This is a genomic window from Oleiagrimonas soli, from assembly GCF_000761445.1.
Taxonomy (GTDB): domain Bacteria; phylum Pseudomonadota; class Gammaproteobacteria; order Xanthomonadales; family Rhodanobacteraceae; genus Oleiagrimonas; species Oleiagrimonas soli.
Genome location: NZ_KN196471.1, coordinates 113,248 through 228,590 on the forward strand (window position 1 = coordinate 113,248; position 115,343 = coordinate 228,590).

Annotated in this window: 98 protein-coding genes and 3 tRNA genes (2 of these 101 only partly in view); 50 read left to right on the forward strand and 51 right to left on the reverse strand. The window is 65.2% G+C overall.

Features of this window, described 5'->3' with window-relative positions:
- From LF63_RS14295 to LF63_RS14305, 3 genes are all read left to right on the forward strand, one after another.
- On the forward strand, window positions 1–59 hold the final stretch of the coding sequence (locus LF63_RS14295) for an efflux transporter outer membrane subunit (RefSeq protein ID WP_043104512.1). It extends 1,426 nt beyond the left edge of the window; only the last 59 of its 1,485 coding nucleotides appear in the window; its start codon lies off the left edge, out of view; it ends in the stop codon at window positions 57–59.
- Window positions 56–1,246 (forward strand): EmrA/EmrK family multidrug efflux transporter periplasmic adaptor subunit, encoded by a 1,191-nt coding sequence (locus LF63_RS14300; RefSeq protein WP_043104226.1) that lies wholly within the window; start codon window positions 56–58, stop codon window positions 1,244–1,246. Before LF63_RS14295 ends, LF63_RS14300 begins: the two co-directional genes overlap by 4 nt.
- Window positions 1,247–1,373: 127 nt before the next feature.
- Window positions 1,374–2,906, forward strand: coding sequence for a DHA2 family efflux MFS transporter permease subunit (locus LF63_RS14305; protein ID WP_043104515.1), 1,533 nt, complete (start codon window positions 1,374–1,376; stop codon window positions 2,904–2,906).
- 363 nt (window positions 2,907–3,269) lie between these two features.
- On the opposite strand, the gene LF63_RS15610 is transcribed toward LF63_RS14305, so the two are convergent.
- Both LF63_RS15610 and LF63_RS14320 read right to left on the reverse strand, forming a co-directional pair.
- Window positions 3,270–7,901: an RHS repeat-associated core domain-containing protein gene (locus tag LF63_RS15610; RefSeq protein WP_081945291.1), complete on the reverse strand. Its 4,632-nt coding sequence runs from the start codon at window positions 7,899–7,901 to the stop codon at window positions 3,270–3,272.
- 369 nt (window positions 7,902–8,270) lie between these two features.
- Window positions 8,271–8,966 (reverse strand): YdcF family protein, encoded by a 696-nt coding sequence (locus tag LF63_RS14320; protein WP_043104230.1) that lies wholly within the window; start codon window positions 8,964–8,966, stop codon window positions 8,271–8,273.
- Window positions 8,967–9,120: 154 nt separating this feature from the next.
- Here LF63_RS14320 and LF63_RS14325 point away from each other — a divergent pair, with 154 nt between their 5' ends.
- The 4 genes from LF63_RS14325 to LF63_RS14340 are packed head-to-tail and all read left to right on the forward strand — an operon-like array spanning window position 9,121 to window position 13,545.
- On the forward strand, window positions 9,121–10,314 hold the full coding sequence (locus LF63_RS14325; protein WP_043104519.1) for a beta-ketoacyl-[acyl-carrier-protein] synthase family protein: 1,194 nt from the start codon (window positions 9,121–9,123) through the stop codon (window positions 10,312–10,314).
- Complete coding sequence (locus LF63_RS14330; RefSeq protein ID WP_043104233.1) at window positions 10,311–11,117, forward strand: beta-ketoacyl synthase chain length factor; 807 nt, start codon at window positions 10,311–10,313, stop codon at window positions 11,115–11,117. Before LF63_RS14325 ends, LF63_RS14330 begins: the two co-directional genes overlap by 4 nt.
- Window positions 11,114–11,905 (forward strand): glycosyltransferase family 2 protein, encoded by a 792-nt coding sequence (locus tag LF63_RS14335; RefSeq protein WP_052395309.1) that lies wholly within the window; start codon window positions 11,114–11,116, stop codon window positions 11,903–11,905. The genes LF63_RS14330 and LF63_RS14335 overlap by 4 nt, the downstream gene beginning before the upstream one ends.
- 56 nt (window positions 11,906–11,961) lie before the next feature.
- Window positions 11,962–13,545 (forward strand): NAD(P)/FAD-dependent oxidoreductase, encoded by a 1,584-nt coding sequence (locus LF63_RS14340; protein ID WP_043104235.1) that lies wholly within the window; start codon window positions 11,962–11,964, stop codon window positions 13,543–13,545.
- 9 nt (window positions 13,546–13,554) lie between these two features.
- Here LF63_RS14340 and fabG read toward each other — a convergent pair whose 3' ends face one another.
- The 8 genes from fabG to LF63_RS14380 are packed head-to-tail and all read right to left on the reverse strand — an operon-like array spanning window position 13,555 to window position 19,957.
- Complete coding sequence (gene fabG, locus LF63_RS14345; protein WP_043104236.1) at window positions 13,555–14,292, reverse strand: 3-oxoacyl-ACP reductase FabG; 738 nt, start codon at window positions 14,290–14,292, stop codon at window positions 13,555–13,557.
- Between the two features lie 54 nt (window positions 14,293–14,346).
- Window positions 14,347–14,781 (reverse strand): hotdog family protein, encoded by a 435-nt coding sequence (locus LF63_RS14350; RefSeq protein ID WP_043104237.1) that lies wholly within the window; start codon window positions 14,779–14,781, stop codon window positions 14,347–14,349.
- On the reverse strand, window positions 14,765–17,152 hold the full coding sequence (locus LF63_RS14355) for an MMPL family transporter (RefSeq protein WP_043104240.1): 2,388 nt from the start codon (window positions 17,150–17,152) through the stop codon (window positions 14,765–14,767). The genes LF63_RS14350 and LF63_RS14355 overlap by 17 nt, the downstream gene beginning before the upstream one ends.
- The gene (locus LF63_RS14360) at window positions 17,142–17,798 is read right to left on the reverse strand and encodes a LolA-related protein (RefSeq protein ID WP_043104243.1); all 657 of its coding nucleotides are present in this window, start codon (window positions 17,796–17,798) and stop codon (window positions 17,142–17,144) included. Before LF63_RS14360 ends, LF63_RS14355 begins: the two co-directional genes overlap by 11 nt.
- On the reverse strand, window positions 17,728–18,687 hold the full coding sequence (locus LF63_RS14365; protein ID WP_043104246.1) for a lysophospholipid acyltransferase family protein: 960 nt from the start codon (window positions 18,685–18,687) through the stop codon (window positions 17,728–17,730). Before LF63_RS14365 ends, LF63_RS14360 begins: the two co-directional genes overlap by 71 nt.
- On the reverse strand, window positions 18,684–18,995 hold the full coding sequence (locus LF63_RS14370; RefSeq protein WP_052395312.1) for an ApeI family dehydratase: 312 nt from the start codon (window positions 18,993–18,995) through the stop codon (window positions 18,684–18,686). Before LF63_RS14370 ends, LF63_RS14365 begins: the two co-directional genes overlap by 4 nt.
- A complete protein-coding gene (locus LF63_RS14375) occupies window positions 18,992–19,669 on the reverse strand; it encodes a COG4648 family protein (RefSeq protein WP_052395315.1) in 678 nt (225 codons plus the stop codon). The genes LF63_RS14370 and LF63_RS14375 overlap by 4 nt, the downstream gene beginning before the upstream one ends.
- 15 nt (window positions 19,670–19,684) lie before the next feature.
- Window positions 19,685–19,957 (reverse strand): phosphopantetheine-binding protein, encoded by a 273-nt coding sequence (locus tag LF63_RS14380; RefSeq protein ID WP_043104247.1) that lies wholly within the window; start codon window positions 19,955–19,957, stop codon window positions 19,685–19,687.
- A 122-nt stretch (window positions 19,958–20,079) separates the two neighbouring features.
- On the opposite strand from LF63_RS14380, the gene LF63_RS14385 reads away from it, so the two are divergent.
- On the forward strand, window positions 20,080–21,072 hold the full coding sequence (locus tag LF63_RS14385; RefSeq protein WP_043104250.1) for a chorismate transformation FkbO/Hyg5 family protein: 993 nt from the start codon (window positions 20,080–20,082) through the stop codon (window positions 21,070–21,072).
- A gap of 258 nt (window positions 21,073–21,330) precedes the next feature.
- Here the strand turns inward: LF63_RS14385 and glmU are convergent, their stop codons facing one another.
- From glmU to asnB, 3 genes are all read right to left on the reverse strand, one after another.
- Complete coding sequence (gene glmU, locus LF63_RS14390) at window positions 21,331–22,704, reverse strand: bifunctional UDP-N-acetylglucosamine diphosphorylase/glucosamine-1-phosphate N-acetyltransferase GlmU (RefSeq protein ID WP_043104252.1); 1,374 nt, start codon at window positions 22,702–22,704, stop codon at window positions 21,331–21,333.
- Between the two features lie 239 nt (window positions 22,705–22,943).
- Window positions 22,944–23,231: a hypothetical protein gene (locus tag LF63_RS14395; RefSeq protein ID WP_043104255.1), complete on the reverse strand. Its 288-nt coding sequence runs from the start codon at window positions 23,229–23,231 to the stop codon at window positions 22,944–22,946.
- A 238-nt stretch (window positions 23,232–23,469) separates the two neighbouring features.
- Window positions 23,470–25,155, reverse strand: coding sequence for an asparagine synthase B (gene asnB / locus LF63_RS14400; protein ID WP_043104257.1), 1,686 nt, complete (start codon window positions 25,153–25,155; stop codon window positions 23,470–23,472).
- A gap of 157 nt (window positions 25,156–25,312) precedes the next feature.
- Here asnB and LF63_RS14405 point away from each other — a divergent pair, with 157 nt between their 5' ends.
- Window positions 25,313–25,744, forward strand: a complete 432-nt coding sequence (locus LF63_RS14405; protein ID WP_052395319.1) for a GtrA family protein — start codon at window positions 25,313–25,315, stop codon at window positions 25,742–25,744.
- Here the strand turns inward: LF63_RS14405 and LF63_RS15365 are convergent.
- Complete coding sequence (locus tag LF63_RS15365) at window positions 25,735–26,280, reverse strand: energy transducer TonB family protein (protein ID WP_152569388.1); 546 nt, start codon at window positions 26,278–26,280, stop codon at window positions 25,735–25,737. The two genes, LF63_RS14405 and LF63_RS15365, sit on opposite strands and share 10 nt — an antisense overlap.
- A 987-nt stretch (window positions 26,281–27,267) precedes the next feature.
- Between LF63_RS15365 and LF63_RS14415 the strand changes: the two genes are divergently transcribed.
- From LF63_RS14415 to LF63_RS14430, 4 genes are all read left to right on the forward strand, one after another.
- Window positions 27,268–28,230 carry a hypothetical protein gene (locus LF63_RS14415; RefSeq protein ID WP_043104258.1) on the forward strand — a complete coding sequence of 321 codons (963 nt, stop codon included), beginning with the start codon at window positions 27,268–27,270 and terminating at the stop codon, window positions 28,228–28,230.
- 148 nt (window positions 28,231–28,378) lie between these two features.
- Window positions 28,379–30,103 (forward strand): AsmA family protein, encoded by a 1,725-nt coding sequence (locus tag LF63_RS14420; RefSeq protein WP_052395322.1) that lies wholly within the window; start codon window positions 28,379–28,381, stop codon window positions 30,101–30,103.
- 168 nt (window positions 30,104–30,271) lie between these two features.
- A complete protein-coding gene (locus LF63_RS14425; protein WP_043104264.1) occupies window positions 30,272–30,793 on the forward strand; it encodes a DUF3016 domain-containing protein in 522 nt (173 codons plus the stop codon).
- Between the two features lie 175 nt (window positions 30,794–30,968).
- Complete coding sequence (locus LF63_RS14430) at window positions 30,969–32,324, forward strand: DUF2252 domain-containing protein (protein WP_043104267.1); 1,356 nt, start codon at window positions 30,969–30,971, stop codon at window positions 32,322–32,324.
- Window positions 32,325–32,494: 170 nt separating this feature from the next.
- Here LF63_RS14430 and LF63_RS14435 read toward each other — a convergent pair whose 3' ends face one another.
- The 12 genes from LF63_RS14435 to gnd form a co-directional block, all read right to left on the reverse strand.
- Window positions 32,495–32,917, reverse strand: a complete 423-nt coding sequence (locus tag LF63_RS14435; RefSeq protein ID WP_043104269.1) for a F0F1 ATP synthase subunit epsilon — start codon at window positions 32,915–32,917, stop codon at window positions 32,495–32,497.
- Window positions 32,918–32,938: 21 nt separating this feature from the next.
- Window positions 32,939–34,372, reverse strand: coding sequence for a F0F1 ATP synthase subunit beta (gene atpD, locus LF63_RS14440; protein ID WP_043104272.1), 1,434 nt, complete (start codon window positions 34,370–34,372; stop codon window positions 32,939–32,941).
- Between the two features lie 184 nt (window positions 34,373–34,556).
- The gene (atpG, locus tag LF63_RS14445) at window positions 34,557–35,477 is read right to left on the reverse strand and encodes a F0F1 ATP synthase subunit gamma (protein ID WP_043104273.1); all 921 of its coding nucleotides are present in this window, start codon (window positions 35,475–35,477) and stop codon (window positions 34,557–34,559) included.
- 67 nt (window positions 35,478–35,544) lie between these two features.
- Entirely contained in the window at window positions 35,545–37,092 is a 1,548-nt protein-coding gene (atpA, locus tag LF63_RS14450; RefSeq protein WP_043104275.1) for a F0F1 ATP synthase subunit alpha, read from the reverse strand.
- 27 nt (window positions 37,093–37,119) lie between these two features.
- Entirely contained in the window at window positions 37,120–37,653 is a 534-nt protein-coding gene (locus LF63_RS14455; protein ID WP_043104277.1) for a F0F1 ATP synthase subunit delta, read from the reverse strand.
- Window positions 37,650–38,120, reverse strand: coding sequence for a F0F1 ATP synthase subunit B (locus tag LF63_RS14460; RefSeq protein WP_043104280.1), 471 nt, complete (start codon window positions 38,118–38,120; stop codon window positions 37,650–37,652). Before LF63_RS14460 ends, LF63_RS14455 begins: the two co-directional genes overlap by 4 nt.
- 87 nt (window positions 38,121–38,207) lie before the next feature.
- Window positions 38,208–38,498: a F0F1 ATP synthase subunit C gene (gene atpE / locus LF63_RS14465; RefSeq protein WP_043104283.1), complete on the reverse strand. Its 291-nt coding sequence runs from the start codon at window positions 38,496–38,498 to the stop codon at window positions 38,208–38,210.
- Between the two features lie 49 nt (window positions 38,499–38,547).
- Window positions 38,548–39,357 carry a F0F1 ATP synthase subunit A gene (gene atpB / locus LF63_RS14470; RefSeq protein WP_081945304.1) on the reverse strand — a complete coding sequence of 270 codons (810 nt, stop codon included), beginning with the start codon at window positions 39,355–39,357 and terminating at the stop codon, window positions 38,548–38,550.
- Between the two features lie 18 nt (window positions 39,358–39,375).
- Window positions 39,376–39,738, reverse strand: coding sequence for a hypothetical protein (locus LF63_RS14475; protein ID WP_043104287.1), 363 nt, complete (start codon window positions 39,736–39,738; stop codon window positions 39,376–39,378).
- 162 nt (window positions 39,739–39,900) lie between these two features.
- Window positions 39,901–40,260: a 6-carboxytetrahydropterin synthase QueD gene (queD, locus tag LF63_RS14480; RefSeq protein WP_043104290.1), complete on the reverse strand. Its 360-nt coding sequence runs from the start codon at window positions 40,258–40,260 to the stop codon at window positions 39,901–39,903.
- A gap of 155 nt (window positions 40,261–40,415) precedes the next feature.
- Window positions 40,416–41,870 carry a glucose-6-phosphate dehydrogenase gene (gene zwf / locus LF63_RS14485; RefSeq protein ID WP_043104292.1) on the reverse strand — a complete coding sequence of 485 codons (1,455 nt, stop codon included), beginning with the start codon at window positions 41,868–41,870 and terminating at the stop codon, window positions 40,416–40,418.
- 4 nt (window positions 41,871–41,874) lie between these two features.
- The gene (gene gnd, locus LF63_RS14490) at window positions 41,875–42,903 is read right to left on the reverse strand and encodes a phosphogluconate dehydrogenase (NAD(+)-dependent, decarboxylating) (protein WP_184655136.1); all 1,029 of its coding nucleotides are present in this window, start codon (window positions 42,901–42,903) and stop codon (window positions 41,875–41,877) included.
- A gap of 277 nt (window positions 42,904–43,180) precedes the next feature.
- Between gnd and modA the strand changes: the two genes are divergently transcribed.
- The 5 genes from modA (at window position 43,181) to LF63_RS14515 (ending at window position 47,546) form a co-directional block, all read left to right on the forward strand.
- The gene (gene modA, locus LF63_RS14495; protein WP_052395323.1) at window positions 43,181–43,948 is read left to right on the forward strand and encodes a molybdate ABC transporter substrate-binding protein; all 768 of its coding nucleotides are present in this window, start codon (window positions 43,181–43,183) and stop codon (window positions 43,946–43,948) included.
- Window positions 43,949–43,954: 6 nt separating this feature from the next.
- Window positions 43,955–44,638 carry a molybdate ABC transporter permease subunit gene (gene modB / locus LF63_RS14500; protein WP_043104298.1) on the forward strand — a complete coding sequence of 228 codons (684 nt, stop codon included), beginning with the start codon at window positions 43,955–43,957 and terminating at the stop codon, window positions 44,636–44,638.
- The gene (gene modC / locus LF63_RS14505) at window positions 44,631–45,719 is read left to right on the forward strand and encodes a molybdenum ABC transporter ATP-binding protein (RefSeq protein WP_043104299.1); all 1,089 of its coding nucleotides are present in this window, start codon (window positions 44,631–44,633) and stop codon (window positions 45,717–45,719) included. The genes modB and modC overlap by 8 nt, the downstream gene beginning before the upstream one ends.
- Window positions 45,720–45,783: 64 nt before the next feature.
- On the forward strand, window positions 45,784–46,026 hold the full coding sequence (locus tag LF63_RS14510; protein ID WP_043104301.1) for a MoaD/ThiS family protein: 243 nt from the start codon (window positions 45,784–45,786) through the stop codon (window positions 46,024–46,026).
- Window positions 46,023–47,546, forward strand: coding sequence for a ThiF family adenylyltransferase (locus LF63_RS14515; protein ID WP_043104302.1), 1,524 nt, complete (start codon window positions 46,023–46,025; stop codon window positions 47,544–47,546). Before LF63_RS14510 ends, LF63_RS14515 begins: the two co-directional genes overlap by 4 nt.
- 226 nt (window positions 47,547–47,772) lie before the next feature.
- Here LF63_RS14515 and LF63_RS14520 read toward each other — a convergent pair.
- Window positions 47,773–47,849: transfer RNA gene (locus LF63_RS14520), tRNA-Met, on the reverse strand.
- 198 nt (window positions 47,850–48,047) lie between these two features.
- Between LF63_RS14520 and LF63_RS14525 the strand changes: the two genes are divergently transcribed.
- From LF63_RS14525 to bfr, 3 genes are all read left to right on the forward strand, one after another.
- Window positions 48,048–48,590, forward strand: coding sequence for an RNA pyrophosphohydrolase (locus LF63_RS14525; RefSeq protein WP_043104305.1), 543 nt, complete (start codon window positions 48,048–48,050; stop codon window positions 48,588–48,590).
- Between the two features lie 133 nt (window positions 48,591–48,723).
- The gene (locus LF63_RS14530; protein ID WP_043104307.1) at window positions 48,724–48,927 is read left to right on the forward strand and encodes a (2Fe-2S)-binding protein; all 204 of its coding nucleotides are present in this window, start codon (window positions 48,724–48,726) and stop codon (window positions 48,925–48,927) included.
- 118 nt (window positions 48,928–49,045) lie between these two features.
- Window positions 49,046–49,516: a bacterioferritin gene (bfr, locus tag LF63_RS14535; RefSeq protein ID WP_043104313.1), complete on the forward strand. Its 471-nt coding sequence runs from the start codon at window positions 49,046–49,048 to the stop codon at window positions 49,514–49,516.
- Between the two features lie 97 nt (window positions 49,517–49,613).
- Here the strand turns inward: bfr and LF63_RS14540 are convergent, their stop codons facing one another.
- Window positions 49,614–50,045: a CopD family protein gene (locus LF63_RS14540; RefSeq protein WP_043104314.1), complete on the reverse strand. Its 432-nt coding sequence runs from the start codon at window positions 50,043–50,045 to the stop codon at window positions 49,614–49,616.
- A gap of 107 nt (window positions 50,046–50,152) precedes the next feature.
- Between LF63_RS14540 and LF63_RS14545 the strand changes: the two genes are divergently transcribed.
- The 5 genes from LF63_RS14545 to LF63_RS14565 all read left to right on the forward strand — a co-directional run bounded on the left by LF63_RS14545 (window position 50,153) and on the right by LF63_RS14565 (window position 53,762).
- Window positions 50,153–50,896 (forward strand): DUF6776 family protein, encoded by a 744-nt coding sequence (locus LF63_RS14545; protein ID WP_043104316.1) that lies wholly within the window; start codon window positions 50,153–50,155, stop codon window positions 50,894–50,896.
- Window positions 50,886–51,350, forward strand: a complete 465-nt coding sequence (locus LF63_RS14550) for a bactofilin family protein (RefSeq protein ID WP_043104318.1) — start codon at window positions 50,886–50,888, stop codon at window positions 51,348–51,350. Before LF63_RS14545 ends, LF63_RS14550 begins: the two co-directional genes overlap by 11 nt.
- 95 nt (window positions 51,351–51,445) lie before the next feature.
- Entirely contained in the window at window positions 51,446–51,817 is a 372-nt protein-coding gene (erpA, locus tag LF63_RS14555; RefSeq protein ID WP_043104319.1) for an iron-sulfur cluster insertion protein ErpA, read from the forward strand.
- A 16-nt stretch (window positions 51,818–51,833) separates the two neighbouring features.
- A complete protein-coding gene (nudC, locus tag LF63_RS14560) occupies window positions 51,834–52,796 on the forward strand; it encodes an NAD(+) diphosphatase (RefSeq protein ID WP_043104323.1) in 963 nt (320 codons plus the stop codon).
- A gap of 63 nt (window positions 52,797–52,859) precedes the next feature.
- Window positions 52,860–53,762, forward strand: coding sequence for a hypothetical protein (locus LF63_RS14565; RefSeq protein ID WP_043104326.1), 903 nt, complete (start codon window positions 52,860–52,862; stop codon window positions 53,760–53,762).
- Between the two features lie 70 nt (window positions 53,763–53,832).
- Here the strand turns inward: LF63_RS14565 and LF63_RS14570 are convergent, their stop codons facing one another.
- The 8 genes from LF63_RS14570 to LF63_RS14605 all read right to left on the reverse strand — a co-directional run bounded on the left by LF63_RS14570 (window position 53,833) and on the right by LF63_RS14605 (window position 64,602).
- The gene (locus LF63_RS14570) at window positions 53,833–54,189 is read right to left on the reverse strand and encodes a hypothetical protein (protein ID WP_161782356.1); all 357 of its coding nucleotides are present in this window, start codon (window positions 54,187–54,189) and stop codon (window positions 53,833–53,835) included.
- A gap of 10 nt (window positions 54,190–54,199) precedes the next feature.
- Window positions 54,200–56,074 (reverse strand): MFS transporter, encoded by a 1,875-nt coding sequence (locus LF63_RS14575; protein WP_043104332.1) that lies wholly within the window; start codon window positions 56,072–56,074, stop codon window positions 54,200–54,202.
- A gap of 80 nt (window positions 56,075–56,154) precedes the next feature.
- Window positions 56,155–57,438: a phosphoribosylamine--glycine ligase gene (gene purD / locus LF63_RS14580; protein ID WP_043104334.1), complete on the reverse strand. Its 1,284-nt coding sequence runs from the start codon at window positions 57,436–57,438 to the stop codon at window positions 56,155–56,157.
- Between the two features lie 213 nt (window positions 57,439–57,651).
- Window positions 57,652–58,995, reverse strand: a complete 1,344-nt coding sequence (locus LF63_RS14585) for an AMP-binding protein (RefSeq protein WP_043104528.1) — start codon at window positions 58,993–58,995, stop codon at window positions 57,652–57,654.
- Window positions 58,996–59,066: 71 nt separating this feature from the next.
- Window positions 59,067–59,648: an L-threonylcarbamoyladenylate synthase type 1 TsaC gene (gene tsaC / locus LF63_RS14590; RefSeq protein WP_052395325.1), complete on the reverse strand. Its 582-nt coding sequence runs from the start codon at window positions 59,646–59,648 to the stop codon at window positions 59,067–59,069.
- Window positions 59,649–59,660: 12 nt separating this feature from the next.
- Window positions 59,661–62,138 (reverse strand): DNA topoisomerase I, encoded by a 2,478-nt coding sequence (locus LF63_RS14595; RefSeq protein ID WP_043104337.1) that lies wholly within the window; start codon window positions 62,136–62,138, stop codon window positions 59,661–59,663.
- A gap of 127 nt (window positions 62,139–62,265) precedes the next feature.
- A complete protein-coding gene (gene dprA, locus LF63_RS14600) occupies window positions 62,266–63,402 on the reverse strand; it encodes a DNA-processing protein DprA (protein ID WP_043104338.1) in 1,137 nt (378 codons plus the stop codon).
- Between the two features lie 93 nt (window positions 63,403–63,495).
- Complete coding sequence (locus LF63_RS14605; RefSeq protein WP_043104340.1) at window positions 63,496–64,602, reverse strand: LysM peptidoglycan-binding domain-containing protein; 1,107 nt, start codon at window positions 64,600–64,602, stop codon at window positions 63,496–63,498.
- Between the two features lie 185 nt (window positions 64,603–64,787).
- Here LF63_RS14605 and def point away from each other — a divergent pair, with 185 nt between their 5' ends.
- The 4 genes from def to LF63_RS14625 all read left to right on the forward strand — a co-directional run bounded on the left by def (window position 64,788) and on the right by LF63_RS14625 (window position 69,342).
- Complete coding sequence (gene def, locus LF63_RS14610) at window positions 64,788–65,291, forward strand: peptide deformylase (RefSeq protein ID WP_043104342.1); 504 nt, start codon at window positions 64,788–64,790, stop codon at window positions 65,289–65,291.
- A 4-nt stretch (window positions 65,292–65,295) separates the two neighbouring features.
- On the forward strand, window positions 65,296–66,237 hold the full coding sequence (gene fmt / locus LF63_RS14615; RefSeq protein WP_184655080.1) for a methionyl-tRNA formyltransferase: 942 nt from the start codon (window positions 65,296–65,298) through the stop codon (window positions 66,235–66,237).
- Between the two features lie 11 nt (window positions 66,238–66,248).
- Entirely contained in the window at window positions 66,249–67,565 is a 1,317-nt protein-coding gene (gene rsmB / locus LF63_RS14620; RefSeq protein WP_043104344.1) for a 16S rRNA (cytosine(967)-C(5))-methyltransferase RsmB, read from the forward strand.
- 106 nt (window positions 67,566–67,671) lie between these two features.
- Entirely contained in the window at window positions 67,672–69,342 is a 1,671-nt protein-coding gene (locus LF63_RS14625) for an ArnT family glycosyltransferase (RefSeq protein ID WP_043104535.1), read from the forward strand.
- Between the two features lie 12 nt (window positions 69,343–69,354).
- Here LF63_RS14625 and LF63_RS14630 read toward each other — a convergent pair whose 3' ends face one another.
- The 3 genes from LF63_RS14630 to LF63_RS14640 are packed head-to-tail and all read right to left on the reverse strand — an operon-like array spanning window position 69,355 to window position 72,103.
- A complete protein-coding gene (locus tag LF63_RS14630; RefSeq protein ID WP_043104348.1) occupies window positions 69,355–70,188 on the reverse strand; it encodes a glycosyltransferase family 2 protein in 834 nt (277 codons plus the stop codon).
- A gap of 23 nt (window positions 70,189–70,211) precedes the next feature.
- A complete protein-coding gene (locus LF63_RS14635; protein WP_043104350.1) occupies window positions 70,212–71,159 on the reverse strand; it encodes a glycosyltransferase family 2 protein in 948 nt (315 codons plus the stop codon).
- A complete protein-coding gene (locus tag LF63_RS14640; protein WP_043104352.1) occupies window positions 71,156–72,103 on the reverse strand; it encodes a UDP-glucuronic acid decarboxylase family protein in 948 nt (315 codons plus the stop codon). The genes LF63_RS14635 and LF63_RS14640 overlap by 4 nt, the downstream gene beginning before the upstream one ends.
- A gap of 300 nt (window positions 72,104–72,403) precedes the next feature.
- Here LF63_RS14640 and LF63_RS14645 point away from each other — a divergent pair, with 300 nt between their 5' ends.
- Window positions 72,404–73,480 (forward strand): glycosyltransferase, encoded by a 1,077-nt coding sequence (locus LF63_RS14645; RefSeq protein WP_161782357.1) that lies wholly within the window; start codon window positions 72,404–72,406, stop codon window positions 73,478–73,480.
- On the opposite strand, the gene LF63_RS15370 is transcribed toward LF63_RS14645, so the two are convergent.
- The gene (locus LF63_RS15370) at window positions 73,477–74,694 is read right to left on the reverse strand and encodes an O-antigen ligase family protein (protein ID WP_161782358.1); all 1,218 of its coding nucleotides are present in this window, start codon (window positions 74,692–74,694) and stop codon (window positions 73,477–73,479) included. The genes LF63_RS14645 and LF63_RS15370 overlap by 4 nt on opposite strands.
- 264 nt (window positions 74,695–74,958) lie before the next feature.
- Between LF63_RS15370 and LF63_RS14655 the strand changes: the two genes are divergently transcribed.
- Genes LF63_RS14655 through LF63_RS14670 form a run of 4 tightly spaced genes read left to right on the forward strand, consistent with a single transcriptional unit; the run spans window position 74,959 to window position 78,884 of the window.
- A complete protein-coding gene (locus LF63_RS14655; RefSeq protein ID WP_043104355.1) occupies window positions 74,959–75,774 on the forward strand; it encodes a glycosyltransferase family 2 protein in 816 nt (271 codons plus the stop codon).
- On the forward strand, window positions 75,771–76,805 hold the full coding sequence (locus LF63_RS14660) for a CDP-glycerol glycerophosphotransferase family protein (protein ID WP_043104358.1): 1,035 nt from the start codon (window positions 75,771–75,773) through the stop codon (window positions 76,803–76,805). Before LF63_RS14655 ends, LF63_RS14660 begins: the two co-directional genes overlap by 4 nt.
- Before the next feature lie 34 nt (window positions 76,806–76,839).
- Window positions 76,840–78,561, forward strand: coding sequence for an ArnT family glycosyltransferase (locus LF63_RS14665; protein WP_043104361.1), 1,722 nt, complete (start codon window positions 76,840–76,842; stop codon window positions 78,559–78,561).
- Window positions 78,561–78,884: a tetratricopeptide repeat protein gene (locus LF63_RS14670; RefSeq protein WP_043104363.1), complete on the forward strand. Its 324-nt coding sequence runs from the start codon at window positions 78,561–78,563 to the stop codon at window positions 78,882–78,884. The genes LF63_RS14665 and LF63_RS14670 overlap by 1 nt, the downstream gene beginning before the upstream one ends.
- A 72-nt stretch (window positions 78,885–78,956) precedes the next feature.
- Here the strand turns inward: LF63_RS14670 and LF63_RS14675 are convergent, their stop codons facing one another.
- Entirely contained in the window at window positions 78,957–79,847 is an 891-nt protein-coding gene (locus LF63_RS14675; protein ID WP_043104364.1) for an LpxL/LpxP family acyltransferase, read from the reverse strand.
- Between the two features lie 355 nt (window positions 79,848–80,202).
- Here LF63_RS14675 and dtd point away from each other — a divergent pair, with 355 nt between their 5' ends.
- The 5 genes from dtd (at window position 80,203) to LF63_RS16420 (ending at window position 84,448) form a co-directional block, all read left to right on the forward strand.
- Complete coding sequence (dtd, locus tag LF63_RS14680; protein ID WP_043104366.1) at window positions 80,203–80,643, forward strand: D-aminoacyl-tRNA deacylase; 441 nt, start codon at window positions 80,203–80,205, stop codon at window positions 80,641–80,643.
- Between the two features lie 213 nt (window positions 80,644–80,856).
- Entirely contained in the window at window positions 80,857–82,746 is a 1,890-nt protein-coding gene (gene rpoD, locus LF63_RS14685; protein ID WP_043104368.1) for an RNA polymerase sigma factor RpoD, read from the forward strand.
- Window positions 82,747–83,046: 300 nt separating this feature from the next.
- Window positions 83,047–84,000, forward strand: a complete 954-nt coding sequence (gene rarD / locus LF63_RS14690) for an EamA family transporter RarD (protein WP_043104369.1) — start codon at window positions 83,047–83,049, stop codon at window positions 83,998–84,000.
- Between the two features lie 45 nt (window positions 84,001–84,045).
- Window positions 84,046–84,121, forward strand: a tRNA-Ile gene (locus LF63_RS14695).
- A 162-nt stretch (window positions 84,122–84,283) separates the two neighbouring features.
- Entirely contained in the window at window positions 84,284–84,448 is a 165-nt protein-coding gene (locus LF63_RS16420) for an Arm DNA-binding domain-containing protein (RefSeq protein ID WP_338047265.1), read from the forward strand.
- A gap of 27 nt (window positions 84,449–84,475) precedes the next feature.
- Here the strand turns inward: LF63_RS16420 and LF63_RS16490 are convergent, their stop codons facing one another.
- From LF63_RS16490 to LF63_RS16050, 3 genes are read right to left on the reverse strand one after another with little or no spacing between them, the layout of a single operon-like run.
- Window positions 84,476–85,009: a ubiquitination-like system serine protease family protein gene (locus LF63_RS16490; RefSeq protein WP_425477073.1), complete on the reverse strand. Its 534-nt coding sequence runs from the start codon at window positions 85,007–85,009 to the stop codon at window positions 84,476–84,478.
- Entirely contained in the window at window positions 84,895–86,112 is a 1,218-nt protein-coding gene (locus LF63_RS14700) for a ThiF family adenylyltransferase (RefSeq protein WP_043104370.1), read from the reverse strand. Before LF63_RS14700 ends, LF63_RS16490 begins: the two co-directional genes overlap by 115 nt.
- A complete protein-coding gene (locus LF63_RS16050) occupies window positions 86,087–86,362 on the reverse strand; it encodes a multiubiquitin domain-containing protein (protein WP_161782359.1) in 276 nt (91 codons plus the stop codon). The genes LF63_RS14700 and LF63_RS16050 overlap by 26 nt, the downstream gene beginning before the upstream one ends.
- Window positions 86,363–86,508: 146 nt before the next feature.
- Between LF63_RS16050 and LF63_RS14710 the strand changes: the two genes are divergently transcribed.
- The 5 genes from LF63_RS14710 to LF63_RS14725 all read left to right on the forward strand — a co-directional run bounded on the left by LF63_RS14710 (window position 86,509) and on the right by LF63_RS14725 (window position 99,319).
- Window positions 86,509–86,859 carry a helix-turn-helix domain-containing protein gene (locus LF63_RS14710; protein ID WP_043104376.1) on the forward strand — a complete coding sequence of 117 codons (351 nt, stop codon included), beginning with the start codon at window positions 86,509–86,511 and terminating at the stop codon, window positions 86,857–86,859.
- A gap of 200 nt (window positions 86,860–87,059) precedes the next feature.
- Window positions 87,060–87,428 carry an ImmA/IrrE family metallo-endopeptidase gene (locus LF63_RS16495; protein WP_425477075.1) on the forward strand — a complete coding sequence of 123 codons (369 nt, stop codon included), beginning with the start codon at window positions 87,060–87,062 and terminating at the stop codon, window positions 87,426–87,428.
- Window positions 87,429–87,812: 384 nt separating this feature from the next.
- Window positions 87,813–89,033 carry an AlbA family DNA-binding domain-containing protein gene (locus LF63_RS15615; protein WP_081945295.1) on the forward strand — a complete coding sequence of 407 codons (1,221 nt, stop codon included), beginning with the start codon at window positions 87,813–87,815 and terminating at the stop codon, window positions 89,031–89,033.
- A 35-nt stretch (window positions 89,034–89,068) separates the two neighbouring features.
- Entirely contained in the window at window positions 89,069–89,581 is a 513-nt protein-coding gene (locus LF63_RS15930) for a hypothetical protein (protein WP_152569391.1), read from the forward strand.
- 1,026 nt (window positions 89,582–90,607) lie between these two features.
- On the forward strand, window positions 90,608–99,319 hold the full coding sequence (locus LF63_RS14725; protein WP_043104384.1) for a GH36-type glycosyl hydrolase domain-containing protein: 8,712 nt from the start codon (window positions 90,608–90,610) through the stop codon (window positions 99,317–99,319).
- 13 nt (window positions 99,320–99,332) lie between these two features.
- On the opposite strand, the gene LF63_RS14730 is transcribed toward LF63_RS14725, so the two are convergent.
- Genes LF63_RS14730 through LF63_RS14740 form a run of 3 tightly spaced genes read right to left on the reverse strand, consistent with a single transcriptional unit; the run spans window position 99,333 to window position 102,842 of the window.
- Complete coding sequence (locus LF63_RS14730; RefSeq protein ID WP_052395340.1) at window positions 99,333–100,973, reverse strand: diguanylate cyclase domain-containing protein; 1,641 nt, start codon at window positions 100,971–100,973, stop codon at window positions 99,333–99,335.
- On the reverse strand, window positions 100,957–102,492 hold the full coding sequence (locus LF63_RS14735) for a DUF7125 family protein (protein ID WP_081945296.1): 1,536 nt from the start codon (window positions 102,490–102,492) through the stop codon (window positions 100,957–100,959). Before LF63_RS14735 ends, LF63_RS14730 begins: the two co-directional genes overlap by 17 nt.
- Complete coding sequence (locus LF63_RS14740; RefSeq protein WP_200877583.1) at window positions 102,489–102,842, reverse strand: hypothetical protein; 354 nt, start codon at window positions 102,840–102,842, stop codon at window positions 102,489–102,491. Before LF63_RS14740 ends, LF63_RS14735 begins: the two co-directional genes overlap by 4 nt.
- A gap of 939 nt (window positions 102,843–103,781) precedes the next feature.
- On the opposite strand from LF63_RS14740, the gene LF63_RS14745 reads away from it, so the two are divergent.
- On the forward strand, window positions 103,782–104,876 hold the full coding sequence (locus LF63_RS14745) for a hypothetical protein (RefSeq protein WP_200877584.1): 1,095 nt from the start codon (window positions 103,782–103,784) through the stop codon (window positions 104,874–104,876).
- A gap of 1,301 nt (window positions 104,877–106,177) precedes the next feature.
- Window positions 106,178–107,527, forward strand: a complete 1,350-nt coding sequence (gene nhaA, locus LF63_RS14750) for a Na+/H+ antiporter NhaA (RefSeq protein ID WP_043104388.1) — start codon at window positions 106,178–106,180, stop codon at window positions 107,525–107,527.
- 289 nt (window positions 107,528–107,816) lie between these two features.
- Here the strand turns inward: nhaA and LF63_RS15980 are convergent, their stop codons facing one another.
- Window positions 107,817–107,960: a hypothetical protein gene (locus LF63_RS15980; RefSeq protein WP_154662675.1), complete on the reverse strand. Its 144-nt coding sequence runs from the start codon at window positions 107,958–107,960 to the stop codon at window positions 107,817–107,819.
- A 171-nt stretch (window positions 107,961–108,131) separates the two neighbouring features.
- On the opposite strand from LF63_RS15980, the gene LF63_RS14755 reads away from it, so the two are divergent.
- Window positions 108,132–109,160 (forward strand): NAD-dependent epimerase/dehydratase family protein, encoded by a 1,029-nt coding sequence (locus LF63_RS14755; RefSeq protein ID WP_043104390.1) that lies wholly within the window; start codon window positions 108,132–108,134, stop codon window positions 109,158–109,160.
- 24 nt (window positions 109,161–109,184) lie between these two features.
- On the opposite strand, the gene LF63_RS14760 is transcribed toward LF63_RS14755, so the two are convergent.
- A complete protein-coding gene (locus tag LF63_RS14760) occupies window positions 109,185–109,796 on the reverse strand; it encodes a TetR-like C-terminal domain-containing protein (protein ID WP_052395342.1) in 612 nt (203 codons plus the stop codon).
- 209 nt (window positions 109,797–110,005) lie between these two features.
- Window positions 110,006–110,082, reverse strand: a tRNA-Arg gene (locus LF63_RS14765).
- A gap of 216 nt (window positions 110,083–110,298) precedes the next feature.
- Between LF63_RS14765 and LF63_RS15935 the strand changes: the two genes are divergently transcribed.
- Window positions 110,299–111,882: a sensor domain-containing diguanylate cyclase gene (locus tag LF63_RS15935; RefSeq protein ID WP_161782360.1), complete on the forward strand. Its 1,584-nt coding sequence runs from the start codon at window positions 110,299–110,301 to the stop codon at window positions 111,880–111,882.
- Complete coding sequence (locus tag LF63_RS14775) at window positions 111,879–113,384, forward strand: avidin/streptavidin family protein (protein ID WP_043104392.1); 1,506 nt, start codon at window positions 111,879–111,881, stop codon at window positions 113,382–113,384. The genes LF63_RS15935 and LF63_RS14775 overlap by 4 nt, the downstream gene beginning before the upstream one ends.
- 69 nt (window positions 113,385–113,453) lie before the next feature.
- Here LF63_RS14775 and LF63_RS14780 read toward each other — a convergent pair whose 3' ends face one another.
- Window positions 113,454–115,343 carry the 3' portion of a M61 family metallopeptidase gene (locus LF63_RS14780; protein WP_235205388.1) on the reverse strand. The gene runs 3 nt beyond the window's last position, so only the last 1,890 of its 1,893 coding nucleotides appear in the window; the start codon falls outside the window, past its right edge; it ends in the stop codon at window positions 113,454–113,456.

Sequence of the window (115,343 nt, forward strand, 5' to 3'; positions counted from 1 at the left end):
CCGACGTTTCCCCCACCGCTGCGGCGGCGAACACCGACTCCTCCCGAGGCACCCCATGAGCAACGAGCAGAACACCGCCGAAACCAAGAATGCAGAAGCGTCCAAGAAGGGCCGCCGCGGCTTCCTGCTGCGGGCACTGCTGATCGTCATCGTGCTGGCCGCCATCGGCTGGACCCTGTGGTACGTCTTCGAGGGTCGCTGGTACGCCGATACCGACGACGCCTACGTCAACGGCAACGTGGTGCAGATCACCCCGCGCGTGCCCGGCACCGTGGTCAGCATCGGCGCCGACGACGGCGATCTGGTCCACGCCGGCCAGGTGCTGGTGAAGCTGGACCCGAGCGATGCCGAAGTGCAGCTCGACGCCGCCGAGGCCAACCTCGCCCGCACCGTGCGTCAGGTCCGTGGCCTGTACAGCAGCGTCGAAGGCGCGCAGGCCGACATGAAGGCGCGCCAGGTCGCGCTGGACAAGGCCCGCGCCGACTACAAGCGCCGCGAGAACCTGGCCAAGACCGGCGCCATCTCCAGCGAGGAACTGGCCCACGCCCGTGACGCGCTGGACGCCGCGCAGAGCGCCCTGAATGCGTCCGAGCAGCAGTACAACAGCAACAAGGTGCTGGTCGACGACACCGTGGTCGCCTCGCATCCGGACGTGAAGGCGGCCTCCGCCAAGCTGCGCGCGGCCTATCTCGACGTGGCCCGCACCACCCTGGTCGCGCCGGTCACCGGCTATGTAGCCAAGCGCACCGTGCAGGTGGGCCAGCGCGTGCAGCCGAGCCTGCCGCTGATGGCCGTGGTGCCGCTGCATCAGGTCTGGGTCGACGCCAACTTCAAGGAAACCCAGCTCGACAAGATGCGTCTGGGCCAGCCGGTCGAACTGGAATCCGATCTCTACGGCAGCGACGTGGCGTTCCACGGCAAGGTCGTCAGCCTCGGCATCGGCACCGGCAGCGCGTTCTCGCTGCTGCCGGCGCAGAACGCCACCGGCAACTGGATCAAGATCGTGCAGCGCATCCCGGTGCGCATCAGCCTCGACCCGCAGGATGTCGCCAAGCACCCGCTGCGCATCGGCCTGTCGATGACCGCGTCGGTGAACCTGCACGACCAGAACGGCCCGGTGCTGCCGCAGAAGGCGCCGACCAAGCCGCTGTTCACCACCGACGTCTACCAGAAGCAGATGAATGACGCGAACACGCTGATCGCGCGAATCATCCACCAGAACATGGGGCACGCGAAGCACCACTGACTGACCGCCCCGTCAGACACAGGACACCTCCGGCCGCCCGTGCGGCCGGAGACAGGGAAAGTGCATCCGCACGCACGCCGTCGGACCTGAAGCCGACGCCCCTCACCGATCCCCGGACATGCCCGTCATGGAAACGCATTTTCGACCCCCCAATCTGGCACTGACCACGATCGGCCTGTCCCTGGCCACGTTCATGCAGGTGCTGGACACCACCATCGCCAACGTGTCGCTGCCCACCATCGCCGGCAACCTCGGCGTCAGCAACGACCAGAGCACCTGGGTCATCACTTCGTTCGCGGTGGCGATGGCCATCTCGCTGCCGCTGACCGGCTTCCTCACGCGCCGCTTCGGCGAGACCAAGCTGTTCGTGTGGTCCACGCTGCTGTTCTCGCTGGCCTCGTTCCTGTGCGGCGTCTCGCAAAGCATGGGCATGCTGCTGATCTTCCGCACCATCCAGGGTGCAGTGGCCGGCCCGATGTACCCGATCACGCAGAGCCTGCTGATCGGCGTCTACCCGCCCGAAAAACGCGGCATGGCGCTGGCGCTGCTGGCGATGGTCACCGTCGTCGCGCCCATCGCCGGGCCGATCCTCGGTGGCTGGATCACCGACAGCTACTCGTGGCCGTGGATCTTCTTCATCAACGTACCCATCGGCATCTTCGCCAGCGTGGTGATCGGCAATCAGCTGCGTGCCAAGGTCGAGAAGACCCAGCGCCCGAAGATCGACTACGTCGGCCTGATCACGCTGATCATCGGCGTCGGCGCGCTGCAGGTCGTGCTGGACAAGGGCAACGACGCGGACTGGTTCCACTCCACCTTCATCGTCGTGATGACCATCGTCTCGGTGATCTCACTGGCCATCTTCCTGATCTGGGAGCTGACCGACGACGACCCCATCGTCGACCTGAAACTGTTCCGCCACCGCAACTTCACCGCCGGCACCATCGCGCTGGTGCTGGCCTACGCCGCGTTCTTCGCCATCGCCCTGCTGGTGCCGCTGTGGTTGCAGCAGAACCTCGGCTACACCGCGACCTGGGCCGGCTACGCGACCGCGCCGCTGGGCGTGATCCCGGTGCTGCTGACCTTCTTCGTCGGCAAATACGCCACACGCATGGACCTGCGCATCCTCGCCGGCCTGTCGTTCCTGGTGATGGGCGCGACCTGCTTCATGCGCTCGGGCTTCAACCTCGACGTCGACTTCGGCAGCGTGGCGATGGTGCAGTTGTGGCAAGGCCTTGGCGTGGCGCTGTTCTTCATGCCGGTACTGACCATTCTGCTGTCGGACCTGCGCCAGGACGAGATCGCCTCCGGCTCCGGCCTGGCCACCTTCCTGCGCACCCTGGGCGGCAGCTTCGCGGCCTCCATCACCACCTTCGCCTGGACCCGCCGCGCGGTGGACCACCACGCACAGCTGACCGAACACATCACCGCCTACGACCCGCAGGCCCGCGCCGCCATGCAGGCCCTCGGCCACGGCAACCCGGAACTCGGCGGCCGCATCATCAACGGCATGATCACCCAGCAGAGCTTCCAGATTTCCTTCAACGAGGTCTTCCACGTGCTCGGCTGGGTCTTCATCAGCCTGATCGCGGTGATCTGGCTGGCCAAGCCTCCGTTCGGAGCAAAGGGCGGGAAACCTGCAGGTGGCGGGGCGCACTGAGGCCCACTGCTACGCAAACAAGACAGTATGCAAAGGCCGCCTCCGGGCGGCCTTATTCATAAGTGAATCTGGAACCGCTATTTCTTATCAATTGGACCTACAGCTATCATCACTCCATGAGTCGCGGTCGGTTGATTTCGTCAATCAACCCCTCAAGCTCAAGCCCATATTCATTTGGGCTATAATCACTATTAATCCCCTCCATCAAATACTCCTTGTTGATTATGAGACAAACATTTTCGATATCACGAGCAGGCAAGACTCCGTCAATAGTAAGGTCCAGTAACAACCTCTCGGATTCGCTTGATTTCTCACCAATTGACCTCAGAATGTCATTCTGACGTGATGTTAGGGGTGCCATCATTAAAGCCTCGTTCCCGCGCTATTGGTCGCCCAACCTGTAACAACGTTGCCTTCTGAATTTACAATAATGGTTGCGTTACGCCCTACGTACTGAAATGTTGGACCATATTTACTCGATGCATACCTTATCTCATAAGGGTTCTCAAAAGCATCTTCTAATGCCGACCTTTGAATCCCAATACCACCATCACGACCAGCAATTTGCTTCAAAACATGGTTAGACCAGCTCTCAATGCGAGTTGGGGCTCGAACACCGGCTGCTTGTTCTGCACTGAGCTGCTGAGAAAGCCTAAATCCTTGCAGGGAGGAGCCTGTTACTTCCTCAGTTGCAAGAGTCGTCTCAGGGCATGCAAGTGCCCCCAATAGCTCTCCACCCATAACGCCAGCAAAAAGTGACAAATAGCCATGAGCCGCAATGCTCATATTTCGCTCGACATTTGGATCGGGCAAACTGGCGCCACTTGGCGCAATTGGACTCCCCTGGTTCGCGTAGGCATAGTCACCGAGCAACATCGCCGTGCGTATGTCAACGGTACTCCCTGGAATAGGAGCCGACTGAAGCCCTCGTGAATCGGTGTAGCTAAAAGGGCCTCCGCCCACATAGCTATACGTGTTAACCCCACCAACAAGCCCCGTCGGATCACTCTCGATATATCGCCCGATAGTTGCTTCGTAAGTACGATTAAGGTTGTACGCAAGCCCCGCCTCCTGATCGTAATACTGCCCCGGGAAGCGCAGGTTGAACACAAACCCCGACCCGCTGGTCGGCTGCTGTTCCCCGAACGGATTGCCCTGCTTGGCCCAGCTCCAGATCTGGTTGCCGCTCGCATCCGTCACCACGCGCGGGCTGCCCAGGTCGTCGGCGACGACGTAGCTTTCCGTGCTGGCGCCGTTGGCTGCCGATTGATCGACCACGGCCACCGGCAGGCTGCCCAGCCAGATGTAGTCGCGCGTGCCGTCGGTCCGGCTGCGGCTCAGCAGATGGCTGGCTTCGTCGTACTGGAAGCGGTCGGTGACGATGCTGTTGGCGGTCTTGCGGATGCGCTCGCCCAGGGCGTTGTAGGTGTAGGCCACCGGCGTGCCTGCGCCTTCCTGCGCCGTCGCCATGCGCTGGCGGGCGTTGTAGGTGAAGCTGTAGGTCGTGCCCGCGCGTTGCATCGACGTGGTCTCGCCGTCCGCGTCCACGCTGTACGGCGCTGTGCCGACTTCGATCAGGTGATGCGTGTTGGCCGCGTAGCTGTAGGCGCCCGTCGCCTGGCCGCTGCCGGTCTTGCTCAGGCGATCGCCGGTCTTGTTGTAGGTGTAGCTCTCCAGCGTGCTGCCGTCGCTCTCGGTGACGGCCTTCAGGCGCTGCAGTGGGTCGTAGCCGTAGCTTTCGCTGGCCGGGTTCGCGCCCGGCGCACTGCCCATCGCGGTGATGTTGCCCAGGGTGTCGCGGGCGTAGTGCAGGTTCAGCAGCGGGCTGGTGAGGTCGGTCAGACGGTAGTCGGCGTCGTAGCTGCGCGTGATCGTCTGGCCGTTGCCCAGGGTGTAGCTGGCGATGGGGCCGAACGGCAGGTAGCTGATGCCGCTGACCGCAGCGAGGGCCGTGGCCTGCGTGTGGTCGGGCGGAATCAGGCTCAGCGACTGCACCCGCCCGTCGCTGTCGTAGGCGTAGTCGGCCTCGGTGCCGTCCGGGTAGGTCACGCTTTGCAGACGGTCGCCGCTGGTGTAGCCGTAGGCGACGCTCGCCAGCGTGCCGTTCTGGTTCTGCGTCTTCTGCGTGACGCTGCCGTGCGCGTCGTAGCAGTAGGTCGTGGTGGTGTCGCCCTTGACGATGCGCGTCAGACGGCCGACCGGGTACGAACCGCTGCAGCCCGTCACAGCGTCGGCCTCGTCGTAGTGGTAGGTCACGTCCAGCGTGCTGTCGGCGTATTGCTGGGTCGCCAGACGATCCAGCGCATCGTAGGTGGACGTGTCGACCTGGCCCTTCGCGTCCGTGTGCGTGAGGCGGTTGCCGGCGGCATCGTAGGTGTCGCTGCTGGTGCCGGTGTCCGGGCTCTGCAGACTGGTGCGGTCGCCGAGGCCGTCGTAGGTGTAGATCGTGGACAGGTTGTCCGGATCGGTGACGCCGGTGACGCGATCCATCGCGTCGTAGGCCATGGTGCTCTGCGTGTTGGCGGTGTCGGTATCGGTGCCGTTGTAGTTGCGGATCACGCTGACCAGACGGTTCAGCGCGTCGTAGCCCATCTCCTTCTCGATACCCAGCGCGTTGGCGCTGTGCACCAGGTTGCCGTCGGCGTCGTAGCTGTCGCTGAAGCCGGCGTTGAACACGGTGTGGTTCAGGCCGTCGACCACGGACGTCAGCTCGCCCAGCGTGTTGAACGTGCGTGAGGTCGTGCGCAGGGCCGTGCCGGTACTGTCGAGCACCTGCTCCTGGGTCTTGTCGCCTGCCGCATCCAGGGTGTAGTGGATGGAATTACCTTGCGCATCAGTGATGTCGGTCAGGCGATGGGCGTCGTCGTAGGTGTAGCTGGTGGTCACTCCGTCCGGATCGGTGATCGAGGCCACCGCGCCGTAGGGCGTATAGGTGAAGCTGGTGGTCGCACCACCCACGCTGCGCGAGGCCAGCCAGCCGCGCGGGGTGTAGGTCAGGTCCGTGTGCACGCCGTTGGGATCGGTGGTGCGGGTAACGCGGCCGTCGGCATCGTAGGAGTCGATGCTGGTGACGTGGCCGAGTGCGTCGGTGACGGTGTGCAGGTCGCCCGGCTGATGACAGGCGCCGCCCGGCGTGGTGCAGCCGGTCGTGGCGCTGTCCAGGTAGTAGCTGTAGGTGGTGGTCTGGGTCAGATCCGTGCGCGGACCGGTGGCCGACAGCGTCAGGCCGACCAGCGGGCATTGCGTGGTGTCGACGGCATCGCAGTAGGTGTAGGTCCAGCGGCGCACGCCGGCCGGCGGCGTGCCGGTGGCGGCACAGGTGTAGCTGCTGGCCTGGGCGTCATCGATGTCGCACTTGGCCAATACTTGACCGCGGGCATTGTAAATCCATTGCGTCTTGGAGACTGTTTCACCGGAAGAATTTTGTACAGATCGCAAAGTAGGTTCACGCAGGGAGTGATCCCAGGAGGTATTAATAGTTCTTTGGCTCGTTGTACCGGATGCATCAATCTCTTTTACTCGAAGGCCATCACCGATTGAATCATAACTGTAGTTTGTAGCGATGCCTACACGATCAGTTTTCTGCTGCAAATCACCGGAGCCGCCATAACTGAACAAAACCTTCCGTGCTGTACATCCGTCACACGAATACGTGATGCTCGTTGTCCGCGGAATTTCATTAACAAGAGCCCATGTGAAGGATGCTTTTTGACCCAACGGCCCTGTAAATGTATTCGTGTTTGTACTATAATTCGCACTAATCGATGATTGCATTGCATTTACGCCACCTGCATTTTCCGACGACACAGGCAACAGCCCGCTATATCGATAAGTTGCGTAACGCACTCCCGCCTCATCAATAATGCCGGTCATCAAGTTCGGATAATTTGCTCCACCCGTATTGCCCGACTCGTCATATTTGTAATTTTCAGATTTTCCGTCCGTATATATCACTGATACAAGGTTGTTATCAGAATCATGCACGTAATCGACACTGCTGCCATCCGGCAACGTCAATGACGCAAGCAAGCCCGAACTATCATAGCCCAGCACTATGACTCGACCCGAAACACCGGTTATCGTTTCTAATGCACTATCGACAACACCTTCCGAAGGGTCATTGACCTGCGTGTAAGTGAAATTTATTGACTGTCCAGATTTATTAACAATCTTAATAAGTTTACCGCTTGCATTATAAATTTCTTTATTTAGATCCTGGGCACTGAATAATGTCCAACCCACAACGTTACTGTTCTGATCGAAATTTTGCACCAAACTGTCATGATTACTTGGATCTGTCGGCACCCAAGCATGACCTGCCGCGTTATAGCTCGACGTAAATCCCTCCTGCCGTCCATCATCCCTGATCGCATTAACGAATAAAAGCATCTTTGACAAATTACTTGCTTGATCATTAGTCGCGATGTAGTCAGGGACGTGGGCACCAGAAACATACAGATTTCGTGAGAAACTATAGGTCCAGTTTGCACCTAAACGCCACCCTGAACTTTGGGTAGAAAGCGTATTGTAATATCGCTCAAATGATCCAATACCTTTGACTTTTACGTCAGTATATTCCTCGAACCGATTCCCTATCGTAGTCTCGATCGGATCCCCACAACTACAATTAGCCCTTGGATGCCCCACACTGGACTGAGGAGCCCTCCCATCCGTAAACCCATGAACCCAAGAAAATTCTTGATTCGCGCCACAGCACAGCGGATAATTCCATTTTGGAGTAAAGGTTGCCCCACCGATTGGGAAGACCCAGTCACCATACATCGTTGCACTGGCTTCGCGACATTCATATATAGCCAAGCCATTATCATATTCCTGCTGTTGCTCTTGATTGAATTTCACGCATGCATTATAAGCGTCGCTTTGCGAGTAAAATTCACCACTGCTTGTAGTTGGATATCCAAAGTCATCAGCTTGAGCAGTAAACACAAGCCCGCCAGCCACAAATGTCATGAAAAATAAAAATACGTATCGCATTCTTGAACCTCAATGTAAAATTATGAACACTAACTTAATCCAGTCAAATATTATTTTTACAATTTAAAATTTAATCCTCAAAAAATTTAGCGCTTCCGGGCACTATTTTTGATAGTACATTCATACTCAATGTGAGGATATACATATTCGGCAATTTGAACTCACCGCCACATTGAGATGATGGGTACCAAATAAGCTCGCCAGCCAGGACGGATCGCCTAAACTTTAGTAGCGAAATCACCATTCTTGGCAGACAACATGTCTGCCTGAGGTATCGCAAACTCACGCAAAACCGTTTAAAGCTGTCTTAGATTCACTTATCTTGGCTCTAGCCATCATCAACCAAAACCCAAGCACATAAATTGAAGCTCACCGGATACGCGCCGCCATCCGCTCATGCCCAATCAAATGCGCCCAGCGCAGGCCGATGTCGATCCACATCAGGTAGCCCGACTCCAGCACCATGCGCAGGCGGTAGCGCGCGTGGCCGGGCAGGCGATCTTCCGCGGCGATGGGCTGGGCGTCGAAGCCGAGGCGGCGGGCCAGCAGCAGGCAGCGGGCGAGGTGATAGCGGCTGGTGACCAGGGCGACCGGCGGACGTTCGTCGTGGCCGAGCAGTTCGCGCGCGTGGCGCAGGTTTTCCAGGGAATCGGTGGACGCCTGTTCCAGTTCCATCGGCACGTGGTCGGGAAAATCGGCGGCATGCAGCCAGTCGGCGCCGGCTTTTGCTTCGGTGATGCGGCTGCCGCTGTTGCCGCCGAGCAGCAGCACGCGTTCGATATCGGCCTCGCGCGCCAGGGTCAGGCCGCGCTGCAGGCGGTGGATGTAGTCCTGTTCCGGGCGCTCGCCTTCCAGCCTGCGACCGAAGATCAGCAACACGCGCGCGCGGGTCGGCTTCAGCGGGCTGCGCGCGGCGGTGCGCCAGACGTGGATCAGGTAGGCGAGCCATGCCAGCCCGCCGCTGAGCGCCAGCACCAGCAGGGTCACACACAGGGAGTGCAGCACGTCGGCATCGCGCAGGTAGCGCCACGGACCGCGTCGTAGAGGTGCCAGGGGATCGCTCATGAAGCTTTCGGTCACCGGGAAAAAGCGCAGCCTACCGCATGCCTCGGCCGCGCCGAAGTCGCTCCCGCGTGCGCGAGACCGCCGTGCATGATCGGGCACTCGGCACGGGAAAATTCAGCCGGGAAAAGCTACCCTGCACCGGATGCCCGACACGATGCCTGCGCTGGCCGTCAGCGCCCACACCGCCACTTCCGCGCTCGGCCGCGGTCTGGATGCCCACGAGGACGCGCTGCGCCGCATGCGCGGCGGACTGGTGCGCAACGATTTCAGCAGCGCGCCGCTGGACTGCTGGATCGGCCGTGTCGCCGGACTGGAAGACGCGGCGCTGCCGGCGACCCTGAACGAGTGGGACTGCCGCAACAACCGCCTGGCCTGGGCCGGACTGCAGCAGGACGACTTCCCGAAGGCCGTGCATCGCGCCGCCGCGCGCTACGGCAGCGACCGCGTCGCCGTGCTGCTGGGCACGTCCACGGGCAGCATCGCCAGCACCGAACAGGGCTATCGCCATCTGGACGTGGACGGCCGCCTGCCCGCCGAGGTGCGCCGGCCGATGATCCATTGCCTGCACTCGCTGAGCGCCTTCGTGAAGACCGCGCTCGACCTGTCCGGGCCATGCCTGACGATTTCCACCGCGTGTTCGTCCAGCGCCAAGGTCTATGCGATGGCCGCGCGCATGATGCAGGCCGGCCTGGTCGACGCGGCCGTGGTCGGCGGCGTCGATTCGCTGTGCGACAGCGTGCTGTTCGGCTTCAACTCGCTGGCGCTGGTGTCGCAGCAGGCCTGCCGTCCGTTCGATGTGGACCGCGACGGCATCTCCATCGGCGAGGCCGCCGGCTTCGCCCTGCTGGAACGTGCCGAGCGCGTGCCCGAGGCGCCGCGCCTGGCCGGCTACGGCGAATCCAGCGACGCACACCACATGTCCACACCGCATCCCGATGGTCTCGGCGCCGAACTGGCCATGCGCGATGCGCTGGCGCGGGCGGGACTGCGACCGGAGCAGGTCGACTACATCAACCTGCACGGCACCTCCACGCAGAAGAACGACGAGGTCGAGGCGGCGCTGATCGCGCGACTGTATCCCGACACCACGCGCAGCAGCTCGACCAAGGGCTACAGCGGCCACACGCTGGGCGCGGCCGGCGCACTGGAAGCCAGCATCGCCCTGCTCGCCATCGAGCGCGGGGTGCTGCCCGGCAACCTCGGCTGCAGCACGCCCGATCCGCTGTGCGCCGGTCGCCTGCAGCTGGAAACCGAGGTGCGCGCCGTGCGCGTGGCGCTGAGCAACTCCTTCGGCTTCGGCGGCAACAACGCCTGCCTGGCGTTCACTCATGCGGGAGGAATCGCATGAATGGCGACCTGGACGTGTGGGTGGAAGGCATCGGCGTATGGGCGCCGGGCCTGCCTAACTGGGATCACCTGTGCGCGCACCTCGCCGGTCAGCCGACCGCCGAGGACGCGCCGAAGCGACCGGCCGCCGGGCTGCTGCCGCCCGCCGAACGCCGCCGCGCGCCGGACAGCGTGCGCCTGGCCGTCGAGACCGCCGCCCAGGCCGTGGCGATGAGCGGCCGTGACGCCGCCGAACTGCCCAGCGTGTTCGCCTCCGCGCACGGCGATGCCGTGATCATGGACTACATGTGCGAGACCCTGGCGACGACGCCGCTGGAAATGTCGCCGACGCGCTTTCACAACTCGGTGCACAACGCCGCCGCCGGCTACTGGACCATCGCCACCGGCTGCCATCGCAGTTCCAATGCGATCTGTGCCGGCGACGCCAGTTTCGGCGCCGGTCTGCTGGAAGCCACGACGCTGGCCGCAAGCGATGCCGAAGCGGTGCTGCTGGCCGCGTTCGACGCCCCTGGCCAGGGGCCGCTGGTGGAAATGCTAAGCACGCGCACGCCGTTCGCCTGCGCGCTGGTGCTGAGTCCGCAACGCACGCCACAGTCGCGCGCCGCGCTGCGACTGCGACTGCACGCTTCCGGTCATCCGCAACAGCCGCCGTCCAACGCGCACTTGCGCCGGCTGGCGCGCGAGAACGCCTGCGGCGCGGCGCTGACGCTGCTGGAGGCCCTGGCGCAACCGACCGCCGGCAGCACGCGCGTCGCCGCCGGCACTGGCTTGACGTTGCACATCGAAACGGACGTCCTTGCATGAAGGCCACCGCCGACGCCGCATCCGCCGATCCCGCTTGCTGCGTGCTGATCCCGTGCCTGAACGAGGCGCGCGCCATCCGCGGCGTGATCGCATCGGTGCTGGCGCTGGGCTACCCGGTGATGGTGGTCGACGACGGCTCCGACGACGGCACGCCGAACATCGTGGCCGCGCTGCCGGTAACGCTGATCCGCCATCCGCAGCGGCGCGGCAAGGGCGAAGCCCTGCGCACCGGCTTCCGCGCGGCGCTGAAGCACGGCTATGACGGCGTGGTCAGCATGGACGGCGACGGCCAGCACGTGGCCGAGGACATTCCGCGCCTGCTCGCCGCCGCGCGGCGCTACCCGAACCATATCGTCAGCGGCGCGCGGCTGCGTCATCGCGAGCGTCAGCCCAACTACCGCCGCCGCGCCAACGACTTCGCCGACTGGGGCATTTCCTGGGCCGCCGGTCAGTGCCTGGTCGACACGCAATGCGGCCAACGCTACTACCCGCGCGCGGCGCTGGAACTGGCCGACATCAAGAGCGGCGGCTTCGCCTTCGAGACCGACATCCTGATCGAAGCGGCCCTGCAACGCGGCGTGCGCGTGGCCTCGGTGCCGATCGAATCGCGTTACCTGGGCGACATGCGCCTGAGCCACTTCCGGCCGGTGCGGGATTTCTCGCGCATCACCGCGCGCGTGGTCTGGCGCATCCTGCGCGCGGGTCTGATGCGCGATCACCTGCGCCAGATCCGCGATCAGCAACCCCTGATCTACGACCCCGAGCACGAAACCGACGCTCACGGGTGACGCGAACCACGCGCTTCGGGCATCATCGGGGCAAGCTTCGGCGAGGCAGGAACGCAATGGCGAACACCCCTACGCACGACGCAGTCATCCTCGGCGGCGGTCTGGCCGGTCTGACGCTGGCGCTGCATCTGCGCGCCGATCATCCGGATCTCGACATCCTGGTGCTGGAACGCCGTCGCCATCCGCTGCCCGCCGCCGCGCACAAGGTCGGCGAATCCACGGTCGAGATCGGCGCGCACTACTTCGCCGAAACGCTGGGCCTGCGCGAGCATCTGGAACGCGACCACATCCGCAAGTTCGGCTTCCGCTTCTTCTTCTCCGACGGCCGCGACGACCTGGAGAACGTCACCGAACTGGGCGTGAGCAAGGTGCTGCCGACGCCGAGCTACCAGCTCGATCGCGGCATCCTGGAGAACTTCCTCACCGACGAGGCGCGCCGCCGCGGCATCGAGGTGCGCGATGGCGCCACCATCAGCGGCCTGGGCATGGGCGAGCACGGCGCGCTGCACGAAGTGCGCTACCGCGACGACGCCAGCCAGCACACGCTGAAGGCGCGCTGGCTGCTGGATGCCTCCGGTCGCGCCGGTCTGCTGCGCCGCCACTTCAAGCTGACCCGCGACAACGGTCACCGCGGCAACGCGGTGTGGTTCCGTCTCGACGACCGCATCGAGATCGACGGCTGGTGCAGCGACGCCGACTGGAGCGACCGCTGCTCGCCGCCGGAGCGCTGGCGCTCGACCAACCACCTGGTCGGTCCGGGCTACTGGTCGTGGCTGATCCCGCTGTCCTCCGGCGCGCACTCGGTCGGCATCGTCGCCGACGCCGGCATGCATCCGCTGGAATCGATGCGCGACTTCGACCGCATGCTGCAGTGGCTCGGCGCACGCCAACCGGCGCTGGCGCGCGCGGTGGCCGAGCGCCGCGACGCGCTGCTGGATTTCAGCTTCCTGCGCGACTACTCCTACGGTTGCGCGCAGCTGTTCTCGGCCGACCGCTGGGCGCTGACCGGCGAGGCCGGCGCGTTCCTCGATCCGTTCTACTCGCCGGGCAGCGACTTCATCGCCATCGGCAACACCTACATCTCGGCGTTGATCGGCCACGACCACGCGGGCCGCAACCTGGCCCCGCACGCCTTCATGTACGACCAGCTGTACCAGTCGTTCTACGCCAACAGTCTGCCGCTGTTCCGCCAGCAGTACGCGCTGCTCGGCGACGCCGAAGTGCTGCCGGTGAAGGTGACCTGGGACTACAGCTACTACTGGGGCGTGCTGTGCCCGCTGGTGTTCCAGCAGGGCCTGACCGACCTGGAACTGCTGGGCCGCGTGCGCACGGACCTGGAGCGCGCGCAGGCGCTGAACCTGCGCATGCAGGACCTGTTCCTGCGCTGGCACGCCGCCAGCGCCAACCGCAACCCGCGCGCAATGCTCGATCAGTACGAACTGCGCTGGTTCGCTGATCTCAACGGCCACCTGCACGACGCGCTGGACCGCGACGCCACGGTCGAACGCCTGCGCGGCCACGTCGATCTGCTGGAAGCGCTGGCCGACGCCATCATGCTGCAGGCCACCGGCAGCGACCCGCGGCTCAAGGCGCCGCTGTCGGGACGCCGGCGACCGCCGCTGTTCGCCGCGGCCGCCTGATACGCGCGTTCAACCCATGCCGCCGTTGACGCCGATCACCTGCCCGTTGACGTAACCGGCCTGCGCCGAGCACAGGAACGCGACCAGCGCGGCGACGTCCTCGGGCGTGCCGACACGCCCGGCCGGCACCATCGCCTTGATCTGCTCGGGCGCGAACAAGGCCTCGCTCATGCGGCCGGCGATCACGCCCGGCGCGACCACGTTGGCGGTGATGCCGCGCGAGGCCATCTCACGCGCCAGCGACTTCACCGCGCCGTGCAGGCCGGCTTTGGCCGCCGCGTAGTTGGTCTGCCCGCGATTGCCGAGCACACCCGCCACCGAACCGATCGCCACCACGCGGCCGAAGCGCGCGCGCGCCATCGGCAGCAGCAGCGGCTGGACGAGGTGGAAGAAACCGTGCAGCGAGACGTCGATGACGCGCGTCCACTGCGCCTCGGACATGCCCGCCATCGGCGCGTCGTCGTGCACGCCGGCATTGCTGATCGCGGCATGGATCGGCCCGGAGGCCAGCAGGGTTTCCAGCGCCGATGCGCTGGCCTGCGCATCGACCAGATCGAACGCCACGGCCTCGGCGCTGCCGCCTTCATCGCGAATCGCTTCAGCCACCGCCTGCGCGCGTTCGAGGCGCGTGTTGGCGTGCACGACGACGTGCCAGCCGTCGGCCGCCAGCGCCTTGCACACGGCAGCGCCGATATCGCCGCTGCCGCCGCTGACCAGCGCGCGGCGCGTCTCGGGAGAAGCCTTCATAGCGCATGCTCCGGGTCGAAAGAGTCGAAGTCTAGCAAGCGCGCCGCGGCAGGCTCAGCCGTCGCCATGGATCACGGCACAGCGTCCTTGCGCCAGCAGCGTGCCGTCGTGCTCGATGCGGAAGGCGTACTGGGTGCCGCTGTCGTCGGCGTACAGGCACTCGGCGTGCACGTCCAGCGCGCCAGAAAGGTCGTCGATGTAATCACGCTCGAAACGCACGTCGCGCAGCGCCACCAGCACGCCCGGCCGCGGCGCGCCGGCGCCCGCGGCACGAGCGCGCAGCGCGCCGTGCACCGCCGCGGCCTGCGCGCCGTATTCGGCCAGATGCACGGCATGCAGCCGGCCGTCGCGGCGCAGCGGATGCGCCGCATCGCGGTGCCCTTCGCTGACGGCGTAGATATGCGTGTCGTCCCAGTCCACGACCGCATCGAGCAGGCACATGCCGCCCGCGTGGGGGATCAGATGCGCCCAGTCACTTTTCGGCAGCATCGTCGCGTTCCGCGTGCGGCGCCATCAGGATCGACAGGCAGAAATGGAAGGCCACGCCCAGGCTCACGGTGAGGCCGATGGCGCGCAGCACCGGAATCGACGACCACGCCAGCATGCCGAACACCAGCAGCGCCGACAGCACGCAGACCACCGTGGCGTGAAGCGTGCGGCGCTGTTCGTCCGGGTCGCCGGTCTCGCGCTCGAAGAACAGCGCGTAGTGCAGACCGAGGCCGGCCGCGAGAATCAGCGCGACCAGATGGAACAGCGAAATCTCGACGCCGGCCACCCGCTCGACCGCCAGCACCAGGAACGTCGCCAGCGTCATCGGACCGAGCACGTGCCAGGCGCGACGCAGGCTACGCAGGGCCACGCTGACGGTCACCACCAGCAACAACAACGCCACACCGAGCGCGGTGAGGATGCGCGAACGGTACGCCGCGACCAGCGATTCCGAAGCCTGTTTGATGTCCAGCAGATGCACTTTGCCGCCGGTCTGCGCCGACAGCGCAGCCAGCGCCGCCGGATCGTGCACGCCGCTGAGCGTGGCCAGTCCGACCCATGACCTCGTCGGCGTCGCACCGGCGTGCTGCGGCTTCGCACGCGGGTCGGCTCCGCGCTGCACCAGCATCGACGCCAGTCGCTGCCCCAACGGCGAGCGCTCGAACATCGCCGGCGTCAGCAGCGGCAAGGCGCGCGCGGTTTCCACGTCGTGCACGAACGGCGCGAAGGCATCCTCGCGGAACGGCATGCCGTTCGTGGCCCGCTTCAGCGCGGCCTCCAGCGCGGCCCGGTCGGGTAGCCGATCCTGCCGCTCGCGCTGCACGGCCAGCGACGGCAGGTAGCGCGAAGGCAGCTCGACGCCATCCAACGCGCCCTGCTTCACCAGCGCCTGCAGCTTGGGCTGCATCGCCTGCGACAGCGTCAGCACGCCGTCGGCCGTGGGTGCGTCGAGCACCAGCAGATAGCGCACGTCCGGTGCGCCAAGTTCGGCGCGCAGGCGGGCGTCGGTCTTCAGCATCGACATCGGCAGCGGCGTCAACTTGGCGAGGTTGTTCTGCCAGAACGAACCCGGCGCGAAGTACAGCATCGCCGCCACCGCCACCGTCACCAGCAACGGAATCCAGCGCGGTCGCGGCAGGTCGTCGAGGAAACGCCGGAAGCGCGCCAGGCCGGGCGTGCGCGCCACATCCACGAACCGTTCCGGCAGCACGTGCGGCAGCGCGTAGCGCGTGGTCAGACCCGCGCCCAGCAGGCCGAAGATGGTGAACACCGCCAACTGCTGCAGGCCGGGCACGCCCGAGGCGTAGAACGCCAGGTAGGCGATGCAGGCCGAGGCGATGGCGGTCAGCAGTAACGGCCACAGCCCGCGCACGCTCTGCAGGTTGGAGGCCCCGGCGCGTCGATGGCTGAGCAGGCGGATCGGATATTCCTGGGCCACGCCCAGCAGCGTGAAGCCGAACGCCAGCGTGATGCCGTGCACCTCCGCGTAGGCGGTGACCAGCGCGGCCAATCCGACCAGCGCGCCGCTGGCGATCGGCAGCGCGCCGAGCAGCAGCGCGCTCGGACTGCGGTACGCCAGCAGCAGCAGCAGGATGAAGCCGACCGTCGAGATGTAGCCGATCCAGTCGGCCTGATGCCGGGTCTGCCGATTGATGACCACGCTGAAGTAGCCCGGCCCGCTCAGCGTCAGCGTCGCCGCGCCGCGCTGCGGCAGGTCGTCGAAGGCCTTGCGCAGGGCTGCGATGGCGTCCTGCTGCGCGCCGGGATCGAAGCCGGCGGCGCGCGTCTGCACCAGCAGCAGCGCCTCGCCCTGCGGGTCGATCCACACGCCGTCGCGGACTTCGGGCGCATGCGGCGGCGACCAGCGCTGCGCCAGTTTCAGCACTTCCAGAGTCGGATCGCGCGGCAGCCAGGTTTCCAGCATGCCGCCGGCCGGCGAGGCCAGGTCCTCCAGCCGCTGCTGCAGCTGATCGTGCAAGTAGGCCGCGTCCAGACGGTGGGTGTCGAGCGTGGTCGACAACAGGTAGCGGTACGGCAGCAGCGCCGACGGCAGACTGTCGGGCTGGAAGTCGCCGTTGAGCACCTGGGTGAAGCGCGAGTCCTGCTTCAGCGCAGCGGCCAGACCGTGGCTGAGATCGGCCAGCTTCGCCGGCGGCGCGCCATCCAGCGCGACCAACAATAGGCGCGAACCGGGACCGCTGCCGATCTGATCCATCAGCAACCGCTGATCGGCCGTGGCCGGCGGCGGCATGAAGCTGCGCAGATCGGTGCCGACGCGCAGCGTGCGCGCCACGTACAGCCCGAGCAGCGCCAGCACCAGCAGCCAGCCGATCAGCAGCGCGGCGCGCACGCGCACCGGACTAGTCGGCATGTCGGCACAGCGCCGTCAGGTTGGCGCGCGTCGGCTGCGCCGGCATGCGCGCGGCCAGCGGACCGAGCAGGTCGACACTGAGCGTGCCGTTGGCTTCGGTGATGAGCATGCAGCGCAGGCCCTGCCGGTCGCCGTCGAGCCGGATGTGCGAGAGGCTGCGCGCCAGCTGCGGCGACTTCGGCTTCAGGGTCAGGGTCCAGCCCTGGCCGTCGCCCTCCTGGTCCAGCCGCGGCGTGAACGCCTTCGACAAGCGCGCCCGATCGCCCGACAGCACCGCGACCAGACTGTCCAGCAGCGCCTTCAGCGGCGGCGCGCGGTCCAGCGAGAAATGCCGCGTGCCGCGACCGGCGCGGTGCATGCTGACTTCGCCGTCGACGATGCGCGTGGTTTCCACGTAGGGCATGTCCACATGCCGCTGCAGACGGTCGCCGCCTTCCCACGACAGCTGTCCGGACACCACCAGCGGGCGGCTCAGCAGCGCCGAGAAACGTGCTTCGGCAAAGGCCACCTGCGTCGGCGGCGGCTGCGCGAGCCGGGTGATCGGCGCCAGGGCGTCGTCCTTGGCGACCGTGGTCTCAGGCCCGCGCGCCCACGTCGTCGCCGACGCCAGCGCCAGCATCAGTCCCAGCAACCCGCGGAGTGTCATGCCAGAAATCATAGAAGTTGAACCAGTTGTAGGGATACGCACGCGCCAGGGCCTCCAGCCGCGCCGCGTAGGCCTGCACGTAGGCCTGCACTGCTTCGCGGCGGCCCCGGCGCGGCAACATCGCGGTGTCGGCGAACGATTCGAACACCAGCTTATAGCGATTGCCCCCAAGGTACAGCCCGAAGCACAACACCACCGGAACGCGCAGACTGACCGCCAGCAGCCACGGTCCCAGCGGGAACGGCGCCGGCTCGCCGAAAAACGGCACCTTCAGCATGGCCTCGTCCGGCCGTCCGCGGTCGGCCAGCAGCGCCACCATGTGGCCCTCGCGGACCGCCTCGCCCAGCGCCAGCACCACCGACGCCGGGTCCTGCGCGCCATCGATCACGCGCTCGCCGATATCCGGCGCCAGCGCTTCCAGCAGCGCGGTCATCGCCGGCGTCTGCTGCTTGTTCAGCACCACCCGCAGCGGCACCTGCGGGTAGCGCTGCGAAAGCATGCGCAAGGCCTCGAAACTGCCGTGGTGCGAGCCGATCAGGACCGCGCCGCGCCCTTCGTCCAGCGCTTCGTGCAGGCGTTCGAGCCCCTCCACCTGCACGGCGAAACCGCGCTCGCCGCGCGCCAGCATGAACACCCGGTCCAGCGTGATGGCGGCGAACGCATGCAGATGCCGAAACACCTCGCGCAGCGTCGCCGGACGCCCCAGCACGCGCTGTAGAAACTGACGCGAGGAACGCCGCTCGGGACGGCGACGCAGGAAGAAATACAGCGTGACCGGATACAGCACGACCCGCGCCACCGGCCGACCGCAACGCAGCGCGATGGTGCGGATCAACCACAGCGCGAACAGGCCGCCGCCTTCGGGGCGGTGCCGCCAGTGCGCGCTCATGCGGCCACCTCCACGCGGCCGCGCGCCAGCACGCCGCCTTCGCCGAGTATCTCGAAGCGCAGTCGCGGCGGCTCGCCGTGCACCCGCAGTTCGGCCGTACGATCCGGCCACAGCGGCGCCACGAACTTGGCGTCGACGATGCGCGCCAGTCGCCAGCCGCGCTCGCGCTGCAGCAGGGCCGCCAGTTCGTCCAGCAGCACCACGCCCGGCACCAGCGGACGCCCGGGGAAATGTCCGGGCAGCGCCGGATGGTCCGCACCGATGCGGAACGTGTGCGTGAACGGCGTGGAGGCGGTGTGATCGTTCATCGGCCTACCGTATCGTGAGCGTCGCGCACGATGCGAGGCCAGTGCCGCACCAGCCGCTGCATGAATTCGTGCGGACGCGGATGCGGCAGGTCGCGGAAACGCCAGCGGCGCACCAGATATTCGGCCAGCATCGCCAGGATCGGCAGCGCGTAACCGCCCACGTGCAGCCAGGTGCGCGCCAGCGATTGCAGCGGACCGCCGACGGCGATCTGCACCCAGCACAGCAGCAATAACAGGCATTGCAGCGCCATCAACGCGGTCCAGTACCAGGTGACTTGCCGCGTGTAGCGCGCCACGCGCGGGTTCTGCACACGCTCGTCGCCTTCCACCGCGCGCACCACACGCGTGACCAGCGGTTCGCGTCCGTGACCGAGCGTGCGACCGAACAGCCAGCCAAGGCCCGCCGTGATCAGAATCGGCACCAGATTCAGCACCCAGTGCGCGCGTCCGCTCCAGTCCAGCCACAACATCAGCGCCGCCAGCGCGATCCACAGCGCCAGCACCGGCGCACGCCGCAACGGCAGCATCGCCGCCAGCGCCAGAGTCAGTACCGGCACCGCCGCGCGATAAGCCCACGCGCCCCCACCCAACGCGCCGATGAACACCAGCGCGGCATAGACGAGCAGCAGCAGGGGAAACAGGCTGCGGGAAAGACCGGATTGGGCGGAGGACACGGCCGATCCGTGCCGTCAGGCGTTCGGGCGATGCTGCTCGATATGGGCCGAGAGCGCGCGCAGACTGGCGAAAATCTGCTTGTTGTCGGGATTGTCCGAACGCAGCTGGAAGCCGTAGTGCTTGGACACGGCCAGGGCGATTTCCAGCGCGTCGATAGAGTCGAGGCCCAGATCGCCGCCGAACAGGGGCGCCTCCGGGTCCATCTCCGCGGCCTCGACGTCTTCGAGATTGAGGTTTTCGACGATCAGTTGGGCCAGCTCGTGCTCGGCCTCGGTTTGCTTGCTCATGCTCGGTTCCCACTCCCCCACGATGCCGCCCGCTCCCGGTGCAGCGGGCGCGGAGTGTACCATAGGACACTTTGCCGACCGCTGGAAATGCCGCCCGCCGGCCCGGCTCCGAAGGACCCTGCATGAACCAAGCAAGCTCGTCGTTCCGCGCCACCGCCGATGTCCGCCCGCGGGTCCGTTATGCCCCGACCGACACGGCGCAGACCTTGCTGCAGGCACCCGGCACGCTGGCCGTGTTCGACTTCGACGGCAGCGCCGCGCACGCCGACGACCCGCGCCGGCTGCGCGTACCGCTGCGCACGCCCTCGGCGCATCCGGCGCCGCTGGAGCACTGGCAGGTCGAGGCCACCGTCGAGCACGGCCGCGAAGGCGCCCTGCAGTGGTCCAGCGGCGGCGGCTGGCTGTTCGCCGCGCTGACCCTGGACGAACGCGAACACGGCGGCCCGGAAGGCGCGGCGCGGGAGTCCTACGCGCAGTTGTGCGCGTTTCTGGAGCGACGTCCGCAGCGCCACGTGCAACGACTGTGGAACTACCTGGCGCACATCAACGACGGCGAAGGCGACGCCGAGCGCTACAAGCAGTTCTGCGCCGGCCGCCTGGACGGCATGCGCGACTTCTTCCGCGACGGTTTCCCCGCGGCCACCGCCATCGGCCACCGTCTCGATGCGCCGCTGCTGCAAGTCTACTGCCTGGCCGCCGAGCAGCCGGGCGAGCGCATCGAGAACCCGCGCCAGATGAGCGCCTGGCGCTACCCGCGTCAGTACGGCCCGACGCCGCCCAGCTTCGCCCGCGCCATGCGCCTGCGCGGCGACGCCTCGCTGGCGATCTCCGGCACCGCGTCCATCACCGGCCACGAGTCGCAGCACCACGGCGATCTCCAAGCGCAGCTGCACGAGACGCTGACCAACCTGCGCGCACTGCTGCGCAGCAGCGCCTTGCCGGAACGCTTCGACGACGGCGATCCGCTCAAGGTCTACGTGCGTCACGCCGAGGATGCGCCCACCGTGGAGGCCTTCCTCGCCGAACACGTGCCCGATGCGCCGCGCCTGCTGCTGCTCGGCGACGTCTGCCGCCGCGAGCTGCTGGTCGAGATCGACGGCTGGCGCTTCGCCTGATCGCCTGATCGCGGGTTCGGGTTCGGAGTCGAAGTCGAAGTCGAAGTCGAAGTCGAAAAAGCCTTACTCCACCGCCATCCTGGCGAAAGCCAGACAAGCGCGAAGCGCGCGGGACAACCGGAGGCCGACCCTGGAGGGATACGCGCAGCGAATCACCCTGCGACGCCCTCGTCACTCCCGCGCATGACCCGACCGCCTCCGTTCACACGAAAGCGATGACAGACGTCCACGCTCCCGCCGTCTGCGGGAGCAGCAGGACTAGCCGTCCTCGCGCTTCACCGGCCGCTTCCAGCCCTTCAGCGTGACCTGCCGCGCGCGCGCCACGGTGAGCTGACCTTCCGGCGCCTCGCCGCTGATGACCGAGCCGGCGCCGATGGTCGCCTGCGCGCCGACCGTCACCGGCGCCACCAGCGCCGCGTTGGAGCCGATGAACGCGCCGTCGCCGATACGCGTGAGGTGCTTGTTCACGCCATCGTAGTTGCAGGTGATGGTGCCGGCGCCGATGTTCACGCCCGCGCCGATCTCGGCGTCGCCCAGATAAGTCAGGTGATTGGCCTTGCTGCCTCGCCCCAGGTGCGCCTTCTTCATCTCCACGAAGTTGCCCACGTGCGCGCCCTCCGCCAACCGCGCGCCCGGCCGCAGCCGCGCGAACGGGCCGATGGTGCAGGCTCCCTCGGTGACGGCGCCTTCCAGATCGCAGTGCGCGCGCACTTCGGTACCGGCGGCCAGCTCGACGTCGCGCAGTCGGCAGAACGGACCGATGCGCACGCCGTCGCCTAGTTTCACGTCGCCTTCCAGAATCACGTCGACGTCGATCTCGACGTCGCGTCCGGCCGTGACCGTGCCGCGGGCGTCGAAGCGCGCCGGGTCGGCGATGCGCACGCCGGCCTCGGCCAGCTCGCGCGCGCGGCGCTGACGATACAACGCCTCCAATTCGGCCAGCTGCCACGGATTGTTGGCGCCAGCAGCCTCGCGGGCGTCATCCAGGCGCACGCACTGCGCCGGGGCGTCGGCGGCCGCGGCCAGGGCGAAGACGTCGGTCAGGTAGTACTCGCCCTGCGCGTTGGCGTTGCCCAGTTGCGCGACCCAGTCGCGCAGGGGCTTGGCGTCGGCGGCGATGATGCCGGTGTTGGTCAGACGCACCGCACGCTGTTCCGCCGTGGCGTCCTTTTCCTCGACGATCGCGGCGACGCGCTGTCCGGCGTCCAGCAGCACGCGTCCGTAGCCGGTCGGATCGACCTGTTCGGCCGCCATCACCGCCAGCGGCGCTTCGGCCTCGGCCAGCGCGCGCAGCGAATCGGCGCGCAGCAGCGGCACGTCGCCGTACAGCACCAGCACGCGCGCCGCGTCGAGCACACCATCCATCGCCAGGCGCACGGCATGACCGGTACCCAGCTGCTCGGCCTGCTCGACCCAGGCCAACCCCTCGCGTCCGGCGAACGCCGCGCGCACCTGATCGCCGCGATGACCGTACACCACATGCACGCACGCCGGACCCAGCGACTGCGCCGCGTCCAGCACGTGCGCCAGCATCGGCCGCCCGGCCAGCGGCAGCAGCACCTTGGCGGTGGAGGACTTCATGCGCTTGCCCTCGCCGGCGGCAAGCACGATGACATGGAGCGGTGCGGTCATGGATGCAGATTCCTCGAAATTCGTGCGCCACTTTGCCGCAAATGCAGCCGACTTGCCTACTTAACTGGTTTCTTCCGGTAACCGAACAGCCACCTTTCGAAGCCGTCGCGCTCGCCTCAAGCCCCACGGCTGTTCCCGTTCCGAATCACGAGCGCAGACCGGAGGCCACAGAAAGCACCATAAAAAGGCCGCCTGATGGCGGCCTTTTTATGGTGCGCAATCACTGTATGTGCGACGACTTATTTCTGCACTGACGACTGCGGACGAAGGTGCTTCGCGTCAAGCGCGCCTCGCGTGTTCTTCGCCGCGTGCTTGTCCTTCAGCGAAAGCGGGGGGATGCAGGTGGGGTTGTTACACGTCCAGCATGAAGCCGAACTGCCACCGGCAGCCACACATTGCTGATACTGCCAATTACAACTGTCGCAGGTTTGCATGGCGTAGGCCGTGGTCGAGAAACCGGCCACGATGAATCCAATGGCGAGCGCACCGGCAAAGCCGAGACTAGCGATCCATCCGGTCTTCTTCATAATCCTTTTCTCCATTCCGTGGTGATGTTGCTTAGATACCTTAAGGCACCTTTACCCAAAAATTTGGGCCCCTTGAACCTACTCTCCATGAGGATTTTCTGTCAAGCATAGCGTGGACGGTCCGCGACATGGGTTCAACTTACGCCAGTAGCCTCCGTGCTCTGTGCAGGCCATCCGCAATCTGTGTAGGGATGCATGGAAAGGCTTGGCACCTCATGCGTACGCGACCTCCGCCGGATCAACCCTCTCGCACAGACGCGCGGTCGACCGCTGCGTGATGCACATTCGCGATGGCACGGCCGGACGGGTCGGCGTTGCCCGCGAAAGCCTGCGACCAGCGATAGGCCGTCGGCGTGGAACAGGCGATGCTGGGACCGCCCGGCACCGTGCGCGCCGCGACGTCGCCGGGATAGTGCTGCTCGAACAGCACGCGGTAGTAATAGGCTTCCTTGGTCTCCGGCGGATTCACCGCGAAGCGCTGCGGCGCCAGCAGCATCTGCGCATCGCTGACCTGGGCGGCGGCGTAGTCCTTCAGCGCATCGATCCAGCCGTAGCCGACGCCATCGGAGAACTGCTCCTTCTGCCGCCACAGGATGCTGTCCGGCAGCAATCCCCGACCGGCCTCGCGCAGGATGTGCTTCTCGATGCGCCCGTCTGCCGGGCGCTTGGCCGATGGCGCTGTCTGCATCGCGACGTCGAGGAAATCCCGGTCCAGGAACGGCACCCGCGCCTCCACGCCCCAGGCCGCCATCGCCTTGTTCGCGCGCAGGCAGTCGTACTGGTGCAGCGCGTCGAGCTTGCGCACCAGTTCCTCGTGGAACTCGCGGTCGTTCGGCGCCATGTGGAAATACAGGTAACCGCCGAACAGCTCGTCCGCACCCTCGCCCGACAGCACCATCTTGATGCCCATCGCACGGATGCGCCGCGCCAACAGGTACATCGGGGTGGACGCGCGGATGGTGGTGACGTCGTAGGTCTCGATGTGGCGGATGACGTCGGACAGCGCGTCCAGACCTTCCTGCACGGTGAAGTGGAATTCGTGGTGCACGCTGTCGATGGCCTCGGCCACGGTGCGCGCGGCGGCCAGGTCGGGCGAGCCGTCCAGGCCGATGGAGAACGTGTGCAGCCGCGGCCACCAGGCGGCGCTGCGGTCGTCGTCCTCGGTGCGGCGCGCGGCGTAGCGCGCGGTGATCGCGGCGATCAACGAGGAATCCAGACCGCCCGACAGCAACACGCCGTAGGGCACGTCGCTCATCATGTGGCCGTGTACGGAGCGCTCCAGCGCGGCGCGCAGCGCGGGCGCGTTGCTCGGCCCGTTCTCGACCGCCTCGTAGTCGCGCCAGGTCGGTCGGTAGTAGCGCTGCGGCGCCTCCATGTCCGAGGTCTGCACGCAGCCCGGCGGAAAGACGTCGACGCTGACACAGACCTCGCTCAGCGCCTTCATCTCCGAGGCCACGTAGAGCCGGCCACGGGCGTCATGGCCGACGTACAGCGGAACGATGCCGATGGGATCGCGCGCGATCAGCCAGCGACTGCGCGCGCGATCCCACAGCACGAACGCGAACATGCCTTGCAGGCGACCGACAAAGCCCGCGCCGTGCGCACGGTACAGCGGCAGGATCACCTCGCAGTCCGAATCGGTGCGGAAGGCGTACTCGGGAAATTCCGTGCGCAGCGCACGGTGGTTGTAGATCTCGCCGTTGACCGCCAGCACCTGCTGCCCGTCGCTGGACAGCAGCGGCTGTGCGCCATGGATCAGGTCGACAATGGCCAGACGCTCGTGCGCCAGGATGGCGTGCGTGTCGGCGTAGACCCCGCTCCAGTCGGGTCCACGGTGACGCAGACTGCGCGCCTGTTCCAGCAACGCCGGACGCAACGCGCTGACATCGCCGGACGGATCCAGTACGGCTACAAAACCACACATGACGGTTCTCCCTCGCGAACGGCCATGCTCGCATGCACGTCCGTGCCGTGGATATGAACTTTGGTCAGATGCCGTGCCGTCCATTCGGCCGAACCCATCGACACGGCGGGCGCTGGATTCACGGCTCAGACACCTTCGCGCGCGTAGGCTCAAGCGCATGTCCGAGCGGAGTCACGCAGTCTCCGAAGTCGCCGACCGTCGCGCACGGCCGGCGCGTCTGCTGCGCCAGGGCGCGGGCTTCACCGCCGTCGGCGGACTGCAACTGTTGCTGGACTGGGGCGTGATGATCGCCCTCAGCGCCGCCGGCCTGCCGCTGCCCGCCGCCAACGTCGCCGGGCGCGCCGCCGGCGCCTGCCTGGGCTTCTGGGCCAACCGCCGCCTCACCTTCGACGGCGGCGGCCGCCATCCGCTGCCGCAACTGATGCGCTTCCTGGTCCTGTGGTCGATCCTGACCACGCTCAGCACACTGTCGCTCGACGTCATCGCCGACCACGGCGGCCTGTCCGGCGCCTGGCTGCTGAAGCCGCTGATCGAAGCCGTGCTCGCCGCGATCAGCTTCTTCAGCTGTCGACACTGGGTCTATCGCTGACCCGACGACGACGCAACCGGCGCGCCAGCGCGCACCACCGGTTGGCCGTCCTGTACCTCGAAATGGAACCGGTAGATCTGGCTGAACGGCTTGGGATCGGCGCGCACGCGGTGCTCGTTGCCCTGCGCGTCGGTTTCCCAGGTGGCGATGCGCAACGGAATGAAGCGCCACTGCAGCGCCGCCGTGCGTACCGCGTCGTCGAAAGCCTTGCGGGTGGCGTCGTCGGTCGCCTCGGCGTCGATGCGGACCGCCGTGACGCGCCCCTGTGCATCGACGATCAGCAGCGCCGTCACGTCTACCGGCGGCATGCCCTGCGATACCAGCGCCGGTGGGTAGACCGGCGCGGGATTGTCGGGATACTGCGCGGGCATCTGCGGCGTTTGCGCCGGCTCCAGGTGATAGTGCTTGAGGTGCTTGTCGGCCACCGCCTCGTAGCTGACGTCGGTCTTCGGCGGCGGCTTGCGCACCGGCGCCACGCTGCAGGCCGCGAGCATCAGCACGCATGCTAGGGCGCCATACCCGCGCATACGACGCATGCGCTCTTCGTCGAACGTGTATCGGTATGTCATCTGCACTCCCGTTTCATGATTCAAACCCAGCCATGCGCACCTTACGCACACTCGACGAACACCCAGCTGAGCCTCGCATAACGCCGCCATCCGGGCGCGCGTCTGCAGGTGCAACGCCTGCACGCCCTCCGCGCGCGCCGTTGCCACGGCCTGGCGCCGCGATCTCCTCGCCGCGCGCCTCCGACGTCACGTACACGCCGCTCAGCCCATGGTTCAATGACGACGGTTCCACGGGCTCTCGACATCGCACCTGCAGTCCACCGAGCAAGGTTTCGCCTCGCACCGCCACCAGCACGAAGGGCAGCCCCGTGTCACCCAAACATTCGGCCCATCGCGTGCGCTCGTCTTCCTCGCTGCGCCCGATCGAGGCCCCAGATCGCGTGATACCACCCTGCTAGCAACGACAGCGCCCAACGGTCGTGCCGTCAAACGTTCGATGCGCATGCGTCGCGCCCCCTTCCGAATCCCATCCTGTCCGCCCACCGCCCGCGAACTGCGTCGTCGGTCACGTCATCTATATCGTATGGCCTAGTCCAAATGCATGATTCTGACGCGAAATTCATGATTCGCTAACTTTGCATCTGGGATAGTGGCGGGGTCAGTGCAGCGTCAGAGTATTGATTTTTCTGACGATTCGGAGCCGCGTCACGCATGAGGGAGGGGGCGGCCCGGTTGGGGAAACGCACACGCGATTCTCGGCCGAACGACCTATGCCGCGCTATCTGCTGCGCTGACCGCCGCGTGAAGGCGCGATCCCTGTTCCGGTGCGCACCGGCCGGGATCTTCGTACGGACGATCTTTCACCGCGTGCCCGGAAAGGCACATCCAAGCCCACGACGTCGCCCGCAAGCGACGCCGACGACCCCGTTCGGCCCGCGACTCGCCGTCGCGCACCGTCCGGTTCCAGAACTTCGGGCCAGGATCGCCCACCGAACTATCGAAGGTCTATCGATCATGTCATTCGCAGTACCCCGCAAGACCCTGCTTCCCTTCCTCGCCGCCCTTGCGCTCTACGCCCTGTGCGGACTGTCTTCCGCCTCCGCCCAACCGGTGCCGCTGAAGACGCCGATCTACGGCGTCACGCTCGACACCATGTCGCATTTCCGCAAGACCCTCGCCTCGCTCAAGAACCTGCCCTACAAGCCCACCGTGCGCGTGGTGTTCGACATGGGCACCGCCGCCTCCGACTACCGCGCCAAGCTGGTCAAGCTGCACAAGGTCGCCTACGTCATGGGCGAAGTGATGGACTCGTACTACTTCCCCACCGACCTGGCCACCTACAAGGCGCGCACGCAGGAGCTGGTCGGCGAACTCGGCGATGTCGTCGACGTGTGGGAAATCGCCAACGAGATCAACGGCGAATGGCTGCGCGCCAATCCCAACGGCAGCAACGCCACCGTCGACGCCGAGGAAGCCCAGATCGGGCAGATGGTCGACGCCGCCAACACCATCGTGAAGAACGCCGGCGGCAAAACCGCCATCACCCTGTACTACAACGACGACGGCAAGGGCACGAACTGCTGGGAGAAGCCGGTCGACGACTGGCACACCTGGCCGACCACCTATCTGTCCGCCACCGTGCGCAACCAGGCCGACTACGCCTTCTTCAGCTACTACCCGTACAAGGACTGCCCGAATCTGCATCCGTCCTGGGAGACCGACTTCGGCACCCTCGGCAGCATCTTCCCGAACGCCAAGCTCGGCTTCGGCGAAATGGGCACATCGCAGAAAGGCGCCGCGTGGTCGATCCAGTCGAACCTGCTGACCACGTACTACGACCTGATCGGCACCATCCAGAACCCGCGCTACGTGGGCGGCGTATTCTGGTGGTACTACGCCGAGGAAATGGTGCCCTACACCAGCAACTACTGGCAGCTGCTCGACCAGACCCTGCAGAAGTTGCCGGCGCCGCAGTAAAGCGAAACCCGCAGCCACCCGTTTCACCGAAAGGCCCCGTTCGCGGGGCCTTTCGCTATGCGTCCGGCGGGCGACTCGATTCTTTCATCGACGCGGACTAGCATGAGGTTCGTATCCGCACTCGTAGCCGCGCTCGCCGGAGACGCCCATGAAACGCCTGCTGATCGTTCTCGTCGCCGTCGTGCTCGGCATCGTGGTGCTCGCCGCGGGCGCGCTGCTACTGGTCGACGCCAACCGCTTCCGCCCGCAGATCCAGGCTTCGCTGAGCGAGGCGCTGGGCCGTCCGGTCACGCTTGGCAAGCTGCACGTGTCGGTGCTGTCGGGGTCGCTCGACGCCGACGACATCACCATCGGCGACGACCCCGCCTTCGGCAAGCAGCCCTTCGTCAGCGCCAAATCGCTGGCCGTCGGCGTGCGGCTGTGGCCGCTGATCGTGCATCGCGAGCTGCACGTCACCACGCTGACCCTGGACCGCCCCTACGTGCACCTGCGCGAGAACCGCGCCGGCCGCTGGAATTTCGCCAGCATCGGCGTCGGCGATGCGAAAGCCGCTACGCCCGCCGCGACGCAGACCGGCGGCGACGCCGTGCCCGCCCTGCGCGTGGACAGCCTGCGCATCCGCGACGGCAGCATCGAACTGACCCGCGCGGCCGGCGGCTCGCGCACCTACAGCCACGTGCAGCTCAGCGCCGACCGCATCGCCACCGACGCCGCGTTCCCGTTCTCGATGCGCGCCGACATCGCCGGCGGCGGCTCGTTGCAGCTGGACGGCGACCTCGGCCCCTGGCGCGCCGGCAACGCCGCGCTGACGCCGCTCAAGGCGCACCTGGTCATGAAGCACCTCGACCTGGTCGGCGCCGGACTGATGAGCGCGCACGACGGCGTCGGCGGCGTGCTGGATCTCGATACGCAGATCGCTTCCAGCAAGGGCGTGCTGCATTCCAAGGGGCGCATCGACGCGCACAAACTGCAGCTGGTCGCCTCCGGGTCACCCGCGCCGCAGCCGGTCCGCGTCGACTACCAGGCCGACTACAACCTGAGCGCCAGCACTGGCGCCATCACCGACACCACGCTCGGCAGCGGCAAGGCGACGCTGGCGCTCAGCGGTCGCTTCGACAGCCGCGGCAAGGTCATGCAACTGGACCTGACCATGCGCGGCAGCAAGCTGCCCATCGACGATCTGCAACCGCTGCTGCCGGCCTTCGGCGTCGTGCTGCCGAAGAACTCGCGCCTCAGCGGCGGCACGCTCAACGTCAACCTGCACGCGCGCGGACCGCTCGATGCGCTGGTCATCAGCGGCCCGGTCAGCGCCGACAACACGCGGCTGGCCGGTTTCAGCCTCGGTCAGAAGCTTGGCGGCGCGCTCTCCCTGGCCGGCATCCAAGCCCCCAGCGACACCGTGATCCAGCATGCCGAAGCCAGCCTGACCATCGCGCCGTCCGGTATCCGCGCCGATCCGGCCAAGGCCGTGATCCAGGGCCTAGGCGACATCGCCGGCAAGGGTCGCATGGCCGCCAGCGGCGCGCTCGATTTCGACATGCTGGTGAAGCTCAACGCGGACCTGACCAAGAACGCGGCGTCGGGCAAATTGCTGAGTCAGTCCAAGGCCGGCCGCGTGCTCGGCGGACTGCTCGGCGGCAGCAGCCAGAACGGCATCGGCGTACATGTCGGCGGTACCGCCAGCGATCCGTCCTTCCGCCTCGACCCGAGCGCGGTCGCGGGGCTGCTGCGCTCCGGGCTCGGCGCGAAAAGCGCAACCGACGCGAACTCGACGCAGAGCACCTCGTCGCAGAAGACGCAAAGTACCAAGGACGTGCTGGGCAACCTGCTGCGCGGTGCGCTGGACAAGAACAAGAGCGGCACCGGCAAATAAGCCTGCCGGCCGCACGCTCGGGATCGGCGCGCTCCAAGTCCGTGTTCGCGCGATCCTTTCGGCACAGGCTTCCCGTGCGCTCTGCCGCACGCCGGGTCTATACTGGATGCGCAGGCCCCGTCGCCTCGTTGGATCCGGTCGCCATGCATCCTCGCGCGAGGTATCGCCATGACTCGTTCCGTTCTCGCCCTCCTTCTGATGACCCTCGCCTTCGCGCTGCCCGCGCCCGCTGCGCTGGCGCAGACCGACACCGGCGGACCCGCCGTGCAGGTTCGCTACGACGACCCGGCGCACTTCAGCGAAGCCCGCATCACGCCCCCATCCGAACGGCTCGGTGCGGACGACTATCTGCAGCCGCTGAAGCGCTACATCGAACAGCGTGCCGCGCGGATGCTGCAACCCGGTCAACGGCTGTCGATCGTCATCACCGACATCAAGCGCGCCGGTTCCTACGAACCGCGCATGGGCGCCGCCGGGACCTGGATCCGCGTCATCCGCCGCACCTACCCGCCACGCATCGACCTGCATTTCACGCTCCGCGACGCCCAGGGCGCCGTGCTGCGCGAGGGCAAGCGTACGCTGACTTCGCCCAATTTCATGAGCAGCGTCAGCCCGACCGACACCGACAACCTGCGCTACGAGAAGGCGCTGATCGACCGCTGGCTGCGCCGCGGCGAGAGTGCGCTCTGACGCATCACGGTGTCTGACAGCCCATCACCCAACCGCCTCGCTGCGCCCGTCGCGGCGATGCATTTCCGCGACGTGTCGCATGTTTCGGCGCGCACCGCCAAACGGCGCCGAGCCGCGTCACATGCGCTCAACAATGCACGGTCATGCTCGATGCTTCACCGCATGGAGAGACCGCATGAAACGCCTCGCATGGACCCTGCTCGGCAGCCTCGCGCTCTGCGCCGCCGCCCACGCCGCCGCACCGCGGTCGAATTACGTGGTGCAGGACATCTACGACGCCAACCATCCCTACGCGGCGCAGCTGCCGCAGGAACTGGCGACCAAGATGCAGAAGATGAGCGCCGACCCGTTCGCCTTCTACCGCGGCACCGCGGACCTGTTCTACCGCGACGTCGCCTCGCGCAGCTCGGCCTACGTCAACGCCGCCACGTCGCAGGTCTGGCTGGACGGCGACGCACACCTGCAGAACTTCGGCGCGTTCCGCGATTCGCACGGCAACGACGTGTTCGCGCTGAACGACTTCGACGAGGGCTACTTCGGTCCGTACGTGTGGGACGTGTGGCGCGAAGCCGTGGGCATCCAGCTCGCCGCCGAGCAGATGGGCATCGGCGCCAGCGACCGCGATGCCATCGTCGATACCTTCGTCGAGGCGTATCTGGACAAGATGACCGACTTCAAGGGCAACGACGACGAACTCGGCTATCAGCTGACCACGTCCAACACCAGCGGTGCGGTGAAGGACCTGATCCAGGCCGTCGGCGACGACAGCCGCAACCACATGCTGGACAAGTACACCGAGATCGACAACGGCATGCGCCGCTTCCAGACCACCGACAAGCTCGCCACCGTCGACAGCAGCCGCTACGCCGCCATCGCCGCATCCATCGGCGCCTACGTCGACTCGATCCCCGCCTCGCGCCGCTACGCCAGCAGCTTCTATGCCGTGAAGGACATCCGCGCCAAGCTCGGCTCCGGCATCGGCAGCCTCGGCCGCTACCGCTACTGGGTGCTCGTCGAAGGACCCAGCGCGAGCAACAGCGACGACGTCATTCTGGAGATGAAGCAGGCGGCGTCCAGCGACGTGGCCCTGGCCAACCCCGGCGGCATGCCGAGCAGCGCCTACGACGGCCAGCAGGGCTACCGCGTGGTGCGCAGCCTGAAAGCGCAGCTGATCCACGCCGACGTGCTGGCCGGCTACACCACGCTCGGCGGCAACCCGTTCTACGTGCACGAGAAATCGCCCTACCAGGAAGACTTCGACTACACCCAGCTCACCAGCGTCGGCCAATGGGAAACGGCGGCCGGATACATGGGCAAGGCCCTGGCCAGCGCGCACGCGCTTTCCGACAAGGACTACGACGACACCCTGATTCCCTACAGCGAAGACAAGGAAGTCGCCGACATCACCGATCACCATCACGACGCGTTCCGCGCCGAAGTGCGCGCCTTCGCCGACGATTACGCGCAGCAGGTCAAGGATGACTACCAGTCCTTCCTCGACGCCTACGACAGCGGCATGCCGCTGTACTGAGTGGGCCTCCTCGTCCGCGCGAGGCGGTCATGCACCGCGCGGCGACGGCATGCCCCACCACACGCTTCGCGTTTCGCGTTTCGCGTTTCGCGGACATGAAAAACCGCCAGCTCCCGAGGGAGACTGGCGGTTTTTCTGGCGTCCCGCAGCCGAGCTGCCGACGCCGATTCTCAGTGCTTGAGGTTGCGGCGCATGCGCTCCAGCGCCTGCAGCTGCGCCAGGGCCTCGGCCAGCTTGGCCTGGGCCTCGGCCACTTCCATGGCGTCGGTGCGGTCGGCCAAGGCCTTTTCGGCCTCTTCCTTCGCCGCCTGCGCGGCGGCCTCGTCGAGGTCGTCGGCGCGCGCGGCCGCGTCGGCCAGCACCGTGACCACCTGCGGCTGCACTTCCAGAATGCCGCCGGAGACGTAGAACGACTGGCGCTCGCCGTTTGCCTGGATCACTTCGACGTGACCGGGCTTGAGACGGGTGATCAGCGGCGCGTGACGCGGCGCGATGCCCAGCTCGCCCTGTTCGCCGGTGGCGATCACCAGGGTCGCCTCGCCGTGAAAGATCTCGGCCTCGGCGCTGACGATGTCGCAACGGATGGTGGTCATCTCGCTTCTCCCGTGGGGGGATCAGGCCGCCTTCTTGGCGCCCATCTCCTCACCCTTCTTGATCGCGTCGTCGATGCCGCCGACCATGTAGAAGGCCTGCTCGGGCAGGTGATCCACTTCGCCTTCGACGATCATCTTGAAGCCGCGGATGGTCTCGCTCAGCGGCACGTACTTGCCCGGCGCGCCGGTGAACACTTCGGCGACGTGGAACGGCTGGCTGAAGAAACGCTCGCACTTGCGGGCGCGCGCCACGACCTGCTTGTCCTCTTCGCTCAGCTCGTCCATGCCCAAGATCGCGATGATGTCCTTGAGCTCCTTGTAGCGCTGCAGCGTGCCCTGCACCTTGCGGGCGACGTCGTAGTGCTCCTGGCCGACGATGTTCGGGTCCAGCTGACGGCTGGTCGAATCCAGCGGATCGACGGCCGGGTAGATGCCCAGGCTGGCGATGCTGCGCGACAGGGTCACGGTGGAGTCCAGATGCGCGAAGGTGGTGGCCGGCGACGGATCGGTCAGATCGTCCGCGGGCACGTACACGGCCTGGATCGAGGTGATCGAACCGGTCTTGGTCGAGGTGATGCGCTCCTGCAGCACGCCCATTTCCTCGGCCAGCGTCGGCTGGTAGCCCACGGCCGACGGCATGCGGCCCAGCAGCGCGGACACCTCGGTACCGGCCAGCGTGTAGCGGTAGATATTGTCGACGAAGAACAGCACGTCCTTGCCCTTGCCGGACTCGTCCTTCTGATCGCGGAAGTACTCGGCCATGGTCAGGCCGGTCAGCGCCACACGCAGACGGTTGCCGGGCGGCTCGTTCATCTGGCCGTAGACCATCGCCACCTTGGACTCGGACAGGTTGTCCGGCTTGACCACGCCCGACTCGATCATCTCGTGATAGAAGTCGTTGCCTTCGCGGGTGCGCTCACCCACGCCGGCGAACACCGACAGACCCGAATGCTCGGTCGCGATGTTGTTGATCAGCTCCAGCATGTTCACGGTCTTGCCGACGCCGGCGCCGCCGAACAGGCCGACTTTGCCGCCCTTGGCGAACGGGCAGACCAGATCGATGACCTTGATGCCGGTTTCCAGCAGTTCGCTGGACAGCGCCTGCTCGTCGTAGGCCGGCGCTTCGCGATGGATCACGTTGTGCGCCTCGGCCTCGATCGGGCCGACTTCGTCGATGGGACGACCCAGCACGTCCATGATGCGGCCCAGCGTCGCCGAACCGACCGGCACCTTGATGCCTTCGCCGGTGTTGGTGGCGACCAGACCGCGCTTGAGGCCTTCGGTGGAGCCCAGGGCGATGGCGCGCACGACGCCGTCGCCGAGCTGCTGCTGCACCTCGAGCGTGATTTCGGTGCCGTCGACCTTCAGCGCGTCGTACACGGTCGGAACCTGGTCACGCGGGAATTCCACGTCGACCACAGCGCCGATGATCTGAACAACCTTGCCCTGACTCATGGATATGCTCCAAGTAACTCTTAATCGAATTTGATGTAAGCGCCAGTAGAACGTCGCTTCTCGAACAGTGCGGCCATGGATGGCCGCTTTTTGTCTTTCGCGATCATGGATGATCGCTTTGAATAAACACTCGCAACTTCACGGCTGCCGCACTGCTCATCCAGGCGGTTGCCGCGCGCCACTGTTACACCGCCGCCGCGCCGCCGACGATTTCCGAAATTTCCTGGGTGATGGCGGCCTGACGGGCCTTGTTGTAGACCAGCGTCAGTTCGTCGATCACCTTGTTCGCATTGTCCGACGCGCTCTTCATGGCGACCATGCGCGCGGCGTGTTCGCTGGCCAGGTTCTCCAGCGTCGCCTGGTACACCAGCGACTCCACGTAGCGCGTCATCACGTGCTCGAGCACGCTCTCGGCGTCCGGCTCGTAGATGTAGTCCCAGTCGTGCGCGCGCTTCATGTCGATGGCGACCACGGTATCGCCCTCGCCTTCCTTCGCCTCGGCCACGATCTGCTCGGCGGCCACCGGCAGCGGCAGCAGCGCGTCCAGACGCGGCTTCTGCAGCATGGTGTTGACGAAGTCATTGAAGCCCAGCATCACGCGATCGACCTTGCCGTCCATGTAGGCGTCGAGCATCACCTTGATGACGCCGATCAGCTGATCCATGCGCGGGCGCTCGCCCAGATGCGTGGCGGTGCCCAGCAGGTTGATCGACTTGAAGCGACGGAAGAACTGCACCGCCTTCTGGCCGATGGCGACGATGTCCACTTCCACGCCCTTGGCCTGCCACGCCTGGATCTCGCCCAGGGTCTTGCGGAACAGGTTGGCGTTGAGACCGCCGCACAGGCCGCGGTCGGTGGCGACGATCACGTAGCCCACGCGCTTGACCTCGGCGCGCTCGACCAGGAACGGGTGACGCACTTCGGTGCTGGCCGCGGCCACGTGCGCGATCACGTTGCGCATGGCGTGCGCGTACGGACGCGACGCCTTCATGCGGTCCTGCGCCTTGCGGATCTTGGAGGCCGAGACCATTTCCAGCGCACGCGTCACCTTGCGCATGTTCTGCGTGCTCTTGATCTTGGTTTTGATTTCGCGTCCGCTTGCCATCTCTTTCGCTCGCTGTGTTCGCTAGGCGTTCGTCGCGCCGCCGACGTGCCGGCGGCGTGAGGCGCTTTTACCAGCTGCCGGTCTTCTTGAACTCGTCCAGGGCGCTCTTGAAGGTCGCCTTGATCTCGTCGTTCCAGTTGCCGGTCTCGACGATCTGCTTCATCAGGTCGCCGTGGTTCTGATGCATGAAGGCGTGCAGACCCTTCTCGAACGGCAGCACCTTGCCGATGGCCAGATCGTCGAGGTAGCCCTCTTCGGCGGCGAACACCGAGATCGCCAGCTCGGCGATGGACAGCGGCGCGTACTGCGACTGCTTCATCAGCTCGGTGACGCGCTGGCCGCGCTCCAGCTGGGCGCGGGTGGCCGCGTCCAGGTCGGAGGCGAACTGCGCGAAGGCCGCCAGCTCACGGTACTGCGCCAGCGACAGCTTGATGCCGCCGGACAGCTTCTTGACGATCTTGGTCTGCGCCGAACCGCCCACGCGCGACACCGAGATACCGGCGTTCACGGCCGGGCGGATGCCGGCGTTGAACAGGTCGGTCTCCAGGAAGATCTGGCCGTCGGTGATCGAGATCACGTTGGTCGGCACGAACGCCGAAACGTCGCCGGCCTGGGTCTCGATGATCGGCAGCGCGGTCAGCGAACCGGTCTTGCCCTTCACCTCGCCGTTGGTGGCCTTCTCGACGTACTCCTCGTTCACGCGCGCGGCGCGTTCGAGCAGACGGCTGTGCAGGTAGAACACGTCACCCGGGTAGGCTTCGCGGCCCGGCGGACGCTTCAGCAGCAGCGAGATCTGGCGGTAGGCCACGGCCTGCTTGGACAGATCGTCGTAGATGATCAGGGCGTCTTCGCCGCGGTCGCGGAAGTACTCGCCCATCGCGCAACCGGAATACGGCGCGATGTACTGCAGCGCGGCCGATTCGGACGCCGAGGCCACCACCACGATGGTGTGCGCCAGCGCGTCGTTCTCTTCCAGCTTGCGCACCACGTTGGCGATCGAGCTGCGCTTCTGCCCGATGGCCACGTAGATACATTTGATGCCGGTGTTCTTCTGGTTGATGATCGCGTCGATCGCCAGTGCGGTCTTGCCGGTCTGACGGTCGCCGATGATCAGCTCGCGCTGGCCGCGGCCGATCGGGATCATCGAGTCGACCGACTTGTAGCCGGTCTGCACCGGCTGGTCGACGCTCTTGCGCCAGATCACGCCCGGCGCGACCTTCTCGATCGGGCTGGTGCCCTTGGCCTCGATCGGACCCTTGTCGTCGATCGGGTTGCCCAGCGCGTCGACCACGCGACCCAGCAGACCTTCGCCGACCGGCACTTCGAGAATGCGGCCGGTGGTCTTGGCGGTGTCGCCTTCGCGCAGATGCTGGTAGTCGCCCAGGACCACGGCGCCGACGGAGTCGCGCTCCAGGTTCAGGGCCAGCGCGTAGGTGTCGTTCGGCAGTTCGATCATTTCGCCGGACATCACGTCGGCCAGACCGTGAATGCGCACGATGCCGTCGGACACGCTGATCAGCGTGCCTTCGTTGCGGGCCTCGGCGTCGAGCTTGAACGACTCGATGCGGGTCTTGATCAGTTCGCTGATTTCGGAAGGATTGAGCTGGGTTGCCATAGTTGTTTCCCGGCGATCTCGATGCTTTTAATGAGTCAGGGCGGAGGCCAGTCGCTGCAGGCGGCCGCGCGCGGAGCCGTCGATCACCTGCTCGCCCGTGTCGATGATGACCCCGGCCAGCAGGGCCGGATCGACGTGGGCGGCGATGTCGATCTCGCGCTGATAGCGGCGCTTGAGCGATGCCTTGAGCTGTTCGGTCTGCGCATCGTCCAGCGCCATGGCGCTGGTCACGCGGACCTTGAGGACCGATTCGGATTCACGCTTGAGCGCGTCGAACAGCGCCTGCACCTCGACCAGCAGATGCAGACGGCCATGCGCCGCCAACTCGGCGAGGAAATGCGCGAACGGCGTGTCCTGACCGGTGCCTTCGGGCAGGTGCAGGGCCACGAGCTGCACATCCTCGACACGCGGGTCGCTGCACAGGGCAGCGATGCGTGCGTCCGAGGACACCGCGGCGGCGAAGGCCAGGGCCTGCGACCACTCGGTCAGCGTGCCTTTCTCCTGCGCCAGCTCGAAAGCGGCGCGGGCGTACGGACGGGCGAGCGTGAGGGCTTCCATCAGATTTCCGCCGCCAGCTGATCCAGCAGCGCCTTGTGCGTGCCGGCGTCGATCTCGCGCTGGACGATCTTCTCGGCGCCCTTCACGGCCAGCGAACCGACCTGCTCGCGCAGTTCGACGCGAGCGCGCTCGGCCATCGAGGCAATCTCTTCCTGCGCCATCGCCTTCTGGCGATTGATCTCGCTGACGGCGTCGGCACGGGCCTTGTCGAGAATCTGATTGGCCTGCTGCTGCGCCTTGTCGATGATCTCGGAAGCCTGCACGCGGGCCTTCTTGATCTCGTCGGCGACGCGGGCATCGGCGTCCTTCAGCTCGGCACGCGCCTTTTCGGCAGCGGCCAGGCCGTCGGCAATCTTCTTCTGCCGCTCTTCGATCGCATTGTTGATGTGCGGCCAGATGAACTGGACGCTGAACCAGATCAGGATGGCGAAAGCAATCATTTCGCCGATCAGGGTCGCGTTGAATTCCATCGCTGCGCTACCTGTGAATACGGATTACATGGAGCACGAACGCGCGATGCGTTCGTGCTCCGCAAAAACCTGCCGAAGCGGGTTCGATCAACCGCCGGTGGCGGTCTGCACGGCCGACAGCAGCGGGTTGGCGAACGCCAGCAGCATGGCCAGGGCCACGCCGATCAGGAACGCGGCGTCGATCAGACCGGCCAGCAGGAACATGGAACCCTGCAGCATCGGCTTGAGCTCCGGCTGACGCGCGGCGGACTCGAGGAACTTCGAACCCATCACGCCGATACCGATACAGGCACCCAGCGCGCCCAGACCGATGATGAGACCGATGCCGATGCCGGTGAGACCCTGCACCTGGGCGAAAAGGCTGGCGATGTGCTCCATGATGTTCTCCTGAAGAAAAGCTTCGTGTAGTGAAAGGGTTGAACGGATGTCAGTGATGATCGTGGGCCATGGAGATGTACACCACGGTCAGCACCATGAAGATGAAGGCCTGAATCGAGATGATCAGGATGTGGAAGATGCCCCAGGCGGTGTAGCCGATGATGCCGAAGCCGTACAGCAGCCAGCTTCCGGCGCTGAACAGACCGGCAATCAGCATGAACACCATCTCGCCGGCGTACATGTTGCCGAACAGTCGCATCGACAGGCTGACCGGCTTGGACAGCAGCTCGACGATGTTCAGCAGGATGTTGAACGGGGCCAGCCACGGACCGAACGGCGCCGTGAACAGCTCCTTCATGTAGCCACCGGTGCCCTTGGCCTTGAAGCTGTAGAAGATCACCAGCACCAGCACGGTGATCGACATGGCGAAGGTGACGTTGAGATCGGCGGTCGGCACGGCGCGGAAATGACTCGCGCCCGAATGTTCGGCGATCCACGGCAGCAAGTCGACCGGCAGCAGATCCATGAAGTTCATCAGGAACACCCAGACGAAGATCGTCAGGGCCAGCGGGCCGAGAATGCGGCGATCGCCGTGGAAGACGTCCTTGACCTGACCGTCGACGAATTCCAGCACCAGCTCGACGAAGGCCTGGCCCTTGCCCGGCACGCCCGGCGTGGCCTTGCGCGCCTTCATCCAGAACCACGCACTGAACAGCACGCCGAGAACCAGCGAGATCAGGATCGAATCCATGTGCACCGACCAGCTCCAGAAACCGCCCTCACCGACGTGAGGCAGGTTCCAGAACTTCATGTGGTGCTGGATATACCCGGTGAATCCACCTTCGGGCGTATTCGCCAACATGTTCAGTCCCATCGCCTATTGCTTGAATCGGAGCGCGAACAGATTGACCAGCACGGCCAGGATCAGTCCCGCTATCGCAGGCGCCGGCGGTAACTGCCAGCGCACCAATATTACGTAAAGCCCCGTGAAAACCACGGCCCACTTCAGCAGCGTCCCCAGGATCAACCGCGCCAACGCCTGCCCCGCTCCACCCGGACTGAATGCACGCGCCCCCGCGAGCGCGTTGCCCAGCGCCACAGCGAGGGCGCTGGCCAGAGCGGCGAGCGCAGCCCGCCGGCCCTGTATCAGGAAGATGAAGCCCGCCATCGCTGCCACGCCGAGCTGCCATAGAACAAGGCGCAAGGCGAGACGACGACCGGCGGCGAGGCTGTTCAGCACGCGGTTCTCCTGGCATCGGCCGCACTTTTCGGCGCAGCCCGCGCATCACCAGGCCACGGTCAAGTTAAAAAATTATAGCAGGCGCTCGAAGCGTGTCACAAGTCATGGGCGACCCGAAAAAGCCTCCTCAGGACGAGGATATGCGCGCTTTCGCCGCCCGCCTCAATCGAGCCCCTCGCAGACGGCGCCGGAGGTGCAGGTTTCGTGCACCACGACACGCGTCAGCGCCGGCAGACCGACCTTCAGGCGGGCGAAAATCCACTGTGCGATGTGTTCGCTGGTGGGATTCTCCAAGCCCTCGATCTCGTTCAGATAGTGATGGTCGAGCCGGTCGTAGAGCGGCGCGAAGGCCGCCTTGATGTCGGCGTAGTCCATGATCCAGCCGGTCTGCGCGCCCGGCGTGCCGCCGACGTGGATCTCGACCTTGAACGAATGGCCGTGCAAGCGCGCGCACTTGTGCCCTTCCGGCACGTTGGGCAGGCGATGCGCGGCCTCGATGTGGAATACCTTGAAGATCTGCATGTCGCCTATTCTAGCCGGCGGCACAGGCCTTGCGCGCGGGCGGGGCAAGTCCGACGCCATGACCCACGCGGAGGCATGGACGGACGCCATCCGCCTGCGCAGCCCATGATGGAACGACGCCGGACCCGGCGCCGCGCATCGCAGCAGGCGGCGCCCTACGCGTCGTCCTCGCCGGCCACGAGACGGACCGGACGCCACTGGTGGTCGGCATCGAGCAGGCGATGCTGGCCCTCGGGCCCTTCCGAACCAGCTGCGTAGGCCTCCGGCTTGCCACGTTTCCACGCCTTCAGCACCGGATCGAGCACGCGCCAGGCCCACTCGACCTCGTCGAAGCGCAGGAAGTGCGTGCGGTCGCCCTCCAGCGCATCCATCAGCAACTGTTCGTAGGCGGAGAATCCGCTGTCGCCGTCCTCCGCGTAGGGCGCGGTCAGGCGCACCTGGCGGCCGTCCAGCTCCAGACCGGGAATCTTGGCGTTGGCCAGCAGGGTCATGGTCTGGTTGGGCTTGATGCGGAAGATCATCCAGTTCTGCTCGGCCGCGACCTCGCCCGGCAGCGCGCCCGGATTGCGCTTGAACTGCACCGCGATCTCCGAGCAGTTGCTGGCCATGCGCTTGCCGCTGCGCAGATAGAACGGCACGCCTTCCCAGCGCCAGTTGTCGATCTCCAGCCGCAGCGCGGCGAAGGTCTCGGTGATCGAGTCCGCCGGCACGCCCGGCTCCTCGCGGTAACCGCGCAGGGTGCGCCGCCCCACCTTGCCGGCCGCGTACTGGCCGCGCACGGCGTGCTTGTCGACGGTTCTGGCAGTGAAACGCTTGACCGAGCGCAGCACCTCGACCTTGTGATCGCGCAGCACCTCGGCGTCCCAGGTCGACAGCGGCTCGATGGCGGCCAAACTGAACAGCTGCATCAGATGGTTCTGCAGCATGTCGCGCAGCGCACCGGCATGGTCGTAGTAGCCGGCGCGCTTTTCCACACCCAGCGTCTCGGCGTAGGTGATCTGCACCTGCTCGATGTGCTGCGCGTTCCACACCGGTTCCAGAAAGCGGTTGGCGAAACGGAACACCATCAGGTTCTGCGTGGTTTCCTTGCCCAGGAAGTGGTCGATGCGCAGGATCTGCAGCTCCTTCCAGTGCGCATGCATCTGCGTGCGCAGTTTCTTGGCCGAATCCAGATCGTTGCCGAACGGCTTCTCCACCACCAGCCGTCGCCAGCCGCCGCGCGGCGCTTGCGCGAAGCCGGCCTCGCCCAGCGCATCGGCCGCCGCGCCGAACAACGACGGCGGCAGCGCCAGATAGAACAGCGTGCCCGGCGACAGCAAGGGCTTCAGCGAGCCGACGGCCTCGGCCTTCAGCTCGCCGCTGCGGTAGTCCAGGCGCGCGCGGAAGCGGTCCCACTGTGCGGCGTCGAAGTCCTCGGCAAACTTCTTCAGGCCGTCGTGCACGTAGCGCTCGAAGCGCTCGTGCGACCACTGCTCCAGCGCGTAGCCGACGATGCGCAGGTCGCCGATCAGATTCAACGTATGCAGCCGATACAGCGCCGGCAGCAGCAGGCGTCGCGTCAGATCGCCGGTGGCGCCGAGGATGACCAGCGTGTTCCTGGGCTTGGCCATGCGCTCAACCCTTGTCCGCGTCGGTGTCCACTTCCTTGTGCCCGCCGAAGGCGTGGCGCATGGCGGACATCACTTTGTTGGCGAACAGGTCGTTGCCGCGCGAGGCGAAGCGGCCGAACAGCGCCGCGGTCAGCACCGGCGCGGGCACGCCCTGCTCGATCGCCGCCAGCGCGGTCCAACGGCCTTCGCCGGAGTCGGACACGCGGCCCTCGTAGTTTTCCAGCGTGGCGTCGCGGCGCATCTCGGCGGCGGTCAGGTCCAGCAGCCAGGAGCCGATTACGCTGCCGCGACGCCAGACTTCGGCGATCTCGCCCAGCGGCAGGTCGAAGCGGTAGCGTTCCGGATGTTCCAGCGGCGCGGTCTCGGCATCGACCGCGCGCTGGCTGTCGCCGATGTTGGCGTGGCGCAGGATGTTCATGCCCTCGGCGTAGGCCGCCATCAGGCCGTACTCGATGCCGTTGTGCACCATCTTCACGAAATGGCCGGCACCGCTCGGACCGCAATGCAGGTAGCCCTGTTCGGACGGCGAAGGCGCGCCCTCGCGGCCGTCCGTGCGCGGCGCGGCGTCCACGCCCGGCGCCAGCGCGGCGAACGCCGGCTCGAGATGCGCGTAGGCCGCGTCGGGCGCGCCGATCATCTGGCAGTAGCCGCGCTCGCTGCCCCACACGCCACCGCTGACGCCGACGTCCACGTACATCACGCCGCGCTTCGCCAGCGCTTCCGAGCGGCGCAGGTCGTCGACGAAATGCGAGTTGCCGCCGTCGATCAGCATGTCGCCCTCGGCCAGCAGCGGCGTGACCTGATCGGCCACCTTGTCGACCACCGCCGCCGGCAGCATCAGCCACACGGCGCGCGGCGCGGACAACTGGCCGATCAGCGCTTCGATCGAGTCGGCGGCGGTGGCGCCGCTCTCGGCCGCCTTGGCGCGGGCGTCGGCGTCGAGATCGAAGACCACGCAGTCGATGCCGGCCTTCTGCATGCGTCGCACCATGTTCAGCCCCATCCGGCCGAGGCCGATGAAACCCAGTTGCAGGCTGGTCTTGCCGCCTTCGCTCATGATGCGTTCTCCGATGCTGCGGTGGACGCCGCCGATGACGGCAGCGCGGTGCCTGCACACGCATTCGCGCGCAGACGCGATCCGCACATGGTAACGGCATCGGCTGGAACCGCGCTGCCCGCAACACGCCAGCGCGCCACGTCAGCGGACGCGCCTCGTGTTGACAGCTTTCGGCGTTGGCGGTACTGACTGGCGGGCGCGACGCCTCGTGACGGCGTCGCCGCCTTTGCTTTGCTTCACACAGGGAATGCCGATGCGCGCGTGTGCTCGTCTGCTGCTGGCCGTGAGCCTCCTGCTGCCGCTCGGCGCCTGCGCCGCGCCCGGTCGCATGGTGATTGCCGCCGCCGCCAGTCTGCATGACGTGATGGGCCGCCTGGTGACGAGCTACCGCGCCGCGCACCCCGGCGCGCGCATTGACGTCGTCTACGGCTCGTCCGGCATCCTGCTGACGCAGATCCGCCAGGGCGCGCCGTTCGATCTGTTCTTCTCCGCCGACAGCGGCTACCCGCAACAACTGGCCGACGCCAGCGGCAGCGACGGCCCGCCGGCGGTCTACGCGCTGGGCCGGCTGGTGCTGTGGAGCCGCGATCTCGACCTGGCGCACGTGCGCCTGGCCGACCTCGTCCAGCCTCGCTTCGGCCGCATCGCCATCGCCAATCCGCAGCACGCGCCGTACGGCCTGCGCGCCGAACAGGCCCTGCGCGCCGCCGGCGTGTGGTCCGCGCTGCAGCCACGCCTGGTGCAGGGCGAGAACATCGCCCAGGCCGCGCAGTTCGCGCGCAGCGGCAATGCCCGCGTCGGCCTGCTCGCCGCGTCGCTGACGCAGAGCCCGGCGATGCGGCACGGCCATGTCGCCGCGGTGCCGGACGCGATGTACCGCCCGCTGCGCCAGAGTTTCGTAGTGACCCGGCACGGCGCCGACAACGCGCTGGCGCACGACTTCGCCCACTACGCGCGCAGCGCGCCGGCACGGGCGCTGTTCGCGCGGTACGGCTTCGGCCTGCCGGCCAAAGCGCACTAAACCGCGATGCCGTGGCTGTCCGACCAGGATCTCGAAGCCCTCGCGCTGACCTTGCGTCTGGCGGCGACCGTCACGCTGCTGCTCCTCGCGCTCGGCCTGCCTCTGGCCTGGTGGCTGACCCACACGCGCTCGCGCTGGCGCAAGCCGGTCGCGGCGCTGGTGGCGCTGCCGATCGTGCTGCCGCCGACCGTACTGGGTTTCTATCTGCTGCTGTGGCTGGGGCCGCAGGGCGCGGTCGGCCGTGCGATGACGGCGCTTGGCCTGCAGACGCTGCCGTTCACCTTCGCCGGCCTGGTGGTCGCCTCGATGCTGTATTCGCTGCCGTTCGTGGTGCAACCGCTGCACGACGCCTTCGGCGCGATCGGCCGTCGCCCGCTGGAAGTTGCCGCCTGTCTTGGCGCGGGTCCGTTCGACCGCTTCGTGTCGGTGGCCCTGCCGTTGGCGCTGCCGGGCGTACTCACCGCCAGCGCGCTCGGCTTCGCGCACACCGTGGGCGAATTCGGCGTGGTGCTGATGATCGGCGGCAACATTCCCGGGCAGACGCGGGTGGCGTCGACGCAGATCTACGATTACGTGCAGAGCGGCAACTACGCGCACGCGCACCTGCTGTCGCTGAGCCTGCTGCTGATCGCGTTCCTGGCGCTGCTGGCGATATCCCTGCTGCGCACGCGGCGAAGCGCGCATGACTGACGCGAGCGGCCTCGACGCCCAACTGCGCTGGTCGCGCGACGGCTTCGACCTCGACGTCGCGCTGCAACTGCCGCCGCGCGGCGTCAGCGTGCTGTTCGGCGCGTCCGGCTCGGGCAAGACCAGCTGTCTGCGCGCGCTGGCCGGACTGGAGCCGGCCTGCACCGGACGCGTGCGCTTCGGCGACGCGCTGTGGCAGGACAGCGCGCTCCGCGTGTTCGTGCCGCCGCACAAGCGCCGCCTCGGCTACGTGGTCCAGGACGCCGGCCTGTTCGCGCATCGCAGCGTCGCCGGCAACCTCGACTACGGCTTCCGCCGCGCGGGACGGCCCGCGCACCTCGACCGCGATGCGCTGATCGACGCGTTCGGCGTGCGCGACCTGCTGCCGCGCCGCGTCCACGCGCTGTCCGGCGGCCAGCGCCAGCGCGTGGCCATCGTGCGCGCGCTGTTCGCCGATCCGGCGCTGCTGCTGTTCGACGAGCCGCTGTCGGCGCTCGACGCCGGGGCGCGCGACACGCTGCTGGGGCATCTCGAAACCCTGCACGCCACGCTGGCGACGCCGATGGTCTACGTCACCCACGCCATCGACGAGGTCACGCGCCTGGCCGATCACCTGGTGCTGCTGGACGCCGGCCGCGCGGTCGCACAGGGCTCGCTGCAGGCGACGCTGGCGCGGCTGGACCTGCCGCCGTCGCTGGTCGAGGCGATGGGCGCGGTGATCGAGGGCGAAGTCGTGCGCCATCATGCGGACGAGCATCTGGCCGAAGTGACCTTCGATGGCGGCACCCTGCTGCTGCCGCGCCGCCGCGCCGCCGTCGGGCAGACGGTGCGCTGCCGCATCGGCGCGCGCGACGTGGTGCTCTCGCTGACGCCGCCGTCGGACAGCAGCGCGCTCAACCATCTGCGCTGCCGCATCACGGCCGTGGGCGACGCCGACCATCCCTCGCAATGCCTGGTGCAGTTGCGTGCGGGAAACCAGCTGCTGCTGGCGCGCATCACGCGACGCTCCCTGCACGCGCTGGCCCTGCAGCCGGATCGCGAAGTCTGGGCGCAAGTCAAGGCCGTCGCGCTGGGCGGACAGTGAGGCACCGCCTTGCTCCCGCAGCCCATGCGAGAGGTATGCTTGCAGGCCTGATGGAGGCCCCGCGATGACCACCCTGCATCTGCAGTATTACGCCCAACTGCGCGAACAGGCCGGCGTCGGCGCCGAACGCGTGACCACCGAGGCCGCCTCGCTCGGCGAGCTGTATCGCGAACTCGCGCAGCGGCACGCCTTTTCGCTGCCGGCCGATGCGCTCAAGGTCGCGGTCAACGCGCAGTTCAGCGACTGGGACCGTCCGCTCGAAGACGGCGACACCGTCGTGTTCATTCCTCCGGTGGCCGGCGGATGAAACGCTTTGCCATCGCCGCCGACGTCATCGACACCGACGCCCTGCGCGCCGAACTGCAGGACGGCGGCAACGGCGGCTTCTGCGTGTTCGAGGGCTGGGTCCGCAACCGCAACGAGGGCCGCGCCGTCGACGGCCTGGAATACGAGGCCTACGCCGAACTGGCGCAAAGCGAAGGCGAACGCATCCTGGCCGAAGCCGGCGCGCTGCACGGCGTCGACGACCTATGCTGCGTGCACCGCACCGGGCATCTGAAGGTCGGCGAGCTGGCGGTGTGGATCGGCGCCGCATCCGCGCATCGCGACGAAGCCTTTCGCGCCTGCCGCTATGTGATCGACGCCCTCAAGCACCGGCTGCCGGTGTGGAAGAAGGAACACTATCTGGAAGGCGACACCGCCTGGGTCGCCTGCCATCACGCGCACGGCGAGCACAGCCGCACGTTCGCGCCGGACTACACGCGCCAGACGCGCCTGCGCGAAGTCGGCACGGAAGGTCAGGCCCGACTCGCCGCCGCGCGCGTGCTGGTGCTCGGCGCGGGCGGCCTCGGCAGTCCGGCGCTCACGTATCTGGCCGGAGCCGGCGTGGGTACCCTCGGCATCGTCGACGGCGACCGCCTCGAAGCCAGCAACCTGCACCGACAGACGCTGTACGACGCGCGCGACGTCGGCCTGCCCAAGGCCACGCTGGCCGCGCGCAGGCTGGCCGCGCTGAATCCGTCGGTGACGCTGCGCACCTGGACCGAGCCGCTGCACGCCGGCAACGCGGCCGACGTCTTCGCCGACTTCGACCTGGTGCTCGAATGCACCGACGACATGCGCAACCGCTACCTCAGCAACGATGCGGCCGTGGTCGCCGGCATTCCGCTGATCCTGGCCAGCGTCTACCAGTACGAAGGGCAGCTGCAGGTCGTGGAGGCCGGCGGCACGCCCTGCCTGCGTTGCCTGTGGCCGCGGGAACCGGCCGCGGACGCCATCGGCAGCTGCGCCGCGAACGGCGTACTCGGCCCGACGCCCGGCGTGCTGGGCGCGATGCAGGCGATGGAAGCGCTGAAAATCCTGCTCGACCTGCCGCGACCGCGCGAACCGGCGCTGCTGCTGGTCGATCTGCTGCAACACGACCTGCGCCGCCTGCCGATCGATCCCGCCACCGGCTGCGCCGAACACGGCGGTTGCGCGGCCGTCGCCCGGAAGGCACTCGCCGAGGCACAGCGCATCGGCGACGTGGACCGACGCTTCACGCGGCTGGACGAAGCCGCGGCCGCCGGCTACCGATTGGTCGATGTGCGCGACGCGGAGGAGATCGCGACCCACCCGGCGGACTGCGCGACGCTGCACATCCCGGCCGCGCAGATCGCCGAGCGCGCCGCCGCACTCGGCGAAGATCGCTGCCTGCTGTTCTGCGCCACCGGCCGACGCAGCCGCGACGCGGCTGAACGCCTGCGCCGGCAGGGCCGCGGTGAAACCTATTCGCTGCTCGGCGGACTGGCCGCACTCGACACCGAGCGCGCGCGCACCCATTCCTGAATCGGCGGCGGTGCCGCCTCAGTGCGCCGCGTCCCGCGGCGTCGCGGTATACAGGCTGGAACCGGCAGCATCGCCTACGTCCCGTGGCTGCCGCTGCCATCGAAGCTTGATCTCAACCGCAACCGCTTGCGCAGGGCGCCAAGACCCCACGAAATCCTCGGGCAACAAAAAACCGCGCCGGAGCGCGGTTCTTTCGACCATTCCGGAACATCCGGGTTGGCCGCATTGGTGGCTAGGGGCGGAATCGAACCGCCGACCTCAGCATTATGAGTGCCGCGCTCTAACCGTCTGAGCTACCTAGCCATAGGCGGGGCCTGAATGCATCGCCGCAGGGCGCGGCGCACAGGCAAGGCGCGGAAGTTTAGTCGCGTGAGGCCCAGCATTCAAGGGTGTCTTGCCGGTTCTTCGCTCACTGTGGTTGAATCGGAAGCAAGCGTCATGCCGCAACCATCCACTGTTTGCGATGGCTCGGCGCAGGCGCAAGCGGTTGAGGAGACCGGCATGATCGACGCCGATGGATATCGCCCGAACGTGGGCATCGTGCTGCTGAACGGCGACGGCCGCCTGTTCTGGGCACGTCGCGTGCGGCGCGATGGCTGGCAGTTTCCGCAGGGCGGCATGCGCAGCGACGAGACGCCGCTGGAAGCCATGTACCGCGAGCTCGAAGAGGAGACCGGCCTGGCCGCCGAGCACGTCGAAGTGCTGGCCACCACGCCCGGCTGGCTGCGTTATCGCCTGCCCAACCGCTACGTGCGTCGTCATCAGCAGCCGCAATGCATCGGCCAGAAGCAGGTCTGGTTCCTGCTGCGCTTCACCGGCCACGAGCAGCATCTGCGCCTGGACGCCAGCGAGACGCCGGAGTTCGATTCCTGGCGCTGGGTCGACTTCTGGTACCCCGCCGAGCACGTGGTGTCGTTCAAGCGCCGTGTCTACGAGCGCGCCCTGCGCCAGTTCGCGCCGCTGGTCGAACGCGCCTGCCGCATCCGCATCGAGCATCCGCAACGCCGCCGCGACAGCGGCTCGGCCGACATCGCCGCCGCCTGAGCTGACGGACCTCGGTTCGCCTCTCGCGCCCTCGTCAGCGACGGCCGCCTGGCGGGGCGCGGTCAGCCTGCGTTTAAGTGTTTATTGACAATCATTCCCATTTGCGTTTGAATTTCCACTGGAGGTTCAAGCCATGTATGTCTGCATCTGCAACGCGGTCACCCAATCCGATATCCGTCGCCACGCGGAGAACGGCGTGCGTGACTTTGCCGAACTGCAGTCGCGCACCAACTGCTCGACCTGCTGCGGCTGCTGCGAGGCCGAGGCCCGCCACACCCTGAACCAGGCCGTGCACGCCGCGCAGACCACGCATCTGCCGCTGACCGTTGCCGCCTGAGCGGTCGCATATCATCCCTATTCGCATTTCTGCATCGCCTGCCTCCGCAGCGCTATAGTCGTGCGTCGTACCCAAGCGCGCCACGTGAGCGCGCGTCAAGCACGCGAAGGAGAACGGCATGAAAGGCGACGCCAAGATCATCGGACACCTGAACAAGGCGCTGCAGAACGAGCTGACCGCCATCAACCAGTACTTCCTGCATGCCCGCATGTACAAGAACTGGGGGTACAAGGAGCTGGCCGACCACGAGTACGAGGAATCGATCGACGAGATGAAGCATGCCGACATGCTCATCGAGCGCATCCTGTTCCTTGAGGGTCTGCCCAACCTGCAGCAGCTGGGCAAGCTGCTGATCGGCGAATCGCCGAAGGAAGCGCTGGCCTGCGACCTGAAACTGGAGATGGCTGCGGTGCCCGACCTGAAGGCCGCCATCGTCGACTGCGAGAAGCTCGGCGACTACGTCAGCCGCGAACTGTTCGAGAAGATCCTCGAATCCGAGGAAGAGCACATCGACTGGCTGGAAACCCAGCTCGAGCTGATCGGCAAGCTGGGCGAGGTGCCGTACCTGCAGACCAAGATCGGCAGCTGATCGATCGGCAGCTGATCGGTCCAACCCGCACACCCAAAAAAGCCGGCGCCCCGAAGGTGCCGGCTTTTTGCTTTCCTGCGCCCGTCGCCGCGACGGCTCAGCCCGGCTTGACCACCACCAGGATCACGATGGCGATCAGCAGCACGGCGGGAATCTCGTTGAAGATGCGCAGCGCGCGGCTGGACCAGTGCAGCGCATCGCGACGGGCGTCGCGCACCATCTTGATCAGCATGCCGTGATAGCCGATCAGCAGCAGCACCAGGCCCAGCTTGGCGTGGAACCACCAGCCGCTCATCAGGTACGCCGGGCTGTGCGCCAGCCACCAGGCCATCGTCGCCAGACCGAAACCGACCGCCAGCAGGCCGCCGATGTGGGTGATGCCCAGCAGACGCCGCTGCATCACCTTCAGCCGTTCGCGCACGGCCGGCTCCTCGGCCTCGACGAAATACACGAACAGACGCGGCAGATAGAACAGCCCGGCGAACCAGGTCACCACGAAGATGATGTGAAAGGCCTTCAACCAGAGCACGGCGCGTATCCGCTGCGGAAAACAGTGTCGAAGTATACGCATCTGCGCCGCCCGCCTTGACGCTCGTTCCGGGCGATGGCTATATGGGTTCTTTCCCAGGGCTGACCATGAGCATTCGTCCCCCGCCCCGCTACGCCGTGCATCCGGTACACGCCCCGCCTGCCCGTCCGCGGAGCAAGTGGTGGTGGGCGCTCGGCTGGGCGGTGTCCCTGCTGATCGCGATCGCGATCGGCTACGTGCTCGGCAACCGCGGCCCGGCCGTGGTCCCCGGCAGCGGCCACAACGCGCGCCAGCTGGCGGCCGAGAACGCCGATCTGAAGCAACAGCTGGCCATCGCCCAGCGTTCGCAGCAGGTCGCCAGCGTGGCCACCAAGAAGCTCACCGACAATCTCGCCGAGCGTGACGAGCAGATCAACGGCCTGCGCGCCGACCTGGCCTTCTATTCGCGACTGGTCGGCGGCGGCGCGCAGCACCAGGGCCTGCAGTTGCAGATGGTGCATGTCGCGCCGGTGCCCAACTCGCGCGCCTGGAACATCGAGCTGACCCTGACCCGCAACGCCAAGCGCGGCGACGACATCAGCGGACACGCCGAGATCGACATCGACGGCGTGCGCTCGGGCACGCTCGCGCGCATGCACTGGAAAGACATCAGCGCACCGGATCAGAAGGACGGCATGGCCTTCAAGTTCAAGTACTTCCAGCAGCTGCACGGCACCGTGATGCTGCCCAAGGACTTCACGCCGAACCGGTTGCGCATCAGCATCAGCCCCGACGGGGCGAAGACCACCACGCAAAGCATGTCCTGGACGGACGCGCTGAAGAATCCGGAGAACACCGACCATGTGGAATAGCAACCAGCGCAAGCCCGCCAGCACGGGCGACCATTCCCACGCCAACGACACCAGCCTGATCGCCTCGGGCACCCGCATCAAGGGCGACGTGCACTTCAGCGGCGCACTGCACCTGGATGGCGTCATCGAGGGCAGCGTCAGCGCCGACACCGACAGCAACGCCGTGTTCACGCTCAGCGAACAGGGCCGCGTCACTGGCGAGATCCACGTCCCGCACGCGGTCATCAACGGCATCGTCAAGGGCAACATCCACGCCGGCGAGCGGCTGGAGCTGGCCGCGCAGGCCTGCGTCGAGGGCGACGTGCACTACCGCGTGCTGGAAATGGCCGCCGGCGCGCAGATCAACGGCCGCATGGTGCACCAGAAGGAAAGCCCGCGGCAGATCACCCATCAGGCCGAGGAAGCCAGCGGCGTCTTCGACGACGACGTGGTGATGGACAGCGGCAAGGCCTGAAACGCCGCGCCGCACTTGAGCCGGCGCGACGTGGCCCCCATCTGGTTTCCAGCGGTCGCTTGCCGCGCAGGAACCGAAGCGCCACACTTGTCATCATGAACACCGTCATCCTGGACATGCCCGACTACCGCACCGGCGGCGCGCCGCTGGTGTTCACCGACGCGGCCGCGCACAAGGTGCGCGAGCTGATCGACGAAGAGGGCAACCCGTCGCTGAAGCTGCGCGTGTACATCACCGGCGGCGGCTGCTCGGGTTTCCAGTACGGCTTCACCTTCGACGAGGAACAGGCCGAGGACGACCTGGCGCTGGACAAGGAAGGCGTCACCCTGCTCGTCGATCCGCTGTCGCTGCAGTATCTGACCGGCGCCGAGATCGACTACGCCGAGAGCCTCAGCGGCGCGCAGTTCGTGATCCGCAATCCCAACGCCAGCACCACCTGCGGCTGCGGCTCCTCGTTCTCGATGTAAGCCGGGCGCAGGTTCCGTGGACCTCGCCCGACAGCCCCCGCTGAACACCTTTGCCGGACTGGCGCTCGAACGCGCGGCCGAACGCCGCGAAGACGACGCCTGGCTGCATGCGCTGCAACGCGACGACGCCACCCGCTTTCTGGTGCTCGATCCCGACGCCCAGCTGTTCGCCGACGCCGAGGGCCTCCGGCCACGGCTGCTGACGCCGGACGAACGCGCCACCCTGCTGCCGGACGCCGACGCCAGCCTGCTCGGCGTCGATGCCGGCGGGCGCGGCCACTTCCTGCTGCGCGCCGACGCGATCCAGGCCGCGCGCATGGACGCCACGCTCGATACGCAGCGCATCCATCTGCGCAAGGCCGGCATGCTGTTCGACGCCTTCGACGCCGGCCTGTTCGCCTACGCCAGCGGCCTCGCCCACTGGCAGGCGCGGCACCGCTTCTGCCCGGCCTGCGGCGGCGCCCTGGAACTGCTCGCCGCCGGCCATCGCGCGCGCTGCACCCGCTGCGGTCAGTTGCAGTTCCCGCGCAGCGATCCGGCCATCATCGTCATCGTCGAACACGACGGCGCCTGCCTGCTGGGCCGCCAGGCCAGCTGGCCCGAAGGGCGCTACTCCACGCTGGCCGGCTTCGTCGAGCCGGGCGAATCGCTGGAAGACGCCGTGCGCCGCGAGGTGGCCGAGGAAGCCGGCGTTGCCGTCGGCGCCTGTCACTACCACTCCTCGCAGCCCTGGCCGTTCCCGGCCTCGCTGATGCTCGGCTTCACCGCCCACGCCCGCAGCCGCGCCATCGAACTGCGCGACGGCGAACTGGAACACGCCCGCTGGTTCACGCCGGAGCAACTGATCGAGGGCATCGAGCAGGGCAGCCTGCTCGCGCCGACACGGCTGTCGGTGTCGTGGCGACTGATCGAGCACTGGTTGCGCGAACGCGCCGGCATCGAGCTCGGCGCATTGTGCGAAGCCGCCGCCACGACCTGACCGGCGCGGCCCGCTACAATCGTCGAAAGCTTTCTTCGCCCGCAATCCGGAGTCGAACCCGTCATGGCTATACGTCTGCTGGTCGTTCTGGTGGTCATGCTGCTGATCCACCTGCTGCCGCACATGCCCAAGTACCGCCGTCACGGCTGGTTCCATCGCTGGACCGAGCACCATGCCGACAGCGACGGCGCGACCTTCGTCGCCTGGACCCTGCTGCCGCCGCTGATCCTGTGCGCCGTGGTGTCCATCGTGCTGTCGCAGATTCCGCTGATGACCGCGCTGTGGGGCCTGTTCGCGGGCTGCGTGCTGGCCTACAGCCTGGGTCCGCGCGATCTGGAGCGCGACATCGACGCCGTGCTCAAGGCCGGCGACCGCGACAGCCGCCTCGCCGCCGCGCAGTCCCTGCGCGCCACCGACGACGCCGCACCGCTGCCGTTCACCGCGCCGTGCCTGGTCGAGGCCGCGGTGTGGGCCGGTCTGCGCCGGCGCTTCGCGGTGATCTTCTGGTTCCTGCTGCTGGGCCCGACCGGCGCGCTCGGCTACCGCCTGGTGCGCCTGCTGCTGGTCGACCCGCCCGAAGGCGAAGACGACACGGATGCCGGCGAGACTTCGACACCCGCGCGCGGCCGCGCGGCGGCACGTCGCCTCGGCGAACTGCTGGACTGGCCCGCCGCGCACCTGATGGTGCTGGCGATGGCGCTGGTATCTGACTTCGACGCCGTGACCCGCGCCTGGCGCGAATGGCACGCCGACGCCGGCAACGCCGCGCGCAACTTCGACCCGGGCTTCCTGGGCGCGGTGGCACGCGCCAGCGTGGACGCCGACGTGGAAGCCGGCGACGGCGGCATCGAGGACACCAACGACGTGCTGGTCGAACTCGGCGACGCGCGGCGCCTGCTGCGCCGGGTGCTGGTGGTCTGGCTGGCCGTGGCCGCGCTGATCGTGCTGGGCGGCTGGTTCGTCTGAGCCAGCGCGCCTGAAGCACGCCACGCTGCGTCACCGCGTTCTCCGCTTGCCGAGCGCGGTACGCAACACCTCACCGACCAGTGCGGAGCAGCGCCTCCAGCTCGTGGACATGCCGGGACCGCGCCAATCCCTCCGCACCTGCCGTCGCGCAGGCCGCATACCAACGCGCGCGCGCCAGCGCAGTCTGCAGCATCACGCGTCGAACAGCCGCTGCCGCACCCACGCTGGCACGTTGCAACGCCCATGCCGCGTAATCGCGATCCAACGGCCAATCGAGCAGATCGGCTTCCGACGACAGGCGCGCGAGTACGGCCTCGGCTTCGTCCACCGTCGCCGCACGGGCCACGCTGGACACCATGCGATCGACGGCCTCTGTACTCACACCCGCTCGCGCCAACGCCGCCACCGTTTGTCGCCACGCATCCATCTGCGGACCCTCAGGCTTCCGCACCGCGCAGCTCGCGCACGCGCGCTTCCAGCGCGGCCGCATCGACACCCTCGGGCGCCACCGGCGCACCGACGACCAGTTCGATACGCGCACGGAAGCGTCGCGGCAGGCGCGCGCGGCGCAGGAAGTTGTCGCGGCGGCTGAACACACTGCCCCACAGTCCGCGCAGCGCCATCGGCACCACAGGTACCGGACGCCGTTCCAGCACGCGGCTGATGCCGGGCTTGAACGGCGCGATCTCGCCATCGGCGGTCAGTCCACCCTCGGGATACAGGCACACCACTTCGCCCGCCTCCAACGCCGCGTCGATGGCGTCGTAGGCTTGCTGCAGCAGCTCCGGGTCTTCCTTGGCGCCGGCGATGGGAATCGCGCCGGCCATGCGGAACAGCGGCCGCAGCAACGGCAGCCGGTAGATGCGGTAGTACATGACGAAGCGCACCGGCCGTCGCACGCAGGCCATCACGATCAGCGGATCGGTGAAAGCGACGTGATTGCACACCAGCAGCGCCGGCCCGTGCTCGGGAATGCGATCGATGCCTTCGCGGCGGATGCGGTACAGCGTGTTGACCAGTAGCCAGCCGAAGAAGCGCAGCGGAAATTCCGGCACCAGCGTGAAGATGTACACCGCCACCGCGGCGTTCATCACCGCCACCGTCAGGAACAGCTGCGGCACGCTCAGGCCGACGCCCAGCAGCACGATGCCGAAGGCCGCCGCCAGCACCATGAACAGCGAGTTGATGATGTTGGTGCCGGCGATGATGCGCGACAGCTGGCTGCGCTCGGCGCGTTCCTGCACCAGCGCGAACAGCGGCACGATGTAGAAGCCCGACACCATGCCGATCAGGACCAGGTCGATGGCGATGTGCCAGCCGCCCGCGCCGCTCAGCATGCTCCACCAGTTCTGCTCGCGCAGCAGCGCTTCGTGCGGCCGCACGAAATACAGGTCGATGCCGAACACGGTCATGCCAGCCGCGCCCAGCGGCACCAGACCCGGTTCCACCTTGCCGCCCGACAGCCGCTCGCACAGCAGCGAGCCGACGCCGATGCCGATGGAGAACAGCGCCAGCGCCAGGGTCAGCACGCTGGCGTCGCCGCCCAGGTAATTGCGCGTGTACAGCGGCAGTTGCACGGTGAGCGTGGCGCCGTAGAACCAGAACCAGGAGATGCCGAGAATGGCGTTGAACACCGTGCGGTTGCGGGTCGTGAAACCGAGCACGCGCCAGGTCTCGACGAACGGGTTCCACTCGAAGCGCAGGTCCGGCGCGGTCGCCGGCGAAGGCGGAATCGCGCGGCTAGCGAGGTAGCCAGCCAGGGCCACGCCGATCACCGCTGCCGAGGCCAGTTGCGGGCCGAGGTGCGGCACCGCCATCAACGCGTTGCCGGCCACCGAACCCAGCAGGATCGACAGCGAAGTGCCGGTCTCGACCAGACCGTTGCCGCCGACCAGTTCACTGGGATGCAAGGTCTGCGGCAGGATCGAATACTTGATCGGACCGAACAGCGTCGACTGCAGGCCCATCAGGAACAGCACTGCCAGCAGCATGCCCGGACTGGCCAGCATGAACGCCACCGAGGCCAGCGCCATCACCGCCACCTCCATCGCCTTGACGATGCGGATCAGGCGCGCCTTCTCCATGCGCTCGGCGAGCTGGCCGGCGCTGGCCGAGAACAGGAAGAACGGCGCGATGAACAGCGCCAGCGCGATGTTGTTGTAGGTGCTCAGCGCCTGCGAAGACATGCCCAGGCGGAACGTGGCCATGCCGATCAAGGCGTAGCGGAACGCATTGTCGTTAAACGCACCCAGCGCCTGAGTCAGAAAGAACGGCGCAAAGCGGCGCTTGCCCAGCAAGGCGAACTGACTCATCCGGTGTCCCCCACGAAACTCCGGCCAAGCCTAGCGCAAAACGCGGACGCCGCGATGACAGCCGCGCCGGCACCCCGCGCTCAATCGCGACGCAAAGCCCGATGACCGATATCGCGACGATAGAACACGCCGTCGAAACGGATGTTCTTGGCGCAGTCGTAGGCACGCTCGCGCGCCGTGCCCAGATCGTCGCCCAGCGCGCACACCGTCAGCACGCGACCGCCGGCGGTCACCGTCGCGCCATCCGCATCGCGCTTGGTGCCGGCGTGGAAGACCTTCACGTCCTTGCCGAAGGCGCCGTCCAGACCATGGATCGGCAGACCGCTGCGCACCTTGCCCGGGTAACCGCCCGAGGCCAGCACCACGCCAATCGCCGGGCGCGGGTCCCACTTCGCCTCGGTCTGGTCCAGACGGCCGTCCAGCGCGGCCTCGACCAGATCCACCAGGTCCGACTGCAGACGCATCATGATCGGCTGCGTCTCCGGATCGCCGAAGCGCACGTTGAACTCGACCACCTTCGGCGCGCCGCGCTTGTCGATCATCAGACCGGCGTAGAGGAAGCCGATGAACGGCGCGCCCTCGGCCGCCATGCCGCGCAGGGTCGGCTCGATGACTTCGCGCTGGATGCGCTTCTCGACCTCCGGCGTGACCACCGGCGCCGGCGTGTACGCACCCATGCCGCCGGTGTTCGGGCCGAGATCGCCCTCGTCGCGGCGCTTGTGGTCCTGGCTGGACACCATCGGCAGGAAGTTGTGGCCGTCGCTCATGACGATGTAGCTGGCTTCCTCGCCCTCGAGAAATTCCTCGATCACCACCCGCGCCGAGGCGTCGCCGAAGGCGTGCGCGCCGAGCATGTCGTGCAGCGCCTGCTCGGCGTCGGCGACGGTCAGCGCCACCACCACGCCCTTGCCGGCGGCCAGACCGTCGGCCTTGATGACGATGGGCGCACGATGCTGGCGCACGTGGTCGAGCGCCCGGTTCAGTTCGGTGAATACCGCGTAGCGCGCGGTGGGAATGTTGTGACGCTGCAGAAAATCCTTGCTGAAGGCCTTGGAGCCTTCCAGCTGCGCGGCGATGGCGCGCGGGCCGAAGCAGCGCAGGCCGGCGGCGCGGAAGCGGTCGACCACGCCCGCCACCAGCGGCGCTTCCGGGCCGACCACGGTCAGCTCCACGGCCTCGTCGCGCGCCAGCTGCAGCAGCGCCGCGGGATCGGAGGCATCGACCGCGACATTGCGCATGCCCGGCTCGACCGCGGTGCCGGCGTTGCCCGGCGCGACCAGCACCTCGCTGACGCGGCGCGATTGACGGATCTTCCACGCCAACGCGTGTTCGCGACCGCCGCCGCCGATCACCAGAACTTTCATGCCTTGCTCCACATCAGTCTTGCGCGCACGTCGGGGTGCGGGAGCCGCGTATGATCGCGCATGGCGCTGCCGCGGCCAAGCCGGGGCCCGCCGCGGAACGCGCGCACCCGGTATCCGCGCACAGAATGACCGCCGCCATCGAAAGGAAGCGGCGGCCCGCAGCGAGCGGCGCAGCATGCCCCTTCAACGGAGAGCGACAGGCGACGGGGCAGCTCAGGTCGCGTCGCGCAGGGCCGCCAGCAGCGCCTGACGCGGCAGCTTGCCGGTCTCGTTGCGCGGCAGCGCGGCCACGCGACGCAGCGGTCGCGGCAGGAATGCGGGGTCGAGCATCTCGCGCAGACGCGCGTTGAGTTCGGCTTCGCTCAGGGTCGGCGCCACCACCAGGGCGGCGATGCGGCGTACCTGCATGGCGTCGCTGCGGTCGAGCTGGAACATCACGCCATCCTCGACGCCGGGAATCGACAGCAGACGGCGGTTGAGGTCCCCCAGCGAAGCGCGCTTGCCGGCGATCTCCAGCAGGTCCGTGTTGCGCCCGCACAGACGGAAATGCCGCGCGTCGGGCAGTTCGACCAGATCGGCCAGCGTGACCTGTGCCGCCAGCTGCGGCGCCTCGATGCGGGTGCCGTCGGGCTGCGGATGCAGATGCACGTCCGGGTACAGCGCCCACAGCGATTCGGTCGTGGTGCGACGGCTGGCGAACACGCAGGTCTCGGTGGAGCCGAACACCTCCACCAGCGGCGCGCCGAAGCGATCCTCGGCGGCCTGCGCCAGCTCCAACGGCATCGGCGCAGTGGCCGACACCATCGCCGCCAGCGGCGGCAGGGTCACGTCCTCGGCCAGCAATGCGCGCAGGTGCACCGGCGTGATGACCAGCACGCGAGGCGCCGGCACCTCCGCCAGCTCGCGCGCGATGTCGGCGGCGAAGAACGGTCGCCCGGCATGCACGCCGACCTCGCCCAGCAGCGGCAGCAACACCGACATCTCCAGCCCGTACATGTGTTGCGGCGGCACCGTGGCGACGACCTCGAAGGCCGTGCCGATGTGCGCGGCGAAGCAGGCCATGTTGCCGGCGTTGCTGGCGTGCAGGCTGCCCCAGGTCTTGCGGTTGGCCTGCGGCTGGCCGGTGGAACCGGAGGTGTAACCGATCACGGCCAGATGCCCGGCATCCACATTCGGCACCGCGAAGACATCTTCGACCACCGCATGCAGCGCCGGCATGGCGATGAAGTTCGGCGGTGGCTCGCACGGCCGCGACTCGGCCAGCGCGTGACAGCCCGGATGCGCGGCCATGATCTCAGCCACGGCGCGCGGCGCGCGCGACGGCGGCAGCAGGTTGGTCTGTCCGGCCAGCACGATGGCGCAGAACGCGACCAGGAAGCTGTAGCGATCCTCGCACAGGTTCACCACGTACACGCCCGGCGGCAGGCTGGCGCGGACCTGGCGCACGTGCGCCAGGAACACATCGGCGCGAACCGGCGCGCCTTCGCGCCAGACCACGACGCGCGAGGGATCGCGGGCATGCAGCAGCGGCAGCTGCGCTTGCGGCGCGGGCTGCATGCATACGATCTGCGCCGCCGGTGCGCCGCCGATGTCGGATTCGCCGTTCACGGATGACCCACTCGCCTCCCCTAGCCGCGGATGATAGCGCCGGTGACGGCGTCACGAATGGTGGTCGGCTTGTCCGCACCGCCGACGGGCGCGTCCAGCACCGCGTCGAGACGGTCGCCGAAGGCCGCGTGCACGCCCGCGGCGTCGCGCGCCGGCGGCGTGCCGTGTCGGTTGGCGCTGGTCGAAACCAGGGCGCGACCGAAGGCCCGACACAGCGCCGCGGCGGGTGCATGCGCGGTCATGCGCAAGGCGATGCCGTCGTGCCCGCCGGTGATCCACGGCGGCACGTCGGCCGCGCGCGGCAGGATCCAGGTGTTCGGCCCGGGCCAGCTGTCGCGCACGCGCTGCAATGCGTCGGCGGGCAATGCGTCCAGATCGATGTAGGGCCGCAGCTGCTCGAAATCGGCGCCGATCAGCAGCACGCCCTGGGTCGCCGGCCGCTGCTTGAGCGCGAACAGGCGCTCGAAGGCATCGCGGTCATGCGGGTCGCAGCCGAGTCCGTACACGGCCTCGGTGGGATAGGCGATCACGCCGCCAGCGTGCAGCGCGGCGGCACAGCGTTCGAGACCGGCCTGGATGGATGCGTCGGACGAAGCGTTCATGGCAGTCGAGGTTCAGTCGGCGTCGCTGGCGGCCTTGCCGGCGGATTTCCTGGCCGAGGTCTTCTTCGCTGCCGTTTTCTTGGCCGCGGTCTTCTTGGTGGCCTTCTTGGTGGCCTTTTTGGCGGCAGCCTTCTTCGTCGCAGTCTTTTTGGCGGTCTTCTTCGTGGCCGTCTTCTTGGCCGCGGTCTTCTTGGCGGCCGCGCCGCGGCGCTTGCGCACCGGCGCGGCGGCCAGCAGCTCGACGCACTCGGCCTCGGTCAGTTCCTTGGGCTCGCGCTCCTTGGGAATGCGCGCGTTCTTCTCGCCGTCGGTGATGTACGGGCCGTAGCGGCCGTTCAACACCTGAATGCCGCTGTCGAACTCCTGGATGACGCGGTTGGCCAGCATCTCCAGCTTCTCGCGGATCAGCTCCTGCGCGCGCTCGAAGGTGACGGTATGCGGGTCTTCTTCCTTCGGCATCGAGGCGTAGGTGCTGCCCTTCTTCACGAACGGACCGAAACGACCGATGCCGGCGGTGACTTCCTCGCCGTCCTCGGCCTCGCCCAGCTTGCGCGGCAGCTTGAACAGTTCCAGTGCCTCGGCCAGCTCGATGGTATGCATGCTCTGACCCGGGCGCAGACTGGCGAACTGCGGCTTCTCCTCGTCGTCGCGCGTGCCGATCTGCGCGAACGGCCCGTAGCGGCCCAGACGCACGGACACCGGTTTGCCGGTCTTCGGATCGGTGCCCAGCTCACGCGCGCCGGTGGCCTGGCCGCGGTCCACGGTCTCGATCTTCTCGTCGACCTGGTCCTTGAACGGCTTCCAGAAGCGCTGCATCAGCGGCACCCAGTTTTCCTCGCCGCGGCTGACGGCGTCGAGCTCGTCTTCCAGCTTGGCGGTGAAGTCGTAGTCGACGTACTGGGTGAAGTGCTCGGTCAGGAAGTTGCTGACCGTGCGGCCGACGTCGGTCGGCTTGAAGCGGCGGCTGTCGAGCCAGACGTACTCGCGATTCAGCAGCACCTGGATGATCGAGGCGTAGGTCGACGGACGACCGATGCCGAATTCCTCCAGCGCCTTGACCAGGCTGGCTTCGGAGTAGCGCGGCGGCGGTTCGGTGAAGTGCTGGTCGGCGAGGATGTCGGTCAGCGGCACGACATCGCCCTTGGCCAGCTGCGGCAGACGGCGCTTCTCGTCGTCGTCGGCCTTGGTGTCCTGGCCTTCCTCGTACACGGCCAGGAAGCCCGGATCGATGACGGTGGTGCCGGTGGCGCGGAAGCTGGAATCGCCGACCGGGAATTCCACCGACACGGTGTTCAGCCGCGCGTGGATCATCTGACAGGCGACGGTGCGCTTCCAGATCAGCTCGTACAGCTTGCGCTGGTCGTCGTTGAGGTACTTGGCCACGTCCGCCGGGCGACGCATGGCCGAGGTCGGGCGGATCGCCTCATGGGCTTCCTGCGCGTTCTTCGACTTGGCCTTGTACACCTGCACGGCCTCGGGCAGCGCCTGCTGGCCGAAGTCCTTGGCAATGACCTCGCGCAGCTCGCTGGTGGCCTCGTCGGACAGCGCGGTGGCGTCGGTACGCATGTAGGTGATCAGGCCGACGTTGCCCTCGTCGCCGATGGCCACGCCTTCGTACAGCCCCTGCGCCACGCGCATGGTGCGGCTGGTGGAGAAACCGAGCTTGCGCGCGGCTTCCTGCTGCAGGGTCGAGGTGGTGAACGGCGCGGCGGGACGGCGCTTGCGCTCGCGGCTGCCGACTTCGCCGACCGTCAGCTGACCGCCGGCCGCCTTCAACAATGCTTCGCGCGCAGCGTGCGCGGTGGCCTCGTCGGTCAGATCGAACTGCTCGAACTTCTTGCCGTGCAGGCGCGTCAGCTTGGCGCGGAACGGCGTCTCGGCATGCGCCAGATCGGCCTCGATGGTCCAGTATTCCTGCGCATTGAAGGCTTCGATCTCCTTCTCCCGCTCGACGATCATGCGCAGCGCCGGACTCTGCACGCGGCCGGCCGACAACCCGCGCGCCACCTTGCGCCACAGCACCGGCGACAGGTTGAAGCCGACCAGATAGTCCAGCGCGCGGCGCGCCTGCTGCGCGTCGACCAGGTCGTGCGAGAGCTGGCGCGGATGCTCGACCGCCGCCTTGATGGCACGCGGCGTGATCTCGCTGAACACCACGCGGTGCACGTCCTTGCCTTCGAGCAGGCCTTCGGCGCGCAGAATCTCGCTGATGTGCCAGGAAATGGCCTCGCCTTCGCGATCCAAGTCGGTGGCGAGATAGATGGCTTCGGCCGCGCGGGCTTCCTTCTCGATGGCGTCGACGTGCTTCTGGTTGCGTTCGATCACGTCGTACTTCATAGCGAAGTCCTGCTCCGGATCGACCGCGCCCTCTTTCGGAATCAGATCGCGCACATGACCGTAGGAGGCCAGGACCTTGAAGTCCTTGCCGAGGTACTTGTTGATCGTCTTGGCCTTGGCCGGCGACTCGACGATGAGCAGGTTCTTTGCCATGCGGGCAAGCAATCCGTGTCAGCTGAGGGTTTCGCGCCGGAATTCCCGCGCATACATATATCTAGTGGGACCACACGCCGTAGCGAGCTGTCAAGCACATTCGGCGGAGGGCGTGCGCCAACGCGCATCAGGACACGCGCTGGAAACGTCCACCGGGGTGACTGGCAATGACGCCGTCCAGCTCCAGCTGCAGCAACAGCGAAGACAGCGCCGGACCGCTCAGACCGCTGCGCTCGCGCAGCGTGTCCAGCGTGACCGGGTCGTGTCCCAGCATGGCCAGCAGGTCGGCGCTGGCCGGATCCGACAACGATTCCGCCGCAGGCGACGCCGCCGCAACCGGCGCATCGTCCTGCAGGCGAGCCGCCAGTTCCGCGCCCTGCGCCCGCGCCAGCGGGACCAGGGACGCGCGGATTTCCTCGACGTCTTCCACCAAACGCGCACCGTCGCGGATCAACCGATGACAGCCACGCGCGAGCGGATTGTGAATGGAGCCGGGCAGCGCGTAAACCTCGCGACCGCATTCGGCCGCCAGGCGCGCGGTGATCAGCGAGCCCGAACGCAGGCCCGCCTCGACCACCAGCGTGCCCAGGGACAGCCCCGCGATGATGCGGTTGCGGCGCGGGAAATGGCCCGGACGCGCCACCGTGCCCGGCAGGAATTCGCTGACGATCGCGCCCTGTTCGGCGATGGATTCGGCCAGTCCGGCATGGCAACGCGGGTAGATCCGGTCCGGCCCGGTGCCGATCACCGCCACCGTGCCACCGCCCGCCTCCAGCGCCGCGCGATGCGCCGCGGCGTCGATGCCCTCGGCCAGCCCGCTGGTGATGACCAGTCCATGCCGCGACAGCGCCGCGGCGAAATCGCGCGCGAGTCGCCGCCCGGCAGGGCCGGCATTGCGTGCGCCGACCACCGCCAGCTGCGGACGCAGAAGCAGATCGCTGTTGCCGACCACGAACAGCGCGGCGGGCGGATCCGGCATGCATTCCAGCTGCGGCGGGAAGTCGACGTGCGTGCAGCACAGCAGGCGATGCCGTGGCTGCGCCAGCCATTCGAGGTCGGCCTCGATGCGCGTCGCATCCGGCGCACGCAACCAATCCCGGGCCGAGACGGACAGTTCGCCGGCCGCGGCATGCCGCCGCGCCTGCGCCAGCGCCGCGCGGATGTCGCCGCCGACATGCTCCAACAACGCCCGCAGACGCTTGCCACCCAGACCGGGCGTGCGCAGCAAGGTCAGCCAGACCGAGGTTTCCGATGCATCCTGCATGCGCTTCAGTGTAGGCAAGACGCATGCGAAAACGGCGCGGCCGAAGCCGCGCCGTCGCGTGGGATTTCGCCGACGCATGCGCCGGCGAAAGGCTTACTCGGGCATGCGCAGGATGTCGCCGGTATGCACCGGACGCACGCCGTCCATGATCAGGCCGTAGCTGACGTGATCGAAGGTACGGAACACCATCACGTGACCGACGAACTCGTCCGGCAGCTTGACGTGGTCGCCGATACTGCGCTGCATGCTCGAACTGGCCACGTCGTCGTGGATGGTCTCGCCCGGCGCGAACACCGAGTAGGTCTGGCCGTTGTCGACGCCGTCGCTGCTGCCGATGGACAAGGCCACGACTTCGTGCTTGCCGGCCGAACTCAGCGAATCGGTGAAGGCGATCACGTGGGCGTTGTCGGGCACCGATTTCGGCGCATGCGGGTAGTAGTACGGGTCGTACGGCTTGTCGTTGACCGGCAGGATGCGGTCGCCGGCGCGGATCTCGCGATTGCTGTCGGTCACCAGCAGGGTGGCCGGATCGCCGCCGCGCAGCATCTTCGCGGTGCCGATCACGCGGACTTCGACGCCGATCTCGTCACCCTTGCCGTAGTGACCGTCCTCACGCGAGTCTTCCTGCCACGGGCCGTTGATCATGGCCACGTTGCTGTCCAGCGCATGCGCAACGCGCGTCGGCGCATCGTCGAAGCTGCGGAACATGTGGGTCGGCCGGACGATGGCCCAGCGCTGACCCGGCTGTGCCTGCAAGCCGCGCACGTAGACGAACTGTCCGGTCACGCCGCGCGGCATGTTCTCCTCGAAGCCGACCACGTACGGCGACGCCTTCAGCTTGTCGCTGGACACCACGCGCATGTCGTCGAGAAACATCTTCAGATCGTCCAGCGGAATCGCCGGAATGGCCGAGCCGACTTCACGCATGCGCGGTTTCAGCATCACGTGCTGACCGTCGTAGGACAGATTGAGCACATCGCCCGGATAGATAAGGTGCGGGTTGTGCACTTGCGGGTTGGCCTGCCAGATTTCCGGCCACAGCCAGGGCTTCTGCAGGAAACGGGCGGAGATATCCCACAACGTGTCGCCCTTCTTGACCACGTAGGTATCAGGGTGGTCGGCACGGAGCTGGGCGCCCGCAGCGTACACGGCGACCGTCACCAGCAGACCGGCGAGTAGGGCAAGCGTTTTCTTAAACATGACGGGTAATCCCCCGTTCCCCCAAGGTTTTTGCGAGTGTAGCTGATTCGCCCCCCGACGCAAATGCGCAGCAGCGGGGATTCGCGGGAAGGCGGTCAGCACCGTACAATGAGCATGCTAATGGGGCGTGTGCTTGGTTTTCGCCGATTCGCCCGCAAATTGGCATCGCTATCCGGACTTTCATCATGAGCAAGCTGACCGTACTCGAGTTCCCCGACCCGCGCCTGCGCACGAAAGCCGCCCCCGTGGCGGTGTTCGACGATGCGCTGCGCACGCTGGTCGCGGACATGTTTGAAACCATGTACGACGCCCAGGGTGTGGGCCTGGCGGCGACCCAGGTCGATCGCCATCAGCGCCTGTTCGTGATGGACGTGTCCGAAGGCCGCGACGAGCCGATGGTGCTGTGCAATCCGCGCATCGTCGAAAAGCGCGGCAAGCAGATGGAACAGGAAGGCTGCCTGTCCTTCCCCGGCATCTTCGCCAACGTCGAGCGCGCCAGCTGGGTGCGCGCGGAGGCCGAGGACGCCGACGGCACCACCTTCAGCGTCGAAGCCGAAGGGCTGATGGCCGTGTGCATCCAGCATGAAATGGATCATCTGGACGGCAAGGTCTTCGTCGACTATCTGTCGCCGCTGAAGCGCTCCATGCTGCTGAAGAAGCTGGACAAACAGCGTCGTCAGGCAGGCTGACGCCATGCCGCGTCCGTTGCGTCTGGTGTTCGCGGGAACGCCGGAGTTCGCCCTGCCCTGCCTGCGCGCTTGCCACGACAGCGATGCCGAGCTGGTCGCCGTCTACACCCAGCCCGACCGCCCCGCCGGGCGCGGCCGCAAACTGACGCCGAGTCCGATCAAGCAGGCCGCGCTCGACTACGGCGTGCCGGTCGAGCAGCCCAAAACGCTGCGCGACGCCGAGGCCCAGGTCCGCCTGGCCTCCTACCGGCCCGATCTGATGATCGTGGTCGCCTACGGCCTGATTCTGCCGCAGGCCGTGCTCGACATCCCCACGCTGGGCTGCTGGAACGTGCACGCCAGTCTGCTGCCGCGCTGGCGTGGCGCGGCGCCGATCCAGCGCGCCATCGCTGCCGGCGACACGGACACCGGCGTCGCCCTGATGCGCATGGAGGCCGGCCTCGACACCGGTCCGGTCCTGCTCGAACGCCGCCAGCCCATCGCCGCCGACGAAACCGGCGGCAGCCTGCACGACAAGCTCGCCGCGCTCGGCGCCGAGCTACTGGCCGATGGCCTGCGCCGCGCACTCGACGATGACCTGCCGCCGGCGCGCCCGCAGCCCGACGACGGCGTGACCTACGCGCACAAGCTGGACAAGGCCGAAGCCGAACTGGATTTCTCGCGCTGCGCGGTGGAACTGGAGCGCAAGGTGCGCGCCTTCGACCCATGGCCGGTCGCGGTCGCGGACGTCGCCGGCGAACGTCTGCGCCTGTGGTCGGCCAAGGCCATCGACCGCGACCACGACGCCGCGCCCGGCACCGTGCTGGGCGGCGACGCGGACGGCCTCGACATCGCCTGCGGCGAGAACGTGCTGCGCGTCGGCGAAGTCCAGCGCGCCGGCGGTCGTCGCATGCGCGTGGCCGATTTCCTCAACGCGCGCCCCGACCTGCGTCGGCGCGAAACCTGAGGCCGCCGCCGATGGCGAAACCCGCCGCACCCGACACCCGCGCGCTCGCCGCCCATGCGCTGGCGGAAATCGCCCTGCGCGGCGCGTCCTCGCGCGAGGTGCTGGCGCGCCTGACGCCGCAACTGCCCGACGCACGCGATCGCGGCCTGCTGCATGCGCTGGTGCAAGCCGGCGCACGCAGCTGGCTGCGCTACGACATCGCGCTCGACCGCATGCTGGACAAACCGCTGCGACGCAAGGAACCGACGATCCACGCACTGCTGGCGCTCGGACTGGTGCAGCTGGACGTGCTGGAACTGCCGGCCTATGCCGCCGTCGCCGCCACCGTGCAGGCCGCGCGCAGCTTGGGCAGACCGCGCATGGCCGGCCTGGTGAACGCGGTGCTGCGGCGCTGGCAGCGCGAAGGCGATGCCTTGCGCGCGCAACTGGATGCCGACGACGTCAGCCGCTGGGCGCAGCCGGCCTGGCTGATCGATGCCGTGCGCAGGGACTGGCCGCGCGACGCCGAACGCGTGCTGGCCGCTGCCAACCGCGAAGCGCCGTTGACCCTGCGCGTGAACCGCCGCCACGGCACCCGCGACGCCTATCTCGATCGCCTGCGTGAGAGCGAGATCGCCGCGCATGCACATCCCGAACTCGACGACGCCGTGGTGCTCGCCAACAGCACCGACGTGACCCGCCTGCCCGGCTTCGCCGACGGCGATGTCGCGGTGCAGGACGGCGCCGCGCAGCTGACCGCCGACCTGCTCGATCTCGCCGACGGCCAGCGCGTGCTGGACGCCTGCGCGGCGCCTGGCGGCAAGACCTGCCACGCGCTGGAGCGTCACCGCCTCGACATGCTCGCGGTGGAACTGGACGCCGGCCGCGTGCCGCGCATCCGCGAAAATCTGCAGCGCCTCGGTCTCGACGCACACGTGCTGCAGGCCGATGCCGCACAACCGGACGCCTGGTGGGACGGCACGCCGTTCGACCGCATCCTGATCGACGCGCCGTGCTCGGCCAGCGGTGTGCTGCGTCGCCGTCCCGACGTGCGCCTGCACCGCCGCGCCACCGACATCGCCGCGCTGAACGCGATCCAGCGACAGCTGCTGGACGCGCTGTGGCCGCTGCTGGCGCCGGGCGGGCGGCTGCTGTACGTCACCTGCTCTCTGCTGCGCGCCGAGAACGAAACGATCGTCGCGCCGTTTCTGGCCGCGCATGCCGACGCCGAGGCGCTGCCGATCGCCCTGCCGATGGGCCAGGCCGCCGGTCCCGGCTGGCAGATCCTGCCGGGCGATGCCGATCTCGACGGCCTGTACTACGCCGCTCTCGGCAAGCGTCGCGCCTGAAGCCGCCCGCCGCATCGTCCGGCCACACACGGTATCCTGACGCGTCCTTGAGGCCCGCTGCCGAGCATCCGTGAACCGACCCGTCCCGCTATCCCGCGCCCGCCCCCTGTTCCTGCGCAGCGCGCGCGCCGAACTGATCGCGCTGCTGCTGTTCGCCCTGGTGCTGCTGGGCATCGGCATCGGTCTGCGCGATCCGTGGCCGTCGGACGAGCCGCGCTTCGCCCTGGTCGCACGCTGGATGGTCGAACACGGCCAATGGCTGTTCCCGCACCGCGGCCACGAGCTGTACCCGGACAAGCCGCCGGTGTTCATGTGGCTGCAGGCGTTCTTCTACCTGATCGTGCGCAGTTGGCGCGTGGCCTTCCTGCTGCCCTCGCTGCTGTCGGGTCTGATGACACTGGGCCTGGTCTACGACCTCGGCCGCCGGCTGTGGAACCACCGCAGCGGGCTGCTGGCCGCGGCCGCGCTGCTGCTGACGATCCACTTCACCTACCAGTTCCGCAACGCGCAGATCGACCCGCTGGAAGTGGGCTGGATCACGCTGGCCAACTACGGCCTGCTGCGCCACCTGTTGCTGGGTCCGAACTGGCGCTGGTTCGCCGTCGGCTGCTTCTTCGCCGGCGTCGGCGTGATCACCAAGGGCGTCGGCGTGCTGGCGCTGCTGATGCTGGCGCCGTTCCTGTTCGCGCGCTGGCGCGGCTGGCGCCACCTGGCGCTGCCGCGCGGCGGCTGGCGCTGGGCCGGTTCGCTGGCGCTGTTCCTGGTGCCGATCCTGGCCTGGCTGGTGCCGATGGTGCTGACCGCGCACCTGGACGGCGACCCGCAGCATGCCGCCTACGTGCAGAACATCCTGTTCGGCCAGACCGTGCATCGCTACGCCACCCCGACCGGGCACATCCATTCGCCGTTCTACTTCCTCGGCATCATGGCCACCGACTGGCTGCCGCTGGCGCTGCTGCTGCCATGGGCGATCCCGGCCTGGTGGCGACGCCTGAAACGCCGCGACGCCCGCTACCTGCTGCCGCTGGGCTGGTGGCTGCTGGTGCTGATGTTTTTCTCGCTGAGCCCGGGCAAGCGCGACGTCTACATCCTGCCCGCGCTGCCGATGGTGGCACTGGCGATGGGGCCGCTGCTGCCCGGCCTGCTGCGCAAGCTGGGGCCGCGCCGCGCGCTGTTCGGACTGACGCTGCTGCTGGCGTCGCTGCTGAGCGTCGCCGCCGCGCTGGCGATGACCCGGCATCCGCACTGGGCCATGCAGATCGAGCGCAGCCTCGACCCACGCATCTGGCGCGTGCTGCTGGCGATCGGCGTCAGCGGCCTGCTCGCCGCCGCTCTGTTCCGCGTGCGCCGCGCCGCGCTGGGCTGGGCCTTTTTCGCACTGGCGCTGTGGAGTCTGTACGGACTCTGGGGCTATCCGATCCTCAACGGCGACCGTTCGGCGCTGGACGTGATGCAGCGCGCGCGCCAGCTGGCCGGACCGCAAGTCACGCTGGGCCTGGTGGCGTGGAAGGAACAGAACCTGCTGATGGCGCAGGGGCCGGTCGCCGAGTTCGGCTTCCTGCGGCCGTGGTCGCAGCAGTACCGGGCCGCGACGCATTGGTTGCACGCCGATCCGTCGCAGCGACGGCTGTTCATGCTGCAACAGGCGATGGGCGACTGCGTGGACCGGGCCAAGGCCACCCACATCGGCCACGCCAACCGCCGCGAGTGGTGGCTGGTGCCGGCCGATGCACTGGTGCCAGGCTGCGTGCCGGCCGACGGTCGCGACGACGACTGAGGCTGCTCGTCTTCAGGCAGCGACGTCGGCGCGCAGATCCTCCGGCGGCTGCGCGAATTCACCCAGATGGGCGTCGATGCCGTGCTCGCAACGCTGCAATCCGCGCGCGACCGCGACGTCGAGAATCTCGTCGTTGATGCTGCGCCCCTCGTACTTGCGGCTGCGATGCCACAGGTGCGTGGCCATGCCGGCAAAACGCATGTCGCGACGCATCAGGCCGTAGTTGAAGGCGCGCACGGCCAGTTCGGCATCTTCGCGCCCCCAGCCGGTCATGGCTTCGTTGAAGCCGTTGATGGCGATCAAATCCTCGCGCCAGAAGCCCATGTTGCAACTCTTGATGCCGCGCCGGGTCGTGCGCGGCTGCGCCCAGGCGCGCGCCAGCCACAGCAGACGCAACGAATGCCGACGTCTTTGCAGACCGCGGGTGAAGAAATGCGGTTGGAAGCGTCCGTTCGCAAACATGCGCCGCGTGGCCTGTTCGTTCGGCAACATGCGCGAACCCTGCACGAAGCAACCGCGCTGAGCGAAAGCACGATGATCGGCGATGAAGTGCGCGCTCGGCACCATGTCGCCATCCAGCAGAACGATGTAATCGCCGCGCGCCGCGAGAATGCCGCGATTGCGCGCACGACTCATGCGGGCGCCATCGTCCGGTTGCCAGATATGGGTCAGGCGTACCGGAAAGGTCCGCGCATGGCGTGCAAGCACCTTGCGCGTCTCTTCGCTGGAGCCATCGTCGGTCACGATCACCTCGAACGGCAGCTCGCGCTGACGCTCCAGGCCCTGCAGGACGGCATCGAGCGCCTGCGGCCAGTTGTAGGTGATGACAATGACGCTGATGCGCATCCGAGACTCCCCTTGCTCGCGCCTCACTGAAGGCCGCGATATTCCTTGGCGATTCGCGACCGGCGCTTCCACACCGGCCAAAGGATGGACACGGCACGTTCCAGGTTGCGCCACCAGGAGTCGCGCCGCATGCGTACTAGCATGGCGTATCGGCGCGCTTCTCGCCAGGTTGGGTCCGGCTTGGTCTTGAATTCGTGCTTGACGCTCTCCAGCGATCGCTCGTCCAGACCCACACTGGCGGCGTAGTGCTGGATCAGCGCACGCGAGCGCATGCGGTTGTGGTACTCGTTGACACGCGTGCGCTGCCCCCACCAGCCGTTCTTGCCGTGGATGCGGTAGTGCACCTGCCCGGTCGGCAGATAGTACTTGCGTCCGCCCAGCACACTGGTGCCGAACACCAGACAATTGTCGGCCGACAGTTTCCAGGTCCGCGCGATGCGCTCCGGCAGATCCAGCACCCGCTGCGCCATCGGGCGTCGCAGCGAAATCGCCGAAGTCGGCGCGCCGTACCACTGCGCCAGCATGAAGGTGCTGATGGCCGTGTAACCCAGATCCACGGGACGGTCGGCAAAACCCATCCGACGTTGCTCATCGCCGAACAGATGCAGATCGGAGAACGCGAAATCGACGTCCGGCCGCGCGTCGTACAACGCGCCGATCTGGTCCAGATACTGCGGACTCCAGTAATCGTCGGCATCGAGGAAACAGACCACGTCGCCGGTGCAATGCGCCAATCCGCGCAGGAAGGCGGCGAGCTGCCCGCCGTTCTCGCCGAGCAGGAGCGTGACCTGCGCATGGCTGCCGTAGCGCTCGCGCAGCAGGGCCGGCGTGCCGTCGCTGGAGCCGTCATCCACCACGATCAACTGCGTCGGCGCGCGCGTCTGCGCCAGCACGCTCTCGATGGTCTGCTCGATGTACGCGCGGTAGTTGTAGCTGGTAATGACAACGGAAAACGTCGTGGAGCCGCTCACGAATGGCCCTCCGCCAGCAACGCGCGGAAGTAGCGCACGGTTTCGCGCAGCCCGTCCTCCAGACTCACGCGTGGTTCCCAGTCGAGCCGCTCGCGCGCCACCGCGATGTCCGGCTGGCGCTGCCGCGGATCGTCCGCCGGCAGCGGCTGGAAGCTCAGGCGGGATGTGCCTCCGACGATGGCCAGCACCTTCTCGGCCAGTTCCAGCATGGTCGACTCGACCGGGTTGCCGATGTTGACCGGACCGGTGAAGCCCGCCTCGGTGTCCATCATGCGCAGCATCGCCTCGACCAGATCGTCGACGTAGCAGAAGCTGCGCGTCTGCTGGCCGTCGCCGTAGATGGTGATGTCCTCGCCCTTCAGCGCCTGCACGATGAAGTTGCTGACCACGCGGCCGTCGTTGGGATGCATGCGCGGGCCGTAGGTGTTGAAGATGCGCACGACCTTGATGTCCAGCTTGTGCTGGCGGTGGTAGTCGAAGAACAGCGTCTCGGCGCAGCGCTTGCCTTCGTCGTAACAGGCGCGGACGCCGATCGGATTGACCCGCCCCCAATAGCCTTCCTGCTGCGGATGCACTTCCGGGTCGCCGTAGACCTCGCTGGTGGACGCCTGCAGGATGCGCGCCTTCACCCGCTTGGCCAGGCCCAGCATGTTGATTGCGCCATGCACGGAGGTCTTGGTCGTCTGCACCGGATCGAACTGGTAATGCACGGGCGAAGCCGGACAGGCCAGATTGAAGATGCGATCGACTTCGACGTAGAGGGGAAACGTCACGTCGTGGCGCATGGCCTCGAAATAGGGCCGATCGATCAGATGCGCGATGTTGCGCTTGCTTCCGGTGAAGTAATTGTCGACGCAAAGTACGTCCTGCCCGGCATCGAGCAGCCGTTCGCACAAATGCGAGCCTAGAAAGCCGGCGCCGCCGGTGACCAGAACGCGATTCATAAGATGTGTTCGCAGATCCTGAGAGACGGGAGGCGACCTCCTGTCACCGCGTTGAAAGCGCAGTGTGCCTCAATTTCGCCAAAGCTTCGACGTACCGACGCACACAGTGGAAAGAAGATGACTGGGCATGTCCTTCGGAACCGCGTAGGCTATGGCAAAATAATTCGTCCGGAAGGTTTTGCGCGGGGGACAGTCAGGCGCAATTCATCGCCGGTCGCGTATGCATCGGAAGCGAACGCCCTTCGAATGGACCAGCACGTGCCCAGCATCAATCTCGTCGCCCGTGACAACGGAGTCGGCTTGAGTCGTGATTTGAGTATTCTGGGGGAAGTACTCAACGCCAGCGGTTTCGACGTAACCGTCACCGGCATCCACGGCGGCAAGTTGACCAAGTGGTTGCGCCCGCCGGCCAAGCGCATCGAGTGGCGCTATCGCCGCGTGCGCGGCCGGGATGCCGCTACGCGTTTCGACGTCAACATCATGCTGGAACACATCTGGCCGGACGATCTGCCGTTCGCCCGCCATAACGTGTTGATTCCGAACCCGGAATGGTTTCTGCCGCGCGACAGGCGCCATCTGGACCGCATCGATCTGGTGCTGGCCAAGACGCGGCACGCCGAGCGCATCTTCCGTCGCCTCGGCAAACCCGTCATGTACACCGGCTTCACCGGGCGTTGTCGTTTCGACCCCGAACAGCCGCGCGAATCCTGCTTCTTCCATCTGGCCGGTCGCAGTCATGCCAAGGGCACCGAGCGCCTGCTGGCGCTGTGGCGCCGCCATCCGGAATGGCCGCTGCTGACCGTGGTGCAGAATCCGCGCACGGCACGACCCGGCCCGCCCGCGCCCAACATAGAACATCATGTCGGCTACCTCGCCGATGACGAGTTGCGCCGCCTGCAGAACCGGCACCGGTTCCATCTGTGTCCGTCCGAGACCGAGGGCTTCGGCCATTACATCGTCGAAGCGATGACCGTCGGCGCGCTTACCGTCACCGTCGATGCCGCGCCGATGAACGAGCTGATCACACCTGATCGCGGCCTGCTGGTGCCCTGCGAGCGCACCGGCACCCAGCATCTGGCGACCACGCACTTCTTCGACGAAGCGGCGATGGAACAGGCGATCGAAACCGCGATCCGCCTCGACAAGCCGCGCCTGGAACAGCTGGGCAAGGCGGCCCGCACCTGGCATCGCGAGAATCGCGAAGGCTTCGGCGCACGCCTGACCCAGGTCCTGCATCGCCTGCTGGACGCACCCGAGACGCTGGCCGCCTCGCTGCGACAGCCGCCCACGGCATCCCCGCTGACGAACCCGTCATTGCTGCAAGCGCGGCGCAGCAACACGCCGCCGCAGGACACGCTGCGCAAGACCGTCGCCTAGGATTGCGGCGTCTCCGCGACGGGCGCTTTGCCCGCCATGCCGTGCCGCGTGCGCATGGCACTGAGCAACATCGCCAGCGCCAGCGGCAGCCAGGTCAGCAGCCATTCCGGCCTCGGACTGCGCAGCAGGCTGGGGCCGTCGAACTGCAGCGCCACACTGGCGAAGATCCACACGCCCAGCACGATCCGCCCCAGCGGCAAGGCGCGCATGCGCCAGCCGGTCCAGCCGATCCAGGCCCACAGCAGCAGCCACAGCAGCAATCCCGGAAGACCAAGTTCGATGGCGATGTTGGTGAACAGGTTGTGGCTGTGGGTCCAGCTTTGATCGCCGACGGCGATGGTGTACTTGCTGCCCATGCCCAGCCCCCCCCATGGATGCCGTTCGATCATCGCCAGCGCGCGCTCGAAGATCTGCGGGCGGTAGGACAGGCCGCGGTGCAGTACCAGCGAGGGTTTCAGCAGGATCACCGTCGCGGCCGCCAACACACCCACGACCGCGAACCCCCGCGCCAGAAGCCCCGGTCGCCAGAATGGCAGGCTCACCAGGCACACGAACAGCGCCAGCCACGCGCCGCGACTGCCGGTCCAGGCTACGAACACGGCCAGTAATGCCAGCGCAATCAGCCACGGCACGCGCCGCCAGCCGCGCGACGGCGGCAACTGCGAAAGCCAGACGAAGGCGGCCCCCATCGCATAGGCGGAGAGGTTCGGGCCGTCGAGCATGTCGAAGCCGACCATGCGATGCGTCCAGACGATGTCGCGCCAGGGGAAAGCCAACATCGCCGCCAGCGCGCTGAACGCCATGCCCCAGCCCGTCACACGCAGCAAGGTCTCGACCGAGCCCGGGCGCGAAGACCCCCAGGCCAGCCACGCATGGAGATACAGCACCACGAACAGCGGCACCTTGATGCGTTCAACCTCATGCGTTCCGGTGGCCCACAAAAGGGTCACGCAGGCCCACGCCAACAGCACGGCGCAGGTCCACGTCACGCTGCGCGGCACCGCACGCAGACAGCGCCCGCGATCGACGATCCAGCATGCCAGGCTCGGCACGAACAGCAGCAGGGCCACCGTCCAGTGGAACACGCTGCTGGCGTGCTTGCCCGGCACCAGCGCCATGCCGACCGGAAGCCAGAACAAGCCGACCGCGAGCAGATCGCGGATGCCGAGACGCCGTGCCTCAAGCGCCCCGGCGGACGAGCGAGGCGCGGACATCGTCGTGTTGTGTTCTTCTTGATGCTGCATCGTCTCGTGACCGGTCGAGTACCGGCGGGGCTGTACGCGACCCTGGGTCATGCGTTGTCATCCGTGTTATTCCCGCCGGAAGCATACCCAGCCCCACCCGAACCTGTCTCCCACAATGCGCCCGCGAAGCGCCTCCCGTTACACCCGGTTCAGCCCGAACCGCCGCAAGCGACCCGCTGCACGCTTCGTCGTCACGCCACCGGGCGCCACCTCGATCTCGGCTAGAATGCCCGCATGCCGACACTTGCGCTGACCCTGGTCGTGATGACCCACAACGAGGCCGCGAACATCGCCCGCTGCCTGGACAGCGTGCCGTTCGCCGCCGAGAAGCTGGTGATCGACTGCGGCAGCACCGACGCCACCTGCGAGATCGCTCGCGCGCACGGCGCCCGGGTGGTGCATCAGGACTGGCTCGGCTTCGGTCCGCAGCGCAACTTCGCCACCACGCAATCGTCCAACGACTGGATTCTGGCGCTCGACGCGGATGAATATCTGTCGCCCGAGCTGACCGCCGAACTGCAGCGCCGCCTGCCCGAGGTGATGGCCTCGGACGCCGCCGTCGGCACCCTGCGCCGCCGCACCATGTACATGGGCGCGCCGATGCGCTGGTACCGGCCAATGGTGGGCGAGAAGATGACGCGCCTGTACCATCGCGACCGCGCCCGCTGGCGCGACGTGCGCGTGCACGAATCACTGACCTGGGACGGCACCGAAGTACGCTTCGACGCACCGTTCGAGCATCTGCACAACCCGACCCTGGTGCACAAGGGCCTCAAGGTGCTGCGCTATGCGGAACTCAAGGCTCGCGACTGGCGTCAGAAACAACGCCCGCCGCGCATGTGGGACTGCCCGCTGGTGTTCGCGTCGAGCTTCATCAAGGACTACGTGTTCCGCCTGGCCGTGCTGGACGGCTGGCGCGGCTTCGTGGTGGCGCAGACCGCCGCCTCGTACGCCGTGTACAAACGCATGCGCTACTACGAGATGTGCGTGAACCCCGATTCGGTCGACATGGCCGCCGAACTGCTGAACCGCCACGGACTCGATCGATGAGCAAGCACTACCTCCTGTACGGCTCCGAACGCTACGCCCTGGCCATCCTGCGACCCGTGCAGGAAGCCATTCGCGCGCGCGGCGACGAGGCCGCCTGGTTCTTCGACGGCCCCGGCGGCGAGGACCTGGTCGAAGGCGAGCGCTGGCTGCGCACCACCGAGGAAGTGCGTGCGTTCAACCCGCGCGCGGTGCTGACGCCGTCCAATGCGGTGCCGCACTTCTTTCCCGGCGTGAAGGCCGAAGTCTTCCACGGCTTCGATGCCGGCAAGCCGCGCCACATCTACATCCGCGGCTTCTTCGACCTGTACTGCACCACCGGACCCAACGACACCGCCGCCTTCGGCGAGATGGCCACGAAACTGGGCCACTTCAGCGTCGCGCAGACCGGTTGGCCCAAGCTGGACCCGTTCGCCGACGTGTTCCAGCCCGAACACCCGGCGCCGGTGCGCACGCCGCCGGTGATCCTGTACCACTCCACCTTCTCGCCGTCGTGGAGCGCCGCCGAGACGCTGCACGACGAGGTCAAGCGCCTGTCGCGCGACGGCCGCTGGCGCTGGATCGTCACCTTCCACCCGAAGATGAACGCCGACACCGTGGCCCGCTTCAAGGCGCTGCAGAACGAGCACCTGAGCTTCGCCGAGAACGACAACATCCTCGAACTGTTCCCGCAGGTCGACATGATGTGTTCGGACACCTCCTCGGCGCTCAACGAATTCCTGCTGACCGGCAAGCCGGTGGTGACCTTCAACAACCGACGCCCCGGACCGCAGCTGATCGACATCCACGACGCCGCCGACTTCGAGCCGGCCATCCAGCGCGCGCTGTCGCGGCCGCCGGAACTGATGAAGGCGATCCGCGACTACGGCGAGGCCATCCATCCGTATCATGACGGGCGGTCCAGCGAACGCGTGCTGGACGCGGTGGAAGCCTTCATCGCCGATGGCGGACGCAATCGCAAGCGCAAGCCGGGCAACTTCTGGCGCAAACTGAAAATCCGCCGCCGTATCGGCTACTGGGGCCCGGTCCGCTGACCGCGCGCTGACATTCCTTCGACGAAAACCGGGCATGCAACCGAAGCACTACTCCCGCTCCGAACACCTGCGCGCGCTGTGGCCGTGGCTGCCGCTGTGGACCGCGCTGGCCCTGCTGGCGATCTTCGCCCACGGCCCGATGCCGATGTACTCGACCCGCACCCTGGCCGTGGCCTGGGAAATGTGGAGCGGACACCACTGGATCGTGCCGTACTTCAACGGCGCGCCGTACAGCCACAAGGTGCCGCTGCTGTTCTGGCTGATCCACGCTGGCTGGTTCGTGTTCGGCGTCAACGACATCTGGCCGCGCGTCCTCGAAGTCGGCTTCGGCGCCGCGCAACTGGTGCTGGCCGCGACCATCGCGCGCCGCCTGTTCCCGGATCGCCCGTGGGTCGCCAAGGCCACACCGTGGATGCTGGCCGCGCTGGCCTACGCGTTCCTGTTCAGCCTGCAGATCATGTACGAGGTGCTGCTGGGCGTATGCGTGCTGTCGGCGATGCTGACGCTGACTCCTAGCGCCCGGCGCGTCGCGCCGCGCTGGTGGCTGTTCGGTTTCTGGATCGGCGCCGGCCTGCTGACCAAGGGACCGGTGATGCTGCTGCACGTTGCCTTCCCGTGGCTGCTCGGCCCGCTGTGGAGCGACTACGCGCGTCGCGAGAAGGCGCGCTGGTACGGCTTCGGTCTGCTCGCCGTGCTCGGCGGTCTGCTGATGCTCGGCGCCTGGCTGTGGCCGGCGCTGGAACTGGGCGGCCACGCCTACGCCGAGAAGCTGCTGTTCAAGCAGACCGGCGGACGCGTGGTCGACTCGTTCGCGCATGCCCGGCCGATGTGGTGGTACCTGCAATGGCTGCCAGTGCTGCTGTTCCCGTTCGCGGCCTGGCCGCGCGCCTGGGTGGCGGTGGCCAGCCTGCGCCGCCCGCTGCTGCCGGGCATCCGTTTCCTGCTCTGCTGGCTGCTGCCAGTGCTGTTGGGTTTCTCGCTGATCAGCGGCAAACAGCTGTACTACCCGCTGCCGGAATTCGGCGGCGCGGTGATGCTGATCGCCGCGGCCCTGGCGCTGCTGCGCGAGCGCCACCCGCGCCTGGCCGCGACGCCGTGGCTGGGCGGATGGGCGATGGCACTGGGCGGCTTCGCCTTCGGCATCCTGCTGCTGGCGTTGCCTTCGCTGGCCGGACGTCCGCCGTTCGCCAGCCACTGGATGGTCGACCTGGCCGTCTACAGCCGCTATTTCGGCGTGATCTACCTGCTGCTGGGCCTGCTGCTGCTGCTGCGTGGACGCGGCGAACTGCGCCGCATCGCCATCGGCGGCATGATCGGCACCTTCGTCGCCAACGCGCTGTTCACGGTCGCACTGTGGACACCCTACGACCTGCGCCAGGCCAGCGCGTTGTTCGCGCAGGCCAGCGCCGAAGGCCATGCCACCGCCAGCGTCGGTTATCCGGAAGGCCAGTTCACCTTCCGCGCACGCCTGCGCACGCCGGTGCAGCAGTTGGAGAGCCGCAAGGACATCCTCGATTTCGCCGCACAACATCCGGACGGCCTGGTCGCCACCTACCGCCAGAACGCCGATCTCATGCCTACCGACTTGCGCTACGCGCTGCTGGTGCAACCGTTCCGCGGCGATTGGCTGGTGCTGTGGAAGGCCAGCACGCTGGCGGCGATCCGCTCCGGCGAAACGCCGCCCGAACCCGCCCAACCGACACGCTTGCTGCCGTCGCCGGACTACTGGCGCTACCGCAGCGTGCGCGCGCACTGATGACGGACCGCATCGCCGCGCTGCAAGCGCAAATCGGCGGCCCCCGCGACGGCGCCCTGCTGCGCTTCGCGCTGGGCAGCGCGCTGCTCGATGCGAAGCGCACGGCGGAAGCCTGCGAGGCCTTCCACGCCGCGGTCGATTTCGACCCCGACTATTCGGCCGCGTGGAAGCTGCTGGGCAAGGCGCTGCTCGCGCACGAGGATTTCGATGCCGCCGCCGAGGCCTGGCGGCTCGGCATCGACGCCGCCGCCCGGCGCGGCGACAAGCAGGCGGAGAAGGAAATGCAGGTCTTTCTTCGGCGACTGCAGAAACCGCGAGGATAGGATCGACACTGCGGATGCCGCTGGCGCATCCAGCTGTCCGCAAAACCCTGCGCGCACGGCGCTCTGCACCCCCTAGCCGTTGTACGGATTCCCGTCGCCCGGCGCCGGCGGCGTGTAGCGTCGATATGTCCACTGATACTGCGTGAACGCACGCTCGACGCACGCCTCGACGCCGCGATTCAGCGCGGCGCAGGCGCGATCCGGATCGGCATCGTCCAAGCCTTCCGGGGCCGGCAGAAGGTGGATGCGATAACCCGCCCCCTTCGGCAAACGCTCGGCGAACGCGAACAGCACCGTGGCGCCGGTGCGCGCGGCCAGCCTCGGCAGCAACACCATCGTCAGCGCGCGGCGTCCATAGAACGGCGCATAGCGGCCTTCGCCCTGGCGCGGCTTCTGGTCCGGCAGAATGCCGACCGTGCCGCCCGCGGCGAGCCGCTTGAACAGCGTGCGTACGCCCGCGCCCTCGGCGCGCACCTGCTCCGGCGCCAGGTCGCCGCGCACCTTGCGCAGCAGCGCTTCCAGCGCCTTCACATGCGGCGGGCGATAGAGGATCGCCATGCGCGTCTGGCTGCAAAGCCAGTAGTTGAGCAGTTCCCAGCAACCCAGATGCGGCGCCGCGATGATCACACCCTTGCCGCGCTCCAGCGCGGCGCGGAAATGCGCTTCGCCGCGCACCTCGCGCACGTGCCGCAACGCACGCCGCGCGCCACTGCCCCAGACGCTGGCCATTTCCAGCATCGACTTCCCCTGGTCGCGCAAACACGCGGCCGCCAGTCGGCGCTGTTCGTCCTCGTCGAGTGCGCGACGTGCGATGGACATGTTCACGCGCGCGGTGTGCGCCGCGCGCGCGCCGAACAGGCCCATCAAGCGCCCCAGCCCGCTGCCGATCGCGTGCAGCACGCGCAGCGGCAACAGCGCCAGCAGGCGCAGCAGGAAATACAGGACGGCGATATCGGGACGCATCCGCGCAAGTGTAGCGAATGCTGCCAGGTCGGCGCGCGCGGGCACCCTGCGCGCAAGTGTGCCGCATGAACGGATCGACCGGCAGACGAGCGCCCCGGCATCGTGCGAACGCATCGCCGACGATCCAGCGCCAGCGCGCTTCCATGACCTCCATTCTTCTCTGCCGGCATACAAGGCTGCGCCGGAATCCCCCGGCGCCTTGCGTCGCGCGCGATCACGGCAACCCCGGGCCTCCGACACAGCGCTCGACCGCGCGCCGCGATCGCGGCATGGTAGGCCGGTCCGGCATGCGGCCCTCACGCCTGCCGAGCATCGTCATCGCTCTCCAACGCTTCTGCCCGATCACGACCACGCCATGATTGCCCTGATCCAACGCGTCACCGAAGCCAGCGTCCGCGTCGACGACGAGACCGTCGGCGCCATCGGCCCCGGCCTGCTGGCCCTGGTCGCGGTCGAGCCCGACGATGGCGAAAAACAGACCCGGCGCATGCTCGAACGCCTGCTCGGCTACCGCGTGTTCTCCGACGAACAAGGCCGCATGAACCGCTCGTTGACCGACACCGGCGGCGGCCTGCTGCTGGTCAGCCAGTTCACCCTCGCGGCCGACACCGCCAAGGGCTCACGACCCAGTTTCACAAGCGCCGCCAGCCCCGAACACGCCCGCCACTGGTTCGACCGGCTGGTCGATCTGGCCCGCGAAACGCATCCGGGGGTGGAAATCGGTCGCTTCGGTGCCCATATGGTAGTCAGCCTGGTCAACGACGGTCCGGTGACGTTCTGGCTGCACGCACGCTGAGTCTCCCCGACTTCCGCCGCACACCGCGCTTTTTCGCGCGGCGTGCGGCGTCGGTGCCGCCCCGTTCCGACCGACAAGCACGAACGAGCTGGCGCAACCCCTTGTCAGGCATGCTTTTTGCTTCAACCCGAAGGCATCGAAAGCACGCTTGAATACTGGCTAAAAAATCACCATCTGGTACACTGAACGGTTCCGGGTCCCGCGGTTTCATCTATGGAAAACAACAAGTCCCACGAGCAGCAGTCCGAGATCAAGCAGCTGATCACGAAAGGTCGTGAACAGGGCTATCTGACCTATGCCGAAGTCAACGATCACCTGCCCGACGACGTCGTCGATTCGGAGCAGATCGAAGACATCATCTCCATGATCAACGGCATGGGCATCGAGGTGCACGAGTCGGCACCCGACAGCGACATGATCAACCCCGACGCTGCCAGCGGCAACGACGACGACACCGCGGCCGAAGAAGCCGTGGCGCTGTTCTCAGCCGCCAACGCGGAAGTCGGTCGCACCACCGATCCCGTGCGCATGTACATGCGCGAGATGGGCACGGTCGAGCTGCTCACCCGCGAGGGCGAAATCGCCATCGCCAAGCGCATCGAGGAAGGCCTGTTGCAGGTCCAGACCGCGCTGGCCAGCTTCCCGTGGGCCATCCAGTTGCTGATCGAGGAATACGATCTGCACAAGGACGGCAAGAAGCGCCTGTCCGAGATCATCGCCGGCTTCAACGACGTCGAGGATCCCAACGACGTCATGAGCAACAGCAACAGCGACGATCAGGACGATTCCCACTCCGCGGCTGGCGATGTCGACGACGACGATGCGTCGGACGATGACGACGACGAGGAAGACGGCGACGACGACGACAGCAAGAAGAACACCAACAACGGCCCCGATCCGGAAGAGGTCGAGCGCCGCATCGAGGCGCTGCGCACGCTGTACGGCAAGTTCCAGCGCGCCGCAGGCAAGTACGAGATCGAGGACAAGAAGGTCTCCAAGATCCGCGACCAGATGGCCGAGGACTTCATGGCCCTGAAGCTGCCGTCGGTGCTGATCGACGGCTTCGTGCGCAAGATGCGCGAGGTGGTGAACAACATTCGCCGCCACGAGCGCACCCTGATGCACATCATGGTCAAGCAGTGCCGCATGCCGCGCAGCGAGTTCCTGAAGACCTTCCCGGCCAACGAAGGCCGCATCGACTGGGGCGCGGAGCTGGCCCGCAAGCGTCAGAAGTGGGTGCCGGCGCTGAAGAAGCACCTGGAAGAGATCGATGCCGAGCAGCAGAAGCTGTCCGACATCGCCGCCGCGCTGTACCTGCCGCTGGCCGACATCAAGGAAATCAACCGCGCCATGTCCATCGGCGAGGCCAAGGCCCGCCGCGCCAAGAAGGAAATGGTCGAGGCGAACCTGCGCCTGGTGATCTCCATCGCCAAGAAGTACACCAACCGCGGCCTGCAGTTCCTGGACCTGATCCAGGAGGGCAACATCGGCCTGATGAAGGCGGTGGACAAGTTCGAATACCGTCGCGGCTACAAGTTCTCGACCTACGCCACGTGGTGGATCCGTCAGGCCATCACGCGTTCGATCGCCGATCAGGCGCGCACCATCCGCATCCCGGTGCACATGATCGAGACGATCAACAAGCTCAACCGCATCAGCCGCCAGATGCTGCAGCAGTTCGGCCGCGAGGCGACGCCGGAAGAGCTGGCCAAGGTCATGGAGATGCCCGAGGACAAGGTCCGCAAGGTGCTCAAGATCGCCAAGGAGCCGATCTCGATGGAGACCCCGATCGGCGACGACGAGGATTCGCATCTGGGTGACTTCATCGAGGACGTCAACGTCGACCTGCCGGTCGATGCGGCGACCGCGACCGGCCTGATCGAGAACGTGCGCGACATCCTCGCCGGCCTGACGCCACGCGAAGCCAAGGTGCTGCGCATGCGCTTTGGCATCGACATGAACACCGATCACACGCTGGAAGAAGTCGGCAAGCAGTTCGACGTCACCCGCGAGCGCATCCGTCAGATCGAGGCCAAGGCCCTGCGCAAGCTGCGCCATCCGAGCCGTTCGGAGCAGCTGCGTTCGTTCCTCGACCACGACTGATCGCACATCGATGTAACCGACGAAACGGCCGCCTCGCGCGGCCGTTTTCGTTGAAGTCACCGAATCGCAGGCCACAGGCCGACGGCAGGCAGCACGATGCGCGCCGCAGCTAGCGACAACGATGTGAAGAAGTGTCATGACGAACGCCGGCCCCTGCGCCACTGCATCGGCTACGTTGTCACCCGTCGATCCGTGACGCAGGATGCGTCGCCCGCCCACGCGCCTTGAGACGCCCGCGTTTAGCCCCCAAGCTATGCGACCCTGCCGGGCATCGCCTGCCCGCCCCGAACTGGATCGATCGTGTCCACACCCCACACCGCCTCCGACCCGCACGCCACGCGCCGCAGCGGACTGCTCTTCGGCCTGGCCTGCTACGGCATCTGGGGCGTGCTGCCGCTGTACTTCGTGCAGCTGGACTTCGCGCCGGACCTGGAAATCGTCGCCCACCGCGCACTGTGGACCCTGCTGATCTGCGTCGGCGTGCTCGGCGTCAGCGGCAAGCTGCGCGAACTGCGCGACGCGCTGACCCATTCGCGCCAGCTCGGCTTCCTGGCGCTGGCCGCGGCGCTGATCGCCTGCAACTGGCTGATCTACGTCTACGCCGCCAACCACCAGCAGGTCCTGCAAGCCTCGCTGGGCTACTTCACCAATCCGCTGCTGACCGTGGGCCTGGGCGTGCTGGTGCTGCGCGAACGTCTGCGCCCGCTGCAGTGGCTGGCGATGGGCATCGGCCTGACCGCCGTATTGGTGATCGCCGTCGGCGACGGCCAGCTGCCGTGGATCGCGCTCGGCCTGGCCTTCAGCTTCGCCCTGTACGGACTGGCCAAGAGCTTCGCCGGCCGGCGCAGCGGTGCATTCGCCAGCCTCGGCGTGGAAACCCTGCTGCTGTCGCCGTTCGCCGCCTTCGCGCTGTACTGGATGACCGCGCACGGCCAGTCGCACTTCACCACCTACGGCGCCACCAGCATGCTGCTGCTGGCCTCCACCGGCATCATCACCGCCGCACCGCTGACCCTGTTCGCCGCCGCTGCACGACGCCTGCCGCTGAGCGTCGTCGGCATGCTGCAGTACATCGCCCCGACCCTGCAGTTCATCATCGCCGTGGCGGTGAACCACGAGCCCATGCCGCCCAGCCACTGGATCGGCTTCGGCATCATCTGGTTCGCCCTGGCCGTCCTCACCACCGACGCCCTGCGCCACAACCGCCGCAACGCGCGACTGCGCCGCGCCGAGGCAGCCGCCGAAGCTGCCTGACATCCCAACCCAGCGCGTGACACGCTACACTTTCTCGCTGGCAACGGGCCTATAGCTCAATGGTTAGAGCAGGGGACTCATAATCCCTTGGTTCCAGGTTCGAGTCCTGGTGGGCCCACCATATGCCTGTCCAACAGCGTCCAAAGTTGCCCCGATATAGACGCGAAACCCCGCTTGATGCGTGGCTTCGCGCCTTATGCTGTCCAAAGGCATTTCCTTGCATTCAGAGACAATGCGAGTCACTTTGTGAGTCAGACTTCAATGCGACGCAAATTTGACTCACATGCTGACCGACACCAAGCTACGCTCCCTGAAACCCAAGCCCCGCTCATATCGGTTGACTGCCTTCAACGGCCTTTGTATCGAAGTTCGCTCTACGGGCGCCAAAGTGTGGCGCTACTCAAAATTGGGGGAACGTCGGCCTGAAACCCGTTTACACAAAATTTAGGACACGCCCGGATCAGCTATCGCATACCTACCAGAGAGAACGCAGCCATTCTCTCAACTTGGATAGCGAATCCAACATCCATTCGCACGATGCTATTCGCTTGATCCTGTTGCGCGCGGCCATTTCACCATCGAGAGCCCGACGATCACGTTCCTTCACCCTAGCAATCTCATGTGGTGCAAACTGGTCGCACCAAACGATCTGATTGCGTCGGATGAAATAGTGGGAGCGGCAGGCGTAGTCCCAGTTGCCGACTGAGGGATAAAGGCTTACGACGCTCGCGCTGTATGAAACCTGCCATCTGGCCGGAGAAAGCGGGGTTATCACCTTCTCTCCGCAGCCGCATGGACATAGATGCAGCGCGGTCTTGAAGCGCTCGCTGATGTAGAGCACGCCAGGCGATAGGTTAAGCGGTGCGGAATCAACGAACTCCGGCCGAATGCTGCTCAATCGTCCGGGTCCTGTGCGCATGGCTTCCGAGAGATAGTGCCGAAGTTGACCGCGAACGACAATTCGTAAGACCTGAAAGTGTCGGAGTAGAAGCCGAGAAGTTGCTTCCATTTGATGACCGCCAGTGCCGCATTCATGGCGTTCATGTCTGCGACTTGGATGCTCTGCCGATACAGCACATCATCATCTTCCTTGCCCATAGGGAGGCACTCACTCGCAGTTTCCGGCCGGGTCGGGCTGACGAGTGTCGCACGCGCGGTGCCGATCAGTGAGTTCGTCGCGGCAATGAGTTCAAGGTTCATGCCAGTATCAACAAACGGGATGCCTTGTTCGACGAGGTACTTCGCGATCAGTGCGCGCGCTTCGTCCTTGTCGACACATACAAAAACGAAGTCGAATCCAGAGAGATCCTGGATGTTGTGCTCGCTCAAGAACACCGGGTGACTGATGATCCCACGGCGCATGGGATCGAACTTGCGCTTGTAGTAATCCGTCTTCGGCTCTCTGGCGTTGATCTCCGCAAGCGAGGCCGCACCAGGCGAGCGGAACGCGTTGTGACTTTTGAAGATATCGCCATCAAAGAGATGGATTTCGCCGGCGGGAGTCTTTGCGACCTGGTCCAGCACGTAGGCTCCCGTGCCACCCAAGCCTACAATCACGATCCTCTGGACGGCGAGCTTGGCGGATAGTGCAAGGATCGACGCGCGTGCTGATGCCGTGTCCGGATAACGAAATACGGACTCGGCAGACTGGGTTTCAGTAATCACTCCGTTACGTGCATCAACATCGGCGTCGATGGCCTTCGCCGGATTCTGGATCATTCGGACGTAGTAGACGACTTTCTCGTAATGGTTCGGGTAGCCCGTGACATGGTACAGATCGGGTTTGCTGGAAAAGCGATTACGGATCGTCAGGCCTGGTAGTAGTTCCCGTGTCGCCGTGTCGCTCCCAAGGTCAAGCACCGTGCCATCGGGGTAGCACGGATACTCCTCCGTCCACCACATCTGATGGTTGTCGCCGCTGCCGTTGGGTGGCGTTATCTGATCGCCTTCTTGAAGATAGAGGCAAACCAACGTACCGAAACGCACCACGCGCTGAGCGGTGACGAAAGGGACTCCGTGGACCAGCAAGTGCTGGTCACGGATTTCCACTTTGAAGCCGTCCTGCCGAAGGCGATGCAGCGCTTGATCAGGAGCGATTGGACTTGATGACATTGAAATGCATCCCGTTGTGAACCTTAGTGTCCTGTCCCTTGCTGAGCGTGCCGTCCTTGCCGTGCTCGTTGGCGTAGTCCACCGAGTAGGTGACGTCGAACGGTCCTTGAGGAAACGCCAGACGCACCACTTCTTCATAGCTGATGCGCTTCTGCGTCACCGTATGAGGAGTCGTATTAACGAAAATCTCGGCAGACTTGTGCTGGCCAGGTACGTCTTCCGAGGGCGGGTTGGTCATGCTGGTATTCATACGCGCTTTCCTCTTGACATGTCTCACTAACCGTGCTTTTTTGCATCATCAATAAGACGTCTTGTGAAAGAAACAGTACGTCTTACATGTGAGACACCATACGCCGCAGATGTGCTTGGCGCAAGTGCGCGTTGACCGAGGGACAAATGTCCATACCAATCGAGGAGTTAGGCCGCCTGATCGCTGTGAAGCGAGACGGGCGAGGAGTTCGTGCAGCCGCCATGGATGTCGGTATCAGTCCGGCAACCTTGTCTCGTGTTGAGAACGGCAACATGCCGGATCTGGTGACGTTCGCGAAGATCTGTAAGTGGCTAGATCTTGATCCTAGGGAGTTCCTGGGACTGGAGGCGCGAAACGGTGACCAGGAGCCACCGCAAGCAGTCGCTCACTTCCGAAAGAAGAAAACCGTCAGCCAAGACACAGCCGCGGCACTTGGCGAACTCATTCTTGCCTCGCAACGTGCGCTGCAGGCTCGCGCCAAATTGATGAATCGCTAGTGCGTCGAGGATTCAAGGCTCAGGCAGAGCGGATCGGTGAGCAAGCGCGTGCTGATCTAGGTCTCGATACGCTTTCCCCGCTAGATCCCTGGGTCTACGCGGAGAGCCTAGGCATTGTGACATTGAACATCCATGATCTTGGTTTGAGCCCGCAGTCCTTGACGCAGCTGCTCAAGACAGACTCAGACAGTTGGTCGGGAATGACTCTCCAGGAGAGCAGCCTAGTCGGAATTGTTCTGAATCCGAGCCACAGTCGTGCGCGGCAGGCCGCCACGCTTGCCCACGAGCTTGCTCACCATGTTCTGAAACACATCCCGTCCCATGTCAACGTGTCGGAGAGCGGGTTGATGCTCCTCAGTGAATACTCCGACGAGGCAGAGTCCGAGGCCGACTGGCTGGGTGGCGCGATACTGCTCCCGAGGGACGCGCTCTTCGTCAAGCGACGCACAGGGTTGTCTGCCCGTGAGATTGCGCTCGAATACGGCACAAGCAACCAACTGTGCGAGTGGCGATTGAGGATGACGGGGGTGGATATCCAACTACGGCGGTCAGGTCATCAGCTGGGGTAGCTACATCCCCTCTTAGGTAGCACATCGGTTTGGAGTTCACTCCGCCCCACCCCAAAGACCCCCTTCCTGGACAACTTATGGTTTAGGCAGCCTACCAATTTATAGCCTTGCTCTCCATTTCCTGACACTGAGCGGTTCCCCAATAGATGTCTTTTTCCTATGAGCCGCGACGCCGCCACAAGCATAGAAACGCGGACCTTCAGCATGCGTCGCGTCCGCAGTTAAGCTTGGCCTTCTTATAATACAGAACACGGGGGCTCATCGAGAGCTTCCAAACCGTCGCCGCCGACTCTCGGCTTAGGGCTGATCGCGTGCGGTTCCTCGCTCACGTTAAGCCTAATAACCCCAGATCGACTAATCAAAATGTAGCGCGGGGAGAAACTTTTGAACGAGGACCTAATCACAACCTTACTGGAGCAAGGCGAAGGCGCTACGGTTGACTACAAAGAAGAGCCATACGTTATAAGTCGAGAGTCGACTTCCATCGGCGGAAAGAAGTTGGACCCCAAATATTTCGAGAGGAAGAAGTCTGAGCTTCTGAAAGATATTCTCGCCATGGTAAACGCTTTTCGCGAACATGATTCCCACATCCTTGTCGGCGTCCGAGAGCGCCCAGGCCAAAGCGCCGAGGCCATCGGCATTGATAGGGACGCAATTCATGATGAGGCTGATATTCAACAATTTGTTTCTACTCATGTCGAAAAAACTATCGTTTTCGAATACAAACACGTCCAATACCGTGGGCAAACCATCGCTGTATTACGCATTCCGTTCGAACAGCTTGCAGCCCGCCCATTCCTGTCGAGGAATGACTACGGCATCGTCAACAAAGGGGTTACATACATAAGGCAAGGTAGCCATACGGACATAGCTGACTCAGATACTCTCCGTGCAATGTTCGCACCGAAAAACGCCGCGCCAACGCATGCGCCTCCGCAGGTCAGCCTGCTCGACCGAGACCGAAATCGCACGCAGCACCTGTTGATTCCATTTCGACGCATGCGTTTCCCGGACCTTCAGTCGTTGCCGGACTTCACCGACCAGCGCGGGTGGCTCGGAAAGAAGTTCGGTAGTCGAGTCAATTCGGACTACTGGCGCGAGTTTGCGGCGTGCGCATCGATTTCATTAAATAGCGCATGGATAGATCTTGAGATCATTAACACGTCAGATGTCTATCTGACTGAATGCACAGTGCAGATAGCTGTAACGACGCCTGATGGCCGACCAGCTCCCGCGCACAACTATATGCCCAGGGAGCCAACGCGTTACGGAGAGCAGCAGAGATGGCGCAAAGACTACGGGGATTTTCTTGATTCCCAAAAGCATCCTGCGGGAGATTGGAAGACCAAGGAATTATCAGCCCGAAGTCTTCGTCCAGGTGATAAGTCTGGACTCAACAATCGGCTTCTGCTTTATTTCGGCGAACACGAACATTTGAACGTGCAATATAAAGTGCTTGCCAAAGAACTAAGCTATCCAGTGGAAGGGATACTGGTCGCCAGCATAAGCGGCGCATTTGATGATTGGACTCTTGAGAAACTAAAATCCCACGCATCTAGCGATCAGCTTGAACGGGCCCCTCGCCACGTCGTCACCTCACCTTGAAGGAAGGATAATTACGCGATAATCGCGACCGAAGCATGGTTGGCAAGCGTGACGATGAAATAGGATATTCCGATATCACAATCGGACACTTTGTAACCAGCAGCGGCGGCACGGTCAACATAGCGGCTGGCGCGCTAGCGATCGATGGCGGCTACGCGCCGGCAGCGGCTGGCAACCCCGTGATCACGATCGGTGCGCCGCTGGTGGTCGGTGGCATCGCCATGTCTTACTCCCCGAGGGTGATTGAAGGAGCCGCCTTGCTGGTCACCAGCATGTATGGGCTTGTGTCCTTGCTTCCAATCTGGTGCCCCTACGCCCCCGCTTTGAGTAGCACATCGGTTTTTGATGTCCAATCGGCCATCCGAAAGACTCTCCTCCGACCTTGGACAACTTATAGTTTAGGCTGCTGGCCAATTTGTGGTTTAAAGATCATCCAAAGTTGTCGCGACAGAGACGCACTATCCCGTTTATACCAAAGACGAAGGCCACCCCATGAGGTGGCCTGCGTCTTTGAAAATATTGGCCTCGGCGTCTTTCAAATTAAATGATCAAATATATGATATTTAAACTATTTTTCGTATGAAAATTATTTTTTACTCACAATCTTACTCACTTCCGACCTCTGTCGAAGGGAAGCAATGTAGAGCGGAGGCATGCGGGGCGGCACAGCGCGGCAGCAACGGATGTTCGACCGCCGCCATCCAAGGCCAGAAGTGGGGATTCACGGTGCCGGCTTAGCCACTCACCGTATGTGTCGTGCAGACAGAAAAGTGTCCAGATCCTCCACCTCTACCGTGCATGTCTCGCCGACTGTCTCAAATCCTCGACGAACCATCCAAGCCGCACAGCTTGCGACACCCGCGAGGCGAGCTTGACCATAGTCGGGGCCAGCGATTCGGGCAAACGCTGACGGATGAACCTCAATGCGTCCTCGTAAGCCGGCCGCGACAACGCCTGGGTATCGAAGTCCAGATACAACGGACCGTCGATGTCTCGCGATTTGCAGTACTCGCATATCGCCTGACTGATCGCCAGGAGTGCCAGGCATTGAAACTGCGATCCAGAGAGGATCCGCTATGGCCCGATGCGCCGGATGCGAGACGTTGCACCGGAATCGAAGGATTCGGGTCGCAAGTTCTCATAAGCAGCCAGAAGACGGCTACGTCGACCAATAGCGTGTCCGGAGCGGGCTTGCCTGCCAGCCCGCTGATCGCGGTGCCCGTGATACGCGGATCCTTCGGATATCGATCACGTCGTGTCGGCGCATGGATGAGACAATCATGAGCCGGACCGAGGGCGTTGTCGCGTCCGGTTCCCGACGGCGACATGCACCAGACCACGCTATCGGCACAGATGGTTTCCGCAAACAGCGACGCTGCGGAGCGACTCGATACGCTGCCGTCCTCACGACGGGTTCACGTCGAATTAACGGATGACGGCGCACCGTCAAGGTGTGGATACGAACTCTTATCCACTGCAACGGACCCGGATCGGGCTCGTTGCCCATGTGGCGCACGACATCCAAGATATTGCGCGCCCGAGCATGGGGATCACCAAGCGGCGAGCCACGACCCATGCATAGCAAACCCATTCGCGCGTTCGTGCGCATCTGGCGATCCAGAATAGGCAGGCTGTTACGGAAACCTGCCCGTTGGGCGTTCCCGCCCGAGCCAGCTCTGCGCGCCGAACTGTTCAGCGCCGACCAGATGGAGCGCCACGGTATCCATCTGGCTCGCCGGCACGACTCGCATGCCAGCAAAGCAAAAAACCTTCTACTCAAACGCCTTGCCGACAACGAGAGCGTGCTGGTCAAGAGTTGCCGGATGCTTACGCTGGTTGCGCAGTCCAACCAGCGCATCACTCCGGCAGCCGAGTGGTTGCTGGATAATTATTACCTGATCGAAGAGCAGATACGCACGGCGCAGAAGCACCTGCCCAAAAGCTACAACGAAACCTTGCCGTGGCTGAAAGGCGGCGCCTCCAATGGTCTGCCACGTGTGTACGACATCGCGCTGGAGATCATTTCCCACGGCGACGGACGGGTAGACAGCGAAGGCCTGAACCGGTTCGTCGTGGCCTACCAGAGCGTCATGCCGCTTACGTTGGGCGAGTTGTGGGCGATTCCGATCATGTTGCGGCTGACGCTGATCGAGAACCTGCGCCGTATCGCTGTACGCGTGGTCAAGAACTGGAACGAGCGAAAATTGGCGATCGAATGGGCCGATCGCCTGACTCGAACCGCCGAACGCGACCTCAAGAGCGTGGTCCTCACGGTCGCCGCCATGGCGCAATCCGATCCGCCCATGGTCGGCTCGTTCGTCGCCGAACTGACACGCCGATTGCAGGGGCAGAGTACCGCTCTGGCGATGCCCTTGACGTGGATCGAGCAGAACCTTTCCGAGTCCGGTCTCAATATTGAACAGTTAGTGCAATTGGAAGCCCAGCAGCAGGCGGCCATGCAAGTCTCGGTCAGTAACAGCATAGGCAGCCTGCGCTTGCTCGATAACATGGACTGGCGTGCGTTCGTCGAAACCACAAGCATCGTCGAACAGGTGCTGCGTGAAGACCCGGCCGGGGTGTATCCGCTGATGGACTTCGCCACACGCGATCTCTACCGGCACACCGTGGAGCGTATGGCCAGAACCTGCAGGCAACCGGAGGCGTCCGTGGCCAACGCCGCACTGGAGCTGGCCGGACGGGATGCCGCCGCAGCGGCCAAGGGCGCGGTCCAGACCCATGTAGGCTACTACCTGCTCGACAAGGGTCTACCTCTGCTGCAGCACCGGATCGGCATGCGGTGGTCCTTGCACCGCATTTGGAAGTGCGCACTGGACCGTGCCCCGTTACCCTTGTATCTGGGCGCGATCACGGTTCTGACCGGTGCGCTGTCGGTGCCTTTCGTGGACACCTTGCACACGGACGGCTGGCCTGGATACCTGCTCGCGCTCCTGATTGTGGCGACACTGCTGATGACCAGTCGACTCGCGGTCGCGCTGGCAAACTGGCTGGTGACGCTGACGACCATACCGGCGATGCTGCCACGGCTGGACTACTCGCATGGCATTCCCGCCGATGCGCGCACCCTAGTGGTCGTACCGACGCTTGTCGGCAGCGAGCAGGATATTCAGGAGCAGGTGGAAGGCCTTGAGATCCGCTTTCTGGCGAATCGCGACCCCCATCTGCACTTCGGTCTGCTGACCGATTTCATGGATGCGCCGACCCGGGTGCTACCCGGCGATAGCACGCTACTGACCACAGCGCATCGCCTCATCGACGAACTCAACCGAACCTACCCCGGAGGAGACGGAGACCGTTTCTTCCTGTTCCACCGCCCGCGCCGCTGGAACCCTGCCGATCGGATCTGGATGGGATACGAGCGCAAGCGCGGCAAGCTTTGCGATCTCAATGCGCTGCTGCTTGGCAAGGGGCGCGATCAGTTCTCGCTGATCGTCGGCGATACCGCGCTGCTGACCCGGATTCGCTACGTCATCACGCTGGATGCCGATACTCAGTTACCGCGTGAAACCGCGCACCAATTTGTCGGCACAATGGAACACCCGCTCAACCGCGCGGTCTATGATCCGGTCAAACGACGCGTCGTCTCAGGCTACGCGATCTTGCAGCCGCGAGTGGGCATCAGCCTGCAAAGCACGGCGCGTTCGACCTATGCGCAATTGTTCGGAAGCGATGCGGGCGTCGACCCCTATACCCGGGCGACCTCGGACATCTATCAGGACCTGTTCGGGCAAGGGTCGTTCGTCGGCAAGGGCATCTACGCCGTAAAGCCGTTCGAACAGGCGATGGAAGGGCGCTTCCCGGACAACCGAATCCTCAGCCATGACCTGATCGAAGGGACCTACGCACGATCCGGCCTGCTCAGCGATGTGCAGCTTTACGAGGAATATCCGGCACGCTACAGCACATACGTCAGCCGGCAGCATCGCTGGATTCGCGGTGACTGGCAGCTTCTTCCGTGGATTGCGCCCTGGGTGCGGTCAGCTAACGGTCGGATCGTACGCAACCGGCTATCGGCCCTTTCGCGCTGGAAGCTATTCGACAACCTGCGCCGCAGCCTGGAGCCAGCGGCACTGCTGGTCATTCTGCTGCTGGGGTGGCTGGTGGTGCAGAAAATGCAGTCGTGGGTCATTGCCGTGCTGGCCCTTGTTTTTATAGTTCCGTTATTCAGCTCGCTGCTGGAGTTGGTGCAGAAACCGCATGGTGTTGGCTTGGGCCAGCACCTGTCGGTAGCGCTGCGCGAGTCGGGTAGACATCTGCTGCGTGCCGTGCTGACGCTCGTGTGGCTACCGCACGAGGCCTGGTACAGCATGGATGCGATCGCCAGGACATTATGGCGCATCCTATTCAGTCATCGACGGTTGCTGCAATGGAATACCTCACGCGATGTCGAGCGTTCCAGCACTCGCAGTCTGTCCGGGATGTTCCGGCTGATGTGGGTAGGTCCGGTGCTCGGAGGGGTGATGTTCGCCCTGCTGTGGTCCAGACCGATGTCACTGGCCTGGGCTGCGCCGCTGCTTGTGGCATGGCTGGTGTCGCCTGTTGTGGCCTGGTGGATCAGCCGTTCGCCTGCGCGGGCCACCTTCAGACCGTCCGTTGCCGATACGCGGCTTCTGCGGGTTCTGGCGCGTCGTACCTGGGCGTTTTTTGATCGGCACGTCTGCGAACAGGACCACTGGCTTCCCCCGGACAACCTGCAGCAACAACCCGAGCCGACCATTGCCCACCGCACCTCGCCTACCAACATGGGAATGGCGCTGTTGGCACACCTGGCCGCGCATGACCTGGGCTATCTGAGCACCGCGCGTCTGCTGCAGCGCATCGACGGCACGCTGGCCACCATGCAGAATTTGCCGCGCCATCGGGGGCATTTTTATAACTGGTACGACACTCAGACTCTCAAACCGCTGGCCCCACGCTACGTGTCCACCGTCGACAGCGGCAATCTGGCGGGGCATTTGCTCACGCTGCGCGCGGGCCTGATTGAGCTGCCGGATCAACCGGTCTTCGACGGGCGCGTGCTGGAGGGTCTGGCAACCACGATCGATGTGGTGAGGGAAACCCTCGGCACGACTTCGCCGATGCTGCCAGCGCTTGCATCACTGCAATCAGAGCTGAACATGGTATCCCGGGCGCCACCGCTCTCGCTTTGGGCCGCGGCGGCCTTGCTCGAACCCCTGCTCGAACGGGTCGAGCGGTTTGCTGACCATGTGGATGCGATTGCCGAAAGCGAAACGCATTACTGGCTACAGGCATTACAGGCACAGTGCAGGGATGTTGCTGCCGATGCCCGGTTCTGGGCACGACTGCCCGGGCGGTCGTTCGACGCCGCGCTGCGTGGCGTTGCGGCCGGACCAGTGCCGACATGGCGGGACATGGCCGAAATGCGGATCGCGGATGCTCCCGAGTCCGACCGGGAAGCCTTGCTCACCTGCCGTCGCAAGGCCGAGGTTTGCGTGCAGCGGTGCGCCCATCTGGCAACCGTGGCCGGCGCATTGACGGAGATGGATTTCGGATTTCTCTACGACAGCCAGCGCAGGCTGCTATCGATCGGCTACAACCTGGATGAAAGACGGCTTGATGCCGGCTATTACGACCTTCTGGCATCGGAGGTCCGACTGACCCACTTCGTCGCCATTGCACAGGGCCAGTTGCCACAAGAGGCCTGGTTCAGCCTTGGCCGTTTGCTGACGACCACCGGTGGCATGCCGGTGCTGCTGTCATGGTCTGGCTCGCTGTTCGAGTACCTGATGCCGATGCTGGTGATGCCCAGCTATGCCGACACGCTGCTCGATCAGACCTGTCGTACGGCAGTGGCGCGGCAGATCGAATACGGGAGGCAGCTGAGTCTTCCCTGGGGCATGTCCGAATCCGGCTACAACGCCATGGACGTTCGTTTCAACTATCAATACCGCGCGTTTGGCGTACCGGGCCTTGGACTCAAGCGCGGACTTGGCGAGGATATCGTCGTGGCGCCCTATGCCACGGCACTGGCTCTGATGGTAGCCCCGGCCCGGGCGGTGAAGAACCTGCAGCGACTGATCGCAGACGGGTTTAGCGGACGCTACGGCTTGTTTGAAGCCATCGACTATACGCCGTCGAGATTGCCTCAGGGGCAGTCCCACGCCGTCGTACAGTCCTTCATGACACACCACCAGGGCATGAGCCTGTTGGCATTGGTGAGCGTTTTGCTGGACGAACCCATGCAGCGGCGATTTGCATCGGACCGGCAATGCCAGGCAAGCATGTTGCTGCTGCAGGAACGCGTGCCACGGGTGGCTGCCGAATACCTGCATGCCGCCGGCATGCCCTCGGCAGCAGCCATCTCGCGCAACGACGAGACCAAACTGCTCGTGTTCACCGACCCCGATTCTCCGCGTCCGGCAGTGCAGCTGCTTTCCAATGGCCACTATCACGTCATGGTCACCAGCGCCGGGGGCGGCTACAGCCGCTGTCGCGAACTTGCCGTCACGCGCTGGCAGGAGGATTCGACCTGCGACAACTGGGGCATGTTCTGCTATTTGCGCGATGTAGAAAGCGGTGCATTCTGGTCCACGGCACATCAGCCGACCTTGAATCCGACAGACCATTACGAAGCCATTTTTTCCGATGCGCGCGCCGAGTTCCGCGTGCGTCAACACGGCATCGACGCGCATACCGAGATCGTGGTCTCACCCGAGGACGACATCGAGTTGCGCCGAATGCATCTGACCAATCGCTCTCGCGAACGGCGCACCATCGAGTTCACCAGCTATGCCGAAGTGGTCCTGGCGCCGGCGCTTGACGACGCCATGCATCCGGCTTTCAGCAAACTGTTCGTGCAGACTGAATTGATCGAGCCGCTGCAGGCAATCATCTGCACACGTCGCCCCCGGTCCAGCGACGAAGACGCGCCATGGATGTGCCACCTGCTGGCCGTGCACGATGCGCACGCGCACGCTGTATCGTACGAAACGGACAGGGCTCGCTTCATCGGTCGCGGTCGAGACCTGATCCACCCATTAGCCATGGACTCCAGTATCGGCACGGATGACCGACTGTCCAACAGCGCAGGAGCGGTCCTCGATCCGATCGTTTCTATCCGCTGTCGGTTGGTACTTGAACCCGGACAGGTAGCGAGCATAGACCTGGTGACCGGTATCGCCACAAACCGCAATGCCTGCCTTCACCTGATCGAAAAGTATCGCGACCGACACCTGGCCGATCGTGTATTCGGTCTGGCCTGGACGCACAGCAGGGTGTTCCTTAGCCAGCTCAACGCAACGCTGTCCGATGCGCGCCTGTACGAGAAGATGGCCGCCGCGATCATCTACGCCCACGCCAGACTGCGCGCCGAATCCGGTGTACTAAGCGCCAATCGGCGCGATCAATCCGGTCTGTGGGGGCAGTCCATCTCGGGTGATCGGCCCATCGTATTGCTGCAGATCGGCAGTTCGGCGCACATCGAACTGGTACGGCAACTGGTCCAGGCCCATGCCTACTGGCGGCAGAAGGGACTGGCCGTGGACCTGGTGATCTGGAACGAAGACCAGAGTGTGTACCGACAACATCTGCGCGAACTGATCATGGACCTGATCGCATCCGGGCTCGGAGCCAATCTGCTCGACAGGCCGGGTGGCATCTTCGTGCGACCTGCGCCACAACTTTCGCGCGAGGATCGCCTGCTGACCCAGGCGGCGTCGCGAATCGTATTGTCCGACACGCGCGGCAGCCTGCACGATCAGATTCATCGACACTGGGCGGAAGCGCTGCTGCCACGCTTCCATCCCGAACATCTGGTCGATGGCGGTGAAGCTGCAACCAACGCCGACACGGCGACCGAGCCGGCATCGCCGGCACCGGTTCTCGACAACCCGTTCGGCGGCTTCAGCGAGGATGGCCGCGAGTACGAGATCGTCACGAAGGCCGGCCACGTCACACCGGCACCGTGGGTCAACGTTCTGGCCAACCCCGATTTCGGCACGGTGATCTCCGAAAGTGGAGGCGCGTACACATGGAGCGAGAATGCGCACGAGTTCCGCCTGACCCCGTGGGTCAACGACCCGGTCACGGACGCCAGCGGCGAGGGCCTTTTCCTGCGCGACGAAGAAAGCGGCCGCTACTGGTCGCCGACGCCGTTGCCACGACGCGGGAGCGCGACCTATCGCACGCGTCACGGCTTCGGCTATAGCGTATTCGAGCACATCGAGGACGGCATCCACAGCGAACTTTGGGTGTATGTCGCCATCGACATGCCGGTCAAGTTCTCAGTGCTCAAGGTGCGCAACGCATCGGGCAGGCATCGTCACCTGTCCGCCACCGGCTACGTCGAATGGGTATTGGGCGATCTGCGAACCAAGACGGCCATGCATGTGGTCACTGAACTGGATCCAGGCAGCGGCGCGATGTTCGCCCGCAACGCCTATCTGCTGGGCTTTCCACAACACGTTGCCTTCTTCGATGTCGATGCAGCGGATCGCAGCCTCACCGGTGACCGTAGCGAGTTCATCGGCCGTAATGGCAGTCTTCGCGCTCCGGCGGCCATGGCCCAACACCCGTTGTCCGGACGTATCGGGGCCGGTCTTGATCCCTGTGGCGCGATTCGCACAGATTTCGAATTGGACGACGGCGGCTGTCATGAAGTGGTATTTCGTCTCGGTGCCGCCGCAACCACGAGCACGGCGAGCACCCTGGCCAAACGTTGTCGCGGCACCGGTACGGCCGCCGATGCACTGGAGACCGTCCAGGCACACTGGAAGCAGCTACTTGGCGCGGTGCAGGTGGATACGCCCGATCCTTCCGTAAACCTGCTTGCCAACGGGTGGCTCATGTATCAGGTGATCGCCTCGCGTTTCTATGCGCGCAGCGGATACTACCAGTCCGGTGGCGCCTTCGGCTTCCGCGATCAACTACAAGATGCCATGGCGATGATCCACACCGATTCCGACCTGGTGCGGCAGCACGTGCTGTATTGCGCCGCTCATCAGTTCCCCGAGGGGGACGTACAGCACTGGTGGCACCCGCCTCAGGATCACGGCGTACGCACGCACTGTTCGGATGATTACCTTTGGTTGGCATTGGTGACCAGCCGGTATGTACGCATCACCGGCGACAGCAGCATCCTGGATGCCAAGGCCAGCTACATCGAGGGACGCGCACTGCATGCTGGGGAAGAGTCCTACTACGACCTCCCCGGGTACTCATCGCTGCGCGAAACGCTTTACCAGCACTGTGTCCGGGCCATCGAGCACAGCATGCCTCGAGGCGTACATGGCTTGCCGCTGATCGGAACGGGCGACTGGAACGACGGCATGAACCGTGTAGGCAAGGGTGCAAAGGGTGAAAGCGTATGGCTGGCCTTTTTCCTGTATGAGGTGTTGACGAAATTTGCCGACACGGCCCGGGTGCATGGCGACGAGGTCTTTGCCCGTCGATGCGAAGTAGAGGCCCATGCCCTGCAGCAGCCACTGGAGCGACATGGGTGGGATGGCGATTGGTATCGGCGAGCCTATTTCGACGATGGCTCTCCGCTGGGCTCAGCCCGCAACGATGCCTGCCGCATCGACTCCATCTCCCAGAGTTGGTCGGTGTTGTCCGCCGCCGTATCGGAAGACAGGCAGCGCAAGGCCATGCAATCCCTCGATGAACATTTAGTGCGACGCGACCTGCAACTGGTGCAGCTACTGGATCCGCCGTTCGACGATGATTCGTTACTGGACCCCGGATACATCAAGGGGTATGCCCCTGGCGTGCGCGAAAACGGCGGCCAATACACGCATGCCGCCATATGGGCTGCGATGGCATTTGCCGCCCTGGGTGACTCCGGGCGTGCCTGGGACGTGCTGGACATCATCAACCCCATCCATCGCGGCATGAATGCCGCATCGATTGGCGTATACAAAGTCGAACCCTATGTGGTGGCAGCAGATGTGTACGCCGTGCCGCCACATGCCGGTCGTGGAGGCTGGAGTTGGTATACCGGATCGGCGGGTTGGATGTACCGATTGATCACGGAATCCTTGCTCGGCCTGCGCGTCGAGGGTAACCGTTTGCATTTCGTGCCCGTTGTTCCGTCGACGTGGAGACGATTCGTCGTTCATTATCGTTTTCGCCACACGCTCTATCACATCACCGTGCAAATCGTGGCGCATACCCCACCGCACCCGCCTGTCCTGGATGGTATCGCCCAGGATAGCGATGCCGTTGCACTGATCGATGACGGTCTGGAGCATCACATCACGATGCAATATCTAAACCGTCCTGGTGTTGCCAGGGAGAAGGATCGTGTGTAGAGACGGCGAAACTTCATGAAGGGTCGGCACATGACTTCCCGGCCGCACAAAAAGGCAGCGTGACGATGAACTGACTGCCCGACCCGGCGCCGGCACTACGTGCGATCACAGTGCCGCCATGCGCTTCGACCAGCTCACGCACCACCGTGAGCCCAATACCCAGACCGGATCCGCTGAAGCCAATGGCATGCGGTTCCTGTGCAAACGGCTCGAAGATCCCGGGCAAGGCGTCGACGGTAATTCCGATCCCGTTATCGGAGACGGTGATTACGATGGCATCGCCATCCACCACAGCCGAAAGCCCGATCTCTCCACCTTTGGGTGTGTACTTGGATGCGTTATCGAGCAGGTTGCTGAAGATCTGCACCAGACGCACAGGATCGCCATCCAGATCGAGAACACGCGGTGGTACCTGAATCCTCAAGTGCTGCCCGCGCTTGTCCACCGCGGGTCGGTACGCATCGACCGCCTCGACGAGCAAGGCGGCCAGGTCCACGACCTGACATTCAATCCTGAGCTTGCCGGTACTCGCACGGGAAACATCCAGCAAATCGCTGACTAGACGCGCCATCTGCTCGACTCCTTGCTCAATGATGGCTTGATAGTGTGGTACCTCGTCCACACCCACCATGCCAATCATTTCGGCCGCAATACGAATGGGCATCAACGGATTGCGCAGCTCATGCGCGACGACGGCCAGAGAATCTTTCTGCTGCCGTTGCTTCAGTTCTGCGATGGCCTGCAGCTCCTGGGCACTGAGCGCGGCCAACACCAGTTCCTCATTTGCCTCTCGCAACTGTGCGTGCCGGTGTTCGTATTCGGCCGATGAAAAATCCTGATGACCAAGGGGGTGCCGCATGGGCGCCCGTGCCGGAAACTCCAGACTTCGGGCAACCGAGGGGTCTTCGCCATGAAAGACGGAACGGCCAAGTCCGATCCGCTTGGCCCGATACATCGCAGTGTCTGCGCGGTCAATGAGTGTCTCGACATCCGCGCCATCATCAGGGTAGATGCTGATCCCGATGCTTGCCGTCAGATGCAACGAGTGGTCGCCTACGCGACAGGGAACGGCGATAGACGCGATCATCTTGTCGGCGACAAGGATGGCGTCGGAGGCATGAGACACCTCGGTGAGCAGGACCAGGAATTCATCGCCTCCGTAGCGACTGACCATATCCTCCTTGCGAACCAGGGCCGCGAGACGCTCCGCCGCCAGCTTGAGCACGCCATCGCCGACCGCATGGCCAAGGGTATCGTTGATCTTCTTGAAGTCATCCAGATCAAAGAACAACAGCGCCACTTGTGTGCCGTGACGCTTGGCGAAGGCGATGGCGCCCTCGAACCGGTCGAGCAGGCATACGCGATTGGGCAACGCCGTCAGCGCATCCAGCTGCGCGGATCGAGATAATTCGCCCAACGCCCGTGAGGCGGCCTCGGCCTCGGTCTTCGCGTTCAGCGCGCAGATGACCAACCGCTCGTTGGCTTCAAGAAGTTGGTTGGACCGGTTGCTGTCCAGGAAACTTTTTGCCTCAACAACGTCCTGCTGCAAACGAATCAATACCTCACGCGCCTGCACGGCTTGCTCATGCAACTGGGCAAGTTCCCGCGCGGCTTTCCGCGCACCGCTTCCTTTGTTGTCAGAGGTCTTGTTCATGGTGACTGGATTCGTCGCCACCGTCCGCGACGATGGCCGTGCGAGATCGAGAAGAAGCCTGCTTTCTCGTTGGCCTTCCCCCGAGCAACCCTTCCTGATCGGACAACATTTCACCGATGTGGATGCCTTCGTCATCGATGCTGAATTCGCGCAATTCGTCCGAATGTGCGCTGGCCCGTACCTTGACCACGGCCAATACGCGCCTGATCCGACTGCCGACCTCGATGTAGCGTTGCAGGATAATTGCGTCGGTCAGAAACGCGGTCCCGTACGGACTGAAGCGCAGATCGATGTAGCGGTCCTCCAGCTCGGAGGTCATCAGGACCGTCACGCCTTCACCGACCAGGGCATTGACCAGGCGCATGAGCGACTCACGGAAGTCCTCCCTGAACGTCGGAGCCAAGGCAAGTTCGAAGGCCGACAGCGAATCGATGACGACGCGACTCGCCTCGAGACGTCGAATCTCGTTCAGAAGCAATTGGACGATCTCATCGATCGAGAGGTCTGGAGCGCGGCTATCCACCAAGCCCACCTGGCCGCTTTCTATCAGCGCTGCAAGCAAGCCGTTTCGTAATCGGCTGGGGCGCTGTTCGAAGACCGCAATGACTCCGGTCTCGTTACAGCGAGCGCCTTCCGCCAAGAACGCCGAGGCCAGAATGCTCTTGCCTGATCCTGAAGGCCCTGCCACAAGCACAGAGTATCCACGCGGCAAGCCACCGCCCATCATTTCATCCAGGAACGGCACGCCCATCAGCAAGCGTGCACCCAGCGATTTCGCGTTCGATGCGTCGCGCTCCGGCAACGCCGCGCCGGCGGGTGCGAACACTTCGAGGCCGGCGCTGCCGATACGAAATGTATGCAGCCCGGGCAGCGTCGGCTGGCCACGCATTTTCATGATCTCCATCTTGCGGACCATCGAATTGCGCTCGACACTCTGTCGCAACCAAATCAGCCCGTCAGCCACGGTGAGTACCGGATTGGCCTCGGCCTCGGTATCGCGTTCGATGAAGTACTCGCCGACCAGGAACGTCGTGGCCTGCCAGCTGGTCATCAGCATGCCGAGCTGCTGCACGAATTGTTGCAAGTTGTTGTGCGGATCTCCCAGCCCCCTGCTCGCGTGCACCACGGAACGGAACGAGTCCACGAAGACCAATGCAGGATGATGCGCTTCCACTTCGGCGACGATGCGCTGCAGCACCTGGTCGAGATTCCCGTCCGAGGCGTCATCTGACAAGTTGATGAAATGGATCGATCGGTTGACCAACGCACTATCGAAGAAATCGAATTGCTGCTGATAGCGAAGCATTTTCAGGGGCGGCTCGCCCAAGACCGTGAAATACAGCGCCGGACGTTTCGGCGTCGCCAACGCGAACATCATTTGGTGCGCTAGCGTGGTTTTTCCACAGCCGGGCGGCCCGGCGATGAGGTTGAATGAAAACTCCGGCAACCCGCCCCCCAACACTTCGTCCAGGCCAGGAACGCCTGTCGCCAGACGATTGATAGTCACTTTGGTGGTCATGGCGGGGTGTCCTGCGCGGGCGGGCCGCTCGAAAAGTGGGCCCATACGGGACGAAGCAATCGCTCAGTGAGCGAAGCACCGATCAGACTGGTCAGCAATTCGCAGAATGTCTGCAGAAAAGCGCCGCCCGCGACAGCGGCGATAGCGGCGTGCTGTTGTGCAAAAACAGATTTCAGGGCGTCCAGGTCGATGGACGACTGCACCCCTTCGTGCATGCCCGTCAGCCACGGATGAGAGGGAGCGACAAGATAGAGGCTGCGCTTGTAAAGCATGGCCACGCCCCGCTGCCCGATGACGGGACTCAGAGCGGCTTCGATACCCTGCCATGCCGACACCATGCCGTCGGCCACTTGCCCGGCAGTCTCTGCCCGACTAGCGAGAGCCGCCGCGATCCGTTGGCTTTCTTGACTTTCCACAAGGATCCGTCATTGGCCACTGGCTCGAGTCTACCGAGTGTACGCTCATTCGAGATTCACGGCCTGATGCGCTCTGCATAGCCAACCGATGCTATGCGTTCGTTGGAGGGATGGAACTACGACCGCGGCGTGCGCCTGATGCGCACCACTTTGCACCGAAGCCCGGCGGTCAAGTGCGACAACATCCCCTCGCGCGCGCCCAGCGCTGCCGCTGCTGCGCCTAGGGCGGTTGCCCCAAGACGGCATCCGTTCACGCAAAAGCGCACCATACTCAGCCAACTGCATCGACACTTCTTCGACAAGACACCTTTCTGTTGAAGCAGGCTTTTGCACACGACCTGCAAGCTGCTTCATCGCGATGGCGCGCCATCGTCATCCATGCGATCGGATGTCAGGGTCTCCTGAATTTCGTCTGCATCAGGAACGATTTCGTTGCAGTCACGCTCCGAATCCGAAGTCGGAGTCAACAAAGGGACATACCTACCGTAATAACCCGGCGACCAATTGCTTCGCCTGTTGTTGTCTCCCCGAAGAGATGGTTCGATGTGGGCGTGGTGCGGATAAAAATACAGCATGTCGCTTGCAGTGGGAGTGCGCATACATTGTGCTCTTTTGAACGCTACCATGGCTTGAGTCGACCACAGGGCAATCGGCCATAACTCTGATTCAACCAGAGGTCACGATTTTGCAGGGTAATGTTCATACCGAAAATCGGAGCGTCTGAAAGTCACGTGACTTCGATCTACGCCTCGCCAGGGTACTCCGAATAAACGGCGTATTCCGCCGCGCACCCAACCTCTGCGGCCTCTATTTACGTCCAGTACAGGGGGTACGGCGCAATCATTCATCACCCTCGGTCGTGCAGATAGGTTCATGACCGTCTTTCGCGCTCATGCTTCCTCGCTAAGACAGCCGCAACGGCTGCCCTGCCGGCGTGGAGCTATTGAACGTATTCCCTACCCGGTATGCCTGATACCGCTGATCGCTCAATGGATCTGGCTTGGGCTGCGTTACCGCAGTCTTACCCTGCCCTCCTGCGCCAACCCGGGCATCACGGCAGGAGGTTTGGTCGGGGACTGCAAATCCGAATATTTCGACCGAATGGGTCCGCGCGCGCACGCTCGTATCGCGCCTTATGTCCTGCTTTGTGGACACGGCGCAACGTCACTGACAAACGCACTGAAAGCCATGCGGGAACACGGCTTGATGTTTCCCGTGGTCGCCAAGCCGGACCTCGGCTGGTGCGGATATGGCGTGCGCCGCATCAACACGACCACAGAACTGCAAAGCTATCTGACCCAGTTCCCGGCGGGAGCTGCATTGCTCCTTCAACGGTACTTGTCCGAGCCGGGCGAAGCAGGAATCTTTTATATGCGGGAACCCGGACAGGTCACCGGTCGGATTGTCGGGCTTTTGCTGCGCCACCACCCGCAAGTCGTCGGTGACGGAAAACGCACCATCGCCCAATTGCTAGACGACGATCCGCGCCTGAGGCACCGATTTCGCCATCATCTCAACTGCGATCACCATAACGTCGCCACCATACCGCGTGCCGGCGAACGCGTACGACTCTCCACCATCGGATCGTTCCGCGTCGGCGCAACCTACGAGGATGGGATCCGCCATCAAAGCGACATCCTGACAGCCACCGTTGATTCCATCGCATGCGACATGCCGCAGTTCCACGCAGGCCGCCTCGATGTACGATTCGCCAGCATCCATGCCCTGCGCCGCGGTCAATTCACAATCATGGAAGTCAACGGCGCAGGCTCCGAAGCAGGACAGGCATGGGACCCGAAGTACACGCTCCGCCAGGCGTACCGAATCGTTTTCGCCAAGCAACGCATGCTGTTCGCGCTAGGTGCAATCAATCGCGCGCGCGGACATCGACCGATCCGCCTGACTGCGCTGGTTCGACACTGGCTGCATCAGCAAGCGATCCTGAGGCACTACCCGGCATCCAATTGATTCCATGAAAACCGTACGAGCATGGATACCTCGGATCGGGAATAAATGAATAGGCGGTGATTGCGTCACGAACCGATTTTATTCGATCAGCATGCAGATCATGCCCAAGTGGAGGCATGCCTCTGACTTGAGGTTTTTACGCGGAAGACCTTGACTTCACACCTTGCTCCACTCCAAGAACACACCTTCCAAAGCGCATCTTTCGTGCGATATCTTCGATTATCTTTAGCAGTCCATTTAAACGTTTTAAAAATCGAAATGACTGCCCGCGAATCGCCTTTTTCTGCAGCTCCCGCAAAGCTAACGTGTTGAACCTCGACTGGCCCGAAACGTTCGACGCATTCTGGAAGGCATCTCTTGGTCTGCATTTGATGCACAGGACTACACAAGGACGAAAAGGGAATCGATCAAGGGGGGCTTGATAGCACTCTATCTTCTTTGTCGTCGCGCCTTGAACCCAAGCACGAACTCGTCCCTGAAGAGCTGCATCACATGCGCATTGCCACACTTTGTTTGCCGGCACAGTCGGCTAGCATGTTCATCCCCGTCGAGCTCTATCTCGTCATGACGCCCGGCCGAAAGGGGATGCACGGCGAGAGCAGTCATGCCGAAGGGCATCGTGTTTGCTATCGTTTGCCTGACCCCCCCCCCAACCGCCGAATTCCGCTGGCAATGCGACCAAATGGGAAAAAGATAATCTATGCATGATCAGAGTGCGCACCCGCGCCTTGACCGACTGTGAATGTCGAAATAGATAGTTGCATCCACTCTTCGATCCGCATCGACTGCGCAAGAAATGCAATGCCACCTCCTCCCTTTCGGGAATATCGAACCGCCCCCCCTTTTTCGCTGACTCGGTCATCCATTCCACTTTGGCGTTACAGGCAACTAACGGCCAGTAGTAGATAGTGATTGCGCTGGCATCAACTACGTTGCCGCCCGACCTCCCCCGGAATGTGGTTGAGGCTAAGATCATGAATATTCATATGCCTGTTCGCTCCTTCTGGCGCATCAGCACCTGGTGTACCCGCTTCAACGATCGCGCAAAGAAAGCGGAGACACTGCCAACGACGACCCGGCGACAGCGGCTGCTGGCTGCGCAGGATCTCAAGAGGGAAGGTCAACGTGCGGTTAGGCTTGCACTACTGAAACGGACCAAGAAAGAAGGCCAAAGCAGTGCGACCACGTCGTGTTGGAAACATTGGGCCACGGGGAAGTAATGGTTATCGACAAGCTTCAATGCCGTTCGCAGATCCTGTGAGCATTGACATGTCGGTGCACACCCATCGCAGAGGCGGCCCATGGAGCCAAATCAGCAAGTAAGTTCGAAAGCCACCCGGTTGCCGAAGACATTCATCGATCGGCTCACGACCCCCTTTGTGCGCTTCTTGCACATCGAGTCTGCGACCGGCGGCATGCTTCTGTTGTTCACCATTGTCGCGCTCGTACTGTCCAACTCGCCGTGGGCCAGCGCGTTCGAACACATCTGGGAGACGCGTATAGGCCTTCAGCTTGGCTCGTTCGAGTTCGGGCGCCCACTGCGGGGGTGGATCAACGACGGCCTGATGACGCTGTTCTTCTTTCTTGTAGCACTGGAACTCAAGCGGGAACTCGTACTGGGAGAGTTGAGCACACCACGCATGGCCGCGCTCTCCATCGCGGCAGCCCTGGGCGGCATGATCATTCCTGCTGCGATATATCTGCTGCTGCAGATGGGGCAGCCCGGGCAACATGGATGGGGCACGGTCATGGCAACCGACACGGCGTTTGTCATCGGCAGCTTGGCCTTGCTTGGCTCGCGCATCCCACAGAGTTTGCGCGTATTCATGCTCTCCCTGGCGATCGTGGACGACATCGGTGCCATCCTTGTCGTCGCCCTCGGCTATAGCAACCATATGGCTTGGTGGCCATTGTTGATGGCGGGACTGGGCTTGGTGGTGATACACGTCATGGCCAAGCTGGGTATTCGAGGGTTTTCTCTCTACCTCCTGATCGGTGGATTCGTCTGGCTCGCCGTGGATGCGTCCGGGACTCACGCCACCATCACAGGCGTGATACTCGGCCTGATGACTCCGGCACGCCGCTGGGTCAGCGACAAGCGGCTGTACGCCATACTAAATCAGGTCATCGCGCACCCTGCCAGCAACGAAAGTAGTGGCGATACGAAGGATCGGCAAACCTTGAGGATGGCCGAAATCGCAGCTCGGGAAACACTGTCCCCGGTCGAGCGTCTGGAGATCGCATTGCATCCGTGGGTGGGCTTTTTCATCATGCCCCTGTTCGCACTCGCAAACGCAGGACTTCCACTTACGGCAAGTGCGCTGGGCAATTCGGTCACCATAGCGATTTTCCTCGGATTCGTTCTGGGCAAGCCACTTGGCATTCTGTTGTTTAGTTGGTTGGCCTTGCGTTTGCGCATCGCCGACCGCCCCCCGGAACTCACTTGGAAATTGCTGATAGGCGGCAGCCTGCTTGCCGGAATCGGCTTCACCATGGCGTTATTTATTGCGAGCATGGCTTTCGGCACCAGTTTGATTGAAAGTGCCAAGATGGGAATCTTTCTAGCATCGATCTTTTCTGCGCTAGCGGGTCTGATTTTCTTGATGAGGCTCCCAACCCGAGATGAAACCTCATATATACCAGGCGCATAACGTTCCCGTTATGCACGGCATAGCCGTGTCCATTCGTATCGACTGCCGAGCGTCGACCTTTTTCGAATACACTCTTTAAATAACCGAAATACCCAGCAATAGAGTGATGCACAAATTTCACTTACTCACAACTTTACTCACTTCTGATTTTTCGCCTTTGCGAACATCAAAGAGCACAGAGTCGGCATGCGAAATAGGTCCACTAACGGCAGATACTCAGTCAGACAAATCCGCCCCCATGTGGTGGTCCGCATACCCTAGCGGGGTGCCTTGTAGCCATGCAATCTGGCTACATGGCACCCACTAGACCTAGTCGATTCACCCGCCCAATACGCAACCACCAGTTCTCATCCTGGTTTTGAGCTTTCGCCTTCTTCGCCAAAGCATGGTGCTTGGTGGTCATGATCTGCTCATCGGTGAAGCGCTTCTTCATGAGCTCTCCCTGCCTTGCTTAGGGTAGAGAACTCACCTGCCAGCTGGCTACACGATCCGTCTCAGGTCAACGTGATGCTGCGGCTCGGGCACGAGAGGGTTCCTAACGCCGTTTCCGACCTTGACACTTGCACCATAAACCCCCAATCTAAGCAGTGTAAAGATTGAGGGCATGGTGCAGATGAGCGACACAGTTCTTGTAACCGGCGTTTCGGGTTTTCTCGGCGGCCATGTCGCGCTGGCGCTCTTGAGCAAGGGCTTTGCGGTGCGCGGGAGCCTGCGCGACATGACGCGTGCGGATGCCGTTCGCAGCTCGCTCAGGGACGCCGGCGCCGATACCTCCCGCCTTGAATTCTGCCCGCTCGATCTGCTGCGCGAGGACGGATGGTCGGACGCGACGCGAGGCTGCCGCTTCGTTCAGCACACGGCGTCGCCGTTTGTGCTGACGATGCCCAAGGATGAGAACGACTTGATCGAACCCGCCGTCGCCGGCACGCGCCGCGCGGTGCAAGCCGGCCTCGACGCGGGCGCCGAGCGCATCGTGGTCACCTCCTCGGTCGCCGCGATCGACGGTGGCCACACGCGATATCATCGCACGCTTACAGCGTCGGACTGGACGGAGGTCGATGGTCCGCGCGTTACGGCCTATACCAAGTCCAAGACGCTAGCGGAACGCAAGGCTTGGGCGATCGCGAGGCGTTTCGGTGCCACCGAAAGGCTGGCGGTGATCAATCCCGGCACCATGCTGGGGCCGCTGCTCGGCGACGATCCCGGCACCTCGGCAGTCGTCATCCAGCGCATGCTCAAGGGTGAGATGCCGATGCTGCCGGACCTCATCCTGCCCTATGTCGACGTCCGGGATGTCTCCGAGGCGCATGTCACGGCCATGACGGCCGAAAGGGCGGCCGGGAAACGAACGATTGTGACGAACGCCGCCATTCCGCTCATCGAGATCGCGGGTATCTTGAGGGATCGCATGGGTGCCGCCGCCGCAAAGGTGCCAACCCGCCGAATGCCGAGTTGGATGGCAAGGGCGTTCGCTCTGTTCGACCGCTCGCTACGCGACGGAATGACCTATCTGGATGTCCGGCGGAGCTATGACGTGGGAGCAGGCAGCGCCCTGCTGGGCAGGGCGCTTCTATCGACAGAAGATGCGGTGCAAGCGACCGCTGACAGTCTGATCGCTCGGCGCCTCGTCTAACCTACGGCAAAAAACGAGTCCTGGTTAGCGGAAGCCGCCCTCGACCAAGAGCCGCAACGAGCGAGGTAGCGTTGCACGGGCCGTTGCCTCCGCGGTCTCGCGATCGAGGCCGAAGCTCCCCTCGATCATCAGGCGCGCGAAGCCATGAACGATCGACCAGCAGGCGAAGGTTGCCGCCATGCGTGGATCGTCATCGGGGAGACGCTCCGCGTCGGCACCGCGGACTCGTCGATCAAGTATGTGAAAGGCCCTGTTCTTCTCGCGCAGAAGGTCGGCATCGGTAAGGTCGAGCAATGCAGCTTGCCACATCAGCTCGTACAAGGCGGGCTGCTTCGCGGCGAACGCGAGATAGGCCTCACCCTGGGCGATGATCTTATCGGTCTTCGACGCGCCCGTCTGGTCTGCAGCCGCAAGACTGTCGGCAAGGCGCTGGAAGGCACCGGTCGCAAGCGCGGTCAGCATCGCTCGCGTATCGGCGAAATGATGTTTCGGTGCCGCCGACGTGACGCCAGCGCGGCGCGCCGTTTCGCGTAGGCTGAACCCGGTCACGCCTTTGTCGGTCAGCACCGCGAGTGCCGCATCGAGCAACGCGGCGCGAAGGTTGCCATGGTGGTAAGCGCGGGTGGACATCATCATCTGCCTCGGTTCGACATGGTCGCACCATGCTGTCACCAAGTCTGATGATGCAAGGCTGACGACCCTGCATCGTTTGTCGCGACTATAAGGTCGTCCGTTACCGAGAGGTGGTTCGCATCATGGGATCGAAATCGGAACCGCTGCAAACCCTCGTCGCCGCTTCTAGGGCAGAAACGGCGGCGTTCGGCATTCGCAGTTCTGTTCTGAAGTGGCGCGCTCGGCGGGATTCGAACCCACGACCCCTGCCTTCGGAGGGCAGTACTCTATCCAGCTGAGCTACGAGCGCGTTGTCGCGCATTGTAGCCGAGGCGCGGGGCTGCGCCTACGCCTGCGCATGGACGGCTGGCAAGACCCGGCCGGGCCTACGCAAATAATCTCTAGTCCAGCATGGCGCGCGGCGCGTCCCTGGGTCTAGAATCGGCGTTCGACGGATGGGGATGCCGTCGCCACGGATGCAATGTCAGTGGAAGAATCGAATACGATGCCGCCGGATCGCGAGCGCATGCCGCGTCCGCCCTTGCAGCGCGCCGCCTGGTTCGCGCTGGCCTATGTGCTTCTCAGTGTGGTCTGGATCGCTGGATCGGATGCCTTGCTGCACGCCTGGATCACCGACCACGCGGTGCTGAGGCAGGCGCAGACCTGGAAAGGCGCAGCATTCGTGTTGATCACCGGCGGCCTGCTGTTCGTGCTGCTGTATCGTCTGTTCCGCCACGACGCGCACCTGCTGCGTCGCTACGCCAGACAACGCAGCGACGTGCAGATGCTCAACCAGTTCCGCGAAAGCGTCATCGACAACGCCAGCATCTGGATCAACGTGCTCGACCCCCAGGCGAGGGTGGTCTTGTGGAACAAGGCCGCCGAGCAGATCAGCGGCTACAGCCGCGACGAAGTGATCGGACGCAGCGACATCTGGGAGCAGCTCTACCCCGACCGCGACTACCGCGAGAGCGTCACCGCCAAGGTCAGCGAGATTCTCGCCCAGGGCGTCGAGGTGGAGAACCTGGAGACCCGCATCCGCTGCCGTGACGGCCAGGAGAAAATCGTCTCCTGGAACTCGCGCCGTTTCTTCTCCGAGGACAACGCACTGGGCTCGATTGCCATCGGCCGCGACGTCACCGACCGTAAGCAGATGCAGCAGATGCTGCGCGCACGCGACCGGCAGCTGGCGATCCTGATGGCCAACGTGCCCGGCATGGTCTACCGTCGCCGCAACAACACCGACTGGACGCTGCGTTTCGTTTCCAGCGGATGTCTTGGGCTGACCGGCTACACCGCCGACGACCTGGTCGAGAACCGCGGCATGTCCTACGCCTCGCTGGTGCACCCGGAAGACCGCGAGCGCGTGCAGGACGAAACCCATCGCGCGCTCAACGAGAACCAGGCCTTCACGCTGGAATACCGCATCCGCCATCGCAGCGGCCAGCACCGCTGGGTGTGGGAACAGGGGCGTGCCGTGCAGGCCGACGACGGTCCGCATCTGGAAGGCATCATCGTCAACATCACCGACCGCAAGCGCGTGGAGCATCAGCTTGAGCAGCTTGCCGTGCAGGACCCGCTGACTGGTCTGCGCAACCGGCGCGAGCTGGAGATCACACTGCAGGACGCGGTGGAACAGGCCGAAAGCGCGCGGCGTCCTCTGGCGCTGCTCTGGATCGACATCGACGACTTCAAGCGCATCAACGACGTCCACGGCCACCTGGCCGGCGACGAAGTCCTGCGCCAGGTCAGCCGCGTGATCCGCGACCACCTGCGCTCGGACGACATGGCGGCGCGCTACGGTGGCGACGAGATCGTCGTGGCATTGCCGGGCATGGACGCGCAGGCCGCGACGCGCATCGCCGAGACCCTGCAGCAAGCCGTGCGCGCACTGCGGCTGCGACTGCCCGGCGGCGAGCCGATCGCCATCACTCTCAGCATTGGCGTAGCCGCCGTGCCCGAGCATGTCGCCACGGCCGAGCAGCTGGCCGAAGCGGCCGACCGCGCGATGTACCGCGCCAAGGAGGCCGGGCGCAACCAGATATGCAATGCCTTGCCGATGCCGCCACCGACACCGCATGCAGACAGCGAGGTAAGGAGCCCAGGATGAACCCCACGCGCACGGAAGCCGCACACACCTTCGCCACCGCACTCGACGCTGGCCGCATCGCCGCCGCAGACACGCCGCGCGTGCGCTTCCCGCTGCAGCGCGGCGCGATCACCGACAACGGCGCCACGCCCTGGACCTGCACGCTTGGCCTCGGCACGCCGGCGCAGTCGCTGCGCTTCATGCTCGACACCGGCACGGTGAACACCTGGATCACGTCGAGCGCCTGCACCACTCATGCCTGCTGCGCGCATCGCGCCTTCGACAGCGCGGCATCGCGCACTTTCCGCGCCAGCGGCCAGCCGCCGAAAGCGGTCGACTTCGGCCCCTGGGGCACGATGCAGGTGGAGCTCGGCTACGACGTCTGTCACCTGCAGCGCGACGTCGGTGGCCATGTCTCCACGACACCGCTGAACGAACCGATCAGCATCTATCTGGCTACCGAGTACCGCGGCGTGCAGTTCGCCATGCTCGACAGCGACGGCGGTCTGGCCATTCCGGCCGTGCCCTCAGCGCAACCGAGCGCCCTGCTCGAACAACTGACTCGGCAGGGCCTGATCGATCACGCGGTCGCGACCTTCGACGTCGATCCGCTGCTCGGACGCGGCGAATGCACGATGGGCGCGATCGATCCGACGCGGTTCGATCCGGCCAGCCTCAACGTGATGCCGGTGCAACCGCTGCAGGGCGATCTGTCCTACCTGTGGAACGTGCCGATGCAGGCGCTGCGCTGCGGCGGCAACGTGGTGGCCGAACACAGCGCGCTGGTGCTGGATACCGGTTCGTCGCGCTTCAAAGGCGGCGCGGCGGTGATCGCGCGCTTGCAGAACGCCATCACCGACGGCGGCAAGCGCCCGCTGACGGTGCACGCGGCGACGGCGCTGGCCGCCTACCCCGACATCGAGGTCGAACTCAACGGCACGGTCTACACGCTGACCCCGCCGCAGTATTTCCAGCGCCTCGGCGCGCACCGCTGGGAGGTCGGCGTGCACGTGCTGGAAGGCTTGCCGGACGAGATGCTGGTGGTCGGCTCGGTGTTCCTCGACTGGGTCTACAGCATCTTCTGGTACCAGCCGCCCGCGGTCGGACCGTGCATCGTGGCCCTGGCGCAACCACGCCGGAACACGCCCTCGCGCGTGACCGGTCTGTGGCGCAATGGCTTTGGCTCGACGCTGGACATCGGTCCGCTGGACGCCGACGGCTGCTTCCGCGGCCGCTACACCTCGAGCACCGGCGCCAGCGGCGACTATCCGGTCGTCGGCGTCGCCGACCCGCACCCGGACGGCGACAGCATCGCGATCTCGTTCGCGGTCAGCTGGCGCAGCCTGGTGGGCAAGCCGGACCCGTCGTGGCACTGGGTCTCGGGCTTCACCGGCCTGCTGCAGCGCAAGGACGGCGTCGATCAGATCGCCACCACCTACCTGCTGCAACAGAACGCCGACGCGCAGACGCCGGACTGGATGGCCACGGCGATCTACCCCTCGACCTTCGTCCGCATCGGCTGACTGCGCGCAAAAAAAGACCCCCGCCGTCGCCGGCGGAGGTCTTCGCACAGGTTCGTGCGACAGGCAGGTTTACTGGATCGCCTTCAGCGTGCGCTTGAGCGGCGTCAGCACTTCCGACAGGTAATCCGGACGACCCTTGATGCGCTCCAGATGCGGGTACTGCAGACCGCCGTGGTAGTTGATCTCGACGGTCTTGTACTCGTTGAAGTTCTTGACCAGCAGCTTGATCGGCGCCTTGCTGTCGGCCGCCTGCTTGATGGCGTGCTTGAGCGCGTCGATGCTGAAGTCCTTGCCGTCGACCGCGACGATGGTCATCGCCGGCGACAGGCCCGCATTGAACGCCGGGCCGTCCCACAGCACGTCGCGCATCTCGCCCTTGCTGTTGACGTAGATGCCCAGCGAGTAGGTCAGGTCGGCCATGTGGTAGTGGCTTTCCAGCGCCTTCACCGCATCGCTCGGCTCGTGCGTGTAGACCAGCTTCCAACCCTCGGCCTCGAACGCCTCGGACAGGTTTACGTGACCGGTCAGACGCTTGTCGAGGAAGGACTTCCAGTCGTACGGCGCGACCTTGTTGAGCGCGCTGACGATGTCGTCGAAGGTGTAGGTGTTGATGTCCCACGCACCCGGATCGACGCCGAAGAAGTCACGCGCGAAGTTGTTGAGGTTGCGCTTGTTGCGGGTCAAGTCGCGGATCTTCGCGTCCACCGCCATCCAGATCAGCTGACCGCCGGAGTAGTAGTCCTCGCTCATCTGGTAGTTGCGGTACGGCAGCGGTGCGCGCTGCGCGATGGTCGGATCGTTGGTGGTGTCGAGAATGTTGCGCCACTTCATGCCCGGACGACCGCGGTCGTAGCGGGCGCCGACGGCGGCCAGCATCTCCATCGCCTGCTGCTTGTCCCACAGGCCCGAACGCGCGGCCATCACGTAGCCGCTGTACTGGGTGAAGCCCTCGTAGACCCACAGACCGTGATCGCGCTTGGGCACGTTGAAGTTCGGCGTCCACAAGCGCGCCGGGCGACGGTACTTGCCGTCCCACGAGTGGTTGAACTCGTGCGCCAGCAGGTCGCGACGCGCCCAGCTCTGTTTCCACTTGGTGAAGTAGTTCGGCGAGGTGCCGTTCTCGCTGGAACGGTGATGTTCCAGGCCGATGCCGCTCATCTTCTTGCTCAGCGCGAGCAGGAAGTCGTAGTGGTTGAAGTGGAAGGTGCCGTACTGGCGCTCCATCTGCACCACCAGGTCGCGATGCTTCTGGATCGCTTCCTTGCTGGCATCCAGGTCCTGCGGCTGGTCGGCGAACACGTTCAGGTGCACCGGCACCTTGCCGCCCGGGTTCAGATCGAAACGCTTGTAGTACTTGCCGGCGAACATCGGCGAGTCGACCAGGTTCTCGAAGTCGATCGGCTTGAACTCGATCTTGTTGCCGGACTGGCTGGCCGTTTCCAGCGCCGTGGCGAACTTGAAGTCCTGCGGCAGCGTCACGCTGGCCTGCACGGTGATGTCGCGATTGAAGTAACCGGCCGGATACAGCGCGACCGTGTTCCACTGCAGGTTCAGCATCTCCGGCGTCATCACCACGCGGCCCTGGCTGCGGTCCTGCGGCGAGAGGTACTTGAACTGCACGTCCAGCGAGGTCACGCCCTGCGGCACGTCGACGTGGAAGGCGTAGACGTTGGCCGGATCGCGCGTCCACTCCAGCACCTTGCCGTTGGCCTTGATGACCAGACCGGCGAACTTGTCGATCGGGCCGGTCGGCGAATGGTTGCCGGGAATCCACGCCGGATAGAGCAGCGTGAACGGACCGGTGCTGACCGGGATGGTCTCGTGCACGTCGAAGATGCGGTGCGCCAGGTCGGTCGCGTCCACATGCAGCTGGATGGTGCCGGGATAGGCGATGTCGCGCGGGGCCGGAATGGTAAATTCATTGGCCGCCGGCTGCGGGCCGGCGCTGGCATATGCGGG

Coding starts and splice junctions, on each gene's coding strand:
- LF63_RS14300 (WP_043104226.1), top strand. CDS start 56: ATGAGCAACGAGCAGAACACCGCCGAAACCAAGAATGCAGAAGCGTCC.
- LF63_RS14305 (WP_043104515.1), top strand. CDS start 1,374: ATGGAAACGCATTTTCGACCCCCCAATCTGGCACTGACCACGATCGGC.
- LF63_RS15610 (WP_081945291.1), bottom strand. CDS start 7,901: ATGCGATACGTATTTTTATTTTTCATGACATTTGTGGCTGGCGGGCTT.
- LF63_RS14320 (WP_043104230.1), bottom strand. CDS start 8,966: ATGAGCGATCCCCTGGCACCTCTACGACGCGGTCCGTGGCGCTACCTG.
- LF63_RS14325 (WP_043104519.1), top strand. CDS start 9,121: ATGCCTGCGCTGGCCGTCAGCGCCCACACCGCCACTTCCGCGCTCGGC.
- LF63_RS14330 (WP_043104233.1), top strand. CDS start 10,311: ATGAATGGCGACCTGGACGTGTGGGTGGAAGGCATCGGCGTATGGGCG.
- LF63_RS14335 (WP_052395309.1), top strand. CDS start 11,114: ATGAAGGCCACCGCCGACGCCGCATCCGCCGATCCCGCTTGCTGCGTG.
- LF63_RS14340 (WP_043104235.1), top strand. CDS start 11,962: ATGGCGAACACCCCTACGCACGACGCAGTCATCCTCGGCGGCGGTCTG.
- fabG (WP_043104236.1), bottom strand. CDS start 14,292: ATGAAGGCTTCTCCCGAGACGCGCCGCGCGCTGGTCAGCGGCGGCAGC.
- LF63_RS14350 (WP_043104237.1), bottom strand. CDS start 14,781: ATGCTGCCGAAAAGTGACTGGGCGCATCTGATCCCCCACGCGGGCGGC.
- LF63_RS14355 (WP_043104240.1), bottom strand. CDS start 17,152: ATGCCGACTAGTCCGGTGCGCGTGCGCGCCGCGCTGCTGATCGGCTGG.
- LF63_RS14360 (WP_043104243.1), bottom strand. CDS start 17,798: ATGACACTCCGCGGGTTGCTGGGACTGATGCTGGCGCTGGCGTCGGCG.
- LF63_RS14365 (WP_043104246.1), bottom strand. CDS start 18,687: ATGAGCGCGCACTGGCGGCACCGCCCCGAAGGCGGCGGCCTGTTCGCG.
- LF63_RS14370 (WP_052395312.1), bottom strand. CDS start 18,995: ATGAACGATCACACCGCCTCCACGCCGTTCACGCACACGTTCCGCATC.
- LF63_RS14380 (WP_043104247.1), bottom strand. CDS start 19,957: ATGAGCAAGCAAACCGAGGCCGAGCACGAGCTGGCCCAACTGATCGTC.
- LF63_RS14385 (WP_043104250.1), top strand. CDS start 20,080: ATGAACCAAGCAAGCTCGTCGTTCCGCGCCACCGCCGATGTCCGCCCG.
- glmU (WP_043104252.1), bottom strand. CDS start 22,704: ATGACCGCACCGCTCCATGTCATCGTGCTTGCCGCCGGCGAGGGCAAG.
- LF63_RS14395 (WP_043104255.1), bottom strand. CDS start 23,231: ATGAAGAAGACCGGATGGATCGCTAGTCTCGGCTTTGCCGGTGCGCTC.
- asnB (WP_043104257.1), bottom strand. CDS start 25,155: ATGTGTGGTTTTGTAGCCGTACTGGATCCGTCCGGCGATGTCAGCGCG.
- LF63_RS14405 (WP_052395319.1), top strand. CDS start 25,313: ATGTCCGAGCGGAGTCACGCAGTCTCCGAAGTCGCCGACCGTCGCGCA.
- LF63_RS15365 (WP_152569388.1), bottom strand. CDS start 26,280: ATGCGTCGTATGCGCGGGTATGGCGCCCTAGCATGCGTGCTGATGCTC.
- LF63_RS14415 (WP_043104258.1), top strand. CDS start 27,268: ATGTCATTCGCAGTACCCCGCAAGACCCTGCTTCCCTTCCTCGCCGCC.
- LF63_RS14420 (WP_052395322.1), top strand. CDS start 28,379: ATGAAACGCCTGCTGATCGTTCTCGTCGCCGTCGTGCTCGGCATCGTG.
- LF63_RS14425 (WP_043104264.1), top strand. CDS start 30,272: ATGACTCGTTCCGTTCTCGCCCTCCTTCTGATGACCCTCGCCTTCGCG.
- LF63_RS14430 (WP_043104267.1), top strand. CDS start 30,969: ATGAAACGCCTCGCATGGACCCTGCTCGGCAGCCTCGCGCTCTGCGCC.
- LF63_RS14435 (WP_043104269.1), bottom strand. CDS start 32,917: ATGACCACCATCCGTTGCGACATCGTCAGCGCCGAGGCCGAGATCTTT.
- atpD (WP_043104272.1), bottom strand. CDS start 34,372: ATGAGTCAGGGCAAGGTTGTTCAGATCATCGGCGCTGTGGTCGACGTG.
- atpG (WP_043104273.1), bottom strand. CDS start 35,477: ATGGCAAGCGGACGCGAAATCAAAACCAAGATCAAGAGCACGCAGAAC.
- atpA (WP_043104275.1), bottom strand. CDS start 37,092: ATGGCAACCCAGCTCAATCCTTCCGAAATCAGCGAACTGATCAAGACC.
- LF63_RS14460 (WP_043104280.1), bottom strand. CDS start 38,120: ATGGAATTCAACGCGACCCTGATCGGCGAAATGATTGCTTTCGCCATC.
- atpE (WP_043104283.1), bottom strand. CDS start 38,498: ATGGAGCACATCGCCAGCCTTTTCGCCCAGGTGCAGGGTCTCACCGGC.
- queD (WP_043104290.1), bottom strand. CDS start 40,260: ATGCAGATCTTCAAGGTATTCCACATCGAGGCCGCGCATCGCCTGCCC.
- zwf (WP_043104292.1), bottom strand. CDS start 41,870: ATGGCCAAGCCCAGGAACACGCTGGTCATCCTCGGCGCCACCGGCGAT.
- modA (WP_052395323.1), top strand. CDS start 43,181: ATGCGCGCGTGTGCTCGTCTGCTGCTGGCCGTGAGCCTCCTGCTGCCG.
- modB (WP_043104298.1), top strand. CDS start 43,955: ATGCCGTGGCTGTCCGACCAGGATCTCGAAGCCCTCGCGCTGACCTTG.
- modC (WP_043104299.1), top strand. CDS start 44,631: ATGACTGACGCGAGCGGCCTCGACGCCCAACTGCGCTGGTCGCGCGAC.
- LF63_RS14510 (WP_043104301.1), top strand. CDS start 45,784: ATGACCACCCTGCATCTGCAGTATTACGCCCAACTGCGCGAACAGGCC.
- LF63_RS14515 (WP_043104302.1), top strand. CDS start 46,023: ATGAAACGCTTTGCCATCGCCGCCGACGTCATCGACACCGACGCCCTG.
- LF63_RS14525 (WP_043104305.1), top strand. CDS start 48,048: ATGATCGACGCCGATGGATATCGCCCGAACGTGGGCATCGTGCTGCTG.
- LF63_RS14530 (WP_043104307.1), top strand. CDS start 48,724: ATGTATGTCTGCATCTGCAACGCGGTCACCCAATCCGATATCCGTCGC.
- bfr (WP_043104313.1), top strand. CDS start 49,046: ATGAAAGGCGACGCCAAGATCATCGGACACCTGAACAAGGCGCTGCAG.
- LF63_RS14545 (WP_043104316.1), top strand. CDS start 50,153: ATGAGCATTCGTCCCCCGCCCCGCTACGCCGTGCATCCGGTACACGCC.
- LF63_RS14550 (WP_043104318.1), top strand. CDS start 50,886: ATGTGGAATAGCAACCAGCGCAAGCCCGCCAGCACGGGCGACCATTCC.
- erpA (WP_043104319.1), top strand. CDS start 51,446: ATGAACACCGTCATCCTGGACATGCCCGACTACCGCACCGGCGGCGCG.
- LF63_RS14565 (WP_043104326.1), top strand. CDS start 52,860: ATGGCTATACGTCTGCTGGTCGTTCTGGTGGTCATGCTGCTGATCCAC.
- LF63_RS14570 (WP_161782356.1), bottom strand. CDS start 54,189: ATGGATGCGTGGCGACAAACGGTGGCGGCGTTGGCGCGAGCGGGTGTG.
- LF63_RS14575 (WP_043104332.1), bottom strand. CDS start 56,074: ATGAGTCAGTTCGCCTTGCTGGGCAAGCGCCGCTTTGCGCCGTTCTTT.
- purD (WP_043104334.1), bottom strand. CDS start 57,438: ATGAAAGTTCTGGTGATCGGCGGCGGCGGTCGCGAACACGCGTTGGCG.
- LF63_RS14585 (WP_043104528.1), bottom strand. CDS start 58,995: ATGCAGCCCGCGCCGCAAGCGCAGCTGCCGCTGCTGCATGCCCGCGAT.
- tsaC (WP_052395325.1), bottom strand. CDS start 59,648: ATGAACGCTTCGTCCGACGCATCCATCCAGGCCGGTCTCGAACGCTGT.
- LF63_RS14595 (WP_043104337.1), bottom strand. CDS start 62,138: ATGGCAAAGAACCTGCTCATCGTCGAGTCGCCGGCCAAGGCCAAGACG.
- dprA (WP_043104338.1), bottom strand. CDS start 63,402: ATGCAGGATGCATCGGAAACCTCGGTCTGGCTGACCTTGCTGCGCACG.
- LF63_RS14605 (WP_043104340.1), bottom strand. CDS start 64,602: ATGTTTAAGAAAACGCTTGCCCTACTCGCCGGTCTGCTGGTGACGGTC.
- def (WP_043104342.1), top strand. CDS start 64,788: ATGAGCAAGCTGACCGTACTCGAGTTCCCCGACCCGCGCCTGCGCACG.
- fmt (WP_184655080.1), top strand. CDS start 65,296: ATGCCGCGTCCGTTGCGTCTGGTGTTCGCGGGAACGCCGGAGTTCGCC.
- rsmB (WP_043104344.1), top strand. CDS start 66,249: ATGGCGAAACCCGCCGCACCCGACACCCGCGCGCTCGCCGCCCATGCG.
- LF63_RS14630 (WP_043104348.1), bottom strand. CDS start 70,188: ATGCGCATCAGCGTCATTGTCATCACCTACAACTGGCCGCAGGCGCTC.
- LF63_RS14640 (WP_043104352.1), bottom strand. CDS start 72,103: ATGAATCGCGTTCTGGTCACCGGCGGCGCCGGCTTTCTAGGCTCGCAT.
- LF63_RS15370 (WP_161782358.1), bottom strand. CDS start 74,694: ATGTCCGCGCCTCGCTCGTCCGCCGGGGCGCTTGAGGCACGGCGTCTC.
- LF63_RS14655 (WP_043104355.1), top strand. CDS start 74,959: ATGCCGACACTTGCGCTGACCCTGGTCGTGATGACCCACAACGAGGCC.
- LF63_RS14660 (WP_043104358.1), top strand. CDS start 75,771: ATGAGCAAGCACTACCTCCTGTACGGCTCCGAACGCTACGCCCTGGCC.
- LF63_RS14665 (WP_043104361.1), top strand. CDS start 76,840: ATGCAACCGAAGCACTACTCCCGCTCCGAACACCTGCGCGCGCTGTGG.
- LF63_RS14670 (WP_043104363.1), top strand. CDS start 78,561: ATGACGGACCGCATCGCCGCGCTGCAAGCGCAAATCGGCGGCCCCCGC.
- LF63_RS14675 (WP_043104364.1), bottom strand. CDS start 79,847: ATGCGTCCCGATATCGCCGTCCTGTATTTCCTGCTGCGCCTGCTGGCG.
- dtd (WP_043104366.1), top strand. CDS start 80,203: ATGATTGCCCTGATCCAACGCGTCACCGAAGCCAGCGTCCGCGTCGAC.
- rpoD (WP_043104368.1), top strand. CDS start 80,857: ATGGAAAACAACAAGTCCCACGAGCAGCAGTCCGAGATCAAGCAGCTG.
- LF63_RS16420 (WP_338047265.1), top strand. CDS start 84,284: ATGCTGACCGACACCAAGCTACGCTCCCTGAAACCCAAGCCCCGCTCA.
- LF63_RS16490 (WP_425477073.1), bottom strand. CDS start 85,009: ATGGAAGCAACTTCTCGGCTTCTACTCCGACACTTTCAGGTCTTACGA.
- LF63_RS14700 (WP_043104370.1), bottom strand. CDS start 86,112: ATGTCATCAAGTCCAATCGCTCCTGATCAAGCGCTGCATCGCCTTCGG.
- LF63_RS16050 (WP_161782359.1), bottom strand. CDS start 86,362: ATGAATACCAGCATGACCAACCCGCCCTCGGAAGACGTACCTGGCCAG.
- LF63_RS14710 (WP_043104376.1), top strand. CDS start 86,509: ATGTCCATACCAATCGAGGAGTTAGGCCGCCTGATCGCTGTGAAGCGA.
- LF63_RS16495 (WP_425477075.1), top strand. CDS start 87,060: ATGACTCTCCAGGAGAGCAGCCTAGTCGGAATTGTTCTGAATCCGAGC.
- LF63_RS15930 (WP_152569391.1), top strand. CDS start 89,069: ATGGTTGGCAAGCGTGACGATGAAATAGGATATTCCGATATCACAATC.
- LF63_RS14725 (WP_043104384.1), top strand. CDS start 90,608: ATGCATAGCAAACCCATTCGCGCGTTCGTGCGCATCTGGCGATCCAGA.
- LF63_RS14730 (WP_052395340.1), bottom strand. CDS start 100,973: ATGAACAAGACCTCTGACAACAAAGGAAGCGGTGCGCGGAAAGCCGCG.
- LF63_RS14735 (WP_081945296.1), bottom strand. CDS start 102,492: ATGACCACCAAAGTGACTATCAATCGTCTGGCGACAGGCGTTCCTGGC.
- LF63_RS14745 (WP_200877584.1), top strand. CDS start 103,782: ATGACCGTCTTTCGCGCTCATGCTTCCTCGCTAAGACAGCCGCAACGG.
- nhaA (WP_043104388.1), top strand. CDS start 106,178: ATGGAGCCAAATCAGCAAGTAAGTTCGAAAGCCACCCGGTTGCCGAAG.
- LF63_RS15980 (WP_154662675.1), bottom strand. CDS start 107,960: ATGAAGAAGCGCTTCACCGATGAGCAGATCATGACCACCAAGCACCAT.
- LF63_RS14755 (WP_043104390.1), top strand. CDS start 108,132: ATGGTGCAGATGAGCGACACAGTTCTTGTAACCGGCGTTTCGGGTTTT.
- LF63_RS14760 (WP_052395342.1), bottom strand. CDS start 109,796: ATGATGATGTCCACCCGCGCTTACCACCATGGCAACCTTCGCGCCGCG.
- LF63_RS15935 (WP_161782360.1), top strand. CDS start 110,299: ATGCCGCGTCCGCCCTTGCAGCGCGCCGCCTGGTTCGCGCTGGCCTAT.
- LF63_RS14775 (WP_043104392.1), top strand. CDS start 111,879: ATGAACCCCACGCGCACGGAAGCCGCACACACCTTCGCCACCGCACTC.